Consider the following 112,376-nt stretch of genomic DNA (forward strand, 5'->3'; position numbering starts at 1 on the left):
CCACGACCCAGCGCGTCGGGCAGGGTCCGTGTCCGGGCCGGTCCCATCGAGGGGCCCGGATGCTGCCGCCACCGGCGGCGAGCATCCGGGGTCCCGGGCCGTCACACCAGCCGCAGGGTCCTCTCGGTGAGCTCGTCGATGGTCACCCTGTCGAAGTCGCGGATGGCGCTCCGGACGTGGACATGGGTGTCGCCGACCAGGTCCTCGGGAATCGCGGAGGAGCCGTGCAGAGCTCCGTAGACGCTGCCCACCGTCGCGGCGGTCGAGTCGGTGTCTGCTCCGCCGGCGATGGCGAGCCCCACCGCCTCCACGAAGGTCCGTCCCCACAGGAGGCCGATCGAGATCAGTGCGGCATTGTTGACCGTGTGCACCCAGGGATAGTGCGAATACTCGGCGTCGACGTGGTCGAGTGCTTCGGTGGCGCTCGCCCCGCCGGTGCGCAGGGACTGGATGTCGGCGAGGGTCGCGCCCAGGCGGGACCGTGCGGGCACCAGCGCCCGAGCGGTGGTGAACGCGTCCTCCATGTCCGTCGACGCGAGCGCCGCGGCGACGAGGCCCGCGGCCCACATCTCCCCGTAGACGCCGTTGGCCGTGTGGGTCAGCCGAGCGTCGACGAGCGCGAGACGGGCGGCGCCGGCGGGGTTCCCGGGGTGGACGTAGCCGAAGGCGTCTCCCCGGATCAGCGCGCCGATCCACTCGCGGTAGGGATTGCACCGGGTGGCGGTCTCGGGCGGCGTCAGCCCGTGGATGAGGTTGCGATACGCGGCGCGCTCCGCGGTGAAGGTCTGGGTGAAGGGCACGCGGTCGAGCCACTCCTGTCCCACGTCGTGGGTGGTGAGCTCTTCGCCGTACTGCTCCACCAGGTGCAGTCCCAGGATCGTCCAGTCGATGTCGTCGTCCCGCGGCACGTCGCGGAAGCGGCCCGCCGTGGCGACCGGCGCGGAGGGATGAAGGTGCGGGACTCCGTCGGGGAGCGGATCGAGCAGCGGGAGGTATCCCTGCTGAGGCCACTGCCCGGCGGCGCGCAGATAGGCCTCCACCTCCGGCCGGGTCAGTCCTTCGATGGGCTTGCCCATCGTGTTGCCCACCGCTCGACCGAGCCATGCCCCGCGGAGACGATCGGGCAGCTGCTCGGCGTCCACCGGCCGCCTCGGCACAGCTCGGGCCAGCGCCAGGAGCGTGGCGTCGTCCTCGGGCTCCTCGTAGGGCCAGTCCTCCTGGCGGGCGAGGCGGGAGAGCGCCGTCTCCACAGCGGTGAGCTGCTCCAGATCGCCGACGGCGGCGGCCTGCGCCGCCTGCTGCTCCAGGTCCCCGACGGGGTATCCGCTGATCCGCAGCTGCTCGGCTTCGTCGGGGACCAGGTCCCGGGGGTCGAGGACGTCGTGCATGAGGCTCCGTTCGAGATGGGGGATCGCGCCGCAGCGCAGGAGGTGATGCTCAGCCTTTGACGGCGCCGGACAGGAAGCCCTCGGCGACCTGCTTCTGCAGGAGCACGAAGACAGCGATGACCGGCAGGATCGTGATGAATGTTCCGGCCGCGAGCGGGCCGATGTCGATCGAGCGACCGCCGAGGAAGAGGTACAGGCCGGTGGTGAGGGGTCGGTACTCACCGCTGGGCAGGTACAGCAGTGGGACGAGGAAGTTGTTCCAGTTCTGCAGGAAGGTGAAGACCGCCAGGGCACCTGCTCCCGAGCTCACCAGCGGCACCATGATCCGCGCGAAGATCTGCCCCTCGGAGGCGCCGTCGACCCGCGCCGCCTGCTCGAGCTCCTTGGGGAGGTCGGTGAAGAAGGCGCGCATGAAGAAGGTGCCGAAGGAGAGCCCCGTGGTGGCCAGCACGAGGTTGACCCCGAGGAGCGTGTTGAGCAGGCCAATCGCCCGCAGCTGGAAGTACAGCGGGATCATGTAGGTGAAGAACGGCACCAGGAGGCCGAGCACGACGAGGTAGAACGCCACCGTCCGGCCGGGGAACGGGAGCCGTGCGAAGGCGTATCCCGCCATCGTCGACAGGACGACGACGAGGATCGTGCTGGGCACGCTCAGCAGGAAGCTGTTGAGCAGGTAGTCGCTGAAGTTCCCCTCCGTCCACGCCGCCGCGAAGTTCTCCATCGAGAAGGAGGAGAAGAGCCCGAACGGGTTGGACGAGACGTCCTGCGACGTCTTGAGCGCGGTGGAGACGGTGAGGAGCACGGGGAAGAGCGACAGGAGGGAGAGCACCACCAGCAGCAGGTGCTTCCCGGTCAGGGACGCCCGTCGGCGCGGCGACATCCGGTTCCTCGTGGCGTCGGACTGCGGCGCGGTGCGTGTCTGCGTGGTCATCCTTATGCTCCTGTTCCCTGCTGGGAGAGCCGCCGCTGAAGCACGTTCAGGGCGATCGTGAAGGGGATCGCGAGCACCGTGATCAACAGGGCGAGCGTGGTCCCGTAGCTGATGCGACTGAGCTCGAAGGCGGTGCTGTAGGCATACGTGCCGAGCACGTCCGTGGCGCCGGCCGGGCCGCCCCCGGTCATGACGAAGATGATGTCGAAGACGCCGAAGCCGCCGATCAGGGTGATCGTGGTGACCATGAGGAAGACGGGCATGATCTGCGGCAGGACGATGTACCAGAGCCGCTGGAGGGTGTTGGCGCCGTCGAGGCGGGCGGCCTCGATGAGCTCGACGTCGACGTTCCCGAGGGTGGACAGGAAGATGACGAAGACGAACCCGGACGTCGCCCAGATGGCAGTGCCGAGCACGGCGTACAGGGCCGTGTTCGGATTGCCGAGCCAGCCGGTCTGCCACGCCTCGAGGCCGACGACCTCCAGGATCCGATTCAGCCAGCCGTTGACGGGATCGTAGATCCAGCTCCAGACCACGCCGATCGCGACCTGCGGCAGCACGTACGGGAGGAAGAACGCGATCCGGTAGAACGGGCTGCCGCGCCGGACGGTCCACGTGAGCAGGGCGAGCGCCAGGCCGATGACCAGCGGCGCCACCGTGCCGATGAGGATCCAGATGGCGTTGTTCTTCAGCGCCGCCCACACCTTCGGGTCCCCGAACATCTCCGTGAAGTTCGCGAGCCCGACGAACGGGGGAGTGGGGTTCAGGCCGTCGAAGTCCACGAAGGCGTAGTACATCGCGTTGCCCAGGGGGAACAGGAAGAAGACGGAGACCATCACCATCACGGGGGCGACCAGCATCAGTCCCAGCCGTGACTGCGCCTGGCGGGTGACCTTGGGCGAGTCGGACCGTGGCGAACGTGAACGGGGCGCGCTGGGTGTCGACGGCCGGGTGGCGGTGGTCCCGGCAGAGTGCTGCTCGCTGATCGTGTCCCTCACTTCTGGGCCGCTTCGTCCAGTCGCTGCGCGATCTCCTCGGGGGTGCCCTGACCGGAGTAGATCGCCTGCATGCCGTCGAACAGTGCCTGGTTGAAGGCATCCCCCATGCTGACGTCGATGTTCATCCCGAAGTCTCCGGTCCCGGACCCGAACGCCTCGACCTCCTCGAGCACCTGGGCGAAGAGCGGCGAGACGTCGAGGTCCTCCGTGTCCGTGGGGAACGGGGGGATCACGTCGATGTTCTCGACCATCCACTGGCCGTGCTCGGGCGAGGCGAGGAAGTCGACGAGCGCGAGGGCCTCCTCGGGACGGGAGGTGTCCGCGGAGATCATCGGCCCGGAGCCGAGGCCGGCGGAGAAGATGCCGGGGCCGTCCGGGGCCGGGAACGGGAAGTAACCGGCCTCGAAGTCGGCGTTGGTCATGATGCTGTCGACCAGCCAGCTGCCCGTGGGGTTCATCGCCGCCTCGCCCGAGTAGAACAGGGCATTGCCCGAGTCGTAGGAGACGGAGGTGGGAAAGGGCGTGAGGTAGCCCTTCTTCTCCCAATCGCTCCAGAGCGCGAGGGCCTCGACCACCTCCGGCGACGTCCACGGGCGCGTGCCGTCGACAAGCTCCTGGACGCCGGTGGAGCCCACGGCGCTGGACAGCGCGATGCTCAGCTGATGACCGCCCTGCCAGCCTTCCTGGTCGCTCAGGGCGAAGGGCATGTGGCCGGCGGCGGCGACGGACTCCGCGATCTGCTCGAGATCCGCGAGGGACTGAGGCTCCTCCAACCCGAGCTCGGTGAAGAGATCGCGGTTGTAGAAGACCCCGATGGTCTCCATCTCGCCGGGGACGCCGTAGATCATGCCGTCGTCCGTGGTCACGCGCTCCGTGGCGAAGTCGAAGATCTCCCAGCCGTGCTCCGCATAGGCGTCGCTGAGGTCGTACACCAGCCCGGCATCGGCGAGAGCTCCGCCGAAGCTGGGGCCCGAGCCCCAGTTGAAGACGTCGGGCCCGTCCCCGGAGCGCAGCTGCGTCTGCAGGATCGTGCGCATGTTGTCGAAGGGCATGAACTGCAGGTCGACCGTGATCCCCGGGTTCTGCGCCTCGAACTCGTCGAGGCGAGTCCGCAGCAGCTCCTCCGCCGCGGCGTCCTCCGGCTGCTCGACGAGATAGCGGAGGGTGGCGCCCGACCCGTCCAGTCCGTCGCTGGCGCCCGACACTCCGCGGGTGCCCGTGCAGGCGGTCATTCCCAGGGACAGTGCGCCCGCCGCAACCAGTGTTCTGCGTCGAATGGTCGTCGTCATCGAGCTTCCCTCGCTTCCGGTGGTGCCGTGGGACAGATGCGCCATGACGGCTCTCGAGGCGACCCGCGGAAGGGGGTGCCCAACGTCCTCGTCCGGCTCACCCAATACTTTGCAGGGCGCAATGAAATGTGTCAAGAGGTCGCTGCGGGGTGGCTCGAGCGCCATACGGCGGTGCGGGATCGTCGTCCCGGCCCCCTGCGCGCCGGGCCGCCCGGAGGCACGCCGAGCCCGTCGGGTGGTTCAGTTCCGGCGTGGATGGTCCGTCAGCGGGTGCGGCGTCTCGCGACGTCCGTCCGGTGTGCGGAGCGCTGTCCGCGCAGTCGGCTCAGCGCTGAGGCGGGCGCGGGAACTCGGCCTGGATGGCGACCGCGGCGGCTCCGCGGGCCCATTCGAGGAAGGTCATGGGCCGGACGGCCAGCTCGCTGTGCGCACTCGCCTCGATGTCGTACTCGCGGAAACCCCGCTCGAGGTCCGCGGGAGCGATGTCAGCGAGGTGCACGCCCTCGCCGGAGAGGATGATCCGCTCCACGCCGGTCGTGGCGCTCACCGCGGCCGACGCGCGGCCGAGGGCGTGGGCCGCGTCGCGCACCGCACGCAGTGCCACCGGATCGGCATCCTCCGCGAGGGCGAGGGCCTCCTCGAAGGTGACCGGACGGCCCAGTCCTTCGGAGACGGTCGCGGCGATCGACGGCGACGTCAGGTACGACGCCATGCATCCCCGGTGGCCTGCCGAGCACTGAGGGCCGTCGGGACGGATCGGAAAGTGGGTGATGGGGTTGATCGGCGTGCGGACCATCCGGTGGTTGACCACGAGGCCGTAGCCGATGCCCGCGCCGACGGTCAGCAGCGCGAAGTTCGCCAGCCCGCGGCCGTGTCCGAACCAGTGCTGCGCCTTCGTGAGCCCGACGACGTCGTTCTCGAGATGGACGGTCGTGCTCAGGGCCTCGGCCAGCAGGGAGCGGAAGGGGACCTCGTGCCAGTCCAGGAAGGGCGAATCGCGGACGACCTCCCCGTCGTCGACCAGGCCGCCGACCGTCACGCCCACGGCGTCCACCGGCTCCGCCTCCGCCCCCACCTCAGCGACGGCGTGGCGCACCGCCTCCACGACCTCGGTGACGCCGTGGGAGCGGAGCGGGGCGCTGTGCGTGGTGAGCACGTGCGCGCGGAGGTCGGTGAGCACGGCGAAGACGGCGTCGCCGGTGACCTTCACGCCGATGAAGCGATAACGGCCGGGAACCACGTCGAGGGACCGGGCCGATCGCCCGGGTCCGGGGTGCCGCAGCAGGTCCGTCTCCACCAGCACCTCGGCCGCCATCAGCGGACGGACCAGCCGGGTCACGGTGGCGGCGGAGATGCCCAGGCGCTCGGCCAGGACGGCCCGCGGGCGAGCCCCGTGGACGAGGATGTCCACCGCCGCCTCGCGGGCGAGGGCGGACGTCGCGACGTCGGAGCCCCGGTCCTGCTGCATCGCCTGCCTCCTTCGCGTGGCCCGACCGTGCGCTTCCGCCCCTGAGCTGGTCGGACTCACTCTCCGGGGTAGCCTAGACCGATCTGCTCCCGCACGCGGTCCAGCGTCTCCATCACCGCGACCGACTCGTGCAGCGGCAGGAGCGGGCTCTCCGTCAACCCGTCGCGGACCAGACGCTCCATCTCGCGCGCCTGGTGCTGCATCCCTCGCCCGGAGACCTCGGGGCGCACCTCCTCGAGGACGGAGCCGTCCGGCCCGTGAACCGTGAAGGCGCTGCTCGCGTACCAGGTGGCGGCGATCTCGATCCGGCCCTCGCTGCCCAGGACGCTGGCGGAGTTGTGCCCTGCCTCGATCATCGACGAGTAGGTGGTGGACAGGGCGCCGCCGGCATGGCGCCCGACGGTGGCCACGGCGCCGTCGACTCCCGTGTCCGTGAACGTGGCGGTGGCCGACAGGTCCACCGGCGCGCCCAGGAGATCGTGGACGAACGAGATCGGGTAGACGCCCAGGTCGAGCAGGGCTCCCCCTCCCAGGTCCCGGTCGTAGAGGCGATGGGTGTCCGGGACCTGCAGGTGCTGGGCGTGGACGGCGTGGACGGAGCGGACGGCGCCGATCCTCCCGGAGGCGATGGTCTCGCGCAGCGCCTGCATGTGGGGCAGGAAACGGGTCCACAGTGCTTCCAGGACGACCCGGCCGCTGGCGGCCGCTCGCTCCGCCACGGCCCGCGCCTCGGGGGCGTTGAGGGTGAACGCCTTCTCGACCAGGACGTGCTTGCCGTGGTCCAGAGCCAGCAGCGTGTTCGCGGCGTGCAGGGTGTGCGGCGTGGCGACGTAGACGATGTCGACCTCGGGATCGGCGACGAGATCCTCGTAGCTGCCGTGCGCGCGGGGCAGGCCGAAGGACTCGGCGAAGGCGGCCGCGGCCTCGGCCGAGCGGGACCCCACGGCGACGACGCGGTGGCCGTGGGCGAGCAGGTCCTTCGTGAACAGCTGCGCGATCCCTCCGGTCGCCAGGATCCCCCAGCCCGGGCCGTCGGGGGACGCCGGCGCCTCCTCGGCGCTCATCGCTCCTCCCGGTAGTCCAGGACCACCTGGAGCGCCTCGCCGGGGGAGGAGTCCAGCATCTCGAACGCCGCAGGGGCCTGCGCGGCCGGGAAGGTGTGGGTGATGAGCGATGCGAGGTCCAGCCGACCCTCGTTCACCAGGTCGAGGACCGTGGTGGACTTCCTCAGCTCGTCCCATCGGTGCTGCAGCGACGGTGCGACCCCGGAGATCTGCGATCCGACGATCGAGACACGGTTGTGGTGGAATTCCTCCCCCAGACGCAGCGGCGTCGCGCCGCCCTGGAAGAAGCCGCTGGCCACCACCCGCGAGCTGTAGGCGACAGAGCGCACGGCCTCGTGCAGCGCCTGATGGCTCCCGGTCATCTCGATGACCACGTCCGCGCCGCGCCCGCCGGTCAGGTCCCGGATGCGGAGGGCGACGTCCTCGGCCTGAGGATCGAGCGCCGCGGCGGCGCCGAGCCGGAGGGCGACCTCGCGCCGGTGCTCGGAGAGGTCCACGACGACCACGCGGCCCCCGTTGAGGCGGGCCAGCTGGGCGACGATCTGCCCGGGGACACCGGCGCCGAACACCGCCACGGTCTCTCCGACGTGGATGTCGGCGTCGAGGACGGCATTGAGCCCGATCGCGCCGATCTTCCCGAAGATCCCGTTGACGGCGTCGAGGCCGTCGGGCATCAGGCGGTCGCACGCCCAGTCCGACGGCTGGATGGTGGACGAGCGGTGGCCCCAGGCGCCCCAGACCAGGCGACCCTCGAGGTCGGCCGAGACGTCCTCGCCGACCGCATCGATCCGACCGACCTCCTCGTACCCCCATGCGTCGAGGGGGTACGCCTGGCTCGTGGATCCCTCCACGAACAGGCGGTTCTCCGGATCCCATGCGCGATTGAGATAGGGATTGGTCCCGCGATAGGCCGTGAGCTCGGTGCCGGCCGAGATGCCGGAATGGAGCGTGCGGAGGCGGACCTCGCCCGGGCCGGGCTCGACGTCCTCGACGTCGACGACCTCGGCCGTGCGGGGCGAGCTGAAGCGGACCAGGTGTCCCATGCGGAGTACTCCCGTTGCTGTGAGGTGTGGGCGGTGGGGCGGTCGAGCTGTCCCAGCACGGGAGCGCGGCCGCGTCGCCGATCTAATCATTGCAGTATGAAATCTATTTGGGCAAGGGAGCAAGCGGTCGATGCGACGATCGGCGGTGCCCCGCCTTGTCGCGAAAGAACCGTCCGTGCCACGGTCGGCCGTTCGGACGCATTTCGTCGGCGAGTTGACAGAAAGAACAGCATGTCATTGCAGGGGTGGAGACACCCGCGCATGCTGACGGCATGACGATCGGGACGACGAGGCCCCTCCGCGGAGCCGAGCACGAGATCCTGCAGGCACTGCGCCTGCAGGGCCCGTCCACGCGTGCTGAGCTGGTCCGCTGCACGGGACTGTCGCGGGCCACCGTTTCGGCGGCGACCTCGCGGCTGCGGGACGACGGACGGGTCGAGAGCGCCGGGGCGGTGCCCTCCCGGCGCGGTATCGGCCGCACGCCGGAGCGCCTCGCCCTGAGCGTGACCGGCGCCGTCCTCCTCGGCGTCGAGTTCGGTCACCGGCGCGTGACCGTCACGGCGATGGACGAGGCGCACCATGTCGAAGGCACCGCCTCCGCGGGGTACGACCACGAGACCCCCTGGCCGCGTCGGGTCCGAGCAGCGCTGGAGCTCATCCAGGAGCTGGATCTGGAGGGACGCCGGATCCTGGCCGTCGGTCTCGGCGTCCCGGGCCGGATCACCGACCGTGAGGCCGTGGCCCGCTCCTTGGTGGAGACGTTCACCTCGCGCGTGGCCCGCCAGGTGAGAGCGGACAACAACGCACGGCTCGCCGGATTGGCGGAGGCGGTCTGGGGCGCCGGCCGCGAGCTCGAGAGCTTCGTCTATCTGCGCCTGATGGACGGCGTCGGCGGCGCACTGATCTCCCGGGGAGCCATCTACGAGGGCCTCCACGGCGCCGCGGGGGAGTTCGGGCACATGACGGTGGACCCCACCGGTCCCGCGTGCCGCTGCGGGAAGCGCGGCTGCCTCGAGGCGTACGTGTCCCGGGAGAAGATCCTCGAGGCCACCGTGCAGCGGGACCTCGGAGCGCTGCGCGTCGCGCTCGACGCCGGAGACGCCCGACGGCGCAGCATCGTCGCGGATTCCGGCCATCGCATCGGCGTGGTCCTTGCCAATGTCTGCACCGCTCTGGACGTGGAGGGCGTGGTGCTCGGCGGCGACCTGCTGGACCTCGCGCACCACCTCACCGACCCGCTCGCCGCCGCCTTCGCCGCGAATCTGATGCCGGAGCGCGCGGCGCGGATCGCCGTGCACAGCGGGCGCATACGGCAGGTCGACGGGGCGCTCGGCGGCATCGCACTGGTGCTGCGTGACCCCACCATCTCGCTGGCCGATTCCGACTCCGGCACCGTCCCCCGTGACCTGAAAGGACGACTCACCTCGTGACCAGCCCGAACATGTTCTTCTTCCTCACCGACCAGCACCGGGTCGACACCCTGCCCTGCTACGGCAACACCGTCGTGCAGACGCCGTGGTTGGACTCGCTGGCCGCCGACGGGACCGTCCTCGACCGGTTCTACACGCCCACCGCCATCTGCACCCCCGCGCGGGCGAGCCTGCTCACGGGGCAGTCCCCGTTCCGCCACCAGCTGCTGGCGAACTACGAGCGCAATGTCGGCTACATCGAGGACCTCGCCCCGGAGCACCGGAGCTTCAGCCGCGACCTGCGTGAGCGCGGCTACAACGTGGGCCTCGCCGGGAAGTGGCACGTGGGCCTGCATCGCACCGCCGAGGACTTCGGGTTCGACGCCCTGCACATGCACGGCTGGCACAACCCCGTGGACCTGCCCGCCTACCAGGAGTGGCTCGCCGAGCAGGGCCTTCCCGAGTACCGGCTGCGCGACGAGATCCGCGGAACCTTCCCCAACGGCAGCCCCGGCAACCTCCTCGCCGCGCGCCTCGAGCAGGGCGTGGAGGCGACCTTCGAACGGTTCCTCGGCGATCTGGCGATCGCCCGCCTGCGCGAGTACGCCGAGGCCCATCATCGTGACGGCACCCCGTTCTTCCTGGCCACGCACTTCTTCGGCCCCCACCTTCCCTACAACCTGCCGTCGGAGTACTTCGACATGTACGACCCGGCGGAGATCGACCTGCCCGCCTCGATCGCGGAGACCTTCCTCGGCAAGCCCCAGGTGCAGGCGAACTACTCCGCCCATTGGACCTTCGACACCCTCGACGAGGAGACCAGCCGGAAGCTGATCGCCGCCTACTGGGGGTACGTGACGATGATCGATCACGAGATCGGTCGGATCGTCGAGGTGGCCCGTGAGCTCGGCGTCTACGACGACGCAGCCGTGTTCTTCAGCGCCGATCACGGCGAGTTCACCGGTGCCCACCGCCTGCACGACAAGGGGCCGGCGATGTACGAGGACATCTATCGCGTGCCCGGTGTGGTGCGCCCGCCCGGCGGCGGCCCGGCGCAGCACCGGAGGGAGTTCGCCGATCTCATCGACCTCACCGCCACCATCGGGGAGATCGCGGGAATCGCTCCCGAGCGCACCCCCGACGGCACCAGCCTCCTGCCGATCCTGCGCGGAGGGACCCCTCCGTGGCGCCGCGACTACGTCGCCGAGTTCCACGGCCACCACTTCCCCTACCCGCAGCGGATGGTCGTCACCGACCGCTACAAGCTCATCGTGAATCCCGAATCCGTCAACGAGTTCTACGACCTCGTCGCCGACCCGCACGAGCTCACCAACCGCTACGGCTTCCCCGAGTGCCGCGCCGAGCGCGACGCGCACCTGACCCTGCTGTATCACCGCCTGCGCGAGCGCGGAGACAACTTCTATCACTGGATGACATCGATGTATCCGGTCGGTGGGAAGGACTACGACACCTCGCTCGGCTCCTTCGAGAGGAACAGATCATGACCCCGACCACGCATTCCCGACACGCACGAGGCATCGATCGCCGGCACCTGCTCGCCGGTGCCGGAGCGGCCGGCACGGCGCTGACCGCGGCCGCCTGCTCGAGCGGTCAGTCCATCGGCGGTTCCGAGGAGCCCCCGGCGGCGGCGCCCTTCTTCGGAACCTACGACGGCCCCGACGTCACGATCACCTTCTGGAACGGCTTCACCGGCGGCGACGGCCCGTACATGAAGCAGCTCGTCGCCGACTTCACCGAGGCGAATCCTGCGATCACCGTCGAGCAGTCGTCCCTGGAGTGGCCGGATCTCTACTCCAAGGTGGTCACCGCCACCGATGCCGGCAGCGGGCCCGACGTCGCCGCGCTGCACCTCGACCAGCTCGCGAGCTTCGCCGCTCGCGGAACGATCATCCCGCTGGATGACCTCACCGCATCGCTGGACCTCACCGAGTCCGACTTCACGCCGGCGGTCTGGCAGGGTGGCGTCTTCCAGGACCGGCGCTACGGCATCCCCCTGGACATGTTCACTCTCGCCCAGTACTGGAGCGCGCCGATGCTGGCCTCCGCGGGCCTCGAGAGCGGCCCGGTGACGGCCGGGGAGTTCGCGACCGCGACCGACTCCCTGCGGAGCTCAGGAGTGGATCACCCGTTCTGGATCTCCCCGGACAACTGGCAGATCTTCGTGAGTCTGCTGGGGCAGTTCGGTGGGACGCTCTATTCGGAGGACCGCGCCACGGTGACCTTCGGCGACGAGGCCGGCGTGAAGGCGCTGACCTGGATGTGCGACCTGGTCAGCGACGGTGTCAGCCCCTCCGATGCCACCGACCTCGCGACCGCCTTCAAGAACGGCTCCTCGGCGATGATCCACGAGCTGCTGTGGCTGATCAACGACATCGCGGACACCGCCGAGGACATGGAGTACGGGATCGGCCCCTTCCCGACGATCGGCGACGAGCCCGGAGTGTTCGCCAATTCTCATCACTTCGCCCTCACCAAGCAGGCCGACGCCGACGAGGACCGCGGCCAAGCCGCACGGATGTTCATCTCCTGGATGAGCGAGAACTCCGCGACCTGGGCGGGCTCGGGGAACATCCCCGCGCGGGCTTCCGCCCGAGAGGACGAGGCCTTCACGGACGGGCGCCAAGCAGCACTCGCCACCGACGATGTGCTCGACAGCTACCTCTTCCTCCAGCAGGTGCCCGGCTCCCGCGAGATCGCAGCGGACAGCTACCAGCGGGCCGTGAGCCGCGCGGTGCTCGGTGAGGAGGAGCCCGAGGCGGCTCTCGCCTCCGCGGTCACCACCGCCCAGGAGATGCTCGACCGCAACCGCGAACTCTACGACTTCTGATGCGAGCGCCCGTGCGGGCCCCCACGACCAGGCGGGAGACCGCCGAGAGGAGAGAATCGATGAGCAGCGCCGCTCCGAGTCTCAGTCCACCCCGCCGCGATTCCCCCGTGGCCGCCGGGGGTGCGCGCCGGCACCTCCGCTCGGGAAGCCCCGTGACGCCCTACCTGTTCCTCGGTCCCTTCCTGATCCTGTTCACGGTGTTCGTCCTCGCACCGATCCTCGTGCTCGCGTGGTCCAGCACCCGCCAATGGATCCTGGGCTTCGACAGCGGCGGGTTCGTGGGCTGGGCGAACTACGCGTCGCTGCTCAGCGGTGAGGGCGTGCTGTCCGAGGAGTTCTGGCGGGGCATGCGTGTGACGGCGATCTTCACCGTCCTGTCCGTGCCCCTGCTGGTGACGATCCCCTTCGCGCTCGCTCTGCTGCTGAACCTCCGCTTCCGGGGCCGCACGGTGTTCCGGGCCCTCTACTTCGCCCCCTACGTCCTGGGCGTGGCCGTGGTGGGCGTGCTCTGGCACTTCCTGCTCGACGCGCAGGTGGGCCCCGTGAATCACCTGCTGGGAGCTCTCGGTCTGCCGGACTCGATCGCGTGGACCACCTCGCTGCCGGCCGCCTGGGTGTCCCTGGTGGGAGTGACCGTGTGGTGGACCGTCGGCTTCAACGCCGTCATCTACCTGGCCGCCCTGCAGGAGGTGCCCGCGGAGCTGTACGAGGCGGCCCGCGTCGACGGCGCCGGAGCGTGGCGCCGGCTGTGGACGGTGACGATCCCGCACATGCACCGCGTGCTGCAGTTCGTCGTCGTCATCACGATCATCGCCTCGGCCAACATGTACGGGCAATCGGCGCTGATCACGAACGAGCAGCCGGGCGGCGCGACGCGCACCGCGATCGGCTACATCGCCCAGACCGGCATGCAGTCCTACGACATCGGGATGGCCAGCGCCATGAGCATGGCCCTGGCCCTCTGCCTGATCCTCGCGAGCCTGCTGGTCAACCAGCTCTTCCGCTTCGTGGGAAAGGTGTAGACCATGAGCGCCGTCCTTCCGACTCGTCGTCGCCCCCTGCAGCCCCGGCGCATCGCCCTGTGGGTCCTGATCATCGCGCTGACCGCCGTGTTCGCCATGCCGCTGCTGTACATGCTCTCCACCGCCTTCAAGACCCCGGCCGAATCGGTCTCCCCGGACTTCCGGATCTGGCCGCAGGAGCCGACTCTCGGTGCGTTCCGGCAGATCCTGGGCGACGACTCGGTTCCCGTCCTGCGCTGGGTGGGCAACAGCCTCCTGGTCGCGGTCGCGCATTCCGCCCTGACCGTCACGCTGGCCGTCCTGGCCGCCTATGCCCTGGCGCGCATGGAGTTCCGCGGGAGACGGCTGATGATGGGCGCCATCCTCGCGACCATGTTCGTGCCAGCCGTGGTGATGCTCATCCCGCACTTCCTCATCGTGAACTCGCTGGGCTGGCTGAACTCCTACGCGGCACTCATCATCCCGGGGGCCGCCGGTGCGTTCGGCGTGTTCTTCCTGCGGCAGTTCTTCGCCGGGATACCGCGGGAGCTCGAGGAGGCCGCGATCGTGGACGGCTGCACCCAGTGGTCCACCTTCGCGCGGATCATGCTGCCTCTGGCCCGTCCGGCCATCGCCACCCTGGTGGTGCTCTCGTTCCTTTCCAGCTGGAACGACTATCTCTGGCCCGTGTACGTGCTGTTCAGCGGCGATATGCAGACGCTGCCCTCCGGTCTGCGGCTGCTGCAGGCGGAGAACACCACCCGCTACGACGTGATGATGGCCGGAGCGGTCATCGCCAGCGTCCCCGTCCTGGCCCTGTACGTCGCCGCCCAGCGCTGGATCATCGAGGGCGTCTCGACCAGCGGCATCAAGGGCTGACCCTCAATCCTCCCGAAAGGACATCATGACTCTCCACGCTCGCATCGACATCACCGACGACTCCACCGCCGCGGCCTCGGACCGGGCCATCGACCCGATGGTCTACGGTCACTTCCTCGAATCGGCGTTCTTCCACAACATCGAGGGCGGAGTCTTCGACGAAGGCTCGCCGCTGTCGGTGGCCGGCGACGGCCCTCTGGCCGGATGCCGCCAGGACGTCATCGACGCCTGCCGGGAGCTGGGCATGCCGGTGGTGCGCTGGCCCGGCGGGAACTTCACCTCCGCGTACTGGTGGCAGGACGGCACGGGACCTCGCGATGATCGCCCTCGCCGGCTCGAGCTGGCGTGGGGGAGCGAGGAGTCCAACCGCTTCGGCACCCCGGAGTTCCTGGCCTGGTGCGAGGCGACCGGCGCCACGCCCTATCTCGCCCACTCGTGCCGCAGCGTCGATGACGCCGTGCGCTGGGCCGAGTACTGCAACAGCCCCGGGGACACGGAGCTGACCCGGCGGCGTGCGGCCGACGGCATCGACCCGGCCCGCCCGGTCCCGATCTGGGGCCTCGGCAACGAGGTCTGGGGCCCCTGGCAGATGGGGCATCGCAGCGTCGAGCGCTACGCCGAGGACGCTCGCGAGCATGCCCGCTTCCTGCGGGCGGTGGACCCGTCGATCGAGTTCGTCGCCGTGGGGCTCGACGACGACCGCTGGACCGAGGTGGTCGTGCGGGAGCTCGGCGAGGTGGCCCGGTGGTTCTCCGTCCACGCCTACGGGGCGGGATTCCATCTCGTGGATCCCTCCCGCGAGGAGTTCGATGCCATCGTCTCCCAGGCGGTCCACTTCGAGCACGTGCTGCAGGACTTCTCGCGGACGCTCGCCGCCGCCGCGGACCGTCACGGCATCACGAGTCCGGTGGAGATCGCGCTGGACGAGTGGAACATGCGCCACTACGAGCCGCGCACCTGGGGCGCTCCGCTCCCCGGGGCCGACGGCGGCACCGCCCCGCGGGACACCACCGGACCCGCCGATCCGCCCGGCACCGCAGGAGAGAACGGCTGGCGGGTCAACCGCTACTCACCGCGCACCCTCGCCGACGCGCTGTTCTACTCCGGGGTGTTCCACGCCATCCACCGCACCGCCACCCGCGACGTGCCCGTGACCATGGCGAACACCGTCAACCTCGTCAACGCCAACGGGCTGCTGGCTGTGCGCGAGGACGGCCTGGTGCGCTCGGCCACCTTCCACGTCTGGGACCTCTACCTCAACCACTTCGGCACCCGCCCGCTGCCCGTGCGCGCTCTCAGCCCCTCCATCACCCAGCCCGTGCGGCGGGAGCAGGGCTGGGGCGGTGAGGCGCAGTGCACGAGCTCGCCCGTCGCCGTCCCGGTGCTGGATGTCAGCGCCTCCGCCTCGGCCGACGGATCGCGCCGCTACGCGGCGATCATCAATCGCTCCGCGGATCAGGACGTGCGCACCGTCCTCGTCGTGGAGGGGGAGACGGTCGAGGGAGCGGTCACCGTGCGGACCCTCGGGGCGGAGGCACAGGACCTGTTCGCTGCGAACACCGTCGACGCGCCCGAGGCGGTGAGCATCCGGGAGGGCTCGGCGACGCTGCGTGGTGGCGAGGTGACCGTCCCCGCCCATGCGGTGACGATCCTGGAGTGGGGGAGCGGGCGCTGAGAGACTTCCATCGTCCGATGCGGATCGGAAAGTTCTCCCAGGACGCTTCCCGCGAGAGACTCGCCGTCATCGCGCGTCATCCCTTCGGCCCGAGCGATCGGCTCAGTCGTTCGCGCGCCGAGTTCTCAGCACGCGACGGAACCGCTCCCGGAGCGCCGGATCCACCACATACAGATACGTCCCCCGCATCCCACGGGTCAGCAGCACCCGGTAGATGTTGGTGATGTACTGCAGGAGATCCTCGTCGGTCGTGTCCCGCCCGCGCATCCGGTTGTTCTGCTTGCCCTTCTTGTCGAAGTAGCTGTCCCGGTCGGCGGCGAGGTGACCGGTCTCCGGGTCGACGTACAGGTCCGCTCCGATGATCACACCGGCGTAGTTGAGGTCGTAGCCCTGCACGGTGTGGATCGACCCGACCTCCTCGAGCGATGTCTTCGAGGCGATCCAGTCGACGTCGGTCCGGTTCCAGTCCAGGCTCACGCCGTCGAGAACGATGTCGTGCTCGCCGGACTTCTTCCTGCTGCGCCACGGCCAGGCGTAGCCGGCGACGAGGCGGGCCAGGCCGTGCTCGGCATCGCGTTCGCGGATGCGTTCATGCATGGCTCCGAGATCGTCGAACAGCTCGACCTCGTAGTCACGGAGGTCCGGAGGCGAGGAGGGCGGCTGATCGGAGATCATCGCCCGTGCGAAGTCGAGGTACTCCTTGCCGCCCTTGACGCGCATCTGCGTATCGAGCGGGTACCACCGGCGCGACGTCCTGGCCTCGGCGACGACCCGCTCGAACACCTCGGGTTCGATGTCGGCGGGCCGCACGCTCTGGGCGGTGTCCAGCAGGAGGATCGTGTGGCGGGCCTTCGAGCGGATCCAGTCGAGCTGGTTCAGCGAGTCGTCGTCGGTGCCGAACAGATCGTTCGTGATCCTGGCGAAGCGCGCCGTCAGCGTGCCATGGGACTGCGAGGCGCGCTGTGTCAGGCGATGCGCCTCGTCGACGATCAGCACGTCGAACTGTCCGTCGGTCTCTGCCGCCTCGTACGGGGTGAGCACGCTGGCGTCGCGCAGGGCGGGGACCTTCTTGAAGACCTTGCCGATCGAGATGCGCAGCGACTTCTGGGGGACCACCAGGCCGATGCGCAGGTCCTGGAAGCGCTCACGATTGCCCTCGACGAAGAGGTCGGAGAACATCGAATCCCCTTCGATCTCATCCGTCGGGTCGAAGTCGGCGAGGTCACGCAGGAGCTTCATGAGGTGGATGCCGACGATGGTCTTGCCGGTGCCGGGGTCTCCCTGGATCACCGCGAGGGTCCGGTCGGTGCGGGGCAGGTCCTCGACCAGGCCCTCCATGATGTCCAGCACGGCGGCACCCTGCTCGTGGTTCAGCGCCTTGTACGGCGAGAGCTTGAAGAGGTCCGTGTTCTCGATCTGCGGGATCGAGCGATGGAAGTACCCGCGGACGCGGAGCTCCTCGAAGACCTCCTTGAACGTCTCGGTGTACTCGCTGCGCTGGTAGTAGTCCTGGTTCGTGATGCCCTCGTTGAGGTTGAGCACCTCGTAGCGGCCGTCGCCGCTCAGCAGGCGGATGAGGAAGGACTCCAGGTCGAGGCAGGCGGAGCCGTTGAACCGGTCGTCGAAGACGACCCTGACCTCGCGCAGGTGCTGCTTCTTCGCGGACTTCAGGTGCTGGCGCATCCGTCGTTCGACGTTGCCGGTCTCGCCCACATAGATGTCGCGGCCGTCCTCGAGCAGATAGACCACCGGCCAGTTGTCGAACCGGGGGATGCGCTCACGAGCATCGGAGACGGCGTCGGCCGTGAACTCCAGCTCCTCGATCTCAAAGCCGGTCATACTTCGTGCTCCGACCTCTGGCTTTCTCCACCGGGTACTTCTGGCCCGTCCGCTCGAGCTTCGCCCGCACGATCTGCTCGGGGTCCAGGCCCAGCCGGTCAGCGAGGAGCAGTGCGTAGGTGAGGACGTCGGCGAGCTCGCCGGCGACCTCGTCGACGTCGGCCTGGCTGTTCCACTGGTAGCACTCGAGCAGCTCGCCGGCCTCGATGCTGATCGACTTCGCGAGGTTCTCCGGCGTGTGGAACTGCTGCCAGTCGCGCTCGGCCATGAACGCTCGCAGGGTCTCGATGAGCGGTTCGTCGGTCACGATGCCAACCTAGCACCGGGCTGCCGACCATCTCCCCAGGTCGTTCTGGGTAGGTGGGCCGGAGCGACCGAGCAGGTCTCACCCCGCCGCCCCATCCTTCCCCAACGCATACCGCGCCGAGTCCACATCCGTGATCACCACATCCGCCAGCCCGGACCGCAGCACGGCCAGCACCGCATCATGCTTCCCCGCCCCGCCGCCCAGCGCGATCCGCTGTGGCACCGCCTCCAGCTCGGCCGGCGAGATCCCGATCAGCCGCTCGCCCAGCGCCTCGACCACGCCGCCGTCGGCGTCCAGCAGGGTCGCGCCGATCTCGGCGACGGTCTCCTCGACGAGGTGGAGGTCCCCGTAGTCGGCCACCTGCCGGGCCAACAGGGAGGCGTCCGGCCAGCCGCCGATCGTGAGGTAAGCCTGCGAGATCCGGCGGAACCGCTGCACGGTCCGCCGGAGGGAGGGGTGGGCGAGGAGCGTGCGGGCGGACTGCTCGTCGGCGAGGATCGGGGCGTAGAGCGGATAGGTCTCCCCGCCCGCGGCGCGGCCCAGCCGCAGCACCGCCTCCACGCCGTCCTCGAGCCGTGAGGTGCCCACACCGGTCAGCTGGACGACGTCGGCCATCGGCAGCGACTCCACCCGGCGCGAGGCTTCCACGAGGGTGCGGCCGGGGGTGACGCCGATGATGTCGCCGTCGGCCACGGTGTCCTCGAGGAAGGTGGCCGTGACGGCCGCGATCGCCTGCCGCACGTCCTCCTCCGTCGTTCCCGGCACCGCGACCACCAGTGCGGAGCGCAGCGAGAACTGCGCGGCGAGCTGCGTGGACAGCGAGATGTCCAAGGGGTTGGTGAGTGCGGCCCGCACCTCCACCAGCCCCAGCTCGCGGGCCCGCTTGATCATCCGTGAGACGGCGAAGCGTGAGAGGGACACCTCCTCGGCGATCTCGAGGATGGGGCGCCCCTCGCCCAGGTGCTGGACGGCGACGTAGGCGTGCAGCACCTGGCTCTGCAGATCCATCGGCGTGCTCATATGTGCACTAGTTCCATGGGGTGCGCTCATGTGGTTAGCCTCTCATGCAGACCGTGAGCACGTCACCGAGCGGCGTCGTCCCGCCCGCCGCGCGTTGTCCAAAGGAGGACACACATGCCCACCGGAAGAATTGCTCTGTCGCGGCGGCACGCCGTGGCCGCGGGGGTCGCGGCCATGACGGCGCTGGCCGCCGGCTGCAGCAGCAGCTCCGAGATCCCCCCGCCCCAGACCGTCGACGCCTTCGACTGGTCGAACTTCTCCGGCGAGAGCCTGAGCCTGCTCATGAGCGAGCACCCCGTCTCCATCGCCGTTGCCGAGCACCTCGAGGAGTTCGAGGAGCTCACCGGCATCACCGTCAGCCTCGAGACCCTCAGCGAGACCGACTACATGGTCAAGCTCCTCACCGAGCTGCAGTCCGGGGCCGGCAGCTACGACGCCTTCATGTCCTCGCAGCCCATGAACTTCCAGTACGCCGGCGCCGGGTGGATCGAGGACCTGCTGCCCTGGGTGGAGGACCCCACCAAGACCTCCCCGGACTGGGATTTCGAGGACTTCTATCCCGCACTCATCGAATCGCTGCGCTGGGACCAGACCGAGTACGCGGGCGCCGGGCAGGGAGGGCTGTGGGCGATCCCCGCCAACGAGGAGGGTTATGCGCTCTTCTACCGCCAGGACATCCTCGAGGAGGCCGGCATCGCGGTGCCGGAGACCATCGAGGAGCTCATCGAGGCGGCCGGGCAGCTGCACGGCACCGTCGTCGACGGCACCGAGATCAACGGCTTCGTCTCCCGCGGCGACAAGACCTACCCCACGCTGAACCCCTTCAGCACCTTCTTCCTCGCCCACGGTGCCACTGACATCGTCGACGGAAGGGCGGCGGTGAACTCCCCGGAGTCCGTCGCCGCCGTCGAGCAGTGGGTCCAGCTCATGCAGTACGCCCCGATCTCGGCCAGCACCTACACCTGGTACGAGGCGCAGCAGGACTTCATCGCCGGCAACGCTGCCTTCTACATCGACGCCGACCACATGGCGCCGGACTTCGAGAAGAGCCCCATCGCCGGGAAGGTGGGCTACGCGCTGCCGCCGCGCGGGCCGGCCGGCCGCGGATCGAGCATGTGGGTGTGGTCGCTGGGCATGAACGGCGCCTCCCGGCACAAGGACGCCGCCTGGCAGTTCATCCAGTGGGCCACTTCCAAGGAGTTCCTCACCGCAGCCATCGCCGGCGGCAACATGAACCCCACCCGGATCTCCGTCGCCGAGGGTCCCGAGATGGCCGAGGCCACCGCCGAGTGGGGCGACTACAACGAGGTCTGGCAGGAGATCCTCGCCGAGTACGCGAGCTGGGCCTACACCCCCGCCTCCCGCTTCCCGGAGATCGGCGACGCCTGGACCATCCGGATCCAGTCGGCGGTGCTGGGGCAGCAGAGCCCTCAGGAGGCCATGGACGAGGCCGCCGAGAAGATCGACGCGATCATCGAGGAATGAGGAACCCATGAAGCACAACAAGGCACTTCCCTACCTCCTCGCCCTGCCGGGGATCGCCGTCCTCATCGCGATCCTCTACCCCTTCCTCACCGGCGTGTGGTGGTCCTTCACCTCCTACCGCCTCACCGAGGGGGACCCGGTCTTCGCCGGCCTGGACAACTACATCGACCTCTTCACCACCGGTGACGGCCTGCACGCCATCGGCGTCACCCTCACCTACGCGGTCACCGCCGTCGTCATCGAGGTGCTGATCGGGACCGGCCTCGCCTACCTGCTCAACCACGGCCCCTACGGATCCTTCTTCCGGATCCTCATCGTGCTGCCGCTGCTGCTGCCGCCGGTCATCGCCGCCCTCATGTGGAAGGTGATGCTGACGGAGAACGGCGTGGCGAACTGGCTGCTGGAGAGCACCATCGGCCGCGGCTTCCTGTGGTTCAACGGACCGGACACGGCGCTGGCGACCGTGATCCTGGTGGACGTCTGGCTGTACACGCCCTTCGTCGTGCTCCTCATGCAGGCCGCGCTGCGCAGCATCCCGCTCGAGCTGCGAGAGGCCTCCGGCGTCGACGGCGCCGGACCCTTCCGCAGCTTCTTCTCGATCACCCTGCCGATGGTGATGCCGGTGCTGGTGGTGGTCATCGCCTTCCGCGGCATCGACTCGCTGAAGATGTTCGACGTCATCTACACCACCACCAAGGGCGGTCCCGTCGACGCGACCACCAACCTGCATGTCCTCGCCTATCTCGAGGGCATCCGGAACATGAACTTCGGCGCCGCCATGGCGATCCTCGTCGTGCTGTGGCTGCTGTGCTATCTGATCTCGTACTTCCTGCTGAAGGCTCGACGCAAGGAGATGTCGGCATGACCCACGCCGCCCCGCGCCCCACCGCCCTCGTCCCGCGCACCAGCACCCGCCGCCGTCGGCGCCGACGGATCGGCCACGCGCTCGCGATCACCGCCCTCTCCGCGTGGACCGTGTTCGCCCTCGCGCCGATCGTGTGGATCCTGATGATGTCCCTGAAGACCCCCGCGCAGGTGGTCGCCAACCCGCCGCTGTTCTTCTTCACGCCCACGCTGGAGAACTACGCGACGGTGCTCAGCGGGCCCCAGTTCCTCCAGCCCTTCCTCAACTCGATCATCGTCACCGCCGGGTCGCTCGCGCTGACCCTGGTCATCGGACTGCCCACGGCCTACGCCTTGGCACGCTTTAGGTTCCGCGGGCGGGAGGACATCGGCTTCGGCATCCTCTCCCTGCGCTTCGCCCCGGAGCTGCTGATCATCCTGCCGCTCTACCTCGTCTTCCAGCGCACCGGCCTGGCGGACAACTACGTGGGCCTGATTCTCGCGTACCAGATCGTCACCCTGCCGATGCTGGTGTGGATGCTCCGCTCCTTCATCGAGGACCTCCCCGGATCGCTCGAAGAGGCCGTCGCGATGGACGGCGGCACCCGCTGGACCGCCTTCCGGCACGTGCTCTTCCGCCTCATCGCCCCCGGCCTCGCCGCGAGCCTGATGCTCTCGTTCATCTGGGCCTGGAACAACTACATGATCCCGCTGGTCCTGGCCGGGAAGAACACCCAGACCGTCACCACCGGCCTGCAGCAGTACATCGGCTACCAGTCCATCGAATGGGGGCCGATGGCGGCGGCCACGATCGTCTCGATCATCCCCGGCATCCTCTTCGCGATCTTCTCCCTGCGCTGGATCGTGGGCGGGCTGACCGCCGGGACGGTGAAGGGATGAACGCCGCGCCCCTCGAGATCCCCGGACACCACCGCGAAGGAGAACCCGCCGTGACCACCGCCCCCACCCACATGACCGCGAGCGTCCTCACCGAGCCCGGCGTCATCGCGCTGCAGGACGTGCCCGTCCCGGCGCTGGGCCGTCACCAGGTGCTCGTGAAGGTCGAGGCCGTCGGCGTGTGCGGCTCCGACACGCATTTCTACGAGACCGGCGCCATCGGTGACATCGAGGTGCACGGGCCCGTCATCCTCGGGCACGAGTCCTCCGGCGTCGTCGTCGCCGGCGGGGCCGACGTCGACCCCGCACGGATCGGCACCCGCGTCGCCGTCGAACCGCAGACGGTCTGCCGCCGCTGCGAGTACTGCAAGCAGGGCACCTATCACCTGTGCCGCAGCGTGGACTTCTACGGCGCCTGGCCCGTGGACGGCTCCTTCGCCGAGTACGAGCTCATCGACGACGACTTCGCCCACGAGATCCCGGAGTCCATGACCTTCGAGCAGGCCGCGATGGCGGAGCCGGTCTCGGTGGCCCTCCATGCCGTGCGCAAGGCCGGGATCACCGAGGGGTCGCGGGTTCTGATCACCGGGGCGGGGCCGATCGGGGTGCTGAACGCCCAGGTGGCCCGGGCCTACGGCGCCACGGAGATCGTCATCAGCGACCCGGTGGAGAACCGTCGGCGCTTCGCCGCCGAGCACGGCGCCACCCGTGCGATCGATCCCGCCGCCACCGACTTCGCGCCGTTCGAGGAGCACTTCGACTGCTACATCGACGCCTCCGGCAACGCCCGCGCGATCGACGCCGCAATCCCCACCCTCCGCCCCGGCGGGATCGCCGTGCTGGTGGGGATGGGCGGCAAGCGCCTCGAGCTGCCCATCGCGCTCATGCAGCACCGCGAGATCACCCTGACGGGCACCTTCCGTTACGTGAACACCTGGCCCGCGGCGATCGCGCTGATCAGCTCCGGGAAGGTGGAGGTGGATGCGCTGATCACCGGTCGCTACGGGCTTGAGGGCGTGGAGGAGGCGCTGCTGGCGGCGAAGACTGATCCGCTGGCGATCAAGACGGTGGTGATTCCGGGGTATCAGGGCTGAGCGCGGGTGGAGCCGGGTCGCAGCGACGGCTCGGCGTCGCGCTGACCGTTGCACCTCCTGGGCCGACGGCGGACCCGTACCCTGGGCACGGACCATCGAAGGAGCAGGGACGTGACCTCGACAGCGCAGATGCCCAGCGAGACCCGTGAGGCCGGCAGCACCCGTCGTCCCAACATCCTCCTCCTCCACATCGACGACCTCGGGTGGTCGGACCTGGGCTGTTACGGCTCGACCTTCTACGAGACGCCGCGCCTGGATGCCCTGGCCCGCGCGTCGTGCTCGTTCACCGAGGCCTACGCCGCCTCGCCCGTGTGCTCACCGTCGCGAGCGGCGCTGATGACGGGCAAGGTCCCGGCGCGCGTCGGGATCACCCAGTGGATCGGGGGCAGCGGTGTCGCCGCGCTGTCGGACGTCCCCTATCACCATGACCTTCCCCGGAACGAGTACACGCTGCCCCGGGCGCTGCGCGATGGCGGCTACACCACCTGGCACGTGGGCAAATGGCATCTCGGCGCCGGGACGAGCGGACCGCTCGCGCACGGCTTCGACGTGAACATCGGGGGAGGGCACCGCGGCTCGCCGAACACGTACTTCGCACCCTGGGGGATCGAGGACCTGCCGGAGTCCGACCCTGGCACCTATCTCACCGATGCGCTGACCGATCATGTCCTCGCGCTGATCCGCGAGCACGACGGGGAGCGTCCGTTCTTCCTGCATCTCGCGCAGTACGCGGTGCACGCTCCGATCCAGGCGCCGGAGGAGCTGGTCGCGAAATACCGTCGCAAGGCGCAGGCACTGGGACTCGACCGGGTGGATCCCTTCGAGGTGGGGGAGCGCAAGCCGATGTGGGGACAGGAGCACCAGCGCGTCATCCGCCGCACCGTCCAGTCCGATCCCGCCTATGCCGCCATGGTCGAGAACCTCGACACCAACGTCGGACGGGTGCTCGACGAGCTCCGGGAGCAGGGACTGGCCGAGGACACGATCGTGGTCTTCACCTCGGACAACGGCGGACTGTCCACGGCGGAGGGGTCACCGACATCCTGCGCGCCGCTGGCCGAGGGGAAGGGGTGGACCGAGGAGGGCGGCGTCCGGGTGCCGCTGATCCTCCGGGCCCCGGGGGTCACCACCCCCGGCACGACGGCTCGAGTGGTCGCGAACGGCCCTGACCTGTACCCGACGCTGCTGGACCTCGTGGGCCTGCCCCTGGTCCCCGTGCAGCATGTCGACGGCGTCTCCCTGCGGCCGTGGCTGGCGCAGACAGATCCGCTCGACGACCGGGGCCCGGTGTTCTGGCACTACCCCCACTACTCGAATCAGGGCGGCCGGCCCTCGGCCGCCGTCCGTCAGGGGCGGTACAAGCTGATCCGCTTCTTCGAGGACGAGAGCGCCGAGCTCTACGACCTGGAGACGGATATCGGGGAGCGGCGCGATCTGGCCTCTGAGCTCCCGACGGTGCGCGATGAGCTGCTGAGCGCCCTGGCCGCGCATCTCGACGAGGTGGGCGCCCTGATCCCGCGCACGAACCCCTGGCCGCGGCCGTTCGACTGAGGCAGGAACGCTGGCTGCCTGCCGCCTGGACCGCGCGCCCGACGGGGAGATGGTCGCCCACGGTGCCGGGTCCGTGGGGTATCCGGCGTACGCGCCGAGATCGTCACTTCACCCCGCCCACTCCAGGAATTCCTCCGCCACGATCACCGGCTTCTCCCACCGCGCGGCGTCCTTCGCCTTGCGCGACTGGGAGCCGGCCTCGGCCACCACCAGCACGTCGGTCCGGGTCTTGGTGAGCGTCGGGACGGGCTCCAGGCCGCACCGCGCGGCGAGGCGGTGGAGGTCCTCCTTCTCCAGCGCCCCGAAGCGCGGGGAGTCCACCGTCCCGGTGAAGCAGATCCGCGCCCCGGGCACGAGCACCGCGGCGAGGTCCACGGGGGCGTCGGCCGCGACGTCCTCGGGCAGCACGCGCACGCCGTAGTGCTCCTCCGCGGCGCGCAGCCGCTCGAGCACCGCGGCCTCCGGTCGCGGCACCCGGGACCAGGCGGTGCGCAGGTGCTCGGCGAGCACGGCGGCGGGGTCGTCCTCCGCGGAGAGGTTGCCGCCGACGACGAAACCCGTCGGCTCCGTGGTCCCGCTCGTGCCCGTGGTGCGGGCCAGGAGGTAGCCGGTCCCGGGCACCCGCTGGGGAAAGGCCGTCCCGGCGCCGGGCAGGGCGGTGCCCTCGGCGTGCAGCCGCGCCCGCGCCTCACGCAGTGCCCGGGCCCGCGCGAGCGCCGTCGGCGCCTGCAGCCGCTCCAGCTCCCCGTGGGTCAGCAGGTCCCGCGGCAGCTCGAGCCCCAGCGGGACCTCCTGCACGATCCCGTTGCGTTTGAGCTCGAAGTCGATCAGCGCCAGGTCCTGATCCACGCCCCGGCCCACCGGCACCCGCCCGGCCAGCAGCGAGCCGAGCGCCGGCCAGGCCTCCGCCAGCACCGGCGCGAGCTGCACGTCCCGCGCGGTGAGCCCGTAGTCCGTGGCTGCGCTGAACAGGTCCGAGGTGGGGTTGACGACCGTGGTCGCGGCGTCCCCCTCGTCGGTCACCACGGCGATCTCGATCGGGCGCGGACGCCACCGATCGCCGCTCGTGCCCACGGAGAGCACCGCGAGGTACGCCTCGCCGAGCGCGGTGGGCGTGGTGGCCCCGGCCTGCAGGTAGCGCCGCACCCGTCGGTCCGTCTTGAGGTCCCGGGGGAGCACCTCGCGCCTCAGCACCAGCCCCTCGAGGCTCGTGCAGCGCGAGAGCGCTACGTACAGCTGCCCGTTGGCGAAGGTGCCGCCGGTGAGGTCCACGACCACCCGGTCCAGGGTCTGCCCCTGGGACTTGTGGATGGTGATCGCCCAGGCCAGCTTCATCGGCAGCTGGGTGAAGGTCCCGATCACCTCGTGGACCAGCGCCCCGCCCTGCACGCTGGGCCGGGTGATGTCCCAGGTGTGGGGGCGCACCGACACGCTCTCTCCGCCGCGCAGCTGGACGGTGACCACGGGCCCGTCGGCGTCGGCCCCGATCCCCGTCACCCGGCCCAGGGTGCCGTTGACCCAGCGCTGTGAGGGATCGTTGGTCAGCAGCATGACCTGGGCGCCCACGGCGAGCTGGAGCCGCTCCTCGGTGGGGTGCTCGAAGCCGTCGGTCTGCCCGGTGATCTGTGCGGGGAAGGTCTGCGGGGCCTCGGGGAGGCGCTCGAGCATCGTGCGGTTGCGGGCGCCGACGATCCGGTTCGTGGTCGCCAGGGTCAGCCAGAACTCCTCGAGCGGGGGCTCGAAGTCCGCGGCGGTGCGCGCGTTCAGCTCCGCCCGCGCCTCCTCGAGCAGGGCGCCCTCCCGCACCGCGTTCAGCAGGTCCACCAGGCGGTCATCGCCCTGCTGGCGGAAGACGGTGCCGAGCTCCACCACGGGGAAGGTGGCCGCGTCGAAGGAACGGGCGGAGAAGAAGAACGGTGTGCCGAAACGCTCCTCGATCCACGCCGACTCCGCGTCGGTGACCACGGGCGGCAGCTGGTACAGGTCGCCCACCAGCACCAGCTGCACCCCGCCGAAGGGGGCTCCGGGTTCCGGACCGAATCGCTCGAGCGCGGCCGTCAGCGCATCGAAGAGGTCCGCCCGCACCATCGACGCCTCGTCGATGATCAGGGTGTCGAGCTCCTTGAGCGCGGTGGCGAAACGACCGGGGTAGTAACCGCCGCCGCGCACCATCTCCTCGCTGACCCCGATCGGGAAGGAGAACAGGCGGTGGATCGTGTACCCGTCGACGTTGAGCGCGGCGATGCCGGTGGGAGCGACGGTGAGGGTGCGCCGCTCGGTGGTCTCCAGGTAATGGCGGATGAGCGTGGACTTGCCGGTGCCGGCCTTGCCGGTGAGGAACAGGTGGTGCCCGGCGTGCAGATGGTCCAGCGCCGCCCGGAACTCCTCGGTGATCACCAGCCCCGCCGGGACCGGCGGATGCGGCATCGGGGCCGCGGGGGAGACCTCCTCGCCGGCAGCACGTGGCGCGGGCTCGGCGTCGCCGGATCGAGGGGTTCGGTCGGAGAACGCCCCATCACCCGAGGGCGTTCTCCGACCGAGATCAGGTTCCGAGATCGCGGCGGGCGTCGGCCGCGCCCGCGTCGCGGTGAGCGGGGCGTCGTACCCGGTCTGCGCGTCCAGCGCGAGGTACCGCTGAAGCAGTCCGGCGGTGGCGCGGGCATCACCGAGCGCCGAATGCGCATGCTCGAGCGGGATCCCGAGGGCCGCGCAGCAGTCCCCGAGCCGGCGCCGTGGCAGGTGCGGGAGATAGAGGGTGCTGCCCTGCAGGGTGCAGTAGGTGGTGCACTGCGGCATCGGCAGCTCGACGCGTGCGAACTCCGCGCGCAGGAAGGCCAGGTCGAACTCCGCGTTGTGCGCGACCACCACCATCCCCTGCAGCACGGAGCCGATGGTCACGGCCAGCTCCGCGAAGGTGGGCGCCCCGGCGACATCGGCATCGCGCAGGCCGTGCACATGCGTCGCGCCCACGCTCCGGCCCGGATCCAGACGCGTGACCCACTGGTCGATCGCCCGGCCCTGAGCATCGGCGCGGACGATCGCGAGCTCGATGATCCGCTCCGCGGCGGGGGACAGGCCCGTGGTCTCCACGTCGAGGACCGCGAAGACGGGGGTGCTCTCGCCGGCCGCCGCCGACGGGTCGGGTGCCCCCTCCGTCTCCGGCATCTCGCGCCCCTGGGCGCGATCGAACAGTCCCACAGGGCCTCCCGGGCAGCGGTCGATGATCGCTCGATGATCGCAGACGGGCCTGACGGCCGAGCTGTGTCGTGGACCGCCGGACCAGGTGCACGGTCCGGCCTCGATCTGAGTTCGCGCCCGCCCGTCCGGACCGCTGGATAGGGTGCCAACAGCAGGGACGCCACGACGGGGGAGGGGCTCGGCATGGTCGAGACGCAGGCGGTCACCGACTACTTCGCACAGGTGCTGCGCAGGGGCCGGCTCGAGGCCGTGAGCTTCACCGAGGGGGAGGCCACCGCCGCGGTGCCGCGCGCCATGATCGCGGCGGGGCGACTGCCCGAGGCGGAGACGCAGGCCCTGTTCGCGGCCCATGAGCGCGCTGCGGAGAAGCCGCCCAAGCAGCCCGTGGCCACCCTCGAGGTGGTCATCGGCCTGGCCACGCTCCCCACCGAGCGCGGCGAGTCCCGTGACGGCCTGCTGCTGCTGACCGCGACGCTGGACCGCGATGGCACCCTCACCCCCTCGCTCGAGACCGGCACCACACCCTGGATCCCCGCCGAGCGCCTGGAGGCCCCGACCCTCACGGACCGCGAAGTGATGGTCGGGCCGCTCGAGCGGTTCTGGCGCGTCACCCGCACCGAGCTCGCCGCGCGGATCTCCCGCTGCTCCACCGCCGCGGACGCGCTCGCACTCGCCCAGACCCTCTTCGACGGCGTCGCGGGGCTGACTCTGGACGAGTTCGCGGCTCACCATGAGGAAGCGGGCCGGCACGTCGAGATCGTCACCTGCTATGTCCGGGAGTACGAGCGGATCAGCGCGGTCGGCGCACTGATGCCCCTGTATGCGCATCTGGAACGCACCGGCCACGCCCCCGCTCTGCTGGAACGCCTGGTCAGCGGCTGGGACGGGCCGCGCCGCCACGAGGAGGAGCTGCATGCGGGCGACGGGCTGCTGCTCTCCGCCCTGCAGGCCGGCGGCTCGATGGGGGACAAGCACGCGCTCTCTCCCTCCCAGCGCCGCGCGGTCCACGCGCTCCTCGCCGCGCAGGACGGCGAGGTCACCGCCGTCTCGGGCCCGCCGGGGACGGGCAAGACGACGATGCTGCAGGCCGTGGTCGCGAACCTCCTCGTCCGCCACGCCCTGGAGGAGCGTGACGCCCCGGTGATCGTCGGTGCCTCGACGAACAATCAGGCGGTCAAGAACATCATCGATTCCTTCGCCTCGGTCGCGAAGGCTGCCCCGGGGATCCTGGATCAGCGCTGGCTGCCGCAGGTGCACCACGGGGAGCCGACGGATGAACCGCTCGCCGCACTGGCCGTGTTCTGCCCCTCCGGACCGCAGCGGAAAGCGGCCGAGAAGCGCTATCTGGTGGAGCAGAAGGATCGCGGCGGCCTGTACGCGACGTGCAGCTCGGAGGCCTATCTGCAGGCGGCGACGACACGATTCCTGCACGGGACGCAGGGGCTCTTCGGCCATATCGCGGAGCCGGCGACGGTGCGGAGCATGATCCACGACGCGCTGGTCGAGGTGGACGGCTACCGCACCACCCTGCTCGCGGCGATGGCGGCCGACGGCCCCTCCGCGTCCTATCTCGAGCTGTGCGCTCAGGTCGAGGACGATGACCTCCTCGCCGGCCTGCCCGGCCTCGACCAGCTGCGGCAGTGCCAGGACCTCGACGCTCTCGATCAGCGGCTGGACACCACGCTGCGCTACGCGGCGTTCTGGTTGGCGGTGCACTACTACGAGGCGACCTGGCTGATGACCGACGATTTCCTCGGCGCGAAGGAGCGGTTCAAGACACAGAAGCAGTACAACGACCGCTACTGGGCTCAGGCCGCGGCACTCACCCCGTGCTTCGTCATGACCCTGTACCAGGTGCCTCGCTACTTCACCCTCTACACGGCCCCCGGCGAGCCGCCCTCCTACGAGGAGAACCGCATCGACCTGCTCATCGTCGACGAGGGAGGACAGGTGGACACGCCCATCGCCCTGCCCGCCGTCGCGCTCGCCCGTCGCGCCGTGGTGGTGGGCGACGAGAAGCAGCTCCCGCCGGTGTGGCCCCTCGACGAGGAGACGGATCGGGAGCTCGCCGAGGCCTCCGGCATCCCCGGCGGGACCTGGCGCGATGACCTTCGGGAGCGAGGTCTGACCTCCTCGGCGCCGTCGAGCCTCATGCGTGCCGCGAGCCACGCCGGCCGGTACAGCTATGGCGAGGCGCAGGCCGGGCTGCTGCTGCGCGAGCACCGTCGCTGCCACCCGGACATCATCGGCATCTGCAACGAGATGCTCTACGACGGTCTGCTCATTCCCACTCGGCCCGCGGACGACTCCCGTCTTGACGGCAAGGTGCCCGCGGTGGGCTGGCTCGACGTGCCGGACTCGCAGGACACCCACCAGGGCTCCAGCCGTGTCAACCGGCCCGAGGCGCGTGCGATCGCCGACTGGATCATCAGGCACTACGAGGAGCTCTACGCGCTGTACTGCGCGGACGGAGTGGAGGACCCGGTCTCCCCGCGGGAGCTGATCGGTGTGGTCACCCCGTTCCGCGCACAAGCGCAGGTCATCACCGCGCAGATCCGTGACGCGGTGCAGGAGGCTCGCACCGGGGAGCTGCCCGAGGAGCTCGCCGAGCACCTCCGCCGCGGGATCACGGTGGGCACCGCCCACGCTCTCCAGGGGGCAGAGCGACCGATCATCCTCTTCTCCGCCGTTTACGGCGGCAGCAGCGGCATGTCCCCCTTCATCGACGCGAACCCCGAGCTCATGAACGTCGCCCTCTCGCGCGCCAAGGACCACTTCCTCGTTGTCGCCGCGCCGAACCGGTGGAACACCGGGAAGATCTTCGAGCTGCTGGCCTCGCGGGCGGTGCGACCCCAGAGGCCGATGAGCACGGACGCGGACCCGGGGACCTCGGCCGCGGACCTGGTGCCACCCGCCGACGGCGCAGCGTCCTCAGCGACCGTCGACCCCGTCGAGCAGGTGGCGCCACCGGTGGCGACGGAGCCGGCGGATGCCGCGGGGCCGGCCGCAGATCCGGCTCCCGCGCGTCCGCCGCAGCCGGCCCCGCAGGGCGGCGCTTCCCTGTCCACCGTGATCAGGCGGTGGAAGGAGGATGGGCTGCTGCGCGAGGAGGATGCAGGGCTGACGGCGGTCGCCCTCAACCTCCGTGCTGCCGAGGCGGGAATCCTCGCCGGCGAGCCCGGGGACTGGAGGCCCACGGCACTCGCCGGGCTGGTCGGCGTGCTCGGCGTTCCCCAGACCTCGTCCGAGGGCACGCCGTACCTCGCGATCACGTACACCCCTATGGCCCAGGCGCTGCTGCTCCAGCTCTACCTCGACGGGACGCTCTGAGCGCCCCACTACTCTGACTCCATGCCCGGCCTCCTCTGTCTCGACCTCGGCACCTCCTCCGCGAAGGCCGCGCTGATCGACACCGGCGGCCACCTGCTCGCCACCGCGAGCTCCGCCTACCCCACCCGCAGCACCTCCGACGGCGGCGCCGAGCAGGACCCCGCCGACTGGGTGCGCGCCGCCCGGGCAGCGATCGCCCCGGTGCTCCCCGCCTCGGACGGCCTCGCAGGGCTGTGCCTGACCGGTCAGATGCAGGACCTCGTCCTCGAGGGCCCTGCCGGCGCCGCGCACCCCGCCGTCCTCTACAGCGACCGCCGCGCCGGTGCGGAGGCCGAGGAGATCCGTGCCCGCCTCGCCCGTGACGGGGAGGACTGGGAGGAGCTGACCGCCAACCATCAGGACGCCGGCTGCTGCGCGGCGATGTTCCTCCGCCTGGCGCGCACCGACCCCGCGGCGATCGCTCGCGCCATCTCGATCACCTTCGGGCCGGCCGGCCACCTCGCCGTCGTTCTCGGCGCGGGCAGCTGGTGCGATCCGACCACCGCGGCCGCCACCGGCCTGCTCGAGGCCGGCACACGGGACTGGTCCGGTGCCGTCGCCCGCGCCGCGGGCATCGACCTGGCCCTGCTGCCGCGCCTGACCACGGACGCCGGCCAGGTCGTGGGCCGCACGGGAGCTGGCGCCGGCGCCCTCCTCGGTCTCCCCGCCGGCGTGCCGATCGTGCTCGCCCCCGGGGACGCAGGGGCGGCGACCCTCGGCGTCACGGGGCTCGCGGCGGGCCGCGACCACGCCTCGCTCGGCACCAGCGGCTGGATTGCCGGGGTGCGCACGGCCGACGGCTCTCCCGCGGCCGACGGCGCCTCGCACCGTCTCGCGCTCGCCGGCGGCACCACCCTGCACATCTCCGCCCTGCTCGCCGCCGGATCCGCGGCCGCCTGGGCGCGGCGCACCTACCTCGGCGGAACGGACGCGGCGGGCGCCGACCGCCTCCTCGAGCAGCGGGAGCAGGAGCACGGCCGCGGTCCGACGGGGCTGCTCGCCCTGCCCTCGCTGGGCGGGGAGAGGTTCCCCGTCCGGGACGAGGCGCTGCGCGGCGCGGTGCTCGGCCTCGATGCCTCCACCGGGCCGGTGGACCTCTACGCGGGCATGCTCGAGGGCATCGCCCTGGCCCTGTCCCACGCGCTCGAGGACCGACCGGCCGGCGATCCGCTGCCCGTGGTCGGCGGCGGCGCGGCCTCGGCCCCCTGGCGCCGGATCCTCGCCGACGTCACCGGCCGTCCGGTCCTCGCCGTCGACGGCACCGATGCGACCCTGCTCGGCGCCGCGCTTGCCGGCGCCGAGGCGCTCGGCCTCGACCATCGCCTCGCCCCGCTCGCCGACCAGGGCGGGGAGCCGGTCGAGCCCGATCCGTCGGCCGCCGCGGCCTACCGCGCCCTGCGCCCCGCGCACCGCGAGCTCTACGAGGCCGCCGCCCGGATCGGGCGGCGCAGCGAGGACGGCTCGTCTCCGCGAACCGCCGGCGTGATCTAGCGACCAGCGGTGGGAGCGCCCTGCTCCAGCATCGCTCGGCTGGTGCGGTACTCCTCCGCCTCGGCATCGGTGCGGAACTCGAGCACGGAGACTCGCTGTCTCCTGAGCGCCTCGAGGACCTCGGCCGGCGTGACGCGGAAGAACTCCTTGCGGGAGTTCACCTGGTTCAGCCTCCGCTCCGCGAACTCGCGGTGGAGCTCGTTCTCGACGCTGACCGCATCGTCGGAGAAGAACAGCGCATGCACGTCGAAGGTGAAGGGGACGGAGGCGTCTCCGAGCTCCTTCACCCGATCCATCGGCTCGAGCCTGCGGGTCATGCCGATCTTCACGACGCCCTCGCCGAAGGCTCCGATGTTGGAGATGACGTAGACGTATCCGGCCCGGATGTTCGCGGCGCGATAGTCGGCCTGCGCGATCTCCTCGTCGATCGTGGCGAGCTGCTGCTGCAGCTCGTCGGCCCGAGCATCGTCGCCGGCCGCCCGGAGCCGGCGGATCGAGTTGAGGTAGTGGGTGCGCTCCTTCTCGAGCCGCTCCTTCTCAGCACGCAGCTCCTGTTCCGCCCGTCGCTGCTCCCGCAGTTCCTCGCGGCGCTCACGATCGAGCACCTTCTCCGCCGCGACGGCTTCGTGATGGCGGGCCGCCAGCTCGATCTCCCGCAGGCGGAGCCGGTGATAGCTCGCGTCGACCGCGAGGGAGATCATGGTGCCCTGCTTCTCGATCTGCTCCTTCGCCCGTATGAGTCGCTTCAGCGCCGGGGTCAGGTTCCCCGTCTTCACCGTCTTGACCGCGTTCTCCGCCTCGGCGTTGTATGCCCGCAGCATGATCCGACGCATCTGGTTCACAAAGGTCTTCCCCTTGGCGGCGGAATTGTTGAACGTGAACGCGGAGACCGCGTGGATCGCTCGGTCGTACTTGTTGCTGTCCTTGATCTGTGAGCGCACGGTCGCGAGCTCTGCGGCGAGCGAAGCCGATGACTCGGCGACGTGTTCGTAGTCGAACAGCCCGCGCGCCTCGAGCTCCACGCGATCGCGGGAGACGATGATGTCCTGTTCCACGGTGGCCAGCTCGGACCGGGCGCGGGCGATCTGCTGCTGCACCGCGGACAGCTCTCCGGTCACGGCACGGATCTGCTCGGACACCCGAGCTCGCTCAGCGACCTCCTGAGACCGGAGTGCTTCGAGGCGCACTGCGATCTCCGCGGCTTCGAGGCCTCCGTAGTCGCGGGCCACCCTCTCGAGGGCCGACACCCGGGAGCGCAGCTGCTTGGTCTCGGCCTGGAGGTCGGTGGCGATCTTCTTCGCGGAGAACACGGTGATCTTGGCGTCGGCGGCGTCCGCACTCCCGGTGGTGGTCGCCTGCGCGGCGGCCGTCCGCTCGTTATCCGGGGCCACGGGGAGCAGGGGATCGTCGCTGCGAACTCCCTGGTCGATCACGGCGTCGCGCCAGCGGCCTCCGTCCCACCACCTCTGCTCATGCCGTCCGGAGGGGTCCGGGTACCACCCTGGTGGCACCGAGCTCTGTTCACTCATCATCCGTCGTCCCTCCTGGTGTGCGGAATGAGGCTGTGGTGCTGCTCGGATCCGGTTCGGAGGCCGGGCCCGCTCCCCATCATGCGCCGTCCTACTGACAGTCGACGGGGCTACTGTCTTCACCGTCAGAAGTCACATGCCCTCAGGTCCCGGGCGATGCCGCCGAATCGAGACCCGAGACCGCGCGGATCCCCACCTCCGCCCGGCATTCGAGGAGGAACTCTCGCCAGCCCTGAGCACCTCGATCGGCTCCCGCCCCGGCGAGGTTCTCGCCGGCCCGGTAGGCGCGGCCGATCGCACCGGGCACGCGGATCGGGATGCCCCGGCGACGGCGCCGGCCGTGGACCTCGGCGTACGCGTCGGCGAGGGCACGCACGTCCAGCACCGCGGGACCTGCAAGATCCGGGACCCGTCCGGCGGGCTCGTCGAGGGCGAGCTCCACCAGACGCGCGGCGACCTCCTGCACGTGGATCGGTTCGAAGCGCAGGCCACCCGCAAGGGGCAACAGGGGGAGACGACTGAGCCCGCGCGCCAGGGGCAGCACGAACTCGTGGAGCTGGGCGGCGCGCAGGATCGTGAAGGGTACGCCGGAGGCGACGAGCGAGCGCTCGGCGGCGGCCTTCGCACGGAAGTACCCGATCGGCATGGCATCCGCTCCGATCACCGAGATCAGCAGCAGATGCCCTACCCCAGCCTCTCGAGCGGCGGCAGCGAGGTTCTGTGCCGCCACGTCATCGCCCTTCGCGCCACCGGCCAGATGCAGCACCGTCTCCACCCCGTCCAGCGCCGCGGCCAGGCCGGTCCCGGCCACCGTGTCCCCCTGGACGTGCCGGATACCCGGGGAGTCGGTGCGCGGGTGACGCGACAGCACGCGCACCTCGGCGCCGGCGCGCCGTAGCATCGGCACCACCTGACTGCCGATGGTCCCGGTGCCGCCGGTCACGAGCAGGGGCGGGGCAGTGGTCATGGTGATCACCCTTCGCTGGTTCCACGAGGGCCTCTCCCTCGTCACCCCCTCGACGAGCGACACCCCGGAGACGTGACATGACGCAGCAGATGGACCTCGCGGAGCGCTTCGACCAGGAGCGGCCTCGGCTTCTGGCGGTCGCGCAGAAGCTGCTGGGCACCCGCGCCGACGCCGAGGACGCCGTCCAGGAGACCTGGCTGCGCCTCGCCCGCGCCGACGCCGCAGCGATCGAGAACCTTCCCGCCTGGCTCACCACCGTCGTCTCCCGGGTGAGCCTCGACGTGCTGCGCGCTCCGCGGCGCACGCGCGAGCGCTCCTGGGAGGCCGAGCCGTGGCGGAACGAGCCCGAGGCGACAGCGGGCGACCCCGCCGAGCTCGTGGCCGAGAGCGACCGGATCGGCGGCGCCCTGCTCCTGCTGCTGGAGCTGCTCAGCCCCGCGGAGCGGATCGCCTTCGTGCTCCACGACGCCTTCGAGCGGCCCTTCGACGAGATCGCCGCCGTGCTCGACCGGTCCCCGCAGGCGGCTCGTCAGCTCGCCTCCCGGGCACGACGTCAGCTGCGGGATGCCGACGGCCCGGCGCGCGCGGACCGTGACCGGGGGCGGCGCCTGGTGCAGGCGTGGCTGGAGGCCGCGCAGAACGGCGATGTCACCGCGCTGCTGTCCCTGCTCGACGACGGGGCCGCGCTGCGGGCGACCTCCGCGGCCGGGACCCGGACCATCCACGGGGCGCACGCGATCGCCGAGCAGGCCGTGCTCTCGGGCCGTCTGGCCGCCCACTCCACGCCGATACTCCTCGGCGGGCGGCCGGGGGTCGCGGCGGTGCTGCGGGGTCGCGTGGTCTCGATCATGGCCTTCGACGTCGCTGGTGAGCAGATCATCGGCCTCGACGTGCTCGCGGATCCAGAGCGGCTCGCGGCCCTCGAGGTGCAGGCGGTGCTCGATGCGGCGCCGCGCGGGCCGGCGGTCGCAGGCTGGTCGCACCCCCGCTGAGGCCGGCGGGGACTCGGGTGCGATTCCGAACCGGATTCGACAGAGATCTGGTTCGGAATCGCACCCAAGACCGCCGCGCAGCGGCCGCCGGTCAGCTCGCGACGACCGCGTCCAGCTGCTCCAGCCACCGGGCGACCTGCGCCTGGTCGGCCCAGCTGATCTCGAGCGAATTGCGCGCCAGCAGCGCCAGCTCCTCGCGGCCGAGCTGCTGCGCCGCGGCGAGGGCTGCGTAGTTGTCGCCCACGTACCCACCGAAGTACGCCGGATCGTCGGAGGCGAGGGAGACCTTGGCGCCCTGCCGCAGCAGGGCGGTGATCTCCTCGCCCTTCATCTGGTCGCTGACGAAGGAGTTCGACAGCGGGCAGCAGGTGAAGCCGATGCCCCGCTGCATCGCCTCGGCGACCAGCGCCGGGTCCTCGAGGATGTTGGTGCCGTGGTCGATGCGCTCCACCCCGATGGTGTGCAAGACGGTGGCGATGTTCGCGATCGACTGCTCCTGGTCGACGTCGCAGTGCATGGTCAGCCGGTAGCCGGCCTCCTGCGCGGCGGCGAAGACCTCGGCGAACTTCTCCGGCGGGTTGCCGCGCTCGTCGGAGTCCAGGCCCACGCCCACGATCTTCTCGCGATAGGGGAGCGAGGCCTCGAGCGTCTCCCGGGCGGACTCCGCGCTGTGATCGCGCAGGAAGCACATGATCAGCGCCGCGTCCACGCCCAGCGACGGGGCCTCCTGGATCGCGGACCACAGCCCGTCGATGACCGTGGCGAAGGGGACGCCGCGGCTGGTGTGCGCCTGCGGGTCGAAGAAGATCTCGGCGCGGACCACGCCGTCGGCCGCCGCGCGGCGCAGGTAGCCGAGGGCCAGGTCATGGAAGTCCTGCTCGGTGACCAGCACCTCCATCGCCGGGTAGTAGACGGCCAGGAAGCTCGTGAGGTCGGTGAACGCGTAGGTGGCGCGCACCTCCTCGACGGTCGACTGGCCGATGTCCACCCCGTTGCGGCGGGCCAGCTCGAGCTTCAGCTCCGGTTCGAGGGTGCCCTCGATGTGCACGTGCAGCTCTGCCTTGGGCAGGGCGTCGATGAACTCGCGGTCGATGCTGGACATGGGGAGGGCTCCTCGGGGACGGGACGGACGGGGCTCTTCGAACGGTACGCCGTGCCGTCGCGTCATTCCGACGCCCACATGGTTGACTGCCCGATGACCTCGAACCCCCGGGAGGGAACTGCATGACCACCGACCCGAGCATCGATGACGTGCTCGCCGCCATGACCACCACCCAGAAGGTGGGCCAGCTCAACCAGCGACTGCTGGGTTGGCACGCCCTGCGCCGCACCTCGGGCGGCTTCGCCCTCACCGAGGAGGCGCTCGCAGAGATCGAGCGCTGGCAGGGGATGGGCGCGCTGTACGCCCCGATGCGGGCCGACGCCTGGTCCGGCCGCTCCTGGACCAACGGCGGGATCCGCCCCGAGGAGCGGGCCGAGGCCATGGCCGTCCTCCAGGAGGCGGTCGCCGCCGCGAGCCCGCAGGGGATCGGCGTGCTGGTCGCGGAGGAGGCGCCCCACGGCCACCAGGCTCTCGGCGGCACCACGCTGCCGGTGAACCTCGCCGCGGGCGCCAGCTGGGACCCGTCGGCGCTCGAGGAGGCCTCCCGCGCCGTGGCCGCGGAGCTCGCCGCGAGCGGCGTCCACCTCGCGCTGGTCTCCGCGCTGGACGTGCTGCGCGACGGTCGCTGGGGCCGCAGCGAGGAGACCTTCGGGGAGGACCCGCTGCTGGCCGCGGAGCTCACCCGCGCGATCGTCCGGGGCATGCAGGGCGAGGACCGCCGGGCGCTGGGCGGCGACGGCGTGGGCGTGGTCCTCAAGCACCTCGCCGCGCAGGGCGAGGCCGTGGGCGGGCGCAACGGGCAGTCCGCGCTGCTGGGGCCGAACGATCTCGAGGAGATCCACCTGCCGCCGGTGATCGCGGGCCTCGATGCCGGGGTGGTGGGCTTCATGGCCGCCTACAACGACATCGACGGCATCCCCTGCTGCGCCCACCACGGGCTGCTCACCGGCCTGCTGCGCGAGCAGCACGGCTTCGACGGCATCGTCATGGCGGACATGTACGCCGTGGACCGCCTCGCCGGGATGACCGGCGATCTGCCCTCGGCCGGCCGCGCCGGGCTGCTGGCGGGCGTGGACCTCTCCCTGTGCGACGAGGGGTTCACGACCCTCGACCAGCTCGCGGAGTCCGACGAGCGCGTGGCCGCCCAGGTGGACCGCGCCGCGCGGCGCGTGCTCGCGCTCAAGGCGCGCATGGGCCTGCTGGGCCCGCAGCGCTCCACGGATCCCGGCCGCGAGACCGTCCGCCTGGAGACTGCGCGGGAGGCGGCCCGGCACGCCTCGCGCACCCTGGCCGCCAGCTCCCTCGTGCTGCTGGCCGACGGGGCCGACGGCGCCCCGCGCAGCCTGCCGCTGGACCCCGCGGCGCTGCGCCGACTGGCCGTCGTCGGCCCCTACGCCGAGGACGTGCCCTGTCTGCTGGGCGACTACGTGGCCCCGCAGCCGGCCGGCTCCGCCCTCTCGATCGCCGACGCGCTGCGCGAGGCGCTCCCGCAGGCCCGCGTCGACGCCGCTCCCTGGGCCAGCCCCACGGACCTCGCCGCCACCTGCCTCACCGACGGTGCGGCGCCCAGCACCGAGGATCCCGCCACACCCGGCGTCGTCGACCTCGCCGCGAGCGACACGGTGGTGATCGTCCTCGGCGGCACCAGCCACCGCTCCTACGACGACGAGTTCGCGGAGAACGGGGCGATCGCGGGTCGCGCCGGCTCGGCCACCGGCGGGGAGGGCGTGGACCGCGCGGACATCTCCCTGCCCGGGGCGCAGGACGCCCTGGTGCGCGCCGTCCGCGCCGCGACGCCCGCCGCGGTGCCGGTGATCGCGGTGGTCGTGGCCGGCCGGCCCCACGTGCTCACCGAGGTGCTCGCCCACTCCCAGGCGCTGGTGTGGGCGGGCTACCCCGGTCCCTTCGGCGGCGAGGCGATCGCCGATCTCCTGCTGGGCGCGGCCGAGCCCACCGGCCGCCTGCCCATGACGCTGCCCCGCCACCCCGCGGTGCTCCCGCTGCGCTACAACGACCGCCACCGCTCCGCCTCCGTCTACCAGGACGTGCCGGAGCCGGTGCTCTTCGACGTCGGCCACGGCCTGCGGTACCGCGACCTGGAGGTGACCGGGGTGGAGACCGCGGTGGACGGGCAGGAGGTGCGCCTGGTGGCCACGGCCGTCACGCGTGGCGACGCCCCCACCGCCGGCACGCTCACCGTCTTCGGCCATCGCCGTGGCGGGCTGCGCGTGCCCCGCCGCCGCGAGCTGCTGGCCTTCGCGCGGGTGCAGCTCGAGCCGGGCGTCGAGCAGCGCGTCGAGCTCCGCCTCCCGCTCGAGCGCGCCTTCGCCGATCCCGCGAATCCCGCCGCCCGCACGGACCTCGACATCGAGGGCGTCCGCTGCGAGATCGCCCCGCCCGGAGCGTGATCACCGAGGTCGGATGCGCCGCTCAGCTCCTGCAGACCGGCGCATCTGACCTCGGCGCTGCCTTCAGCCCTTCACGGCACCGGTGATGACGGCCTTGGTGAAGTGCTTCTGGATGAACGGGTACATGATGACGATCGGGATGATCGTGCACACCACGGCCGCCATCTTCAGCGAGGCCGCCGGGGCGTTCTCCATCCCGGAGGAGATCGCCGCGGCCGCGGCGGCGTCCTGGCCGGTGGGCCCCGAGGAGGCCAGCAGCCACTGCTGGATGAGCACCTGGATCGGCTTCACGTCCATGCCCGGGGTGTAGAGCACGCCCAGGAAGTACGTGTTCCAGTAGCCCACCGCGTAGAACAGCCCGATGACGGCCAGGATCGCCTTCGACATCGGCAGCACGATCCGGAAGAGGATCTTGAACTCCCCGGCGCCGTCGATCTTCGCGGCGTCGATGAGGTCCGGCGGGATGCTGGTCATGAAGAACGTCCGCAGCACGATGAGGTTCCAGGCGCTGAAGCACACAGGCAGGATCAGCGCCCACATGTTGTTCAGCAGGCCCAGGTTCTGCACCACCAGGTAGGAGGGGTACATGCCGGGAGCGAACAGCAGCGTGACCAGGATGGCCATGAGCAGCTTGGAGTGCCACAGCGTCCCGGGCCGGGAGAGTCCATAGGCGGCGCCGACGGTGAGCACCAGGCTCACCGCCGTGCCGACCGCGGTCAGCATGATCGTGAACAGCAGCGACTGGGTGACCGCACCGCCGGAGAGGATCTCCCGGTACGCCTGGAGGCTGAGGTCCGTGGGCAGCAGCACCAGGTCGCCGCCCGCACGGGTCAGCGCCTCCTCGCTCGCGAGGCTGGTGGCGACCACCGCCCAGATCGGCACCAGGACCGCTCCGGCGTAGAGGGCGAGGAACACCCCCCGCAGGAGCTTCATCGGGAGCGAGAGCTCCTCGTCCCAGATCGGACGGACCCGCTCGGGCTCGCGCGGGGTGAACAGCTTGGGCATCTGGATGCTCATGACTTCTGGAACACCCCCTGCTCGCCGAGCCGGTGCGCGACGTTGTTGGCGGAGAGGATCAGCAGCAGGCCGATCACACCCTTGAACAGGCCCGCCGCTGTGCCGAGGGATTCCCCGTCGGACGCCAGGATCGTGCGGTAGTAGACGAAGGTGTCCAGCACCTCCGCGGTCTGCCAGCCGACGGCCTCGCGCTGCAGCTGGTACTGCTCGAAGCCGACGGTGAGGATCCCGCCCAGCTGCAGGATCAGCAGCAGGACGATCACCGGGCGGATCCCCGGCAGCGTGATGTGCCACAGCCGCTGCCACCGGCTCGCGCCGTCGGCCGCCGCCGCCTCGTAGAGGCTGGGGCTGATCGCCCCCAGCGCGGCGAGGAAGATGATCATGCCCCAGCCGGCGTCCTTCCACGTCCACTGCATCCAGGCCAGGAAGGTGAAGGTCTCGGGGTTGTTCATGATGGTCAGACGCTCGGCACCCATGCCCACCAGCCAGCGGCTGAGCAGGCCGTCCTGCCCCAGGATCTGCAGGAAGATCGTCACCACGAGGACCCAGGAGAAGAAGTACGGCAGGTACACGATCGACTGGAAGCCGTTGCGCAGCACCTTGTTGAGCATCCCGTGCACCAGCAGCGCGAGGAAGATCGAGAACGGGAAGACGAACAGCAGCTGCGCGAGCGCGAACTTCAGCGTGTTGATCAGCGCGCCCACGAAGTACGGGTCCTGGAACAGCATCTGGAAGTACGTGAACCCGATGATCGGGTTCTCCCACAGCGGCCGGTAGGGGCTGTAGTCCATGAACGCGATGACGCTGAACAGCGAGGGCAGGTAGAAGAAGAACGCGAGCTGCAGCAGCGCCGGGAACACAAGCAGCAGCAGGGGCCAGTCACGCCGCAGGCGCGCCCGCAGCGGGATGCGCCGGCGGAGGACGGGGCGCGGAGTCTCGGTTCCGGCGTCCTCGGCCTCGGACGACGCGAGGACCTCGGGCACCGGGGTCGCGGAGGAGCGGGAGGTGCGGAGCATCATCGGACCCGGCTCCCGCCGCTCGGACCGCCGCCGGCGGTCATGATCGGAGGGCGGGGCATGTCACTGACCCTCCATGTTCCGGTGGACCTCTTCGTAGACGGCGCGCGTCGCGTCGCCGCCGTCGGCCTTCCAGGTCGCGACCGCGTCCTCGAGGGTGGAGAGGTCCGCGCGGCCCATGATGATGTCGTTGACCTTCTCGTCGAAGATCGTGCCGGCCTCGTCGGCGCCGGCCGGGGCGGTCACGCGCGCGGTCTCGAACTCGTCCTTGACCAGCACGGGGAGCACGGAGGCGTTGAAGTCGAAGCGCCGCTGGACCATGTCCGCCGGCCCCTCGAGCACGTTCTGGACCACGCCGCTCATGGCGGTGAAGGCGAAGGAGTCCTGCTTGGCGGTGATGCCCGCCTCGGTGAAGGCGGGCCGGCCGTCGTCCCCGCGCTCGAAGTGCTCGCCCTCGATGCCGTAGACGATCATCTCCTGCTCGATCGTGCCGGCCGGGGACGAGCACCAGTTCGCGACGTCGAGGATCTCCTCGATCTGCTCCCTCTCGAGCTGGTTGCTGAGGAACAGCCACCCGGCCACGCCGCTCGCGGCGTGGTACATCGGCTCTCGATCCTTGGAGGTCAGCGCCCCGAGGACGTCGAGATCGAAGTCGGGGTTCTCGCCGCTGGCGGCCACCTGTGCGGGCACGTCGGTCCAGCGGGCCCAGCCGTCCTGGTCGAAGAGGACCTCGCCCGCCCTCTGGGCGGCCTTGCCGTCGAAGTTCGGGGTGCCGACGTCGGGGTGGACCAGGCCCTCCTCGCGGATCTGGCGCTGGAACTCCACCCATTCCTTGAACTCGGGACGCTCGTTGTTGTGCACGATCTCGCCGTCCTGCGAGCTCCAGCCGGAGCCCGGTGTCAGACCGAACCAGGCGGTGGACATGTAGTCCGTGCCGCCGATGGCCCACTTGCCCGCCGGATCGTCGGTCCACGCGCGCGCCACCTCGAGCAGCTCCTCGACGGTGGTGGGGACCTCGAGCCCGGCCTCCGCAAGCAGGTCGGCGCGGTAGAAGAAGCCGTTGCCGGGGCCTCCGTTGGTGGTCCACGGGATGCCGTAGATGCCGGAGGTCTCCTCGGGGTTCGCCGGATCCTCGGCCCAGACGGAAGCGGCCCAGACGTCGTCGCCGCGGCCGGCCAGCAGCGGCCAGCGCTCGGAGATGTCCCCGGCGAGGACCTCGGAGAGGTTGGCGAAGCGGTTGACGACGGTCTCGTCGAAGTTCGCATCGGCGGAGGTCATCCAGGAGAACAGCAGGATGCCGTCACCGAACTCCTGGGCCTTGATCCACTGCACCGAGGCCTCGGTGTAGGCGTTGGGGTCGTTCTGCACGAACTCGATGCGCGTCCCGCCCATGGCCTCGGCCATCGCTGTGTAGTACGGATCGTCCTTGGCCATCGACGGCCCCCAGTTGGGGACGTAGATCGAGTAGCTGCCGGAGCCCTCGCGGGGTTCGGGGATCGCCTGGGGCACGGGATCGGGATAGGTGAGATAGGCGCTGGGATGGTCCGGCGGCTCGCCCACCAGATCGGGCTCCGCCGGCAGCGGCCATTCCACGTACTCGGGGAGGATGTCCAGCGACGCGTTCTGCGTCTGCACGCTGGCCTCCCCGCCGCTGATCTCTCCGCAGCCGGCCAGCAGCGGGAGCCCTGCGGCGCACACGGAGCCGAGCAGTCCCGTCCTGAGCAGCGTGCGCCGACGCAGCGCCGGGGTCGTCAGATTCTTCGCCATGGTCCTGTCCTCATCGTTGAGTGGGAGCGATGCACGGGTCGCGGCCGAGGTCCGGCCCCCGCGCGGCACACGCTACGAAGAGGTCCTATGATTGTCAACGAACGTAACAAAGTCGTGAGGAGGCGGGGATCGTCGAATCTGTTCGAGCGAGAGTGTTCGACGTCTTCGATGCTGTGCTGTCGACGTCGAGGGAGCGATGCGACGCCGCGAGGCACGGCGCACGATGCCTCGATTTCGACTCGACGCGTTCGATGATTTCGACATGCCGATGACGTCCCCGGAAGGAGCATCGATGAGCGGCCAGACGGCTCGGAGCGGCGGGACCTCCGGCCCGACGTGGCCCGAGCTCGGCCCCGTCCACCGCGCCACCCTGCGTGCCGTGCTCGTGGGCGGCCCGTCGTCCCGGGCGGAGATCGCGCGGGACCTGGGCCTGTCCCGCGCCAGCCTCACCCGTGTCACCCGCGAGCTGGTCGACTGGGGACTCCTCGTCGAGGGGCACATGGAGCGGCGGGGCACGACCGGGCGGCCCGGCGAGATGCTCCACGCCCGCCAGGACGCCTGGAGATTCCTGGGCGTCAAGCTCACCGGCGACCGCCTCTACGCCGTGGTCACCGACCTGGGTGCCCGGGTCCTGGTGGAGGTCGATGAGCCGCTGCGGTCGCGGGAGGTCGAGGACGTGATCGCCCAGATCTCCGTGGTCCGGACTCGCCTCGAGGACGGCCGCTCGCCCGTGGTGGGGGTCGGCGTCGCGCTGGGCGGGGACGTGCGGACGGTCCCCGGGGGCGGCGCGATGATCGACTCCCCGTTCCACGGCTGGCGGGACGTGCCGCTCGCGCGGCGGCTCGAGGAGGAGCTCGACCTCCCCGTGCAGATCGAGAACGACGTCCGCTGCCTCACCGCGGCGGAGCACCTCTTCGGCGTGGGGGTCGGCCTCGATTCGCTCGTCCTGCTGACGATCGGTGTGGGCCTCGGCGTCGGGGCCATCGTGGCGGGGCAGCTGGTCACGGGCGCGCAGGGCGCGGCGGGGCGGCTGGACCACCTGCCGCTGAGCGGGGACGGTCCCGTCTGCGACTACTGCGGCCGCGTCTGCCCCTCCGCCTCTCTCACCAGCGGTGCCATGGTCCAGTCGCTCGACCGGCCCGGGACCGATTACGACGGGCTGCTCACCCTGGCGCGGGCGGGGGACGCCGACGCCCTGCGCGTCGTCCGCGGCGCCGCCCGCGCGCTGGGCGCGCTGGTGGCCACGCTGGCGGCCACCCTGGATCCGCAGAAGGTGGTGATCACCGGCGACGGGATCGCCGTCACCGCGCTCGCCCGGGAGGAGCTCGACGCGTCCATCGCGGCCCACGCCCACCCGGCCGCCGCCCCGGTTCCTCTGGAGATCGCGCCGTTCGCCTTCGACGAATGGGCGCGGGCGGCGGCCGTCCTGGCGATCCGGGCGCGGATCGAGGACTGACCGGGGCGGCGCTCAGTAGACGTAATCCTGGCCGGCCACCCAGTCCGGGAACTCCCAGTCCGTCCGGTCCACCGAGGCACCATCGGCCGTCGCTTTCTCGATCGCTTCGTCCAGAGCGGTCGAGTGCGCATCGCTGAGATCGATCAGGGCCTGCTTCACGTCGGTGATCTCTCCGCCGAGGTACCCCTGGACGATGTTGCCGAGCTCGGGGGTGACGGTGGATCGCTTCGCCTCCACGGCGGAGACCTCGACATTGCGGACGATCGGCTGCGGTGCGCGGAACACGCGCCGACCGAAATCCTCCACGAGCCACGAGTACGGCTCGATGACATCGGCCTGCGCGACCACATCCAGGAGGATCGGCGGCTGGTCCATCGCCGTGGCGAGCTCGGTCTGATAGTCCTCCTGAGTGAAGGTCTCGACGAGCTGGGAGGCCTGCTCCGCGAACTGGGTGCTGCCGCTGACCACCCAGTCGCTCGATCGGGCCCCTCGGGCAGCGACGATCTCCTGGCCCTCGGGAGTGGGCATCCCTGCCACGGCCATCGTCGGCAGCATGTCGGGATTGAGCGACCGCACGGCGCCCGGGGAGTACGGGCCGTCCATGTGGAACCCGATGCTGCCAGCTGCCCAGCGCCCGCGGGCGTCGGGAATCTGGAACCCAGCACTCCCGGGGAGCAGGAACCCCTTGTCGGAGATCTCCTTGTACAGCTCGATCGCCGTCACGTAGGCGTCGTGATGGTACTCGTAGGCGCCGGTGTCGTAGCGCTGGCCCTCGTAGCCGGGGAAGCCTGCCGCCTGGGCGAGATCATTGATCTGCTCGGTCATGCGGCCGGGCACGCCGAGGGCCATCGTCATCGGGTCGAACTCTCCATGGGAGTGGATCGCGGCCAGAGCGGCGAGGAGCTCGTCGTAGCTGGACGGCGGCTCGAAGCCCACGGCCTCGGCGATCTCGGTGTTGTACCAGGCGCATGCCACGTACTGCTTCTCGCTGAAGGCGGGGAGACCGTAGATCTTCCCGTCCAGCTGAGTCAGACCCTCGACGAACGAACCCTCGGGGAGCCGATTCCTCGCCTCCTCGGAGAGGGTGATCTCGTGGGCCCAGCCCGCATCCACCAGGGCGGGGAGCGGCAGCCCCACCAGAGCGGTGTACACGTCCGGGAGCTGACCTGCCTGATTGGCGAGCTGGAGAGCCTCGGTAGCGGCCGACGGCTCGTTGTAGGTGTGCTCGATGGTGGTGTCGATCGTGGCGCTGACGTCCTCGGCCCACTGGCCATGGAGCTCCTGGAGGCCGCCGAAGTGGTCCCACCAGCGCACTGCGCCGGAGCCGCCTCCCGCCGTAGGGGGCGCGCTGGGTCCACCACAGGCGGTGGCCAGGGCGGTGAGGCCGGCGGCGCCGAATCCGGCGAGAGCGTGGCGACGGGTGAGATGGTGCATGGGGCTCCTCCTCGAGCTCTGATGCAGGGGTGGGCGATCGAGCGGTTCAGGACTTCACGGACCCCGCGATGCCCTCGACGAAGTAGCGCTGCATGAAGGCGAACAGCGCGACGATGGGGATCAGGGAGATCACTCCGGCGGCGGCCATCCCCGACCAGTCCGTGGAGTTCTCGCCGACGAAGGCCTGCATGCCGACGCTCACGGTCCGCAGATCGGGATTGCTGAACGAGAACACCAGCGGCAGGAAGAAGGCGTTCCAGGTGAAGAGGAACGTCAGCACCGAGACCGTCGCGGTGACGGGCATCGACAGCGGGAGCATGATGCGGGAGAAGGTGCGCAGGAACCCCGCGCCGTCCACGACGGCGGCTTCCTCGAGCTCCGCGGGCAGTCCTCGGAAATACCCGGCGTAGATGAGGATGGCCGCGACGTTCGCCCCGCCGGAGAGAGCCAGGATCATGCCCGAGAGCTGGTCGAGCAGGCCCAGCTGCATCGACAGCTTCACGACCGGGATGATCGTGTACCCGGTCGGCACGAACAGAGTCGCCACCAGGATGCCGAGGATCAGTCGCGAACCGGGGAAGCGGTACCTGCCCAGCACGTAGCCGGCCAGGGCGCAACGCACGGTCACGATCACGACCGTGGCGATCGTGACGACTGCGGTGTTGAGCAGGTAGCGCCGGAAGTTCCCGTCCGTCCAGGCCCGCGCATAGTTCTCCCAGCGCAGCTCCTCGGGGAGCAGGGAGAGTCCGCCGGCGAAGATCTCGGCAGGGGACTTCAGCGAGGCGGAGACCATCCAGATGAAGGGATAGATCCACAGCAGGGCGATCACGCCGAGCACGGCCACCAGGAGCCACCAGGGCAGGCGCCGACGCCAGCGGTGACCGCGCGACGGCCTTTCGGGTGGCGTCGGGTCGTGCGGCGTCCGGGCAGAGGTAGGACGATCCAGGGTGGTCATGAGCGGGCTCCTGAGCGTCGGGCGAGCATCGTGACCCACAGCTGCACTCCGACCACCGCGAGGACGAGGAGACCGAACAGCACGGCGGCTGCGGAGGCGAAGCCGAGCTGGGGGATCGTCGCCGCGAAGGCGAAGCGGTAGATGTAGATCTCGATGATCTCGGTGCTGTAGAAGGGGCCACCGGCGGTCATGGTCTGCATGAGGTCGAAGGCATGGAAGCAGTCCTCGACGGTGAGCACGGTGATGATCAGCAGGAATGGGATCAGCAGCGGCAGCGTGATGTGACGGAAGGTCTGGACGGCGCCGGCTCCATCGATCCGCGCCGCCTCGTAGAGATCCTTCGGGACCGTCTGCAGGGCGGCGAGCCAGTAGATGAGGGTGATCCCGAAGAACTTCCAGACGTAGATCACCGCCGCCGTCGGGAGCGCGGTCGCGGAGCTGCCCAGCAGGTCGACGGGACCGAGGCCGAACAGCTCGGTCACATAAGAGAGCGGACCGCTCGCCGGATCGAGCACGAATCGCATCACCACGCCCACGATCGCCGTGGTCGTGACGACCGGCAGGAAGTACATCGTCCGGAAGAACGCGGAGAACGGCAGCTTCGGCGAGTTCAACATCATCGCGAGGAAGAACGCCCCGAAGACCCGCAGCGGTGCGACGATCAGCATGAACACCAGCGTGATGCGCACTGCGGACCAGAACATCGGATCGGCCAGCACGGCCCGATAGTTCTCCAGGCCCACGAAGCGCTGGTCCGCGGTGAATCCGTTCCACTCGACGAGCGAGTACCAGTAGCTGGCGACCATGGGGTACAGCGTGTACATCCCGTAGAGGACGAAGGTGGGCAGCAGGAACGCGTAGATCCACAGATTGCGCCGACGCAGGCGAGCGCGCTGTGCCGGGCGGCGCACGGGGCGCGGCGCCAGGGAACGACCGCGGTCCGGGGGAGCCGGCGCGGGGGTGAGAACCGAGGAATCGGACATCAGGAGACTCCTTCCGGAGCGTGGTCGCCGTGTGCGAGCCCACGGCGACCACGGTCAGCGGATCTGGCTGATCGAGAAGGTGGCGGGGTCGTTGCCGATGCGGTGACCGCGGTCGAGGGCATCGATCGTCGCCATCTGCTCCGCGGACAGGCGGAAGCCGTCGACGTCGAGGTTCTCCACGAGACGATCGCGGGACGTGGTCTTGGGGATGACCACGAACCCGTGCTGGATGTGCCAGCGCAGGACCACCTGTGCCGGAGTGGCGCAGTGGGCCTCCGCGATCCGCGTGATCTCCGGGAGGTCGAGGTCCGCTCCCTGTCCCAGCGGCGAGTAGCTCTCCACAGTGATGCCGAGCTCCCGATGGTGCGCCACGAGATCGCTCTGGGAATGGGTGGGGTGCAGTTCGATCTGGTTCACCGCGGGGAGGGTCGACGCCACCTCGGTGAGCTCGCGCAGGTGCTCGGGGAGGAAGTTGGAGACGCCGATCGCCCGCACGGAGCCCTCGGAGTGCAGCCGTTCGAAGGCCCTCCAGGTCTCCTGCCACAGTCCCGCTCCAGGATTCGGCCAGTGGATGAGGAACAGATCCAGGTGGTCCACTCCCAGCCGTTCGAGGGTCTCGGCGTGGGCTCGCAGGGCGGCGTCGTAGCCCTGCTCCCCGTTGCGGAGCTTGGAGGTCACGAACACCTCCTCGCGGGGCAGACCGGACGCTCGCAGAGCAGCGCCCACACCGGATTCGTTGTTGTACGCGGCGGCCGTGTCCACGTGCCGGTAGCCCACGTCCAGGGCCTGCTCGACGATCGGCTGGACCTGATCGGGCGGGATCTGGAAGACACCGAGGCCGAGCTGGGGGAGGTCGACGCCCGCAGCGATCGCGGTGCGAGCGGTCAGCGGGGCGGCGGGAGAGGCAGGCGCGGTGCTCATCGGAGGGGCTCCAGGGTGAGCAGCGAGACGGCCGGCAGCGGCAGGTGGATGCTCAGCGAGAGCGTGCCGTCGGCGTCGGGGAGCACCTCGACCGCCTCGGACAGCTCCTCGAGTCCTTCGCGCGCATGGATCTGGGCGAGCTCCTCGGTGGTCGGCACCTGCGGAGCGCCGATCGACTGCCACACGGTGTGGCTGTTGGAGTGGCTCGCGTCGATGCGATGGTGCGAGAGCCGGTACTCACCGGGCTCGAGTCCGGTCACCGTGAGCGACACCGGGGTGGGCGACTCGGCAGTGCGGTACTGATCATCGGTGTGCCTCCAGACCGCCGCGGCGAGGCGACCGTCGTCATGGCGGGTGGCGAGCACGTCCACCTCTTCCGGCATGGAGCGCCCGTCGGCCTCGTCGAGCAGCTCCACGCCATGGGCGGCGTCGCTGGTGGCCTCCAGCCGCTGCTCGCCCAGTCGAGCGAGCAGGCGGTAGGCGTTCAGCAGAGGTTTCTCGACGCGGTCCGCCGTGAGGAAGGCGCGAGTCCCCTCGAAGAAGCGCTCACCCTCGAAGTAGAAGCTCCACGACGTCGCCTGCTGCACGTTCGCGCCCTCGTCGTCGCTGAGGTCCAGCAGCTTCTTCATGAGCTTCACCTGGAAGACGGGGAAGTACTCCGTGTTCTGGAAGCGGAAGTTCGCGTTGTCGTAGACGGAGAAATGGGCGGGGACCCCTGCATCGCATTCGTCGATGATCGCGGGAAGCGTCCGATACGCGGGGAACTCTGCCATGACGCGCAGCATGGAGCGGACTTCGTAGAGCATCTTGTGCGTCGACGGGCTCTGCTGTTCCGGGGCGTCGCCGCCGGTGGGGCCGTACACGCGCCACGGGGTGAAGGAGGATCCCTTGGTGTGGAAGGAGACGAAGTCCAGGGGCAGATCATGCGCATCGGTGTAGGCCAGGAATCCGCGCAGGAACTCGGTGCCTCCGCCGGTCACGGCCGGCCCGCCCACCTTCGCCGAGGGAAGGACGCTGCGCACTCCCTCGACCGTCGCCGCGTACAGGTCGTGGAACTGCTCGGGGGTTCCGCGCCAGTAGAAGATGTCCGGCTCGTTCCACAGCTCCCACAGCCAGGTCTCGACCTCGGCCGCGCCGTAGCGCTCGAGGCAGTGCGCGGCCACTGCGGCGACGAGGTCCCGCCAGCGGCCGTAGTCGCGCGGAGGGTAGGCCCACTGACCGGCCTCATAGGCCGAGTACACGGTGGGGCTGGAGGTCACGGTGAGGTCCGCGGCCTCGGGCGGGAGGAGATCGCGCGGGGTGAAGCCGATCTCGACCAGCACGTGGTGCCCGGCCTCGACGATCGCGTCGTAGGCCTGGTCGAGGATGGTGAAGTCGTAATAGGGAGTGCCGTCAGCGTCCTCGTGGTAGACGTTTCCGTTGCCCCAGTGGGGGATGCCGAACCCGGATCCGGAGCAGAGCGCGTAGTGGGGGCGGATGTGGTAGCCCGTCTCGGCGAGTTCACCGAAGGTGTTCAGGAGATGGCGCCCGGTGGGGGTGTACGTCCAATTGATCTCGTCATATCCCACGCTCTCCCAGAGGCGCGTGAGCGCACCGGCACTCCGACCGGCGTCGATTCTCACCGCGGCGGTCGCGACGTGCGGCGCGGTGGGATCGCTCGGCGCATTGGGCGGAAACGCCCGAGCACTGGTGAGGTTCACGTGGGTGGGCTGAGCGGTGGTCGACACGCGCGGTCACTGCCTTTCGGGGCGTCACGGGATGCTGCGGCCGGAGGGCTCGGAGTGCGCTCCGGAGGGTGCGAGGTGTGGGAGATGCGCTGCTCACCAGCGAGGGGGTCCTCGATCTGCTGAGCGATGGAGCACGCCGAGACGGCTGCTTTGCCGTCGGCGCTGGTGCCGTGGGTCGGGGGCCGGGTGGGCTCGTCGATCCTGGAGCACAGCCTAGGAACGTCGAGTGTAGATTGTCAACAATCTACGAGAAGGAGTTGGCGTAGGGCGGCGAGCGTCGAGGTGGGCCCGTGGAACGGTCGTGCTACACCGGGAAACGGGAGGTGGGTCGCGCGGGATCCGCGATCGCGCTCCTGCTCAGAGTCCGTTCTTCCCCTCGGGCCCGGGGCCGGAGAGCGGACCGGTCTCCGTGGGGTCCTTCTCGGCTGCTCGCATCTTGCGGATCTGCCGGAGCGTCCACCCGATGTGCTTTTCGATCGAGAGCACCGCGGCCTGCGGATCTCCTGTCGCGAGCACGTCGCGCATCTCCTGGTGCTCCTCCGGCAGTCTCGAGCGGAACTCGAGCCGATCGGTGCGCGCGTTGAGGAAGATCGAGACCTGGCTCCGCAGCATGTTCCACGTTCTCTGCAGCCGGGAGTGGTCGGCGGCGGCGTAGACCAGATCATGGAACTCGAGGTCCAGGCGCACGTGCTCGTTGTCGGTCCGCTCGCCCGCCACCGGGTCCAGCGGAATGGAGCGCATCTGGGCGATCACCGCATCCAGCTGCGCGAGCACGCCGTCATTCATACGCTCGGCACAGCGCTCCATGGCCAGCCGCTCGAGGGCGAGCCTCATCGAGTAGATCTCCTCGATGTCCTCGGAGCTCAGTGTGATCACCCGCGCGCCACGGTGGCGCTGCGACTCGACGAGCCCTTCGCGGACCAGCAGGAGGATCGCCTCCCGCACGGGCCCTCTGCTGACGGACATCGATTCCGCGAGCTCGACCTCCTTGAGCCGCTCACCGGGAGCCAGCTCTCCGGAGGTGATCATCTCGCGCAGGCGATCGGCGATCATCGTGGACAGAGCAGGCGGGGCCGTCATCCCGGCCAGGAGTTTCGATGTCGCCATGGGCGCATCCTCCTGCCGATGGGGTGGGGAACTGCGGAGGAGTCTAGTTGGCGCGGGCACGAGAGTGCCGCCCCGAGCGGAGTGGGGCATGTCCCGGACCGGCTGTGCGCCCGCCTCCCCGGCCCGCGGCGGGCGAGGTCAGACCGACTGCCAGATGTCGTCCCCGCGCCGGAGCGCGTCGAAGCCGCCGTCGGCGAAGAGCACCTGACCGGTCATGCGGGCGTTCGCGGCGGAGACCAGGAAGACGTGGACGGCCGCGATGTGCTCGGCGTCGGCGATGCCGTTGTAGGGGGTGGGCATGGCGTCGGCGGCCTGCTGCCGGCCGGCCTCGGAGGCGAGAAGATCCTCGGTCATCCCCGTGCGCACCTGACCGGGTCCCACGGCATTGATGCCGATGCCCGCGCCGGCGTACTCGGGCGTCGGCGCAACACGGCGGACCCACCGCGAGATCGCGCGCTTGGAGCTCGAGTAGTTGGCGTAGCCGGTCGCCGGACCCTGCGCCGCGAGGGCGGCGCCGCGCGCGATCGCAGCCTCCGCCTCTCCGGCGAGGAGCAGATCCACCAGCTCCGGGTCGCTGGCCTGCAGCGTCGCGGCGGAGCTGGTGATGCTCACCCGCGGGCTCCCGGCCGCGGCGAGCAGGGGACGCAGCGCCTCGACGAGGCGGACGGTGCCGAGGTAGTTGATCTTCACCGACAGCTCGCCGGGCACGGAGACACCGGCGTTGGCGACGAGGCCGTCGAGGACGCCTCCGGTGCGCTCCGCGATCTCCGCGGCCACGCGGTCCACTGACTCCGGATCACCGAGGTCACCGGTCACATCCCCCTCACGCAGGTCGACGCGGAGCACGGTGTCACCGGCCGCCTCGAGCTGCTCGGCAGTGGCTCGTCCGATGCCCGATGCTGCTCCGGTGACGACGACGGTGCGGGACATGCTGGGTCTCCTTCGGTGGGACGAATCGGTGCACAGCGAACCTACTCCGTCCGCCGGCGGGCGGGCCGGCTCATGCGGTGCGCTCCTCGGCCTCGCGGAGGAGAACGTCCAGCCGCTCGAGCAGCGGGAGCAGCTCCCCGGGTGCCATGATCGTGTGATCCGGCCGCTCGCGCTCGGTGGCGGGCTCGCGCGGGTAGCGGGGTGTCCAGGCCAGGTGGACGCCCGTGATCCCCAGCGCCCGGGCGCCGGCGATGTCGCGGGCGAGGTTGTTGCCCACCATCACGCAGCGGGCGGCGTCCTCGGTCCCCAAGTCCAGCGAGCCCAGCGCGGCCTTGAACATGCGCGGACTGGGCTTCTCGTGGCGGACGTTGTCCGAGCAGGTCAGCGTCTCGAAGAGGTCGAGGATCCCGTGCTGCGCCAGGAGATTGCGGAAGGAGGCGGTGCGACCGTCGGCGACCAGCGCCAGGCGGAACCCGGCCTCGTCGAGGTCGTGGAGCATCGCGAGCGCGCCGGGGATCATCTCCGCCTCCAGCACCGTGCCGTCCTCGGCGAAGACCTGGGTGCTCTCGTCGATGAGGGTGTCCCCGCAGTCGAGCAGGACGAGGAGGTGTCGAGGGGTCACGGGGGTCCTGTTCGATGGAGTGGGGCCGATGGGTCGCGTGGCGAGGGTAGCGCCTGCGCAACCCTCGGGGTGGGACGCCTCGGAGCGACGCGACCCGGACGTCACGGAGTACCCTGCCGTGGCATTGGTGCGAGGGCCTGCCAGGCTGCTGCCGACACGACCGCATCGGTGCCGTCCGTCCCACCGCACCAGGAGTCACCGTTGACCACGCCCCCTTCCCCTCCTCAGCCCGAGGCCCCGTCACCGGAGCGCTTCGTCTCCGGCGACCCCTATGCCCTGGATCCCACGGCGGTGAAGGACCCGCCCGTCGGCTGGAGAGCCTCGGTGAAGTACTTCGGCCCGGGCCTGATCGTCTCCGCCTCCGTCGTCGGGGCCGGCGAACTCGTCACCGCCACCTCCCTCGGGGCCCGGGCGGGCTTCGTCCTGCTGTGGCTCGTCGTCGTCTCGACCTTGGTCAAGGTGGCCGTGCAGGTGGAGATGGCCCGGTACGCGATCATCACCGGCGAGGGGGCGATGGAAGGGTACAACCGTGTCCCGCCCCGGGTGGGGCGGATCAGCTGGGTCTTCCTCCTGTGGGCGCTCATGGCGCTGAGCGGCTGGTCCAGACCGGCGGTCTGATCGGCGGCATGGCCGCCGCGCTGTCGATCCTGTTCCCGCTGGGCTCCGGGCCGCTCTCGCCGACGGCCGTGACGATCTGGGCCGTCATCGTCACTGCGATCGCCATCGCGACGCTCATCTCGAACCGGTACGGGCTGATCGAGAACGTTGCGACCGTTCTGACGATGTCGTTCGTCGTGGTCACCGTGCTGGTCGTGATCGCCTTGCCGTTCACCGACTTCGCCTACTCCGGGGCGGACCTCGCCTCCGGACTCAACTTCCAGCTGCCGCTGGGAGCACTCGGCATCGCGCTGACGATGTTCGGCCTGACCGGGGTGGCCTCCGAGGAGATCACGGCCTACACCTACTGGTGCCTGGAGAAGGGCTACGCCCGCTGGTCCGGCCCGAACGACGGGACCGAGGCGTACCGTCGGCGCGCCCGCGGCTGGATCGCCGTGATGCAGAAGGACGCGATCGTCTCCTGGGTCATCTACACCGTCTCGACCGCGGCATTCTTCGTCCTCGGCGCCGCGGTGCTGCACCCGCAGGGACTGTTCCCCGAGGGCAACGAGATGATCCTGACCCTGTCCGAGACCTTCTCCGGAGTGTTCGGCGAGACGGGCAGGATCGTGTTCCTTCTCGGCGCCATCGCGGCGCTCGGCTCGACGATCTGGGCGGCGATCCCCTCGTGGTCGAGGTCATGGGCCAACGCGCTCTCGATCGTCGGTGTCTACGACTGGTCCGACGGTCGCCGGCGCACCTTCTGGATGCGCGTCTTCATCGTCTTCCTGCCCCTCATGTGGCTGCTGACCTTCCTGTGGATCAACGAGCCCCTGCTGATGATCATGGTGGGAGGCATCGCCGGCGGGATCTTCCTCGCTGCGGTGGCGGTCTCCGCGCTCTACCTGCGCGGACGGATCGAGCCCGCGCTGCGGGGAGGCCGCTTCCTGCATGTCGCGCTGGTGGTCAGCGCACTCGCGATCATCGCGCTGGGCATTTACTCGGCGGTGACGACGGTGATCGGCTGAGGGCGTCGGCCCCGCCACGCACCCGGTGGAGCCCTATTGCCGTGGCGGGTACGGTCGCAGACGGTGCCGGGTCCGTGCCCGGCGCCGGCATGTCCCCGGCCGTGCCGCGGCAGCGGGCATGCCTGCTGAATGAGACCGATCGAGGAAAGGACACCATGACCACGGCGACCATGACTGACGATCTCTACCGCACGCGACTGGCGGAGGCGACGGAGCCCTTCGCCCGCGAGCACCCGACGGTGTGGGGGAGCGCCGAGGACGGCCCCTTCGACGCCGAGGCCCTGCACGACCACGCCGAGCGCGGCTTCACCATCCTGCGCGACGTCCTCGCACCCGAGGAGCTGGCCACCTATCAGGCCGAGCTGCAGCGGCTCACCGGCGATGCCTCGCTGCGCGGCGACGAACGAGTGATCACCGAGCGCGGATCGGGCGAGATCCGCTCGATCTTCGCGGTCCATCGGATCAGCGAACTGATCGATCAGCTCTCCCGCGACCCGCGCCTGCTGGACCGGGCGCGCCAGCTGCTGGGATCGGACGTGTACCTGCACCAGACCCGCATCAACTCCATGCCCGGCTTCCGCGGCAGCGGGTTCTACTGGCACTCCGATTTCGAGACCTGGCACGCGGAGGACGGCATGCCGGCGCCGCGCTCGGTGAGCTGCTCGATCGCGCTGACGCCCAACTTCCCGTACAACGGCGGGCTCATGGTGATGCCCGGCTCGCATCGCACCTTCGTGCCGAGCGTGGGCGAGACGCCCGAGGACAACCACCGGTCCTCGCTGAAGGAGCAGAAGGTCGGGGTGCCCTCCGAGGAGGTCATCGCCGAGATGGCCCATCGCCATGGCATCGACCAGTTCACCGGCCCGGCGGGCTCCGCCCTCTGGTTCGACGCGAACATCATGCACGGCTCGGGCAACAACATCACGCCCTTCCCGCGCTCGAACATCTTCCTGGTGTTCAACAGCGTCGAGAACGCCCTGCAGGATCCGTTCGCGGCGTCCTCGCCGCGTCCGGACCATATCGCCCACCGTGAGGTGCAGCCGCTGAGCTGACCTCGCCGCGCTGAGAGCGGGGACGGACGACCGGATCGTCCGTCCCCGCTCTCATGCCCGCCGGTGTCGAGGTGGCGGAGGGCAGGGGCGGTCGCGGTCAGCCCACCATTCCGTCGACCTCGGCGATCGTCGCTGTGGCCGCCTCGGCGGGCGTCGTGGTCCCGAAGAGGACGTCGGTGAGCAGACGGGTGAAGGTGCTCTGCGCATCTGCCGTGCCCATCGGCTGCACGGCCGGGGGTCCCGCGAGCTCCGGGGTCACCGCGTCGAGGAAGTCCACGACGTCCTGGTCCGTGGCGGTCAGGGCATCGCCCATCGCCTCGATCGCTGCGGGGCTCGAGGGGACTCCGCGGTTCAGCAGCTGGATCGCCTGCGCCTCAGGGGCGTTCACCAGGAAGTCCACGAGCTGCGCGGCCCGCTCGGGGTGCTGTGACTGCGCCGCGATGGACCAGTACATGGTCGCCTTCTTGAACAGGCCGTTCTCGCTCGCGCTCCCGGTGAGCGAGGGCGGGCGCAGCATCACCACATCCTGCGACCCCACGGCGTCGCGCACGGACTGCAGCTGATTGGTCCAGGTCCAGCTCATCGCAGAGCGCGCGGTGGAGAAGGCCTGCTGCTCGAGAGTCACCGACACGTCCTCGACGGTGGCGTCGGCCGGGAGGGTCGCCCCGGACTCCTGCAGGTCCAGGTAGAACTGGAACCACTCGGCCAGCGCCTCGGGCGTGCAGCCCATCCCCTCGGGGCCCCACAGATCCTCGCCCTTCTGGCGCAGGAAGATGGTGAGGTCCGCGTAGCTCGCGCCACCGGTGACGCCGGTGGCGACGCCGGAGTCGCTGATGCGCCGGGCGATGTCGTGGAAGTCCTCCCAGGTCCAGGTCGTGTCGTCGGGCAGCTCCACGCCGGCCTGCTCGAACAGCTCCGGATTCGCGACCACCACCCAGGCGTTGGACCCGGTGGACAGTCCCGTCAGCACGCCGTCCACCCGGCCGGCGTCGAGATCCGCGGCGTCCAGGCCCGAGAGGTCCAGCCCCTCGAGCGTCTCGAGGTCCGCGAGCACCCCGCGTCCGGAGTACTCCGCGATGTACTTGCCGTCCATGTTGATGACATCCGGCGGGGTGCCGCCGGCGACCTGAGTGGCGAGCTTGTCCCAGTAGCCGTCCCACTCCGAGGGCTGCAGAGAGACCTCGACCTCGGGCTGCTTGTCGGTGAAGGCCTCGACCATCTCCGCCGTGAACTCCTGGTAGAAGGCCGGCCCCCAGAACATGAAGCTCACGGCCGTGGAGGTCTCGTCGTCCCGGGCCGACGGGCCGCAGGCGGCGAGCATCATCGAGGAGGCGAGGGAGCCGGCGAGCAGTGTCCGGCGGGTGGTGTCGCGGCGTCCGGGTCGCCGGGCACCGAAGCCGGTCGTGCCCAGGGTCGCCGCGACACAGCCTGGACGGTGGAATGCCGAGGGGTGCAGAACATGCGCGGTGCGGGGGAGGGAGGAGGTGTGCATGGGATAGTCCTTCGAGCGTCGTCGACCTCAGGAGATGCCAGGGGCACCGTGAGCATAGGTGCGGCGGATAGCGCTGTCCATCGTCGACCGCCTCGGCATAGGCTCCCTCGATGACCCCCGCCCTCGCTCCCGGGACGCTCCGCACGATCCATCGCGTGTGGGCGCGGCGTCTGGGCGCACCGGCGCACTCCTTCGAGGCCGACGGCGTGGTGCCGGTGGTGTGGGACGGGGCGGACGCGGTGAGCGTCGTCCGCCTCGGCGGCGCGATCGTCCTGGGCGGACCGGAGAGCGCGCTCGGCGCCCTGCGCGACCTCCCCGGGCCGAGGCTCCTGGACCCGGCCGCTGTGATGTTGGCCCTCGAGGGCCGTGGGCCGCGGCTGTTCGGCGCGGCGCACCTGGCATTCGTGGACCAAGGAAAGGTCACCGCCCCGGCGTCCGTCCGCAGCGCCTCGCGCGGCGACCTCGAGGAGGTGCTCGCCACGCTCAGCGAGGACGAGCGCGCGGAGTCCGGTCTGCGGGAGATGGAGCGCTGGTGGGTCGCATCGGGGCCGACGGGGGCGCCCGCGGCGGCCGCCGGGTGCGAGACCTGGGACGGCGCGATCGCGCACCTCGGCGTGGCCGTGGCACCGCAGCGTCGCGGCACCGGCCTCGGAGCGGCCGCGGCCTCCGCCGCGATCGCCCGGTCGCTGGCCTCGGGGCTCGTCCCTCAGTGGCGCAGCGGCGTCGGGAACGCGGCCTCCCGGCGGCTCGGGACGACCCTCGGCGCCGTTCCGCTCGGCGAGCAGGTCACCGTGGATCTCGACCTGCGGTGACGTGCACCATTGCCTGTGAAACTCCTGGTCAGAGTGATGAAGGTCTAATTGTCGCCGACTGTGAGCACGGTCCTGGCGCGTCGTCGGGCCGGCCACGATGATGAGGGTCATGGTCTCCTCTGTGCAGCACTCCTCCCGCTCGTCCGCCGGGTCGCAGGGTCCCACCGGTGGTGGAGGCGACGGCCCGGAGGAGTCCGCGCAGGACGGCCAGGGAGGCGAGGACCTCCAGCTCAAGAAGCTCTCGCCCACCGCTCTCGCGGTCAGCGGTGCGGCCGCGGCCACCGCCTCGGTGATCGGCGGTCAGCTGGGTGCGGCCGGCACCGTGATCGGAGCGTTCATCACCTCGATCGTCTCCGCGACCGCGCTCGCGCTGTACACGGACTCCGTGAACCGCAGCAAGAAGACCCTGAAGACGGTGGCGGCGAAGGCGCAGCGCCTCCCGGCACGCAGCTCCTCTCCGTCGGCCTCCTCGCCCCGATCGACCTCGCGCACAGCCCGTGCGGCCGCGGCGCCGCAGGAGGACGAGGGCCTGGCGGCCCTCGCGTTCCACGACGGGGCGGAGGACGACCTCGCGGCGCGGGCGCGTCGCCGCCGGATCCTCAAGATCCTGCTCATGGCCGCCGTGATCGGCCTCCTCGGCACCCTGGCGGTGTTCGGCATCCAGCGCGTGACCGGCACCGAGCTCTCGCCCGGCACCGGGCAGATCCAGCGCTCGGTGACCGGCACCGAGAACGTCTCCCCGCGCGAGGACTCCGGTGCGACGGAGGACGGCACCACCCAGGACGACACCTCGGAACCCGCGGACACCGACCAGCAGCAGGGCACCGATCCGAGCTCCGAGGAGCAGGACTCCTCGACCACCGATCAGCGCGAAGGCGGCGGACAGGACGGCACCACCACCGAGGACCAGGGCGCGGACGAGCCCACCGAGGCGCCGGAGCCGGCTCGTCAGGACCAGGCTCCCGCCGGGGACGGCACCGGCGACTCCGGCTCGAGCGGGGTGGGCTCCACCGGCGGCGGCGCCGAGGACGGCGGCGACACCACCGGCGAGTGAGGGGCGTGGCCACGGCCCCGCGAGCTCACGCGGAGACCCACCCGGCGTGACGCCGCCGCCAGGCCGCGAGCTCCTCCTCGAGGGCGGCCGTGACCTCCGGAACCGCGGCGGAGACGTCGCTCTCCTCGCCGGGATCCTCCTCCAGGTCGAACACCGCGCGGGCCACGGAGGCCGGCGGATCCATGCCCTCGCGCGCAGCGACCACCAGCTTGTGGCGTCCGCGCCGCACCGCCCACTGGCCCTCGTAGGTCCACATCAGGGACCGTTCGGGCGGGTCCTCCGCGCCGCGCAGCGCCTCCAGCAGCGAGACGCCGTCAACCTCCGGCAGGTCCGGCGGCGAGCCATCGGCCGCGTGCAGCAGCGTGGGCAGCAGATCCATCATCATCCCGGGCTCCTCGAAGGTGGAGCCTTCGGGCAGCTGCGCGGGCCAGGAGAGGATGCTCGGGACCCGGATGCCGCCCTCGAGCACGGAGCCCTTCGCCCCGCGCAGGCCGCCCGCGGAGCCGCCCGTGTAGGAGATCTCCTCACCGTCCAGCCAGTTGCGGCTCTCCCGCGAGGGCCCGTTGTCCGAGGAGAACACCACCACGGTGTCCTCGCGGACCCCGGTGCGGTCCAGGGCCTGCAGGATCTCGCCCACGGCGTCGTCCATCGCGGCGACCATGGCGGCCATCTCGCGGCGGCCCGGGGGCAGGTGGGCGACGCGCTCCATGTGCTCCGCCGGGGCGTGCATCGGATAGTGCGGGGCGTTGAAGGGCACATAGCAGAGGAACGGTCCGCCGGGGGCGTGGTCGTCGATGAACTGCGCGGCCCGCCGGCCGATCACCGTGGTGAGGTACTCGCCGTTGAGCCAGACCTCCTCGTCCCCCTCCCAGAGGTCGTGCACGGGATTGTGCCCGCCCCAGTAGAAGATGTGCGAGTAGTAGTCAACGCAGCCTGCTCGGATCCCGAACACCTCGTCGAAGCCGAAGCGGCCGGGCGCGTAGTCGGGGTCCACACCCAGGTGCCACTTCCCGAACAGCCCGGTCGCGTAGCCGCGCTCACCCAGCCGGGAGGCGAGGGTGGGCTGCTGCGGGAGCCCCGGGGTGGTGCGCCGGCCGCCGAGGATCGATTCCACCCCGGCATGACCCGGATACTTCCCCGTCAGCAGCGACGCCCGCGAGGGCGAGCAGACGGGCGAGTTCACGTACCACCGGGAGAGCTTCACGCCGCGGGCGCACAGGCCGTCCAGGTGCGGGGTCGGGATGTCCTCGGCGCCGAAGCAGCCCAGGTCCCCCCATCCCAGGTCATCGGCGTAGAGCACCACGATGTTCGGGGTGGTCGGGTGCTGGGGGTCGGTCATGGTCACTCCTTGACGGCGCCGGCGGTCATGCCGGCGACGAGTCGGCGCTGCAGCAGCGAGAACAGGATGATGGTGGGCAGGGCGGCGAGGACGGAGGCCGCCATCACCACGCCCCAGTCGGTGCCGTACTCGCCGAACAGGCCGGCGATGCCCACCTGCACCGTCTTGACCGACTCGCTCGTGAGGAACACCTGGGCGAAGAGGAACTCGTCCCACATCGCGATGAAGGCCGTGACGGAGACGGTGACCACCCCGGGCCACACCAGCGGGGCGATCACCCGGGCGATGACGGTCAGCGTTGTCGCACCGTCGATCCGTGCCGCTTCGTCCAGCGTGGTCGGGACGGAGTTCAGGAATCCCGTCATGAGCAGCACCGACAGCGGTGTGGTCATCGCGACGTAGACGATGATCAGTCCGGCGAAGGAGTTGAGGAGCCGCAGTTCCGCGAACACCAGGTAGACCGGCGTGATGAGGACGACGAAAGGCAGCAGCTGCGTGGCCACGAGCACCAGCATGACCGCGGGCCGGGCGCGGAAGGAGAAGCGGGACAGGGCGAATCCCGCGAGCATCGCCACGCACACGGTGAGCACGGTCCCCACGGCGCACACCAGCAGGCTGTTCATCAGATACCGGCCGAAGTTCGTGGCCTCGAAGAGCCGCGTGTAGGAGTCGAGGCTCAGATCGGCCAGGAGCGTGTCCCAGGTGACGCCCTGCGAGATCTCCTGGACGGGGCGGAGGGAGCTGTAGAGCATCCACAGCACGGGGAACATGATGACGATGAGGATGATGCCGAAAGGGACCAGGAAGAGCAGGTCCCGCACGCGCCGGGCATCGGGGGACCGGCGCACCCGTCGTGCGGTGGGAGCGCTCGGTGCGGTCTGCGGTGCCCCGGTCATCGCGACTCCTCTCGGGCGGACGTCATGCGCAGGTAGATCACGGCGAAGACGGCCATGATCGCCGTCATCACCAGGCCGATGGCGGCGCCCGCCCCCAGCTCGTTGTCGAAGAAGGCCGCGTTGTACAGCTCCGTGGCCAGCACCGCGGTGTAGTTCCCGGGTCCGCCGCCGGTGGTGAGCCAGACGTAGACGAAGTTGTTGAAGGTCTGGATCACCGTCACCAGCACGACGATCGTGAGCACCGGGCGCAGGCCGGGGAGGGTGACGCTGCGGAAGAGTCCCCAGCGCCCGGCCCCGTCCACGGCGGCGGCCTCGTACTGCTCCGAGGGGATCGACTGCAGGCCTGCGACCATCACCATGACGACGAAGGGCAGCTCCCTCCAGACGATGATCGCGACGATCGACCACCACACGGTGCTGGTCAGGGCGAGGAAGGGGACTCCGCCGTCGGTCAGGCCGAGCGCGCTGAGCACCTGGTTGAGGATGCCGGAGTCGCCGTCGAGGATCCATCGCCAGGCGGCGATGGCGACCACCTGGGGCACCATCCACGGCAGGAGGATCACGGTGCGGGAGAACCCGCGGAGCTTCCACCGGCGGAGGACCGGAGATTCCAGGGCGAGGGCCAGGCCGATCCCGGCCAGGATCCTCAGCACGACGGTCATGCCCGTCAGCCAGAACACCGTGTTGAACGCGGCGCGGCCGAACTCGGGATCCCCCCACAGGGCGGTGAAGTTCTCGAGTCCCACCCATTCGCCGTCGCCGGGCGCCTGGTACGGCGAGAGGCTCTGGAGGGCGAGGATCACGTTGTAGATCGACGGGGCGAGGAACAGGAGCGCGATGACCGCCAGGGCGGGAGCGCTGAGGAGGTACGGCTGGAGCCTGCGCATCCGCTGTGCGGAGACGGCGCGGGACGGTGCGGTGGTCATGAGATCACTCCTCCAATTCGTCCTCGAGCGTGGCGATGATCCGTCCAGCCGCCTGCTCCGGGCTGGACTGTCCCGAGTACACCGCGGAGAACTGTTGGTTCACGAGCTCCTGCAGCGAGGCGATCGTCATCGGCGCGTCGGCGTACCGTGCGAAGGAGGCGGCATGGGGCAGCTGCTCGACGAAGCCCTGCTCGCTCGGGTCCACCTCGATCTGCTCGATCGTCGAGGAGGAGGCCGGGTACTGCGGATAGGTCTCGAACGTTTCCGGCCCCAGGAGGTGCTTCACGAATTCCCAGGCGGCCTCAGGCTCCGCGCAGTTCGCGTTGATCCCGAGCGCACGTCCTCCCAGGTGCGTGGTCCCGTCCTCGAGCCCCGCGGGCATGGGGGCGGTGAGGAGCTCGGCGTCGACCGCCGACTGTGCTGCCCGGAAGGCGGCCGGAGGCATGAAGGTCATCCCGCATGATCCGTCTCCCAGGGCACCGACGATGCTGGGATCCCCGTAGTCGGTGACCGCCTGCATCGAGGTCGGTGTGATGCCGTCGGTGAAGAAGGCGTCGAAGTACTCGATCGTCTCGACGAGCTGACCGGTCTCGACGCCCGGGCGCCAGATGCCGCCCTCGGACTCGATCAGCTGCGACCCGTGCGCCCAGAGGTGGTAGTTGATCGGGAACCACTGCGCGCTGGAGAACTGCGCTCCGGCAGGGAACAGGAAGCCGTGGACCCTGCCGCCGGCGTCGCGCGTGAGTTTCGCGGCGATCTCGGCCAGGTCCTCCCAATCTCTGGGCGTCTCCGTGACACCGATCCGTTCGAGCACGTCGGGACGGTAGACGAGGGCCATCGTGTCGGCGGTCCAGGGGACCGCCCACATCGATCCTTCGTAGGTGGTCATGTCGGTGGCGAGGAGCTCGTCGGCGCCCTCCGCCGGGGACGCCTCCATCACGGCGTCCAGCGGGGTGAGGATCCGCGGTTCGGCCATGAAGGAGACGTCGGTGAAGGCGAGCTGTGCGATGTCGGGTCCGGATCCCGCATTCGCCTCTCGGGCGAACTGCTGGGGGTTGTTCGGCGAGAGCGTCTCCATCGAGACCCGGTAGTCGGGGTGCTCCTCGTTCCACAGCTCGACGGCGTCGAGGAGACCGGCGGCCTGGTCCGCGGGATCGAACTGGCGGAACACCCGATCGCCCTCGGTGTCGCCACCGCTGCACGCCGCCAAGGGAGCGGCCAGCAGTCCGGCGGCCAGCACGGTTCGACGTCTCATCGGCACCCTCTTCCTCGAGAATCACTGCGCGCCAGTAGACATGATCAATTTGACATAGTCAATGACGTTCCGGAGGTCTCTGCCGCCGTAGCATCGGGCAGATGAGACGAGCACCAGCAGACGCTCCGGTCGCAGGCCGACGCGGCACGAACCTTCCGCGGGTGGCCGGCTACAACCAGGTCCTCGTCCTCGATCTGATTCGGCGCAACCCCGGTCTGAGCAGGAGCGATCTCGTGCAGCGCACGGGCTTGACGATGCAGACGATGTCGAACATCTGCCATCGGCTGCTGGACGCCGAGCTGATCCGCGAGGCGGGCAGACGACAGTCCGGCCGGGGTGCACCGCGGATCGTCTACGAGGTGGAGCCGGCCGGTCGGTACGCGGTGGGGGTCCACATCGATCCCGCGCGTCTGACCCTCGCTGTCCTCGATCTCGCCGGCGTCCTCCGGGCCGAGTGCACGATGGAGATCCCGAACCCGCCCGAGCCGGAGACGATCCTGGCCGCCATCGACGACGGCGTGAGCATGCTGCTGAGCGAGCACGGGCTGAGCATAGACCGCGTGGTGGGGATCGGGGTGGCCTCACCTGGGCCGATCGACGGCGCGCACGGCTCTGTGGTCGGGCCGCCGCTCCTGCCGGGCTGGGACCTGGTGCCGCTGCGGGAGGCCCTGGAGTCCCGGTGGGGGACCCCGATCCTGGTGGACAAGGACAACACGGCGGCGGCCGTCGGGGAGACGTGGAGCGCTCCGCGCTGCGAGGAGAACTTCGCGTTCCTCTACCTGGGCAGCGGGGTCGCCGCAGGCATCGTGCGGAACGGCGAGGTGATCCGCGGCGGCGGCGCGAACATCGGGAACATCGCGCACCTCAGCGCTGACCCCGACGGCCCGCGCTGCTCGTGCGGGGGACGGGGCTGTGTCGACGTCTCGGCCGCCCCGGCGGTCATCGTCTCCTCCGGCATCGCGGCCGGCGCGCTCGATCCCGTGGACGTCACCGATGCGCACCGTGTCGAGGCGGCGCTGCGGGACCTCGCGCGCATGGCGGACTCTGATCCGCAGTCCTCCGCCGCGCAGGTCCTCGACCACGCGGCCGCCGGGTATGCACGCGTCGCCGTGCAGCTCGCGAACCTCCTGGATCTCGAGGCCATCGTCCTCGGCGGGCCGCAGTGGCCCGCTCTCGAACCCACGATGCTCCGCGTCCTCCCCGCGCTGCTCAATGAGGCATACATCGGTCGCGCCATCCACGGCATCGAGGTCCGCGGCACCGCCGTCGGAGGGCCCGTCGCGGCGATCGGTGCCGCGGCGCTCGTCATGGGCGAGACCGTCTTCGATGCCCAGAGCCAGCTGTACCTGCGGTGAGCGGTATACCCCTCACTCCCGCCAGAAGAAGCAGTGCTCGACCCCGCTCGGCGCGGTGATCCGCTCGAGCGTGAAGCGGTCGGTGAGCTCCTCGGGCCCCTCCCACAGGCGCAGGCCCGTCCCGTACTCGACCGGCGCGATCGCCACGTGCATCTCGTCGATGAGATCGGCCGCGAGGAACTCCCGCACGGTGGTGACGCCGCCGCCGATGCGCACGTCCTGGCCACCGGCCGCCGCCTTCGCCTGCTCGAGCGCCTCGGCCGGGGAGGCGTCGACGAAGTGGAAGGTGGTCTCTCCCACCACGAGCGGGGGCCGCTCATGGTGGGTGAGCACGAAGACGGGGGTGTGGAAGGGCGGCTCCGGACCCCACCAGCCGATCCAGCCGTCGTCGGTCCACGGGCCGCGCTGCGGGCCGAACTTGTGACGGCCCATGATCTCGGCGCCGATGCCCTGGGCGAAGTCGCGGGTCAGGTAGTCCTCGATGCCCCGGCTGCCGCCCGGCTCCTGCCGGCCGGGGAAGTGGGCGGTCGTGAACGCCCATCGCATCAGCACGCCGGGGTCGACGTGGCCGAAGGGGCGCTCGAGCGTCTGCTCCTCGCCGGCGCCGATGCCGTCGCGGGAGACGGTGAAGCTCTGGATGCGCACGCGCTGGGTCGTCGGCCCATCCTTCGTCACCCCAGCGCGGCTGTCACCCCCTCGGGATCAGCGATCCGGGGTGGTCGAGTCCTTGTCCTCGTCGCCCAGCAGGCTGCCGGCCGCGCCCTTGACGGTGTCGCGGGCGTCCTGGAGCTTCTCCTTGGCGCCGGCCTTGGCCTGATCGGCCTTGCCCTCCGTCTCGGTCTCCTTGTCACCGGTGAGCTTGCCCAGGCCCTCCTTGGCCTGACCGCCCATCTTGTCCTTCGTGTTCTCGAACTTCTCCTCGGTGCTCATCACAGGCCTCCTCGATGCCGGGCGACCACGGGACGTGGCGCTGTCCTCCGAGTCTAGGAACCCCGCCCCCTGCTCTCCAGAGGTGGACCGCACGGTCGGGGACCGGACTCATGCCTCCCGGGCCGCGAGCGGGATCCGCCCGCCGGCCAGGACCATCTCCACCTGCCGCGGGGAGAGCCGATGGTGCAGGGCCACCTCGCGCCCACCGATCCGGGCGGTGAGCCCCCGCCCCGCGCGCAGCGCCGCATGGATCCCGTCGAGCTCCACCGTGTCCCCGGCCGTGACGTGCTCGAGGTCGGCGGGATCGTCGACCTCGAGGGCGAGCACCCCGAAGTTGGCGAGGTTCTGCCAGTGGATCCGCGCGAAGGACACCGCGATCACCGCCGTGAGGCCCAGTGAGCGCGGGGCCAGCACCGCGTGCTCCCGCGAGGAGCCCTGCCCGTAGTTCCGCCCGGCGATCACCACGTGCCCGGCCGTGGCCGCAGCGGCCCGCGCCGGGTACTCCGGATCGATCCGCTCGAAGGCGAACTCGGCGATCCTCGGGATGTTGCTGCGGTAGGGCAGCACCCGGGAGCCGGCCGGCAGGATCTCGTCGGTCGAGACGTCATCGCCCATCATCAGCACCGCGGGCACCTCGAGGTGGTCCTCGATCGGCGTGAGCTCGGGCAGCGAGGAGATGTTGGGGCCCTTGACGAGCTCGACCTCGCGCGCCTGCGCCGGCGGCAGCGGCGCGGTGAGCATCGCATCGATGACCGTGAAGGTCTCCGGCATCGTGGGTCGAGGGAACACCAGCTGATGGCTGTCCTCGAGGGTGCGCGGATCGGTGATCCGTCCGGTCAGCGCCGCGGCCGCCGCGGTCTCCGGCGAGCACAGCCACACCGCGTCCTCCTCCGTGCCGGAGCGTCCGGGGAAGTTCCGCGGCATGGTGCGCAGCGAGTTGCGGCCGCGGGCCGGGGCCTGCCCCATGCCGATGCAGCCCATGCAGCCGGACTGGTGGACCCGCGCCCCGGCGGCCACCAGCGCGGACAGCCAGCCGCCGGCGATGAGGTCCCCGAGCACCTCCCGGGAAGTGGGGTTGATGTCGAGGGACACCTGCTCGGCGACCTGCCGGCCGTCGAGGATCTCGGCGACGACGGCGGCGTCCCGCAGCCCGGGGTTCGCGGAGGAGCCGACCACCACCTGGAAGACCTCCTCGTCCTCGACCTCCGCCACGGGCACCACGTTCCCGGGGGAGGAGGGGCGGGCGATCAGCGGTTCGAGCGCGGACAGCTCGATCCGCTCGGTGTGGTCGTAGCGGGCGCCCTCGTCGGCCTCCCAGCGTTCGAACTCCGCACCGCGGCCGACGGCTTCGAGGTACTCGCGCACCGCGTCGTCGGCCGGGAACACGCTGGCCGTGGCCCCCAGCTCCGCACCCATGTTCGCGATGACGTGCCGGTCCATGGCGCTGAGCTGGTCGAGGCCCGGGCCGTGGTACTCGATGATGCGCCCGGCGCCGCCGCTGACCCCGTGCCGACGCAGCATCTCGAGCACCACGTCCTTGGCGGAGACCCAGTCGGGGAGGGTCCCGGTCAGCTCCACGCCCCAGATCTCCGGGAGGTCCACGTACAGCGGCTGCCCGGCCATGGCCATCGCCACCTCGAGGCCGCCCACCCCGATCGCGAGCATGCCCAGCGCCCCGGCCGCGCAGGTGTGGGAGTCCGAGCCGATCAGCGTGGCGCCGGGCCGGCCGAAGTGCGCCTGGTGCACGGGGTGGGAGACCCCGTTGCCGGCCGGGGAGAACCACAACCCGTAGCGCTGCGCGGCCGAGCGCAGGAACAGGTGGTCCTCGGGGTTCTTCGCGTCGGTCTGCAGCAGGTTGTGGTCCACGTACTGCACCGACAGCTCGGTCCGGACGCGATCCAGTCCCATCGCCTCCAGCTCCAGCATGACCAGCGTGCCGGTGGCGTCCTGGGTGAGGGTCTGGTCCACTCGCAGGCCCACCTCGGAGCCGGGCGAGAGGTCCCCCTCGACGAGATGCGCGGCGATGAGCTTCTGGGCGACGGTGTACGGCATGGGCCTGCCCTCCTGGGATCGCGGCCCGCCTCCGGTCCGAGCGCGGACCTGCCTCCACCATAGGGCGGATGAGCGGCGCTGCCCAGGGTGCCGCCGGATCGGGTACGCTCCCGGCATGACGCACCGCTGGTTTACCTATGCGCGCCCGGCCCTGGAGGGGCCGGCGATGCCGTAGCGTCACCACCCCTTCAGAGCCGCCAGGGCAGAGCAGAAGCTCTGCCCTTCGCCATTCCCGGCGGGCTCTGCATCGGGTCCGCCTCACCCCGAGGAAGGACCCATGACAGTTCTCGACACCTCCCCCGCGCCCGCCCCCGATCATCCCGTCGCGGGCTGCACCCCGCTGCCCGCCCCGGCCGATCTCCTCGCCGAGCAGCCGCTGCCGGCCCACCACGCCGCGCAGATCGCCCGACATCGCGACGAGATCCGCGCGGTGCTGCGCGGCGCGGACGACCGCCTGCTGGTGATCGTCGGCCCCTGCTCGATCCACGACCCCGACGCCGCGCTGGACTACGCCCGCCTGCTCGGGGCGGCGCGCGCCGAGCTGGGGGAGGATCTGCTGATCGTGATGCGCACCTACCTCGAGAAGCCGCGCACCACCGTGGGCTGGAAGGGTCTGATCAACGACCCGCACCTGGACGGCAGCCACGACATCGCCACCGGCCTGCGCACCGCGCGCACCGTCCTGCGGGAGGTCACGGCGCTGGGCCTGCCCTGCGCGACCGAGTTCCTCGAGCCGATCAGCCCGCAGTACATCGCGGACCTCGTCAGCTGGGGCGCGATCGGCGCCCGCACCGCGGAGAGCCAGATCCACCGGCAGCTCGCCTCCGGTCTGCCGCTGCCGATCGGCGTCAAGAACGGCACCGACGGCGGCGTCCGCGTGGCGCTGGACGCGATGGCCTCCGCGGCCGCGCCGCAGTCCTTCCTCGGGATCGGGGCCGACGGCCGCGCGAGCCTGGTGACCACCGCGGGCAACCCGGACCTCTCCCTCATCCTGCGCGGCGGGGCGGAGGGCGCGAACTGGGGCCCCGCACCTGTCCGGGAGGCGGCCCGGCAGCTCGCCGACCGGGGGCGGGCGCCGCGGCTGATCATCGATGCGAGTCATGGCAACAGCGGCAAGGACCACCGCCGCCAGGCCGAGGTCGCCACCATGCTCGCCGATCAGGTCGCCGTGGACGGCGCCGCCATCGCCGGGGTGATGCTCGAGTCCCACCTGGTGGCGGGGGCGCAGCGGCTCGACGTCGCCGCCGGACCCGCCGGGCTGGTGCGGGGGCAGTCGGTGACCGACGCGTGCATGGGCTGGGAGGTCACCGAGGGCGTGCTGCGCGGCCTGGCCGACGGGGTGCGGCGCCGGCGCCGGTGAGCGGCGGGGCGGGGGGCGGACCTCAGAGGCGCGCCAGGGTGCGTTCGATCGTCTCCCGCACCCGGCCGGCCATGCCCGGGCCGTCCACCGGGGCGCGGCCGGCCACCTGGAGCGGGATGAACTCCGGCCAGTCCTCGCCGAAGCACAGCAGACGCTGGATGTCGCAGGCCGGGTCCACCGCCGTCCCGGCGCTCTCCTCGTAGTCCTCGAGGAACCACATGGCGGCCTCGGCGGAGTGGAGCACAGCGAGGTTCAGCCGGCAGTGCCCCACGTCGACGCCCCGGTCCGCGAGGCCGACGTTCGGCCAGTCCACCACCGCCGAGATCCGCCCGCCCTGCCACAGGACGTTGAAGTGCTGGTAGTCGCCGTGGCCGAGGACCCGGCGGTCCGGGTCGGTGGGGCGGGCGGCGAGGTCGTGGGCGGCCCGGGCGAGACCGGGGTCGCCGCCGCGGTCCAGCCACGGCGTCTCGTCCGGTCCCCACAGAGGGAGGGGGTCGAGCGACGGCGACGGCACCGCGTGGATCCGCGCCAGCATCGCCGCGAGGTGCTGCACCCAGCGGCGGAGATCGGCCGGCGCCAGGTCCGGTGCGCCGTCGAGAAAGGTGGTGACGGTGCAGGGCCGTCCGGAGGCCGTGCCGTCGGGGTCCGCGGCGATGAGCCGGGGGATCGGCAGCCCCGTGCCGGCCAGGGCCTCGAGCCCGGCCGCTTCGCGCCGCACCGCCGCGGGATCATGCTCGGCGTCCCCGGGCCAGCGCCGCACGACCACGTCGCCGCGGCCGTCGGCCCGCCGCAGGTGCAGCATCCTCGCGCTCAGGCCTCCGACCAACTCCCGCACCAGGGACACCTCGCCCACCTCCGGCCGGAGCCAGTCACGCAGCATGGGGTCGAGAGGCGGGCCGGGACGGCGATCACGGAGCATTCGCCGAGCCTGCCAGAGAGGAGGGGAGCGCTCCACCGGATTCTCTGCGGGAATACCTCCGCGAGCGGCGGCGTTGACAGCTGCCCCCGCCCCGCCCCGAGGAGCCCCCATCACCGCTGCCCCCGCCGTCCTGCCCACCCTCGCCGCACAGGCCCGGCGTCTCGTCGACCTCGACGTGCACACCCTCGCCGGTCTCCCGGAGTCCGCGCTGCATCGCGCCGCGGAGCAGTGGGGGAGCGAGCGGACCGACGCCCTGCTCGCCCTGGACCGGTCCCTCGCTCCGCCCTCCGCTCTCGCCCCGCTGATGCGGCGCGGGGACCGGCCGGGCTTCGTGGTCGAGGACATGACCGACGTCGACCGCTTCGCGCCGACGGGCGTGGAGCTGGGCGGGGAGGCGCTCTACCTGGTCCGGGGCCTCGACCGCGGCGACGGCCTGCGCAACTGGTCCCCGGCCGAGGCGGTGGCGGAATTCACCGCCCGCGACCGCACCCCGCTGCTGCTCACCGAGGGCCTGCTCTGGGTGCTCCAGCAGCCCGAGGCGCTCGAGCCGGGCCGCTGCTTCATGACGGTGGCATCGCGCCGGCAGAAGCCGGACGGCCGCTACGACGCCCGCACGCCGGCGCTGTGGATCTCCGGCGGCACCGGCCGTGACGGGCGGAAGCGCAAGGGGGCCCCGAAGCTGGGCTGGTGCTGGTGGAACAACCGCCACACCTGGCTGGGCATCGCCTCCGCCGCGGACCGCGTCGCGCTCTGAGCCGACCCCTACGCGGCGCCCAGCTCGAGGCGGGCCCAGGCCCGGCGGGCCGCGAGCGCTCCCACCACCGCGACCGCGACCGGCAGGGCGAGCGGCGCCGGGCCGATGCCGGAGCCCGGCGTCGCCCACAGCACGGGGACCGCCCAGGGGATCACCGCCCCCAGCCCGAAGCCGGCGCCGACGTTGCTCACCACCACCAGGCCGAGGGTCGCGCCGATCCCCGCCAGATAGCCGCGGCCCGCGGTGGCCGCCCACGCCACCGGCAGCGCGCTCGCGGCCAGAGCGATCCCCACCGCTGCGACCGTCGCCGCCGCGGCCGGTGCCCCGGCGAGCGGCAGGCCGAGCGCCACGCCGCCCGCGGCCACCAGCAGCGCATCGGCCCCGGAGAGCAGCGCCGCCCACCCCAGCACCGCGCCGATCTTCGCACCGAGCACCTGCTCCGGCCGGGCCGGGATCGCCAGCAGGCCCACGATCGTGCCGTCGGTGAACTCCCGGCCGACCGTCCAGGCCAGGACGATGCCGGTGGCCAGGAGCGCGGTGATCCCCACGCTCAGCGCCGCGAGTCCCACATAGCCGGCCCAGCCCGGGGCGGCGATGAGCGAGGCGGCCTGCTGCCCCATCGGCGTGCCCGGTGCCCCGCCCGCGGCAGCGGCACCGCCCACCGTGGTCAGCGCGACCAGCACCAGGCAGGCGAGCGTCGCCGTCCGCGTGACACCGGAGCGGGCCAGCTTCGCGACCTCGAGGCGATGCGCCACGCCGGCTCTCATGACGGTCCTCCCGGCGCGGCCCGCTCCGCCGCGAGCACCACCTCGAAGAACGCCCGCTCGAGGTCGGTCCCCTCCATCGGCAGGGAGCCCACGACCCGGCCGCCGTGCAGGACGTCGGCACGGGAGGCGCAGCGAGCGACCTCGTCGAGATGATGACTGGTGACCAGCACGGCGACCCCGTCGGCGGTGAGCTCGGCCAGCAGACCCCGCAGCGCGAGCACCGCGAAGGGGTCCAGGGCGTTCGTCGGCTCGTCGAGCAGCACCAGGCGCGGCCGATGGGCGAGCGCCGCGATCAGCCCCACCTTCTGGCGGCCGCCCAGGGACAGCCGGCGCGCGGGGACCTCGAGCCGGTCCTCGAGGCCCAGCACCGCGGCGAGATGCTCGCCGCGGGCCGCGGCCTCGCGGGCCGGGGCGCCGTGCAGGGCGGCGGCGGAGCGGATGTTCTCGCGGGCGGTGAGCTCGGGATAGCAGAAAGGGGTCTCGACCAGGTGGCCCACCTGTGCCCAGAACCGGCGATCGGCGGAACGCGCCTCGTGGCCGAGCACCCGCACGGAGCCCGCCTCGAGCCGCAGCATCCCGAGCACGGCGCGCAGCGCGGTGGTCTTGCCGGCGCCGTTCATGCCGATCAGCGCCCGGCACTCGCCCGGGGCCACGGAGAGAGTCAGGTCGCGCAGCACGGGTGTGCCCCGCAGGCTGCGCCGGGCCCCGCGGATCGCGAGCGCGGCGGTCATGGCCCGGGCTCCAGCAGGGGTCGCAGCCCAGCGGCGAGGAAGCCGGCGGCGCCCTCCTGCCCCGGGCCCGCGGCCCAGTCCAGCAGCAGCGCCGTGGCCGCTCCCATCAGGGCGCCGGCCGCCGCACGCTCGCCCGGCCCGGGCGCCGCGGTGGCCAGGGCCCGGGCGATCGCGTCCTCGGTGGCCTGCTCGCCCGCCCGGGCGGCGGAGCGCAGCGCAGGGGTGCGCGCCACGAGCTCGATGCGGGTGCGGAACTCCTCGGATCCCAGATGCTCCCGGGCCTGCGGCGACTCCATCGCGGCCAGCAGCCCGCGCACCGCCCGGTGCAGGGGCGGGGTCTCCGGGGGCTGTGCGGCGACCGCGGCGGCGATCCGCGGGTCGAAGACGTCGCCGACCACCACCGACTCCTTGGTGGGGAAGTGACGGAAGAAGGTCATGTGGGAGACCCCGGCCTCGCGGGCGATCGCGGCCACGGTGACCGCCTCGTAGCTCGAGGCGGCGAACATCCGCAGCGCCGTGCGCTGCAGGAGCTCGTGGGTGGGGAGGGGGCGGTGCGCCATATCCCGATGTTACTCACTAACATCTCGCGGCGGTACCCCCGGGCGGCCGGCGGAGGGGTTCGCTGGCCAGGCCGTATAGGATGCCGTCCTATCGCGCGCGACGAGGACGCGAGGGGACGGCGGCCGCCGCCCGCGGGCCCTGGTCGCGGCCGTGGACCGTTCCCCACCCACGACCTGGAAGGCTTCCTCGTGAACTCCCTCCTCCTCGCCGTCGTCGGCGTCGCCCTGATGATCGCGGGGTACCTCCTGTACTCCCGGTTCCTCGCCCGGCGCGTCTACCGCCTCGACGCCTCCTTCCGCACCCCCGCCCACGAGCTCGAGGACGGGGTCGACTTCGTCCCCACCAACAAGTTCGTCCTGTGGGGCCACCACTTCACCTCGGTCGCCGGCGCCGCCCCGATCGTCGGCCCCGCCGTCGCCGTGATCTGGGGCTGGCTGCCCGCCTTCCTGTGGGTCACCCTCGGCACCGTCTTCTTCGCCGGCATGCACGACCTGGGCGCCCTGTGGGCCTCGGTGCGGCATCGCGGCCAGTCCATCGGCACCCTGTCCGAGCGCTACATCGGCAAGCGCGGCAGCCGCCTGTTCCTGGTGGTCATCTTCCTGCTGCTGCTCATGGTCAATGCCGCCTTCGCGGTGGTGATCTCCGGGCTGCTGGTCTCGACCCCCACCGCCGTGGTGCCCGTCGTCGGGGCACTGGTGGTGGCCGTGCTCATCGGCCAGGCGATCTACCGCCTGCGCTGGAACCTGCCGGTGGTCTCGGTGGTGGGCGTGGTGGCCCTGTACGGGCTGATCCTGCTGGGCGACCGCTTCCCCGTGGTGCTGCCGGAGACCGTGCTGGGACTGTCCGCCGAGGCCTTCTGGATCCTGCTGCTGTTCGTCTACGCCGGCGTCGCCTCGATGCTCCCGGTGTGGGTGCTGCTGCAGCCGAGGGACTACATCAACGGCCTGCAGCTGTTCATCGGCCTGGGTCTGCTCTACGGCGCGGTGCTGCTGTTCCGCCCCGAGGTGGTCGCCCCCGCGATCAACGCGAACGTCCCCGAGGGCACCCCCGGCCTCATGCCGCTGCTGTTCGTGACCATCGCCTGCGGCGCCATCTCCGGCTTCCACGGCATCGTCTCCTCCGGCACCTCCTCGAAGCAGCTGGACAAGGAGACCGACGCCCGATTCGTCGGCTACTTCGGCGCGGTGGGCGAGGGTCTGCTGGCACTCGGCGCGATCATCGCCACCACCGCCGGCTTCCGGACCCTGGCCGACTGGGAGGCCGTGTACACCGCCTTCAACGAGGGCGGCGTGGCGGCCTTCGTCACCGGCGGCGGAGCGATCCTGAACGCCGGCCTGGGCATCCCCACCTCCCTGTCCGCGACCATCCTCGCCACCATGGCGGTTCTGTTCGCCGCCACCACCATGGACACCGGGGTGCGCCTGCAGCGCTTCGTGGTCCAGGAGATCGGTCAGATCGTGGGGCTGAAGGTGGGCACGATGGTCGCCACCGTGATCGTGCTGGCGGTGTGCCTGGGGCTCGCCTTCGGCGCCGGGGCCGACGGCTCCGGCGGCATGATCATCTGGCCGCTGTTCGGCACCACCAACCAGATCCTCGCGGGGCTGACCCTGTCGATCCTCGCCGTGATGCTCATGCGCAGGCGCCGCCCCGTGCTGCCGATCATGATCCCGCTGCTGTTCGTGCTCTTCGTCAGCGTGTACGCCCTGCTCATCCAGCTGGGAGGCTTCTACCGGGAGGGCAACTGGCTGCTGCTGATCATGGACGTGGTCATCCTCGTCGCCGCGGTCTGGGTGATCGTCGAGAGCGCGATCGCGCTGCAGCGGGCCCGCACCGCGGAGCCCGAGCACGACGAGCCGGTCCCCTCCGAGCGATGAGCCTGCGGCGCCGCTGGCGAGCACTGGCCGACGGTCTGCACGAGTTCTACGTCGCCCCGTACCGCCGCACCTTCGCCCGCGCCCGCCGGGACGAGGACGATCTGTTCCGGATGCTGGTGATGAGCGAGATGCTGGGGGTCCCCAACCCCGCCTCGGCCTACACCGCGGAGCTGCTGCCGGTGCTCTACGACTCCTTCCACGAGTGGCACCGGCGGATGGGGATGGAGCGCTCGCCGCTGGAGGAGTTCCGATGCTGCTGAGCCTCGCCGCGCGGCGCCGCGTGCTGTTCCTGGGCGGCAAGGGCGGCGTCGGCAAGACCACCGTCGCCTCCGCCGTGGCGCTGCGCGCCGCCCGGGAGGGCCGGCGCGCCCTGGTGGTCTCCACCGACCCCGCCCACAACCTCGGCCACCTGTGGGATCAGCGGGTCGGGGACCGGATCACGCCGCTGGGCGACGGCGCCGAGGGCCGGCTCTCCGGCATCGAGATCGACCCCGACGCCACCACCGACCGGCACCTGCAGGACGTGACCGAGACCCTCAAGCGCCTCATGCCGGAGCATCTCACCGGCGAGGTGGAGCGGCACATGGAGCTCTCGCGCCGCTCCCCGGGCACCCATGAGGCCGCGGTGCTCGAACGGATGACGGAGCTGGTCGAGACGGGGCTTCGTGACCACGATCTGGTGGTCTTCGACACCGCGCCCTCCGGGCACACCGCCCGCCTGATGGCGCTGCCGGAGGTGATGACCGCCTGGACCGACGGGCTGCTGCACCGCCGGGAGCGGAGCGAGAGGCTCGGCGCGGCGATGCGGGGCCTGGACGCGGGGTCCACCGCTCCGCGCGACCCGCTCGAGGAGCGCGACCAGGAGATCCGCTCGATCCTGCTGCGGCGCCGCGACCGCCTGGCCGCATTGCGCGAGGTGCTGGTGGACGCGGAGCGGACCAGCTTCGCGATCGTGCTGGCCGCCGAGCGGCTGCCGGTGCTGGAGACCATCGCGCTGCACGAGGAGCTCGAGCGCACCGGCGTGGACGTGGGCGCCCTGGTGGTCAACCGACGCTCGCCCGCCGATCGCGGCGAGTTCCTGGCCCGCCGCCGCGCCGTCGAGGACGAGCACCTGGCCACCCTGCGCCGGGCGCTGCCCGCGGTGCCGTGCCAGGAGGTGCCGCTGGGGGAGGAGGACGTGGTGGGCCCCGCGGCGCTCGAGCGCTTCGCGGAGCTGCTGTGACCGCTCAGTGCACCGAGAAGCCGCCGTCCACCGCGATCGACTGACCGGTGACGTAGGCGGAGGCCGGGCTCGCGAGGAACACCGCGGCGCCCGCGAAGTCCTCGGACAGCCCGTTGCGACCCACCAGGGTCCGCGCCGCGAGTGCCTCGACCCGCTCGGGATCCGCGGCGAGCCGACGGTTCAGCGCCGTGGGCACGAAGCCGGGGATCAGCGCGTTGGCGGTGACACCCCGGCCCGACCACGCCTCGGCCTGCGAGCGGGCCAGGCCCTCGACCGCCGCCTTCGAGACGCCGTAGGCGCCGCTCGCGGCGAAGGGACGGTGCGCCTGCTGGGACGAGAGGTGGATGAGCCGGCCGTACCCGCGCGCGGCCATCGCGGGCGCGAGATGCTGCCCCAGCAGGAAGGGGGCGTCCAGGTTCACGGTCATGGTCCGGTCCCAGACCTGCTCGTCGAGCTCCTCCATCGGCGGGCGCAGATTGATCCCCGCGCTGGAGACGAGGATGTCCACCTCCGCGATCTGTTGAGCGGCCGCGGCCAGGGCGTGGGCGCCCGCGCGGGTGGAGAGATCGGCGCGGATCGGATCGGCCCGACCCCCGTCGGCCCGGATCCGGGCGACCGCCTCCTCGAGCGTGGCCTCCGTGCGGGCCGCGATCAGCACCCGCGCCCCCGCCCCCGCGAGCGCGCCGGCGATCCCGCGGCCGATGCCGGAGCTGCCCCCGGTCACCAGCGCGGTGCGCCCCTCGAGGCCGAACAGGGAGGTGAGGTAGGCATCCATCGGGTGAGAGTAGCCGCTCGTCTCACCCCCAGGTCAGCGGGTCCAGGTGCAGGTGGAAGCGGATCCGTGCCGGATCGACCGGCGCCCCGTAGTGCTCCGGGAGGGAGGCGGCGAGGGCGGGTGCGTGCGCGGGCCAGGTGTCCTGGGCGTTGGTCAGCAGGAGTGCGAGGTCGCTGTGCCGATCCGCCCGACCCAGCCGCCCGAGGTCGATGAAGCCCGTCACCGCGAGTGTCCCGGGGTCCACCAGGATGTTGGGCAGGCACAGATCGCCGTGACAGACGGCGAGGTCCCGGGCCTCCTGCGCGCGGCGGAGCGGCAGCTGGGCGGTGAGGTCCGCCAGCAGCTCCCGCGGATCGGCGTCCACGTGCTCGGGCCGCAGGAACTCCCGGTGCACGGCGGAGCGCTCCACCACGTCGGCCGCCTGGGCGATCCGCTGGTCGACCCGGCGGTCGGCGGGGCACCGGTCCGTCGGCAGCTCGTGCAGGGCGCGCGCGGCCCGGACGATGCCGGGCCAGGCCGCGAGCGCCCGGGCGGGGTCGAGGGCGTCGGCCGGGATCCCGGGGACGGCGCTCGTGATCAGGCAGGCGCCCTCGTCGCTCTGCGTCCAGCGCAGGACGCGGGGGACGGCGACGCCCTGCTGCGCCGCCCAGGCCAGGCGGTCCCGTTCGTCGAGCAGGTCGCCGATCCCCGCGGCGGGCACGAGCTTCGCGTAGCGGGTGCCGTCGGCCCGCACCAGCACCCGGGCCGAGGACTCACCGGCCTCGACCTCCTGCCACGCCTCCTCGTCGCCGAGCAGCGGCGATCCTCAGTGGTGCGCGGCGACGCGCTCGGGCTCGGCGCCGTCCACGGCCGGGGTGGACCGCAGCGTCAGAGCGAGCACGACCGCGACCGTGGTCATCACACCTCCGAAGGCGAAGGACCAGCTGACGCCGTCCGCCTGGGCGACGGCCGCGCCGGTCCCGGACTGCTCGGCGTAGAAGGCGCCCAGCGTGAGCAGGGCGATGAACACCGCGGTGCCCAGGGCGCCCGCGAGCTGCTGCAGCGTGTTGAGGATGGCGGAGCCGTGGCCGTAGAGCTCGCGCGGGAGCGACCCCAGCGAGAGCGCCATCAGCGGGGTCATGACCATGGCCATGCCCAGGCCCAGCGGGATGTTCAGGGCGATGATCAGGCCCTGGGTGGCGGTCTCGTCGAGCAGGATCACCTCGAGCCAGCAGGACAGGGCCATCAGCGCGGCACCGGGCACCACGAGCGGACGCGGGCCCACCCGGTCGTACAGGGCGCCGACCACGGGGCCCAGCAGGCCGGAGGCCGCCGCGCCGGGCAGCAGGGTCAGGCCCACCGTGAGGGTGGAGGACCCCAGTGCGCCGGTCATGTACAGCGGGATCACCACGGCGGTGCCGAGCATGGTCGCGAAGGCCAGGAGCATCACGAGCAGGGAGAAGGTGTAGGTGCGCACGCCGAGGGGGCGCAGGTCCAGCAGCGGCTCCGCGCCGCGGGAGCGCATGCGCAGCTGGCGCAGGGTGAACAGCACGAGGGAGGCCACGCCCACGATCGCGACGATCAGCGGGACCAGGCGCTCGCCGCCGCCGACCACCTCGCTGATCGAGGCCAGCACGTACACCACGCCGCCGAAGCCGATCGCCGAGAGGATGACGGAGACGACGTCCAGCCGCACCTTCTGGGGGTCGGTGTAGTTGCGCATGAACACCAGGCCGATGATCAGCGCGACCACGATGATCGGCAGCATCATCACGAACAGCATGTGCCAGGCCCAGTGCTCGAGGATGAATCCCGAGATCGACGGGCCGAGCGCCGGCGCGGCGGAGATCACCACGCCCACCAGGCCCATCACGAAGCCGCGCCGCGCGATCGGCACGAGCGCGAGGACGCTGGTCATCAGCAGCGGCAGCACCATCGCGGTGCCCGAGGCCTGGACCACGCGGGCCCCGAGCAGCACGGGGAAGGTCGGGGCGACGGCGGCGACGGTGGTGCCGCCGAGGAACAGCAGCATCGCGAGGGTGAACAGCGAGCGCGTGGGGAGGCGCTTCATGAGGAACCCGGTGGTCGGGATGACCACGGCCATGGTGAGCAGGAAGCCGGTGGACAGCCACTGCGCGGTGACCGCCGTGATGGACAGGTCCTCCATGAGGCTGGGCAGCGCGACCGACAGCAGGGTCTCGTTGAGGATCATCACGAAGGCGGAGACGACGAGCACCGCGATGATCGGCACGACCTTCACGTCGGCCGGGACCTGGCCGTCGACGACGGTGGTCTGGGGGTCATCGGCACCGTCGCGGGTGGCGAGCTCGGACTCGGCGGAGGAGGAGCCGCCGGCGACGATCCCGGGGGCATCGACCGCGGGGAACTCGCCGGTGGGCTGGCGGGAAGAAGGCATGACGGGGGCAACGCTTTCGTGGTCGTGGTGATTCCGAGTGCCGGGCGAACTCCTGTGATGTGCGCCGCAGAGGAGATCGCCGCCGGGGTGCCGGGGGCCGGGGCTCGGAGTCACCCATCCTTGCAGAGCACGGCGCCGGCTGTCTGTATGATTTTCGACGCTCGGATGAATTGTCGGGGACGTCGTCACCCGCCGGGCCGGACCAGCCCGGACTCGTAGGCGATGACCACCAGCCGGGAGCGGTCGCGGGCATGGAGCGTGGCCAGCAGCCGGCTCACGTAGGTGCGCGCCGTGGCGGGGGAGAGGAACAGCTCGGCGCCGATCTCGTCGTTGGTCAGTCCGCGGCCGACGAGCGCCAGCACCTCTCGTTCCCGCGGCGTCAGCCCCTCGAGCAGCTCGGGCCGGACCCGCGTGCCCAGGTGCTCCCCGAGCCGCTCCAGCACGGTGCCGGTCACCGACGGCGACAGCAGCGACTCCCCGGCGGCCACCACGCGGATCGCCGCGCGCAGATCCTCGGGGCCGACGTCCTTGAGCAGGTATCCGGCGGCGCCGGCGCCGATCGCGCCGAGGATGTCCTGGTCGTCGTCGAAGGTGGTCAGAACGATGACGCGCACGTCGCGCAGGGCAGGGTCGGCGACGATGCGGGCGGTGGCGGCGATGCCGTCGAGCTGCGGCATGCGGATGTCCATGAGCACCACGTCCGGGCGCAGCTCCTGCACGCGCCGAACGCCGGAGGCGCCGTCGGCCGCCTCGCCGACCACCTCGACGTCGCCGTCGCGCTCGGCGAGGGCGCGCAGTCCCGTGCGGACCAGCTCCTGGTCGTCCACCAGCACGATGCGCAGGGTCGGTCGGTCCGTGCTCGTCATCCTCGTCCTCCTCGTCCCAGCTGTGCCGGGAGCCTCGCCTCGACGGTGAACCCGCCGCCCGGGCGGCCGGACGTGCGGAGGGTGCCGCCCAGCAGGCGCACCCGCTCGGCCATCCCCACCAGACCCAGTCCGCCGGTGCTGATCTCCGCGGGGCCGCGGCCGTCATCGGCCACCGTGAGGTGCAGGTGATCCTCGCGGACCTCGGTGGTGACCTCGAGCCGTGTGGCCTGGGCATGGCGCAGCACGTTGGTCACCGCCTCCTGGACCACACGGTATGCGGCGGTGTCCACGGCGGGGGAGAGGGCCGCGGGGTCGGCGGCGAGATGTTCGTGGACCTCGAGCCCCGCGGCGCGGGCGGGGGCGAGGACGTCCGGGACCTCGAGCAGGGAGCGGACGTGCCGCCCGTCCTCGGAGTCCTGGTCGTCGGCGTCCTCCGTGCGCAGCAGGCGCACCATCGAGCGCAGCTCCTGGAGCGAGTCGGCGGCCTGGCCGCGCACCTGCTCGAGCGCCGCCGTGGCGGCCTCCTCGTCGTGCCCGGCGGCGTCGGCGGCGACCCCTGCGTGCAGGGAGATGACGGAGAGGGCGTGGCCGACGGTGTCGTGCAGCTCCCGGGAGATCCGCTCCCGCTCCTCGCGCAGCCGCAGCTCGGTCTCGCGGCGCGACTGCTCCTGCAGCAGCCGCGTGATCTGCTCCTGCTGGGCGGTGCGGACCTGATGGGAGCGCACCGCCTCGCCGAGCGCGATCGCCGCGGCGATCAGGCCGAGGTTCATCACCGCGTCGGTGCCCAGCAGCTGACCCATCGGCTGCGGGTCGTCGCGCACCCGGAAGTACATCGCCACCGCGAACACCACGCCGCCGGCGCCGATCGCCCAGCGCAGCCGGCCCTGCTCCGCGGCGGAGTACAGCGCCGCCACCACCGGCAGCGCCACCCCGATCGTGGGGAGCTGGAGGGTGTAGTAGGCGAAGGTGCCGAGCACGCTGAGCACGAGCACGGTCACGGGACGGTGCCGCCGCAGCAGCAGGATCGCCCCGAACCCGGCGGCGAACGCGAGGGCGAGGGGCTGCGGGGGCAGCTGCTCGGCCGCGCGCGCGATGGTGATCACCGCGCCGAGCACCGCCGCCACCGCGAGGGCGAGGGCGGCATCGCGCACCCAGGGCGCGCGGCGGGGCGGGGCGGCGGTCACCGCTCCAGAGTAGGAGGCGGGCCCGACGTCCCGCGTGCGACCACGGTCCGAGCCGATGTCGCCCGGTGACGTATCGACGGGGTCGCCTCGCGGCGACCCCGCCCGCGCCGACGGGGGGATGTGCTGGTCACGGGAGGACTTCTAGCGTTCTCGGCATGATGACTCCTGATGCCCGCGGCGTGCCGCCGCTGAACCTCCCGCTGATCCTCGGCCTCGCCCTGATCGCCCTGGCCCGCCCCCTCACCAACATCGTCGCGGACCAGCTCGGGGCGGAGCTCCCGGCGGCGGTGCCGCTGGGATGGACCGCCCTCATCACGCTGGTATGGGTCGTGGTGGTGGGGACGGGTCGCAGCCCGCACCCGGTCCTGACCCTGGTGCTGGCGGGGCTCGCCTATGCCGTGCTCGCCATGGTGCTCTCCGCGGTCCTCTCCCCGCTGCTGCTGGGCTACCTCGACGGGCCGCTCGCCCGTCCTCTGGCCATCGTGCCGATGCTCGTGGTCAACGCCCTGTGGGGGCTGATCGCCGGGGCGCTCGCGCTCGCCGTGCGGCGACTGCGCGGCCCGCGGAGCTCCTGAGCCGAGGTGCGCTCGATGCGACACGTGGGGATGACGCTGCTGGGTCTGCTGGGCGGGCTGCTCGCCGGGATCGTGCTCCAGGACCTGCTGGCCGGGGTGTTCGTGCACGGCGGCGAGGTGACGACGCCGGGCCTGGTGGTGCTTCCGGTGCTGCTGCCGCTGTGCGGGATCGTCGGCGCGGTGATCGCGCTGGTGGCGAGCCTGCGCGGGGACGGTCGATTCAGACGCTGACCGGAGCGCGGAGCATCGAGTGGACCACCGGACCGCCCGGGATCTGCGTCGTCGCGGTCACCGTGAACCCGTGGCGCCCGTAGAGGGCGAGGTTGCGCTCCCGGGAGGTCTCCAGGGACACCGTGGCGCGCGAGGAGTCGAGGCGGCGCAGTCCCTCGGTGAGCAGCGCGGAGCCCACGCCACCGCCTCGGCTGTTGGGACGGACGCCGAGCGTCGCGAGCTCCCACGACCCCTCGGGATGCCGGGGGAGCGCGGCCGCGAGGAGGGCATCGAGACGATCGCCCAGGAGGTCCGCGATGCGCTCCTGGTCGGCACCGCTCGGCTCCGGCGCATCGGGCGGGAGCAGCGCCGCGACGCCCCGCAGCGCGTCGTCGACGAGCACGAGCCCGCATCCGAGGGCGTGGCGGAGGTAGATCCCCTGCAGCTCCTCGAGTCGGCCGATGTGGTTCGCCGCGGGGACGGACCAGCGGGTCCACGGATAGTCCTCGAAGGCGGCGGCGAGCGTGCGCGCCGCGGTCGGCAGGTCGTCGGCGGTCGCATCGCGAACGGGGATCGTCACGGCTCGACGGTAGCGGACGAGCGCCTCCGTCCGGCGTGAGGGAGCGGGTGGGGCCGTCCATGCCGCCGTGGCGACGCCTGACGCGCTGGTGGCACAGGACCGGATTCTCCGGGCGCGCCACAGTGGGGATTCTGTCTCGTCGGAGAGCCGTGTCCGCCATGATCGGTGGGAAAATGCCGTCCGACGGGGGTGGGTGGCTGCGGTTCTCGAGCATCTACCTCCTGTTCGCGCAGGTCGTGGAGGCGTGGCACGGGGTGCGGCCGGCTTCGCCGGCTGCTCCGTGATGGTTCCTCCACACTCCCTGGTTATCCACAGAATGGTCGTCTGTCTGTTCGATTGTCGGGGGTGTTCGTAGGGTGGTGGGTATGGATGAGTTCCGTTCTGCGCACAGCCGCCGCACCGGTGATGGGGAAGCGCCCCGTCCCGGTGGTGGGGCGCCGCAGGACGCCCTCACCGCGGTCGCGGAGCGCCTGGCCGGGGTGGAGGCCAGCGACTCGGCACGACTGCTGCTGGCAGAGGTGACGGCAGCAGTGGTCACGGCGTTCACGACCACCAGCTCCGTGCGTGACCCGTTGCCGGATACCGCGCCGGACAGTCCCGCGGAGGGCCTGGCGGTGGTGGCGGGGATCGACCACCTCAGCGCCGCGCTGAGTGCCTTGGATGCCCGCTGGCAGGTCGCGACCCAGCAGCGGATCCACCACACCGACCGCGAGGCCGGCGTGCCGGCCCGGTCGCAGGGGAAGGGCGCGGCGCAGGAAATCGCCCTGGCCCGCCGTATCTCCCCGGCCGCGTCATCGTTCTCCCTGGCCGCGGCGCGGCGGATGGTCCGCTCGATGCCGGAGCTGCTCGACGCCCTCCAGACCGGGGCCGTCACGACCCTGCAGGCCCAGACCGTGGCCCGGTCACTCGATGCGGCGTCGCCGGAGACGTGCGGGGAGGTGGATCGGATGATCGGCGAGCACCCGGAGGCGCTGCATGGCAAGAGCCGTGGACGGTTGCGCTCGGACGTCCAGCAGCTGATCCAGCATCTCGAGCCCGACACCTCCCGCGCCCGCGCCGAGCGCGCCGCCCGCGCCCGCCACGTGACCATGACGCCTCTGGCCGATGGGATGGCGCGGGTATCGGCGGTGCTGCGCGCGATCGAGGCCACCGCCATGATGAAGACCCTCCACACCCGCGCCGAAGCGGCTCGGGCCGCGGGAGCGAAAGACTCCGTGCCCGCCCTGGAGGCCGACGCCCTCGTCGACGCGGTCCTCCACCCCACCGAGCACGGGGCGGGGCCGAGTCTGGATGTCGGCATCGTCATCACCGACACCGCCCTCCTCGACCGCGACGACGGCCAGAGCGCGAAACTCGAGGGCTACGGAGCGCTGCCCGCCCACATCGTCACCGACACCCTCCTGGGCCGCCCACCCGGCCACCTCCCTCGCCCCGAAGACACACACCCGGATCGCGAGGTCGCGGCGGTGTTCCGCCGCCTGTACACCTGCCCGTCCAGTGGGCAGCTGGTCGCGATGGAATCCCACGCCCGCGCCTTCACCACCGGACTGGCACGGATGATCCGCTGGCGGGACGAGACCTGCCGGACGCCCTGGTGCAACGCCAGAATCCGACACACCGACCACGCCACCCCCGTCCACGCCGGCGGCGCCACCAGCTACGCCAACGGCCAGGGACTGTGTGCCCGCTGCAACTACCTCAAAGAACACGGCCTCTGGACCCTCGCACCCCTCACTGGAGACCCGGCGTCGGAGGCGACCACCAACAGTGACGAGACGCCGCCTAGCACCACTCCGCCGGCGGCCTGGCGTTGGACCAGCCCCCACGGCGCCCGAGGCACCTCCACCACCCCGCCCCTGTTCACGAACCGAGCTCGTCACCGCCGCACCACCCGCCACCACCACGACACCCCCGGCAACGACCCACCCTGACCACCCCGAGCCCCGCCCGGCTCAACTCCGGTGCTGCTGCCACCACAGGGCCGCCTGCACGCGGGAGTCCACCCCCAGCTTCGCCAGTGCGTGCGAGAGGTGGGACTTCACGGTCGTGACCTCGACGAACAGCGTGCTCGCGATCTGCTGGTTCGACAATCCCTGGGCGACCAGCGCGAGCACGTCCTCCTCCCGCCCGGTGAAGCTCGGTGCCACGCCGGCAGGAGGGCCTGCCGCCACCGACCGCTCCTCACCGCCAGCCCGGCTCCGCAGCGCCCCCACGACGGTCCGCGTCGCCGCGGCGGAGAGCACTGCATCACCCCGATGAACGTCCCGGACCGCGGCGAGGATCCGCTGCGGGTCCTCGGTCTTGACCAGATACCCGTCGGCCCCCGCGGCCAGCGCCCCGAGCACGTACTCGTCGAGGTCGAACCCGGAGATCACCAGCACGTTCGCACCGGTCTCGCGCAGTCGTGGAGTGATCTCGATACCGGTCGCGCCCGGCATGCGGACATCGGTGAGGACCACGTCCGGGCGATGGGCGCGGGCGGCGATGAGCGCGGCGTCCCCGTCGGCCGCCTCAGCGACCACCGTGATGTCCGGCGCGGAATCCAGCAGTGCGACCAGTCCCGAGCGGACCGCCGGATGATCGTCCGCGACCACCACCCGGATCGGAGAGGTGGCGGCCTGAGGCGAAGCAGAGCTGGTCATGAGTGGGACTCCTCGGGGACGGTGGGGGAGAGGCCGGGATCGGCGAGGTGACGGGCGGGCAGCCGGGCGTGCACCCGCCAGGTGCCGGCTGCAGAACCGCCCTCCGGCGCGGAGGCCGCGGAGCCGCCCACCGCGTTCGCCCGGTGCGCGATCGCCCCGCGGCCCACCCCGGTGCCGGGGGAGTCCTCCGAGGCGCGCCGATTGCACAGGTCCACGGTCACGCTGCGCTCCTGGACCCGCACCTCGAGCGAGATGGGCGCGGCACCGTGCCGCACCGCGTTGGTGACGGACTCGGCACCGATCCGCAGCAGCGCGGCCTGCACCGAGGGGTCTACCTGCGCCGGATCGGTGACCGCCGGATCGATGTGGATCGACGCGGCAGGATCCCGGCCGCGCAGCCGGGCGGTCAGCGAGGGCCAGTCCAGCGTGACCTCCGGCTGCGCACCGGCGCCCTCGTCGGCCAGGACCCCGATCATCGAGCGGAGGTCGCGCAGTGCCGCATGGGCGGACTCGCGAGCCGTGACCAGCGAGCGGTCCCGCGCGGCCGGGTCCTCGAGGGAGGAGGCGAGATTGGTGTGCAGCGAGACGGCGCTGAGATGCCCGGCGATGACGTCGTGCAGGTCATGGGCGATGCTGCGCCGCTCGGTCTCCACCGCGTGCGCCGCCCGGGTCTCGGCGAGCTCGTGCTCGAGCCCCACCAGCTGCTCGGCCGCGCGGCGCGCCTCGCGGTGATGACGCACCTCCCAGCCCCACAGCAGCGGGGTCATCGCCACCAGGGCCACGAGCATCCCGAGCAGCAGCACCATCGGGCCGGGAACACCCGCCACGAGCGCCCCCGCGAGCAGGAGGGCGCAGACGGCGATCGCGATGCCCGTGGTGGTCTGCGCCAGGCGCCGGCTGCCGTGCATGACCGGGCAGAACAGCGCTTCGAACAGCAGGAAGTAGGCGCCGATCTGCCCACCGCCGATGATCTCCGCGAGGCCCAGGGGGCCGGCCGCGGCGAGCACGACCACCGGGCGGCGTCGGCGCCAGAGAACGCTCGCGCATCCGAGCAGCAGCAGCACCACCGAGACGCCGCGGCCCCACAGCGGGCCGTCGGCGGCGACGCCGTTGTTGCTCACCCCGGACAGCGCCAGCACCATCGAGACCACGGCGTAGCCGCCTGCGGTCAGCACGTCCATGCGGCCGATGCGAGGGCGCTGTGCCGGGTCGGGGACCACGCTGCTGGACATGCCACGAGGTTACGCGGAGGTGGTGGGCCTCACCCGGGCCATCGGCCGATCTCCTCCCGGTGGAGGAGGACCGCGCGGGCGCCTGCCCGGAGGATGGTGGCATGGACTCGTTGATGGACGCCGCCGGCCCGCTGGGCCTCCTCGTGCTCGCCCTGGTGGACTCCACCTCGATGGGCACGCTCGTGATCCCGGTGATCCTGCTGGTGGTGGGGGAGGGCGGCGCGCTGCGCGTCGCCGGGCGTACCCTGCTGTACCTGCTGGTCATCGGTGTGTTCTACCTGCTGCTCGGGGTGGCGCTGCTGGCCGGCCTGCTGCCGCTGCTGGAGTCCTTCGGGCACCTGCTCGCCGCACCGCAGGTGATGCTCGTGCTCGCCGTGGTCGGTCTGCTGCTGGTGATCTACTCCTTCCGCATCGACCCCAAGGCCGTCGCGAAGCGCGGCGGGGACCCGGAGGCCTCCGCCCGGAAGTGGACGACCCGGGCACGGCGCGCCTCCGGCCGGCCGGGGGTGCTCGTCGGCCTCGCCCTCGCCGCCGGGGTGATCGAGGCGGTCTCGATGCTCCCGTACCTGGCCGCGATGGGCATCCTCGCGGAGATGGGGGTGGGGCTGGCTCGCGGCACGCTGATCCTCGTGGGTTACTGCGCGGTCATGGTCGCGCCCGCGGTTGTGCTCAGCGGTGTCCGCGCGGCCCTCGGCGAACGGGCCGATTCCCTCCTGGACCGGGCCCACACCTGGGCCGTCAAGCACGCGAGCAGCGCCTTCTCCTGGGTCGTCGCCATCATCGGCGTGATCATCCTGCTCAACACCGCGGGTCCCGCCCTGGAGTGGCTCACGGACGGTCGGGTGTCCTGACGTGACGGCGTTCTCCCGTGCGGTGATGCCCAGCCGGTAGGCTCTCGGAGCCAGAGCCCAGAGCCCAGAGCCGGAGCCCGGAGAGCCACCCACGGCACGCCGGAGGTCCCGCGCCGCCGACCAGGAGGACCTGCCGCCGTGTCCCGCGACTCCGTCGATCCCCTCCCGCGCTCCGCGGTCACCCTCGCCGATGTGGCCCGTGCCGCCGGCGTCTCCCTGGCCACCGCCTCCTTCGTGCTCTCCGGCCGCGCCGGTTCCCGCTCCTCCGGCTCCGAGGCCACCAAGGCGAAGGTGCGCGAAGCCGCGGCGGACCTCGGCTACGTCCCCAACCGCCACGCCCAGGCGATGCGCACCGGCCGCGGCGGGGGCATCGTGCTGGCGCTCGGATCGCTCTCCGACCCCTGGGGGGTGCAGCTGACCGCGCAGGTCCGCGACGACGCCCTCGCCCATGATCTCTCCACGCTGGTCCTGGCCGACGAGCGCTGGTTCGAGTACCTGCTCGGTGCCTCCGCCGATGCCGCCCTGCTGACCAGCATCGACTTCGTCGAGGACGGCCCGCAGAAGCTGCGGCGCCTCGCGGCCTCGACCCAGAGCGGCCTGGTCGCCTTCAGCGCGACGGTCGAGCCCGAGGGCTTCGACGTGGTCGCCTCCACCCCGTATCTCGCGATCCGCCGCGCCTATCGTCGGCTGCGCGAGCGGCACGAGCGGGTCCACCTGCTGGCCCCGGCGCTGCGGGGCGGCCCCGGCGGGGGCGGCTCGCTCTCCCATCCCCGCACCGCGGCCTTCCTCGCCGCCGTGCTCGAGCACGGGGACGGGACGGGGGAGCACCTGGTGCGCCTGACCGCCGAGGGCAGCCGCGAGACCTACCTCTCCGGGGTGGACTGGCTGTCCTCGCCGGACCGCCCCGAGGCCGTCATCTGCTTCACCGGCTACCAGGCGCTCGCGCTGCAGCTGGCCGCCCGCCAGGTGGGCCTCTCCGTCCCTGACGATCTCGAGTTCCTCGCCATCGGCGACGTCCCCAGCGATGCCGAGTACTTCGGTCCGATCAGCTACTACGGCGTCGACGACGTCTTCGCGCGGCTCTCCGCGGTGATCATCGACCGCGCCGTGGACCGCGAGGACCGCCCCGGTGCCCTGCACGCCTTCGACTGGGAGTTCTTCCCCGGCACCACCACCCGCGAGGAGTCCTGACCCGATGGCCCGCACCGACTGGACCCTGCCGGGCCTGCAGCTGAGCGACATCACGCTGCCGGTCCCGCTGGACCACGACGATCCCGCCTCCCCGGAGCTGACCCTGTTCGCCCGGGTGATCAGCGCGCCCGGCGGCGAGGACCTCCCGTTCCTGCTGTTCCTCCAGGGTGGGCCCGGCTCCGAGGCCCCGCGCCCCCTGGACGCCACCTCCCCGGCCTGGCTCCCGCGGGCCCTGCGCGAGCACCGCGTGGTGCTGCTCGACCAGCGCGGCACCGGGCGCTCGGGCCCCGTCGGCCTCGACACCCCGCTCCCCGACGGCGCCGCGGGCGGCGCGCGCACGCTCCGCGAGGCCGCGCCCGCCCAGCAGGCGCACCACCTCACCCGCTTCCGGGCCGACGCGATCGTCCGCGATGCCGAGCTGCTGCGCGAGCACCTCGAGGCGGAGCAGTGGTCCGTCCTCGGCCAGTCCTTCGGCGGCTTCGCCGCCCTGCGCTATCTCTCCGCGCATCCCGGCTCCGTGGCGTCGGCCCTGTTCACCGGGGGTCTGCCGACGGTGGGCCGCTCGCTGGACGAGGTCTACACCACCACCTGGCACGGCATGATCGCCCGCAGCGAGAGGTACTGGGCGCGCTTCCCCGAGGACCGCGACCGCTTCCGCCGCCTCGCGGACCGGGCGGCGAGCGGCCGCCTGCGCCTGCCCGGCGGCGCGGCGGTGGGCGTGGAGCGGCTGCGCCGGCTGGGCCACCTGCTGGGGGCCTCGCAGGGACAGGAGAGGCTCCACCACCTGCTGGCCTGGGATCCGGACTCCCCGGCCCTCGCCCATGACCTCGCGGCGGCGCTGCCCTTCGGCGGGCGGAACCCGCTCTATGCCGTGCTCCACGAGTCCTGCTGGGCCGACGGCACGGCCACTCGCTGGGCCGCGGACCGCACGATGCCCGCGGCGGTGCGCGAGGATCCCACGCTGCTGGGCGGTGAGCACGTCCACCGGGAGCTGTTCCGCGAGGACCCCGAGCTCGCCCCCTGGGCTGAGGCCGCTGACCTGCTGGCCGAGCACGAGTGGCCCCGGCTGTACGACGACGATGCTCTGCGCCGGTGCGCGGTGCCCGGCGCGGCGGCGGTCTACTTCGACGACGCCTACGTCCCGCGCGAGCAGTCCCTGGCCACGGCCGAGCTGCTGTCCGGCGTGCGCCCCTGGGTGACCAGCGAGTACGAGCACAACGGTCTTCGGGCGAGCGGCGAGAGGGTCCTCGACCACCTGCTGGACCTCGCCGCGGGCCGCCGCGCCGCCTGAGGCTCAGCCGTCCACGGCCAGGCGGAACCCCTTGTTCCCGCTCGCGTCCTCGGCGGCGGTCGCACTGCGGGCGGCGACCCGGTAGCGGTTGCAGTACGAGTCGTGGCACAGGTAGGAGCCACCGCGCATGACCCGCACGTCCCCGGTCAGCGACTCGGCCCGGCCGGTGGTCCAGGCATCGCTGCACCACTCCCAGACGTTCCCGGCGACCTCGTGGAGCCCGTAGCCGTTGGGCGGGAAGGACCGCACCGGCGCGGTGCCCAGGTGGCCGTCCTCGAGGGTGTTGCGCACGGGGAAGCCGCCCTGCCAGATGTTGCAGCGGTGCTCCCCGCCGGGCGTGAGCTCATCGCCCCAGGCGAAGCGGGCCTGGTCCAGGCCGCCCCGCGCGGCTTTCTCCCACTCCGCCTCGCGCGGCAGGCGCATGCCGCACCAGGCGGCGAAGGCCTCGGCGTCGCGCAGGGAGACGTGGACGACGGGATGGTCCGCGCGCTCGGAGGCGGTGGAGCCGGGACCCTCGGGCCGGTCCCAGCGTGCCCCCTCGACCGCCCGCCACCACGGCGTGCCCGGCGGCTTGCGGCTCGCCCGGCGCAGCGCAGGGTCCAGCAGCGCTCCGAAGACGAAGGACCAGCCGAAGTCCTCGGCCTCGGTGACATAGCCGGTCTCCTGGACGAAGGCCGCGAACTCGGCGTTGGTCACGCAGGCGGCGTCGATGCGGAAGGCCGGCACCTCGACGGTGCGCACGGGCCCCTCGCCGTCGCCGGGGTTGCGGTCGGGGTCCTCCGATCCCATCCGGAAGGCCCCGGCGGCGATCGGCACGGCGCGCTCGGCGCGGGTGCGGACCTCCGCGGCGGTGTCGGCCCAGGAGAGGTCCCGGTCCGCGGGGGCGGCGGCCGGCGCCTCCGCCCCGCCCGCGTCCCGGCCGGGGGCGCAGCAGCTCGTGGTGCCCGTGCTCATCGTGTCTCCTCCGCGGTGCGTGCGCTGTCTCGCCCCTCACCGTAGTCGGAGACGATTGCTAGCGTGACACCCGTGCACCAGACAGAACCATTCCGCCTCGGCATCGAGAACCTGCTGGTCCCCGAGGTGCTGGAGACCCTGCGCGGAGCGCGCGTCGGCCTCCTCACCCATCCCGCCGGCACCGATGCGCAGCTGCGCTCCACCGTCGACCTGCTGGTGGCCGCCCAGCGCCGGGGCGGCTTCACGATGACCGCGCTGCTGGGCCCCGAGCACGGGGTGCGCGGCGCCGCACCGGCCGGCGCGGCCGTCGGCGACGCCGTCGATGCCCGGACCGGTCTGCCCGTGCGCTCGCTGTACGGCGCGACGCAGAAGCCCACGCCGGCGATGCTGGCCGATCTCGACGTGCTCGTGATCGACCTCCAGGACATCGGCACCCGCTTCTTCACCTACATCTGGACGCTGTACCTGGTGCTGGAGGCGGCCGCCGAGGTCGATCTGCGCGTGGTGGTGCTGGACCGGCCGAATCCGCTGGGCCGGGGCGCCGAGGGTTTCCTGCTCGAGCGCGAGCTCGCCTCCTTCGTGGGCCTGCGTCCGATCCCGCAGACCCACGGCCTGACCATCGGCGAGCTCGCCGCCCTGTTCCGCGAGGAGCTCCTGGGCGGCGCCGTGGATCTCGAGGTGATCGCGATGAGCGGCTACGACCCCGAGGACCCCTGGCCCGCGGACCTGCCCTGGGTGCCGCCCAGTCCGAACATCCCCACGCGCGGGACGGCCGTGCTGTACGCCGGCACCGGCCTGCTCGAGGCGGTGACCGTCTCCGAGGGACGCGGCACCGCCCTCCCGTTCCGGTGGTTCGGCGCCCCCTTCCTCACCGAGGCGCATCTCGACGAGATCTGCGAGCGGCTGCGGGCCGCCCAGCTCCCGGGCGTGCTGGTCCGGCCGATGTGGGCGACCCCCACCGCCGGCGACCACCGGGACGCGCTGTGCGGGGGAGTGCAGCTGCACCTCACCGACGTCCCCGCCGTGGAGGGCGTCCGCACCGGCCTCCACGTGCTCGCCGCGCTGCGCGATGCGTCGCCCGAGGTGCGGTGGCGGGAGTCGGACGGCCGATGGATCGATGCGCTCTCCGGCACCCGCTGCACCCGACAGATGCTCGAGGACGGCGCCGGGGCGGAGGAGATCGTCGCGGCCTGGCGGCCCGAGGCGGAGCGCTTCGCGGCGACCGCGCGGCAGCACCACCGGTACTGAGCGGTGCTCAGCGGTCGACCCGGTACCCCAGCGACAGGTCGGCGGCGTTCTGCCCGCGGATGCCCCAATTGGCCCGCGGCGTCTCGGTGAGGGTGATCTCGACGCTGTGCGGCGCGATCCCGACCTCGTTCTCGAGGCGGGCGAACAGCTCCTGGATGAGGCGGCGGCGGGTCGCCTCCGTGCGCCCCTCGAACAGCGAGATCTCGACGATCGTGTAGTCCTCGCCGCGGTCCGGGGGATGGAGGAAGTCCTCGTCCTCGAGGGGGATGAAGCGGTGGAACCGCTTCTCGGGCGGGTAGTCGAGCGCTTCCATCACCGCACCGTGGATCGCGGCCGACAGCGCCGCGCGACGCGGCGCGAGGGACGAGCGGTGACCGTAGACGAGGACCTGTGCCATGGGGTCACTGTAGGCGGGCGGCCCCGTGCTCAGCGGCGCGGGCCCACGGGCTCCCGCGGTGCGGCGGCGTCCTCGTGCGCAGCGCGGAGCCGTCGGACCTGCACCCAGCCGGCCGTGAACACCCCTCCGACCACCACCAGCACGATCGCCATCACCGTCATCACCACCAGCAGGGCCACCTCGACGGAGGCCGCGGAGATCAGGGCGCTCGAGGTGATGATGCCCAGCGCGTTGGCGGTGCGCAGCTGCGCGAACACCTCGGCGCGGTTCTCGGGCGCCACCAGGGCGTCCAGGATCAGCGAGTAGTAGGTGGCCAGCGGCGCCAGCACGGCGCCGACCAGCATCGCGCCGACGATGGTGGCCGCCACCGAGTGGCCCAGCACCACCGAGGCCACGCCGAGCCCGGTCACCGCGAGCCAGGCGAGCACCGTGCGCCGGCGCGGCATCCGCCCGTGCACGCTGACCCAGATCCCGCCGAGCACCGAGGTCACGCAGATCGCCACGGGGAACACCACGCCCCAGGCCGGGGGCAGGCCGAAGGAGGAGGCGAGCGCGACCGCGCCGATCTCGATCGCGGAGATCGAGGCCGCGCTCGCCCCGCCGCAGACCAGCCACAGCAGGATCGAGGGGCTCAGCCGGAGCCGGCCGCGCTGCGGCGCGGGAGCGTCGGCCCCTGCGGCGACCCGTGCCCGCGGCAGCAGCAGCATCGGCCCCGCGCCGAGGACCACCATCGCCCAGGCCGCGGCCTGGGGGGAGAGGCTGCCCAGCGTGGCGGCCAGGACCGGGGCGGAGACGAAGACGACTTCGTTGATCGTCGCCGCCACGCCCAGCGCCCTGGGCAGGCGGGCGGCGGGCACGAGCTGGTTCAGGCTCGCGCGGAGCATCCCGTAGGCCGCCCCGTTGACCACACCCGCGAGGGCTGCCCCGGCCACGACCAGCGGGAACGGGGCGCCGATCCCGGCCAGCAGGGCGATCGCGACCAGCGCGAGGGTGCGCAGGCCGATCAGCGCGCGCAGGTACGGGAGGGCGGAGAAGCGCTGGCCGAGGCGTGTGATCGGGACGGCGCCGATCACCTGCGCTGCGGTCATCGCGAGCATCATCGTCGCGCCGCTGGAGGCGTCGCCGGTCAGCGGCAGCGCGATGAGCGAGAAGGCGATGGGCGCCGCGGCCTGCGGCACGGTGAAGGTTCCGTAGGAGCCGAACCAGCGCAGCAGGGCGCCGGAGGGACGACGGGACGGGGCGGGGCTCGTGGCGACCACGGGGACCTCCTTCGCGGACGTGCGGGGGAGTGGGACGGGTGGGAGCCCGAGGGGCCCCTGCGCAACATAGTGCGCATCCACGGGGGTGCGCAACATAGTGCTCATCACGCCCGGTACGCTTCTGCCCACGAGATCGGACAGCACAGGAGGCGAGACCTCGATGAGCGGTGGGATGCGACCGGCGGTGGTCGCGCAGCTCGGGGAGCGCATCCGCGCCGCCCGGCAGGAGCTGGACCTCAGCGTCGGCGCGCTCGCCGAGCTCAGCGACGTCTCGCGCCGCATGCTCACCCAGATCGAGCTCGGCCAGGCGAACCCCTCGGTCGCCCTCCTGGACCGGGTGGCGGCCGGGCTCGGCACCACCTTCGCCGCGCTCATGGGGATGGGGGCCGACGCCCCGCCCGACGGCGTCGAGGTGTGGTCCACCGAGAACGGCAGCTGGGCCGTGCTGCTGGACGCCATGGGGTCCGCGGGCGTCTCGGTCGAATCCTGGCGGTGGAAGCTCGTGGGCGGGGACGTCTACCGGGCGGAGGCCGGGGGCCTGACCCAGGGGATCATGCTCCACGTCGTCGAGGGAGCGCTCGAGATCGGCTCCGCGGCGGGGGAGCGGATCATCGAGGCCGGCGGCTCCGGGCGCTCCGGGGCCGGGGAGGGCTACACCTACCGTGCCCGCGACGAGCAGGGGGCGGTCTTCTTCGCCGTCGCCCTGCTGCCGCGCGACGGGCGTCCTCAGGAGGTCGAGCGGGCGAACCTCTCCGCCTGACGGGTGGGCCCCGTGACCAGGATCGTGTCCCCGGCCTGGAGCACGGTGTCCTCGGTGGCGGCCTGCCAGGACCCGCTGCGGTGCTTCACCGCGCTCACGGTCACCTCGTGCTTGCGCCGGATGCCGCTGTCCCCGAGTCGCACCCCCGCATAGGCGGGGTTCACCTCGGTCTTGACCATCGCGAAGTCGGTGTCGATCTCGATGAAGTCCTGCATGCTGCCCAGCACCATGTGCGCCACGCGCCGCCCCATGTCCTTCTCGGGGTAGACCACGTGGTGGATGCCCAGCTGCTCGAGGATCAGGCCGTGGGGCTCGCTGACGGCCTTCGCCCAGATCTGGGGGATCCGGAAGCGCAGGAGCAGCGAGGTGACCAGGATGCTGGCCTGGATGTCGCTGCCGATCGCGATCACCACGCGATCGAGCTCCGGGACGGACAGCTGCCGCAGCACCTGCTCGCTGGTCGCGTCCGCGGTCACGACATGGGTCAGCTGGCCGTTGAGGGACTGGACGACGTCCTCGCGCGCGTCGATGCCCAGCACCTCGGCGCCGTCGTTCATGAGCTCGAGCGCGAGGGACTGGCCGAAGCGCCCCAGTCCGATGACGGCGACGGTCTCCGGGGAGGAGCGCGCGGGGTCGATGCCGAAGAACCTGTGCTTAGCCAATGATCGGCCTTTCCTTGGGGAGGTCGTACAGCAGGGTGCGCCGGCGCAGCGCGAGCGCGGCGGCGGCGGTGATGGGGCCCAGGCGCCCGATGAACATCAGGACGATGATCACCAGCTGGGCGCTGGTGGGCAGGTCCGCGGTGATGCCGGTGGACAGCCCCACCGTGCCGAAGGCGGAGACCACCTCGAACAGGACCTGGTCGAGGGAGAAGTCTGTGCGCAGCATGATCGTGATGGTGGAGACGGCGATGAGGCCGACGGCCAGGGCGATCACGGTGATGGCCTGGCGGTGCACGGCGCGCGAGAGGCGCTTGCCGAGGACGGTGACCGCTCCCGCGCCCCGCAGCTCGCCGAGCATGAGGAAGAAGACCACCGCGAAGGTTGTGACCTTGATGCCGCCGGCGGTGCCCGCGGGGCCGCCGCCGATGAACATCAGCAGGTCCATGCCCAGCCAGGTGGCCGGGTCCATCGCACTGGTGTCGATCGAGTTGAAGCCGGCGGTGCGGGTCTGGGCGGACATCGCGAAGCCGTTGAGGAGGCGCTGGTGCCAGGGCATGTCCCCGAGCGTCGCGGGATTGCTCCACTCCAGCGCGGTGATGTACAGCGTCCCGGCGGCGAGCAGCAGCGGGGTGGCCGCGACGACGATCCGGGTGTTCATCGACCACAGCCGGGGCGTTCCCAGATGCCGGCCCAGCTGCACCAGGACGGGGAAGCCCATCCCGCCCAGGATGGTGGCGATGCTGCACGTCAGCAGGATCACGGGGTCGTCCGAGAACGACATCAGGCTGTCGCTGAACAGGGCGAAGCCCGCGTTGTTGAAGGCCGAGACCGCGTGGAAGCCGCCGAGGCGCAGCGCGCTGGGCCACGCCTCGCCGTAGGCGAGCGCGAAGCGGAGGGTGAGGATCAGTGCGGCGACGGCCTCGATCGCGAGGGACCAGCGGACCACGCCGAGCACGAGGGCCCGCACGTCCGCGATGCCGAAGCTCTTGACCTCGGCCGCGGCCGTGAGCTTCGAGCGCAGGGAGAGCCGGCGGATCACGGTGATCCCGACCACCGAGGCGAAGGTCATCACGCCGAAGCCGCCGATCTGGATCAGCGCCAGGATCACGAGGTGCCCGAACCCGGTCCAGAAGACCGGGGTGTCCACCACGATCAGGCCGGTCACGCAGAGTGAGGAGACCGCTGTGAAGAGGGCCTCCATGACGGTGGCGCCGCCGGGGCCGCGCGCCGCCGCGGGGTGCAGGAGCAGGGCCGTCCCGAGGAGGGCGACGAGAGCGAACCCCAGGAAGACGGTGCGCGCGGGGCGCGGGCGGCGATCGGGTGATGGCACGCGCGGAACAGTACGCCTGTACGGCGGGAACTGCGACATGGCGCCGACCCCCTTGCGGTGACACCACACGTGGTGTCATAGTGGGGTCATGGAGATGACACGCTATGTCGACGAGCTGCAGCGCCAGCTCTCCCTCGCCGCCGCGGCCGGAGGCCAGGACGCCGTCGAGCTCGCCGGCCGCCTCACCGCCCCGCTCGATGCCGCCGCCCGTCTCGTCCTGCTCGAGGCTCTGTCCGACGCCGCCGGGGAGATCTCCGCCGAGATCGCCCCGGCCGCCGTGGACCTGCGCCTGCGCGGTGGCGAGGCCGAATTCGTCGTCGCCGGTCCGCCGACGCCGACCCCGGCTCCCGCCCCGCCCGCACCGCCGGTGGTGGGGGAGCAGGGCCCCGCCACGCGGACCACCCTCCGCCTCCCCGATCACCTCAAGTCGCAGGCCGAGACCGCCGCCGCCCGGGAGGGCGTCTCGGTCAACACCTGGCTGGTCCGCGCCGTCGCGTCCGCGCTCGGCGAGCAGGCCGCCCCGCCCGCCGCCCGGTCCGACGCCGGGCGTCGGGTCACCGGATGGGTGCGCTGAGCACCCCGCCATCCTCGTCTGACACCACCACGACACCACCTCAGGAGCTCCTTCATGCCCGCTTTCGCCGCCCCCGCCCCCCTCGCCATCGCCGTCGACGTCCCCCATGCCTCCCTCCACGTCATCGCCTCCGAGCGCGAGGACGCCGTGGTGACCGTGCTGCCTGCGGATCCCTCCCGCTCCGGCAGCGTGCGCGCCGCCGAGGAGATCCAGGTCGAACAGCGCGGCGACGCGCTGACCCTCAGCTACCCCGGGTCCTGGAAGCAGTACCTGCTGCCCTTCGCGGCGGGCACCGCCTCGATCACCCTCGAGGTCCCCGCCGGCTCCTCCGTGCGCGGCAGGTCCGGAACTCTCCTGGCCGAGGGTGCGCTCGCCACGGTCGACATGGCGCTGACCAGTGGTGACGTTCGCCTCGAGCGGGTCGAGCAGCTCGACCTCAAGGTCTCCGCCGGATCCGCCGTGGTGGACCGCGTCGGCGGTCGCCTCACGCTCTCCGTCGGCGCCGGCTCGGTGCGGATCCGGGAGATCGAGGGCGAGGGGTCGATCCGGGCCGCCAACGGCACCACCACCGTCGACTCCCTCACCGGATCCCTCGAGATCACCGGCGCCCACGGGGACATCGCCGTGGGCCGCATGCACGGCGACCTGGTGGCGAAGTCCGCCCATGCCGGGATCCGCGTGGACCGGCTCGACGCCGGCCGCGCCACGCTCACCACCTCCTTCGGCGCCCTCGAAGCGGGGATCCCGGAGGGCACCGCCGCCTACCTCGACCTCTCGACCGAGAACGGCACCGTCCGCAATCTGCTCACCCCCGCCGAGGGACCCGTCGACGACGAGCCGACCGCCCAGATCCAGGCGAGCACCCGCTACGGCGACATCATCGTCCGCCGTCCTTGACCGAGGAGACCACCATGACCACCACCCCCGCCCTGCAGATCCGGGGCATCCGGAAGTCCTTCGGGGACCTCGAGGTCCTGCGCGGCGTCGATCTCGACGTCGCGCCCGGCACCGTCGTCGCCCTGCTCGGCTCCAACGGAGCGGGCAAGACCACCCTGGTGCGCATCCTGGCCACCTTGATCCGCGCCGATGCCGGCAGCGCCCTCGTGGACGGCCGCGACGTCGCCCAGGAGCCGGCCCGGGTGCGGGAGTCCCTCAGCCTCACCGGGCAGTTCGCCGCGGTCGACGGCGTCCTGACCGGCCGGGAGAACCTCGTGCTCGTGGCGCGGCTGCGCCACCTGAGCCGTCCCGGGGACATCGCCGACGACCTGCTGGCCCGGTTCTCGCTGACCGAGGCGGGCCGACGGCCGGCCGCGACCTACTCCGGCGGCATGCGGCGCCGGCTGGACATCGCCATGAGCCTCATCGGCGACCCGCCGCTGATCGTCCTCGACGAGCCGACCACGGGACTGGATCCGCAGGCCCGGCTCGAGGTGTGGGCGACCATCACCGCCCTCGCCGCCGGCGGCACCACCGTGCTGCTGACCACGCAGCTGCTCGAGGAGGCGGAGAAGCTCGCCGATCGCATCGCGATCCTCCACGAGGGTCGGATCATCCAGCACGGCACCCTCGCCGACCTCCAGGCCCTGCTCCCGCCCGCCGAGATCGAGTACGTCGAGAAGCAGCCCTCCCTCGAGGACGTGTTCCTCTCCCTCGTCACCGCCACCGAACAGGACGCCCGATGACCACCGCGCACTTCCTCGCCGACACCCGGGTCCTCACGGGCCGCTCCCTGCGCCACATCCTGCGCAGCCCCGACACCATCATCACCACCGCCGTCACCCCGATCGCCCTGATGCTGCTGTTCGTGTACGTGATCGGCGGGGCGATCGAGACCGGGGCCGAGGGCGACTACATCGACTACCTGCTGCCCGGCATCCTGCTGATCACCATCGCCTCCGGTGTCGCGTACACGGCGTACCGGCTCTTCCTGGACCTGCAGGGCGGCATCGTCGAACGGCTGCAGTCGATGCCGATCTCGCGATCCAGCATCCTGTGGGCCCATGTGCTCACCTCCCTCACCGCCAACCTCGCCTCCGTCGCCGTGGTGATCGGCGTCGCGCTGCTGATGGGCTTCCGCACCGGGGCCTCGGTCCTGGCGTGGCTTGTGGTGATCGGTCTGCTCGCACTGTTCACCCTGTCGCTCACCTGGATCGCCGTGCTCGCCGGGCTCTCCGCGAAGACGGTCGACGGTGCGAGCGCCTTCAGCTACCCGCTGATCTTCCTGCCCTTCATCTCCTCGGCCTTCGTGCCCACCGACTCGATGCCCGCCCCGGTGGCCTGGTTCGCGGAGAACCAGCCGGTGACCTCCATCGTGGACACGCTGCGGGCCCTGTTCTCCGGGCAGAGCGTGGGCGGCGATCTGTGGATCGCCCTGGCCTGGATGCTCGGGATCCTGGTGCTGGCCTGCGCGGCGGCGGCGGCCGTGTACCGCCGACGGATCCGCTGAGTCTCCCGTCTCCTCACAGCGCGCTCCGAGCCGAGGCTCGGGGCGCGCGGAGGTGTGCCCGTCAGGCTCGGCCGACCGCAGGACCTCACGAAGGAAGGGAAGACCCCATGAGCACGCTCCGTCGCCTGGTCGACACCGCGCAGCAGGCCCTTGCGAAGAACACCTCGGGTTCCACGAGCTCCGGAGGGAGCACGGATTGGACCTCGCTCGCCCGCGGCCTGAAGAACTCGTTCACGGGCGAGAGCTCCGCGACTCCGGCCCCCGCCGCCTCCGCCGAGGACGCCCGCGCCCTGGCCCGCTACGACTACCTGGTCCGCACCGCGGAGCCCGAGCAGCTCGAGCGCGTCCACCGCGAGGCCTTCGAGAAGCTCACCCCCGAGCAGCGCGCCCAGCTCGCGGAGCGGATGCGCTCGGACCTCCCGGAGGGTGAGCGGCCGCGCACCGACGCCCCGCAGGATCTCGCCCGCTCCGCGACCCGCCTGGGCGCGCTCGACCCGCGACGACTCATGCAGCTGCTGGGGCGGTCGGGGCGCGGGGTGGGCCTCGCCGCGGGCGGGCTGCTCGCCGCGGTCGCCGGGGGAGCGGTCGTCACTGCTGTCGGCTCGTCGCTGCTCGCGGACGCCGTGGGCGAGGGAATCGACGTCGACGCGCTGACCGGTGCGGGGCTCGAAGACTTCGCCGGCATCGAGGGCATCGAGGGACTTCCGGGTTTCGGTGACGCGATCGGCGACCTCGGTCTGGGAGACTTCCTCGGACGCTGAGCACCCCACCTCTCACCAGGAGCCTCGATGACGAGCGCACTCCCGTCCCTCGCCGGCCACCGGATCACGGCGGTCGAGCCGCTCGAGATCCGCAGCCGCTACCCCCGGCCCATCGGCCGCAATGCGCGCCTCGGCGCCCACGGCGAGGGACCGGCCGCCCGCGCGTACATGGTCCGCACCGACTCCGGATTCACCGGCTGGGGCATGGACGAGGGGCCGCCGGGGACCCCGGAGCTGCTCGTCGGCCGCCCGCTGGAAGAGGTCTTCAACCCCGGCACCGGGATCCTCGACCCGCTCGCCCGGCCGGTGGACGTCGCGCTGCACGATCTCGCCGCGCGGATCCTCGAGGTTCCCGTCCACGCCATGATCGGCGGCCTCGGCAGCACCGAGGTCCCCTGCTACTCGGGCGCCATCTACTTCGACGACCTCGACCCCGAGGACGCCCCGCGCGGGATCGAGGGCGTGCTCGCCGGCTGCGCGGCCGATCACGCGGCCGGCTACCGGGCCTTCAAGCTCAAGATCGGGCGCGGGAACCGCTGGATGGAGACCGAGGAGGGCTTCGCCCGAGACCTCGCGGTGGTCCGGGCCGTGCGCGCCGCCTACCCTGCGGCGCGGCTGCTGGTGGACATGAACGACGGCTACGACCCGGCGCGCACCCTGCGCTTCCTCGACGAGACCGCGGACCTCGACCTGTACTGGATCGAGGAGCCCTTCGCCGAGCACGCCGAGGGGCTGCGCCGGGTGCGCGAGCACCGGGAGGCGATCCGCTCGCAGGTCCTGGTGGCGGACGGGGAGTTCGACCCCGACGTGGAGGAGGTCCTCGCCCTGACCCGGGAGGGTCTGCTGGACGTGCTGCTCATGGACGTGCTCTCGTTCGGGATCACCGCCTGGCGCCGGTGCCTGCCCGAGGTGGTCGCCGCGGGCGCCCTCGCCTCGCCCCACGCCTGGGGACATCCGCTGAAGTCCCTCTACGCCGCCCAGCTCGCCGCGGGCCTCGGCGGCGTCGAGGTCGTCGAGGGCGTGCCCGGCACCACCGACGGCGTCGACACCTCCGCCTACCGTCTGCAGGAGGGCCGGATCCTCGTCCCGGACCTGCCGGGATTCGGGATCGCGCCGCCCGCCGTGTGAGAGGAGCGGCCCGGTCTACTTGAACCCGGCGGACTTGATCGACTCCACGATCTGCCGCTGGAAGAAGAAGAAGACCAGGAGCGTGGGCATCGCCGCGATCGTCGCCGCGGCGAGGACGTAGTTCCAGTCCGAGGCGTACTGCTGCTGGAAGGTCGCGATCCCCAGCTGCACCACGCGCAGGTCCGGATCGGAGGTGATCGTCAGCGGCCACACGAAGGAGTTCCAGTTGGCGAGGAAGAAGAACACCGTCAGCGCCGAGAGGATCGGGCGGCTCAGCGGCAGGATGATGCTGCGGTAGATCCGCCAGTAGCTCGCGCCGTCCACCAGCGCGGCCTCCTCGAGCTCCGCCGGCAGCGCCACGTAGAACTGGCGCAGCAGGAAGATGCCGAAGGCATTGAAGATCGCGGGGACGATCAGACCCGCGTAGGAGTCCACCAGCCCCAGCGTGCGCACCACCACGAAGGTGGGGATGAGGATGACCGGCAGGCTCACCAGCATCGTCGAGAAGATCAGCAGGAAGATGGTCTCGCGTCCGGGGAACCGCAGTCGGGCCAGCGCATAGGCGGCCATCGAGTGGAACCACAGGGCGAGCACCGTCACGGCGGCGGAGACGATGAGGCTGTTGAGCATGTAGCGCAGGAACGGCACCTGGGTGAGCACGTAGGTGAAGTTCTCCAGCGTCGGCTCCGCGGGCAGGAGCGCCGCGCCGTTGACCTCGTCAGCCGGTTTGAAGGCACCGCTGATCATCCAGAGCAGAGGAAAGACAGTCGCGAGGGCGAGGGCCGCGCCCACCACCGTCAGCGCGATCTTCTGAGGGGTCCAGCGCATGCGCCGTCGAGGGATCACGGTGCTCATTCGAAACGACCTCCCTTGGTCACGGCGAACATCACGAGGGACCAGGCCAGCATCGCCACCACCAGCACCGAGCCGATCGCGGCCGCGTAGCCGAGCTCCCCGAACAGGAACGCCTGCTCGTAGATGTAGAAGATGAGCAGTGAGGTGGCACCGGCCGGACCACCGCCGGTGAGCACGAAGATCAGGTCGAGGCCGCCGGTCATCACGGCGACGGTAGCGGTGACGAGTACGAAGAAGCTGGTCGGACGCAGCATCGGCAGCGTGATCCGGTGGAATCGCTGCCAGGCGCTCGCCCCGTCGATGCGGGCCGCCTCGTAGAGCTCTCCGGGGATGTCCTGGAGACCGGCGAGGAAGATGATCATGTAGTAGCCCATCTGGAACCACACCGTCACCAGCACCACGGTGCCGAGGGCCAGCGTCGGCTCGCCCAGCGGGGAGACGTTCTCGAACCCGAGCAGCGCGAGCAGGCGGCTGAGGATCCCGACCCGGTCGGCCAGCATGAACTGCCAGACCATCGCGACCACCACGAGGCTCACCACGTAGGGGACGAACAGCGCGGAGCGGATCAGGCCGATGAACGGCAGCTTCTGCTGCACCAGCAGGGCGAGCGCCAGACCGATCACGAAGATCAGCGGCACCACCGCCGCCAGGTAGATCAGGGTGATGCGCACGCTGGACCAGAACTGGGGATCGCCGGCCATGCGCACGTAGTTGCCCAGGCCGATGAAGTCGAACGAGCCGAAGCCGTCCACGCGGAAGAAGCCCAGCACGATCGCGAGCACCATCGGGACGGCGACGAAGACCAGCAGGCCCAGGGTGTCCGGCAGGAGGAACCAGAAGGCGGCCCGCCGCTCGCGGCGCCGGCGGTCCATCGTGGCCCCCGGGTGGTCGCGGCGTGTGCCCGCCGTGCGGGAGATCTGCACAGTGCTCACAGCAGCGGCGCTCCTTCGTAGGTCTCGAGGTAGCTCTCGAGGGCTCCGTGGGCGATCTCCGCCTGCTCCGCGGCATCCTCGCCGCCGAGCATGGACGCCTGGATCGCATTCGAGACGGTCTTGTAGACGACGGGAGGGAAGCGGGGCTCGGCCCGCCCGGTGGGCAGGATCTCGTCGCGGAACTGCTGCAGGACCGGGTTCTCGAAGGCGCCGCTGTTTCCGATCGCCTCGGTGACCGAGGCCCGGGCGGGGATGTTGCCCTTGGCGAGCCCGTTCCACGCGACGCCGGCGTCGATCGATTCCTTGGTCATCGAGCCCATCACCTCCACCGTGAAGCGGGCGGCGGCCTCGGGGTCGCGCCCCCGGGCGTTGACGCACCAGGCCCACCCGCCCAGGCAGGTGACGGACTCCTGGCCGGGGGGAGCAGGTAAGGAGAAGACCCCGTACTCGTGGTCGGGCGCGTTCTGTGCGAGGGAGGCGACATCCCAGATCCCGCTCTGCCACATCGCGGCATAGCCACCGGTCAGGGCGCTGACGATGTCCCCGTTGGCGGGGCGGGTGCGGGGCGCGGCTCCGGATCGGACCGCATCCTGGAACATCTGCAGAGCCTGGATCGAGGGAGGGCTGTCGAAGACGGGCCGCTGGGACCGTGCGTCGATGACATCGCCGCCGGTCTGCCACAGCCAGGGGTAGAAGGTGAAGTTCTGGTAGTACCCGGGCGTCGTCTCGAGCACGAGGCCTGCGCGCTCGCCGCCGGTCATCCGCTCTCCGAGTTCGAGCATCTGCTCCCAGGTGGTGGGCAGGTCGCCCTCGGACAGGCCCTCCTCCTCGAAGGCGGCGACGTCGTAGAAGATCGCCAGCGGCTCCTGCTCCATGGGCAGTCCGTAGATGCGGCCGTCGACCGTCCGGGTGGCGAGGGCCTCGGGGAAGTAGTCGTCGATGGCCTCCTGCTCCATGTACGGCGTGAGGTCCTCGAGCACGCCGCCGTTGTAGTAGCGCAGGAAGTCGCCGGGGGAGATGAGGAAGATGTCCGGGCCCGCCTCGGAGGCGAAGGCGGTGACCAGCCGGGTGTTCGTGGGATCCGTGTAGCCGGGGATGAACACGGGGGAGATCGGACGCTCCCCGGCCTCCTCCCACCGGGAGATCGCCGACAGGAACCACTCGCTCTGCGCGAGGAGCTCCGGCTCCTGCTGGGCGACGGGGGCGTAGAACTGCCAGAACTGCAGGGGGGCGGAATCGCCGGATCCTGCGCTCCCGCAGGAGGCGAGGGCGGAGGCGGCACCGAGGCCGCCGAGGCCCGCCGCTCCGGCGCGGAGCAGGTCGCGGCGACCGGGGCGGGCGGAGCCCTGCGAAGGGTGGGGTGTCATGGTCACTTCCCGCAGCGTTGGGGGACGGTGTCAGTAATCGTTTGCTCGCTACCGTACGGAGACGCCGGTCCTTCGTCAATGGTCCGGCGCTCGTCCGTCGCGGAGGGACGCCTCCCAGGCGGATCCATGCGGCGAGAACCCGCACGTCAGAGTCGGTAGTGTGGGGCTTCTTGACGGTGCAGGATCGACTCCGTATCGTGACGGTAATCGTTTCCTGATCATCGTCGATCCATCCTGGGAGTCCTCATGTCCCGTCCTGTCGTCCCGGCCCGTGCCCATGCCGGCCTCGCCGCTCTCCGCCCGGTGCAGACCCGCTCGATCAGCCCCGAGAATCCCGACGGCGCCGTCGGGAGCGGAGGCCGTGCCACCGAGGGCACGGGGGCCGAGGCCGCCCGGGACCTGGGGCGCGGCTGGAAGGTCTCGCCGAGCATCGACGTGCCGGCCGGGGAGACCGTCACTCTCGCGGACATCGACTCCGCAGGCGTGATCACGCACCTCTGGATCACCACCCACACCGATCACTGGCGCCAGCTGGTGCTGCGCGCCTGCTGGGACGGCAGTGAGGAGCCCGCGGTCGAGGTTCCGTACGGAGACTTCTTCGCCAGCGGCTGGGGGGTGTTCGCCCAGATCGATTCCCAGATGATCTCCGCGAACCCGCACGGCGGCTTCAACTCCTACTGGCCGATGCCCTTCCGCGAGGGTGCGCGCCTCACCCTCGAGAACACTTCGGACCGGGACGCCCGCGTCTACTACCAGGTGACCTACGAGCTCGGCGGCGACCACCTCGAGGACGCCTACTTCCACGCGCAGTGGCGCCGCTCGAACCCGCTGCCGGAGGCGACCGAGCACGTCCTCCTCGAGGGCGTCCAGGGGCAGGGCCAGTACGTGGGCACCTATCTCGCCTGGGGCGTGAACTCCAACGGGTGGTGGGGCGAGGGGGAGATCAAGTTCTACCTCGATGAGGACCGCGAGTTCCCCACCATCGCGGGCACCGGCACCGAGGACTACTTCGGCGGCGCCTGGAACTTCGACGTCCCGGGCCGCGGCTACACCGCCTTCTCCACGCCCTACCTGGGGATGCCGCAGATCCTCCGCCCCGACGGCCTCTACCTCGCCCAGCAGCGCTTCGGCATGTACCGCTGGCACGTCGCCGACCCGATCCACTTCACCACCGGCCTGCCCCGCGTCGACATCCAGGCGCTGGGCTGGAAGAGCGCCGGCCGCTACCTCCCGCTGCAGGACGACATCGCCTCGACCGCGCTCTTCTACCTCGACGCGCCCGCGACCACCCGACCCCCGGCCCCGACCTTCGACACGATGGAGATCCACCTCGGCTCCGGCGCCGCGCCCCACAGCCCGGCCGGCCCCGCGCGCCGCGAGGGGAGCGACGCATGAGCACCGCCTACCGGCTCCCCGCCGTCCGCGAGGAGCTCCCCGCCCCGGAGCGGACCGCCGTCCTCATCCCCAGCGGCGACCTCCGCGAGAGCGCGAACGTCCCCGCCTGGCCCTACCAGCAGGAGCTCGAGCGCCTGGTCGCCGAGGCCGTGGAGGCCACGGGGTGGAGGGTGCAGCGCGCCTTCGCCCCGGATCCCGAGCGCGGCCACGGCTTCATCCGCTCCCAGCGGATGGGTCTCGAGGTCTTCCGCGACATCCCTCCCGAGGCACCGCTCATCGTCGCGACCGCGACCTGGCAGTACAGCCAGCACGTCCTCGCCGGCCTGAGCACCCACCGGGGCCCGATCCTCACCGTCGCGAACTTCGCCCCCGAGTGGCCGGGCCTGGTGGGAATGCTGAACCTCAACGGCTCGCTGACCAAGATGGGCCGCGCGTACTCCACGCTGTGGACCGTCGACGGCACTGACCGCCTCTTCCGCGAGGGCATCGCCACCTGGATCGCCACCGGTGCGCTCACCCACGACGACTCCCACGTGCGGCCGCTGCCGACCCTGCCCGGCACCGAAGAGGTCGCGCTGGGCCGGGCGCTCGCGGACCAGCTGCAGAGGGACAAGGCCCTCATCGGCATCTTCGACGAGGGCTGCATGGGCATGTACAACGCCATCATCGACGACGCGATGCTCCATCCGCTCGGGATCCACAAGGAGCGGCTCTCGCAGTCCGCGCTCTGGGCGGAGATGCAGGAGGTCTCCGACGAGGAGGCCGAGGCCGTCGGCGACTGGCTCCGCGCGGCGGGGATGACCTTCCGGCTCGGGACCGACGAGGCCACCGAGCTCACCGAGGACCAGCTGCGCGGCCAGTACCGCATGTACGTCGCCGCGCTGCGGATCAGCGACGACTACGGGCTGGACGCCGTGGGCATCCAGTACCAGCAGGGCCTCAAGGACGTCACCCCGGCCTCCGATCTCGTCGAGGGGCTGCTCAACAATGTCCAACGCCCTCCCGTGACCAGCCGTGACGGCGCCCGTGTGCTCTGGGAGGGCCGGGCGCTGCCGACCTTCAACGAGGTCGACGAGGGGGTCGCCGTCGACGCCCTGGTCACCCATCGGATCTGGAGCGCGATGAGGATGGACCCCGCCACCACCCTGCACGACGTGCGCTGGGGCGCGGAGGTCGACGGGCGGTACGTCTGGGTCTTCGAGATCTCCGGGGCGGTCCCGCCCAGCCATTTCGAGAACGGCTATGCCGACGCCGAGGGCTGGCGCCAGGGTCCGGCCTTCTTCCCGGCCGGCGGCTCCACCATCAACGGCGTCTCCCGCCCCGGCGAGATCGTCTGGTCCCGCGTGTACGTGCAGGACGGCGGCCTCCACGTCGATCTGGGGCGCGGCAGCGTCGTCGAGCTGCCGGACGAGGAGGTGCGCCGGCGCAAGGAGTCGACGAACCCGGAGTGGCCGATCGCGAACGTCGTCCTGCACGGCGTGACCCGGGACCAGTTCATGGCCCGGCACAAGGCGAACCATGCCCAGCTCGTCTACGCTGACGATGCGGAGGCCGCCGACCGCGCGCTGACGGCCAAGGCGGCCCTCTTCCACCGACTCGGCGTCGCCGTGCACCTGTGCGGCGACGCGGTGATCGTCGGCTCCTGACCGGGCCCGATCGACCGCGCGAGGACGAAGGAGGAGCGATGGCGGCGTCCCGCCCCACGATCATGGATGTCGCGCGCGCCGCGGGCGTCTCCTCGGCGACCGTCTCGCGGGTCATGAACGGGGCGACGACCGTCGACAAGGGTCTCGTCGAACGCGTCCAGGAGGCTGTCGAGGCCACCGGCTACGTGCCGAGCGCCCTGGGGCGGTCCCTCCGCCGCGGGGGCGTCGCACAGATCGCGGTCGTCGCCCCCGATGCCGAGAACCCGTACTTCGTGCAGGTCGTCAGCGAGGTCGAGAGGATCGCGCGCGGGGAGAACCACACCGTGTCGGTCGCGCACACCGAGGACGACCTCGCGCTCGAGCGCGCCTGCTTCGCGCAGCTCGTGGGTCGGCACGTCTCCGGGGTGCTGCTGGTCCCCGTCGACAGCCGGCGCACCGATCCCTCGCCGCTGCTGGACGCCGGCATCCCGGTGGTGCTCGTGGACCGGGGGATCGAGGGGGCCGACATCGACCTGGTGGCCACCGACAACCTCGACGCCGGCCGTCAGGCCGCCCGTCACCTGGCCGAACGGGGCTTCCGCGCCCCGGCCGTGATCGCCGGTCCCGCGAGCCTGCGCACCACCGAGGATCGGGCCAGCGGATTCCTCGCGGCCTGGCGCGAGCTCGGCGTCGACCTCCCGGACACGGCGAGGCGACGCGGTGACCTCCATGTGGACTCCGGGCGGGCGCAGATGGAGGCGCTGCTGGCCGAGGGCGGCGTCGACTGCGTCTACGTCACCAACAACCGCATGTCCGCCGGCGCCTTCGAGGCGCTGCGCGACGCTGAGCACGCGCCCGCCCTGCTCGCGACCGATGACGACCTCTGGACCCGCCTGGTCACCCCGGCCGTCTCCGTGGTGCATCAGCCGGTGCGCGCCACGGGTCGGGCGGCCGCGCGCATGCTCGGCCAGCGTCTGGCGACGCCCGAGGAGGAGGCCTCGACGACGCTGCTGCGCTCGCGGATCATCGAGCGCGAGTCCACCCGGCCCCGCTGAGACGCCCGGTCACGAACAGGTCACGACGCCCACCTGGCGAGCGCCGGGATTCCGCTCCCGCCTACGGTGCCGCTGTCCCCGGGCAGGGACTCCTCACCCTGCCCCCGTCGGAGCGGAGCAGCAGTGAGCGTAGAGACCAGACCCACCCCCGACGGCGGCGTCTCCGTCGATGCCCAGGCCGCCACGCGGGAGAGCCTGGAGGACTACACCCTCCGCTTTGCGCCGCGGTCGTACCGGACGTGGACCCCGGCCGTGGTGGCGACCAGCGCCCTGGGCGGCATCGCCTATCTCGCCGACTTCTCGATCGGCGCCAACATCGCGCTGACCCACGGCACCGTCAACGGGCTCATCGGCATCCTCGTCGCCGCCGCGATCATCTTCCTCTCGGGCTTCCCGCTGGCCTACTACGCGGCCCGCTACAACCTGGACCTGGACCTCATCACGCGCGGCTCCGGCTTCGGCTACTTCGGCTCGGTGATCACCAACGTCATCTTCGCGTCGTTCACCTTCATCTTCTTCGCCCTCGAGGGCTCGATCATGGCCCAGGGCCTCTACCTGGGCCTCGGGATCCCGCTGTGGATCGGATACCTGGTCTCCACGCTGATGATCTTCCCGCTGGTCATCTACGGCATGAAGACCCTCGCGAAGCTGCAGGTCGCCACCACGCCGGTCTGGCTGGTCCTCATGGTCATCCCGGTGGCCTACCTCGTCATCTCCCACCCCGACTCGGTGGGCACCTTCATCGCGTTCACCGGTGAGAGCGGCGAGGGCGTCAGCTTCGCCTCCGCGATGCTCGCCGCCGGCGTGTGCCTCTCGCTGATCGCCCAGATCGCGGAGCAGATCGACTACCTGCGCTTCATGCCGCCGCGCACCGAGCGCAACCGCCGCTCCTGGTGGGCGGCGACGATCCTGGGCGGCCCCGGCTGGGTGATCTTCGGGGCGATCAAGCAGATCCTCGGCATGTTCCTGGCGATCTACCTCGTCTCCACCGTCCCCGGCGCCCGCGATTTCGCCAACGAGCCGGTGCAGCAGTTCCTGGTCACCTACGAGCAGATCATGCCGGCCTGGCTGGCGCTCGTCCTCGCGGTGATCCTGGTAGTCATCTCCCAGGTGAAGATCAACGTCACCAACGCCTACTCCGGCTCGCTGGCCTGGACCAACGCGTACACCCGCGTCACCCGCCGCTATCCCGGGCGCCTCGTCTTCCTCGCCGTGAACCTGGGCATCGCCCTGCTGCTCATGGAGGCGAACATGTTCGACGTCCTCAACGGCATCCTCAGCTTCTACGCCAACCTCGCCATGGCCTGGATCTGCGTGGTCGCCTCGGACATCGTGCTGAACAAGTACCTGCTGAAGCTCTCTCCGAAGCGCCCGGAGTTCCGCCGCGGCATGCTGTACGACTGGAACCCCGTCGGCATCGTCTCCCTGGTGCTCTCCGGCGGCGTCTCCATCGCCATCTACTTCGGTGCCTTCGGGGCGGCGGTCCAGCCCTTCTCTCCGCTGTTCGCCGTGGGCATCGCCGTGGTGGCCACCCCGCTGATGGCCGTCATCACCCAGGGCCGCTACTACCTGCGCCGCACCGACGACGGCATCGACCTGCCGATGCTCGACGAGCACGGCAACCCCTCCGGCGCGCTGCTCGCATGCTCCGTGACCGGGATGGAGTTCGAGCGTCCGGACATGATCGCCTCCGCCCGCCCGGGCCCGAACGGTGAGCGGATCTACCTCAGCTCGCTGGCCCTCACCACGGACCGCACGGGCGAGCACGTGCTGCCCAAGGAGTAGAGGATGCGCTTCACCCCCGCCGAGACCGAGAAGCTCCTGCTCGCCGTCGCGGGCATGGTGGCCCGCGACCGCCTCGAGCGCGGCGTCCTGCTCAACCATCCCGAAGCCGTGGCGCTGCTGAGCACCTGGATCCTCGAGCGCGCCCGCGAGGGCCGCGGCGTCGAGGAGCTGATGGTCGCCGGCCGTGAGGTGCTGCGCCGCGACCAGGTCATGCGAGGAGTCCCCGAGATGCTCGAGGACGTGCAGGTCGAGGCCACCTTCCCCGACGGCCGCAAGCTCGTCACCCTCCACCACCCGATCGCCTGAGGAGGCGCCATGGCCACCGCTGATCCCCCCGCGGCCCCCGGAGCGCTCCGCGTCCGCCCCGGCACCCACGAGCTGAACCGGCGCGCGAGGGCCGAGGACCGCGGGACCCTGGTGCTCGAGAACACCGGCGACCGCCCGATCCAGATCGGCTCCCACCTCCACCTCCCGGACGTGAACCCCGCCCTGGCCCTCGACCGCGAGGCCGCGCGCGGCTTCCGTCTCGACATCCCCGCCGGCACCTCGCTGCGCTTCGAGCCCGGGGCCTCGCGCGAGGTGGGGATCGTGCGCCTGGGCGGCACGGGCCGCGTCCCGGGCCTGCAGGTGCGCTGATGGTCCGGATCAGCGCCGAGCGCTACGCCGCGCTCTACGGCCCGACGGTCGGGGACCAGCTGCGCCTGGGCGACACCGACCTCTGGATCGAGGTCGAGCAGGACCTGACCTTCGGCGGGGAGGAGGCCGTCTTCGGCGGCGGCAAGTCGATCCGCGAGTCGATGGGCCAGGGCACCACCACCCGCGCCGAGGGCGCGCCGGACACGGTCATCACCAATGCGATCGTCCTGGACTGGTGGGGCGTGGTCCGGGCCGACGTCGGCCTGCGCGACGGCCGCATCGTCGGCCTCGGCAAGGCCGGCAACCCGGATGTCTCCGACGGCATCGACCCCGCGCTGCGCATCGGCCCCTCGACCGACGTCATCGCGGGAGAGGGGAGGATCCTCACCGCCGGCGCCTTCGACACCCACGTCCACCTG

Annotated in this window: 101 protein-coding genes (1 of these 101 running past the window's edge); 48 read left to right on the plus strand and 53 right to left on the minus strand. The window is 71.4% G+C overall.

The genetic code is table 11. From position 1 onward, the window contains the following. Positions 1-101: 101 nt before the first annotated feature. From CXH06_RS06695 to CXH06_RS06725, 7 genes are all read right to left on the minus strand, one after another. On the minus strand, positions 102-1,388 hold the full coding sequence (locus CXH06_RS06695; RefSeq protein WP_114854385.1) for an ADP-ribosylglycohydrolase family protein: 1,287 nt from the start codon (positions 1,386-1,388) through the stop codon (positions 102-104). 49 nt (positions 1,389-1,437) lie between these two features. Then, entirely contained in the window at positions 1,438-2,319 is an 882-nt protein-coding gene (locus tag CXH06_RS06700) for a carbohydrate ABC transporter permease (RefSeq protein ID WP_114854386.1), read from the minus strand. Positions 2,320-2,321: 2 nt separating this feature from the next. Then, on the minus strand, positions 2,322-3,179 hold the full coding sequence (locus CXH06_RS06705; RefSeq protein WP_114854387.1) for a carbohydrate ABC transporter permease: 858 nt from the start codon (positions 3,177-3,179) through the stop codon (positions 2,322-2,324). A 134-nt stretch (positions 3,180-3,313) separates the two neighbouring features. Next, the gene (locus tag CXH06_RS06710) at positions 3,314-4,549 is read right to left on the minus strand and encodes an ABC transporter substrate-binding protein (RefSeq protein WP_157975641.1); all 1,236 of its coding nucleotides are present in this window, start codon (positions 4,547-4,549) and stop codon (positions 3,314-3,316) included. A 382-nt stretch (positions 4,550-4,931) separates the two neighbouring features. Further along, entirely contained in the window at positions 4,932-6,074 is a 1,143-nt protein-coding gene (locus tag CXH06_RS06715) for an ROK family protein (protein ID WP_114854389.1), read from the minus strand. 56 nt (positions 6,075-6,130) lie between these two features. Beyond that, complete coding sequence (locus CXH06_RS06720) at positions 6,131-7,138, minus strand: Gfo/Idh/MocA family protein (RefSeq protein ID WP_114854390.1); 1,008 nt, start codon at positions 7,136-7,138, stop codon at positions 6,131-6,133. Beyond that, entirely contained in the window at positions 7,135-8,181 is a 1,047-nt protein-coding gene (locus CXH06_RS06725) for a zinc-binding alcohol dehydrogenase (RefSeq protein WP_114854391.1), read from the minus strand. The genes CXH06_RS06720 and CXH06_RS06725 overlap by 4 nt, the downstream gene beginning before the upstream one ends. 272 nt (positions 8,182-8,453) lie before the next feature. Here CXH06_RS06725 and CXH06_RS06730 point away from each other — a divergent pair, with 272 nt between their 5' ends. From CXH06_RS06730 to CXH06_RS06755, 6 genes are all read left to right on the plus strand, one after another. Further along, complete coding sequence (locus CXH06_RS06730) at positions 8,454-9,611, plus strand: ROK family transcriptional regulator (protein WP_114854392.1); 1,158 nt, start codon at positions 8,454-8,456, stop codon at positions 9,609-9,611. Further along, positions 9,608-11,095, plus strand: a complete 1,488-nt coding sequence (locus CXH06_RS06735; RefSeq protein WP_232820234.1) for a sulfatase-like hydrolase/transferase — start codon at positions 9,608-9,610, stop codon at positions 11,093-11,095. The genes CXH06_RS06730 and CXH06_RS06735 overlap by 4 nt, the downstream gene beginning before the upstream one ends. Continuing rightward, positions 11,092-12,438: an ABC transporter substrate-binding protein gene (locus CXH06_RS06740; protein WP_114854393.1), complete on the plus strand. Its 1,347-nt coding sequence runs from the start codon at positions 11,092-11,094 to the stop codon at positions 12,436-12,438. The genes CXH06_RS06735 and CXH06_RS06740 overlap by 4 nt, the downstream gene beginning before the upstream one ends. Positions 12,439-12,590: 152 nt before the next feature. After that, positions 12,591-13,460, plus strand: a complete 870-nt coding sequence (locus CXH06_RS06745) for a carbohydrate ABC transporter permease (RefSeq protein ID WP_232820235.1) — start codon at positions 12,591-12,593, stop codon at positions 13,458-13,460. A 3-nt stretch (positions 13,461-13,463) separates the two neighbouring features. Next, positions 13,464-14,318 carry a carbohydrate ABC transporter permease gene (locus CXH06_RS06750; protein ID WP_114854395.1) on the plus strand — a complete coding sequence of 285 codons (855 nt, stop codon included), beginning with the start codon at positions 13,464-13,466 and terminating at the stop codon, positions 14,316-14,318. Between the two features lie 25 nt (positions 14,319-14,343). Then, a complete protein-coding gene (locus tag CXH06_RS06755) occupies positions 14,344-15,993 on the plus strand; it encodes an alpha-L-arabinofuranosidase C-terminal domain-containing protein (protein WP_232820236.1) in 1,650 nt (549 codons plus the stop codon). Between the two features lie 102 nt (positions 15,994-16,095). Here CXH06_RS06755 and CXH06_RS06760 read toward each other — a convergent pair whose 3' ends face one another. The 3 genes from CXH06_RS06760 to CXH06_RS06770 all read right to left on the minus strand — a co-directional run bounded on the left by CXH06_RS06760 (position 16,096) and on the right by CXH06_RS06770 (position 19,147). Next, the gene (locus tag CXH06_RS06760) at positions 16,096-17,832 is read right to left on the minus strand and encodes a DUF2075 domain-containing protein (protein WP_114854396.1); all 1,737 of its coding nucleotides are present in this window, start codon (positions 17,830-17,832) and stop codon (positions 16,096-16,098) included. Beyond that, a complete protein-coding gene (locus CXH06_RS06765) occupies positions 17,819-18,100 on the minus strand; it encodes a nucleotide pyrophosphohydrolase (protein ID WP_369832976.1) in 282 nt (93 codons plus the stop codon). Before CXH06_RS06765 ends, CXH06_RS06760 begins: the two co-directional genes overlap by 14 nt. A 117-nt stretch (positions 18,101-18,217) precedes the next feature. Next, entirely contained in the window at positions 18,218-19,147 is a 930-nt protein-coding gene (locus CXH06_RS06770; protein ID WP_157975642.1) for a sugar-binding transcriptional regulator, read from the minus strand. Positions 19,148-19,273: 126 nt separating this feature from the next. Between CXH06_RS06770 and CXH06_RS06775 the strand changes: the two genes are divergently transcribed. From CXH06_RS06775 to CXH06_RS06795, 5 genes are all read left to right on the plus strand, one after another. Further along, positions 19,274-20,644, plus strand: coding sequence for a sugar ABC transporter substrate-binding protein (locus tag CXH06_RS06775; protein ID WP_114854399.1), 1,371 nt, complete (start codon positions 19,274-19,276; stop codon positions 20,642-20,644). A 7-nt stretch (positions 20,645-20,651) separates the two neighbouring features. Continuing rightward, positions 20,652-21,509: a carbohydrate ABC transporter permease gene (locus CXH06_RS06780; protein WP_114854400.1), complete on the plus strand. Its 858-nt coding sequence runs from the start codon at positions 20,652-20,654 to the stop codon at positions 21,507-21,509. Next, positions 21,506-22,387, plus strand: a complete 882-nt coding sequence (locus CXH06_RS06785; RefSeq protein ID WP_114854401.1) for a carbohydrate ABC transporter permease — start codon at positions 21,506-21,508, stop codon at positions 22,385-22,387. The genes CXH06_RS06780 and CXH06_RS06785 overlap by 4 nt, the downstream gene beginning before the upstream one ends. Then, positions 22,384-23,478 carry an NAD(P)-dependent alcohol dehydrogenase gene (locus tag CXH06_RS06790; protein ID WP_232820237.1) on the plus strand — a complete coding sequence of 365 codons (1,095 nt, stop codon included), beginning with the start codon at positions 22,384-22,386 and terminating at the stop codon, positions 23,476-23,478. The genes CXH06_RS06785 and CXH06_RS06790 overlap by 4 nt, the downstream gene beginning before the upstream one ends. Positions 23,479-23,589: 111 nt before the next feature. After that, positions 23,590-25,029: a sulfatase gene (locus CXH06_RS06795; protein ID WP_232820238.1), complete on the plus strand. Its 1,440-nt coding sequence runs from the start codon at positions 23,590-23,592 to the stop codon at positions 25,027-25,029. Positions 25,030-25,137: 108 nt separating this feature from the next. Here CXH06_RS06795 and CXH06_RS18705 read toward each other — a convergent pair whose 3' ends face one another. Then, positions 25,138-28,227 (minus strand): exonuclease domain-containing protein, encoded by a 3,090-nt coding sequence (locus tag CXH06_RS18705; RefSeq protein WP_255411412.1) that lies wholly within the window; start codon positions 28,225-28,227, stop codon positions 25,138-25,140. Positions 28,228-28,410: 183 nt separating this feature from the next. Between CXH06_RS18705 and CXH06_RS06805 the strand changes: the two genes are divergently transcribed. Both CXH06_RS06805 and CXH06_RS06810 read left to right on the plus strand, forming a co-directional pair. Then, a complete protein-coding gene (locus CXH06_RS06805) occupies positions 28,411-31,557 on the plus strand; it encodes a DEAD/DEAH box helicase (protein WP_114854403.1) in 3,147 nt (1,048 codons plus the stop codon). A gap of 21 nt (positions 31,558-31,578) precedes the next feature. Further along, entirely contained in the window at positions 31,579-33,087 is a 1,509-nt protein-coding gene (locus CXH06_RS06810) for an FGGY family carbohydrate kinase (RefSeq protein ID WP_114854404.1), read from the plus strand. On the opposite strand, the gene CXH06_RS06815 is transcribed toward CXH06_RS06810, so the two are convergent. Beyond that, positions 33,084-34,619 (minus strand): DUF4041 domain-containing protein, encoded by a 1,536-nt coding sequence (locus tag CXH06_RS06815; protein WP_369832973.1) that lies wholly within the window; start codon positions 34,617-34,619, stop codon positions 33,084-33,086. The genes CXH06_RS06810 and CXH06_RS06815 overlap by 4 nt on opposite strands. Positions 34,620-34,758: 139 nt before the next feature. Beyond that, positions 34,759-35,583: an SDR family oxidoreductase gene (locus CXH06_RS06820; protein WP_114854514.1), complete on the minus strand. Its 825-nt coding sequence runs from the start codon at positions 35,581-35,583 to the stop codon at positions 34,759-34,761. Between the two features lie 77 nt (positions 35,584-35,660). Here CXH06_RS06820 and CXH06_RS06825 point away from each other — a divergent pair, with 77 nt between their 5' ends. Continuing rightward, positions 35,661-36,575, plus strand: a complete 915-nt coding sequence (locus tag CXH06_RS06825) for a sigma-70 family RNA polymerase sigma factor (RefSeq protein WP_114854405.1) — start codon at positions 35,661-35,663, stop codon at positions 36,573-36,575. 91 nt (positions 36,576-36,666) lie between these two features. Here the strand turns inward: CXH06_RS06825 and add are convergent, their stop codons facing one another. Next, complete coding sequence (gene add / locus CXH06_RS06830; protein ID WP_114854406.1) at positions 36,667-37,677, minus strand: adenosine deaminase; 1,011 nt, start codon at positions 37,675-37,677, stop codon at positions 36,667-36,669. A gap of 122 nt (positions 37,678-37,799) precedes the next feature. On the opposite strand from add, the gene CXH06_RS06835 reads away from it, so the two are divergent. Next, positions 37,800-40,085 carry a glycoside hydrolase family 3 N-terminal domain-containing protein gene (locus CXH06_RS06835; protein ID WP_114854407.1) on the plus strand — a complete coding sequence of 762 codons (2,286 nt, stop codon included), beginning with the start codon at positions 37,800-37,802 and terminating at the stop codon, positions 40,083-40,085. A 63-nt stretch (positions 40,086-40,148) separates the two neighbouring features. On the opposite strand, the gene CXH06_RS06840 is transcribed toward CXH06_RS06835, so the two are convergent. From CXH06_RS06840 to CXH06_RS06850, 3 genes are read right to left on the minus strand one after another with little or no spacing between them, the layout of a single operon-like run. Further along, the gene (locus CXH06_RS06840) at positions 40,149-41,102 is read right to left on the minus strand and encodes a carbohydrate ABC transporter permease (protein ID WP_198684031.1); all 954 of its coding nucleotides are present in this window, start codon (positions 41,100-41,102) and stop codon (positions 40,149-40,151) included. After that, positions 41,099-42,121, minus strand: coding sequence for an ABC transporter permease subunit (locus tag CXH06_RS06845; protein WP_232820239.1), 1,023 nt, complete (start codon positions 42,119-42,121; stop codon positions 41,099-41,101). The genes CXH06_RS06840 and CXH06_RS06845 overlap by 4 nt, the downstream gene beginning before the upstream one ends. A gap of 60 nt (positions 42,122-42,181) precedes the next feature. After that, positions 42,182-43,885 (minus strand): extracellular solute-binding protein, encoded by a 1,704-nt coding sequence (locus CXH06_RS06850; RefSeq protein ID WP_114854409.1) that lies wholly within the window; start codon positions 43,883-43,885, stop codon positions 42,182-42,184. Between the two features lie 292 nt (positions 43,886-44,177). Here CXH06_RS06850 and CXH06_RS06855 point away from each other — a divergent pair, with 292 nt between their 5' ends. After that, complete coding sequence (locus CXH06_RS06855) at positions 44,178-45,341, plus strand: ROK family transcriptional regulator (protein ID WP_114854410.1); 1,164 nt, start codon at positions 44,178-44,180, stop codon at positions 45,339-45,341. 12 nt (positions 45,342-45,353) lie between these two features. Here the strand turns inward: CXH06_RS06855 and CXH06_RS06860 are convergent, their stop codons facing one another. The 8 genes from CXH06_RS06860 to CXH06_RS06895 form a co-directional block, all read right to left on the minus strand. Beyond that, the gene (locus tag CXH06_RS06860; protein WP_114854411.1) at positions 45,354-46,775 is read right to left on the minus strand and encodes an ABC transporter substrate-binding protein; all 1,422 of its coding nucleotides are present in this window, start codon (positions 46,773-46,775) and stop codon (positions 45,354-45,356) included. A gap of 46 nt (positions 46,776-46,821) precedes the next feature. Continuing rightward, positions 46,822-47,730: a carbohydrate ABC transporter permease gene (locus CXH06_RS06865; protein ID WP_114854412.1), complete on the minus strand. Its 909-nt coding sequence runs from the start codon at positions 47,728-47,730 to the stop codon at positions 46,822-46,824. Further along, positions 47,727-48,713, minus strand: a complete 987-nt coding sequence (locus CXH06_RS06870) for a carbohydrate ABC transporter permease (protein ID WP_114854413.1) — start codon at positions 48,711-48,713, stop codon at positions 47,727-47,729. The genes CXH06_RS06865 and CXH06_RS06870 overlap by 4 nt, the downstream gene beginning before the upstream one ends. 54 nt (positions 48,714-48,767) lie before the next feature. Beyond that, entirely contained in the window at positions 48,768-49,634 is an 867-nt protein-coding gene (locus CXH06_RS06875) for an aldo/keto reductase (RefSeq protein WP_114854414.1), read from the minus strand. Then, positions 49,631-51,361: a glycoside hydrolase gene (locus CXH06_RS06880; RefSeq protein WP_114854415.1), complete on the minus strand. Its 1,731-nt coding sequence runs from the start codon at positions 51,359-51,361 to the stop codon at positions 49,631-49,633. Before CXH06_RS06880 ends, CXH06_RS06875 begins: the two co-directional genes overlap by 4 nt. Before the next feature lie 357 nt (positions 51,362-51,718). Next, complete coding sequence (locus CXH06_RS06885) at positions 51,719-52,468, minus strand: GntR family transcriptional regulator (protein ID WP_198684032.1); 750 nt, start codon at positions 52,466-52,468, stop codon at positions 51,719-51,721. Between the two features lie 138 nt (positions 52,469-52,606). After that, a complete protein-coding gene (locus CXH06_RS06890) occupies positions 52,607-53,398 on the minus strand; it encodes an SDR family oxidoreductase (RefSeq protein WP_114854417.1) in 792 nt (263 codons plus the stop codon). Positions 53,399-53,468: 70 nt separating this feature from the next. After that, the gene (locus tag CXH06_RS06895) at positions 53,469-54,020 is read right to left on the minus strand and encodes an HAD family hydrolase (protein ID WP_114854418.1); all 552 of its coding nucleotides are present in this window, start codon (positions 54,018-54,020) and stop codon (positions 53,469-53,471) included. A gap of 201 nt (positions 54,021-54,221) precedes the next feature. Here CXH06_RS06895 and CXH06_RS18425 point away from each other — a divergent pair, with 201 nt between their 5' ends. The 3 genes from CXH06_RS18425 to thpD all read left to right on the plus strand — a co-directional run bounded on the left by CXH06_RS18425 (position 54,222) and on the right by thpD (position 56,697). Then, the gene (locus CXH06_RS18425; protein WP_198684033.1) at positions 54,222-54,638 is read left to right on the plus strand and encodes an Nramp family divalent metal transporter; all 417 of its coding nucleotides are present in this window, start codon (positions 54,222-54,224) and stop codon (positions 54,636-54,638) included. Positions 54,639-54,646: 8 nt separating this feature from the next. Next, a complete protein-coding gene (locus CXH06_RS06900) occupies positions 54,647-55,645 on the plus strand; it encodes a manganese transporter NRAMP (protein WP_198684034.1) in 999 nt (332 codons plus the stop codon). Positions 55,646-55,815: 170 nt separating this feature from the next. After that, positions 55,816-56,697: an ectoine hydroxylase gene (gene thpD, locus CXH06_RS06905; protein ID WP_232820240.1), complete on the plus strand. Its 882-nt coding sequence runs from the start codon at positions 55,816-55,818 to the stop codon at positions 56,695-56,697. A gap of 97 nt (positions 56,698-56,794) precedes the next feature. Here thpD and CXH06_RS06910 read toward each other — a convergent pair whose 3' ends face one another. Continuing rightward, positions 56,795-58,189 (minus strand): ABC transporter substrate-binding protein, encoded by a 1,395-nt coding sequence (locus CXH06_RS06910; protein ID WP_114854420.1) that lies wholly within the window; start codon positions 58,187-58,189, stop codon positions 56,795-56,797. Positions 58,190-58,299: 110 nt separating this feature from the next. On the opposite strand from CXH06_RS06910, the gene CXH06_RS06915 reads away from it, so the two are divergent. Both CXH06_RS06915 and CXH06_RS06920 read left to right on the plus strand, forming a co-directional pair. Beyond that, positions 58,300-59,001, plus strand: coding sequence for a GNAT family N-acetyltransferase (locus tag CXH06_RS06915; protein ID WP_114854421.1), 702 nt, complete (start codon positions 58,300-58,302; stop codon positions 58,999-59,001). 109 nt (positions 59,002-59,110) lie between these two features. After that, positions 59,111-60,055, plus strand: coding sequence for a hypothetical protein (locus CXH06_RS06920; RefSeq protein WP_114854422.1), 945 nt, complete (start codon positions 59,111-59,113; stop codon positions 60,053-60,055). 25 nt (positions 60,056-60,080) lie between these two features. Here the strand turns inward: CXH06_RS06920 and CXH06_RS06925 are convergent, their stop codons facing one another. The 4 genes from CXH06_RS06925 to CXH06_RS06940 are packed head-to-tail and all read right to left on the minus strand — an operon-like array spanning position 60,081 to position 64,471. Then, a complete protein-coding gene (locus CXH06_RS06925) occupies positions 60,081-61,394 on the minus strand; it encodes a sulfatase-like hydrolase/transferase (protein WP_114854423.1) in 1,314 nt (437 codons plus the stop codon). A gap of 2 nt (positions 61,395-61,396) precedes the next feature. Next, complete coding sequence (locus CXH06_RS06930; protein ID WP_114854424.1) at positions 61,397-62,290, minus strand: carbohydrate ABC transporter permease; 894 nt, start codon at positions 62,288-62,290, stop codon at positions 61,397-61,399. Further along, positions 62,287-63,216 carry a carbohydrate ABC transporter permease gene (locus CXH06_RS06935; RefSeq protein ID WP_114854425.1) on the minus strand — a complete coding sequence of 310 codons (930 nt, stop codon included), beginning with the start codon at positions 63,214-63,216 and terminating at the stop codon, positions 62,287-62,289. The genes CXH06_RS06930 and CXH06_RS06935 overlap by 4 nt, the downstream gene beginning before the upstream one ends. A gap of 4 nt (positions 63,217-63,220) precedes the next feature. Continuing rightward, the gene (locus CXH06_RS06940; protein ID WP_114854426.1) at positions 63,221-64,471 is read right to left on the minus strand and encodes an ABC transporter substrate-binding protein; all 1,251 of its coding nucleotides are present in this window, start codon (positions 64,469-64,471) and stop codon (positions 63,221-63,223) included. A gap of 101 nt (positions 64,472-64,572) precedes the next feature. Between CXH06_RS06940 and CXH06_RS06945 the strand changes: the two genes are divergently transcribed. After that, on the plus strand, positions 64,573-65,826 hold the full coding sequence (locus CXH06_RS06945) for an ROK family transcriptional regulator (RefSeq protein WP_114854427.1): 1,254 nt from the start codon (positions 64,573-64,575) through the stop codon (positions 65,824-65,826). 12 nt (positions 65,827-65,838) lie between these two features. Here the strand turns inward: CXH06_RS06945 and CXH06_RS06950 are convergent, their stop codons facing one another. The 3 genes from CXH06_RS06950 to CXH06_RS06960 form a co-directional block, all read right to left on the minus strand. After that, positions 65,839-66,471, minus strand: coding sequence for a dihydrofolate reductase family protein (locus CXH06_RS06950; protein WP_232820241.1), 633 nt, complete (start codon positions 66,469-66,471; stop codon positions 65,839-65,841). 57 nt (positions 66,472-66,528) lie between these two features. Further along, positions 66,529-66,756 carry a CsbD family protein gene (locus CXH06_RS06955; protein WP_114854429.1) on the minus strand — a complete coding sequence of 76 codons (228 nt, stop codon included), beginning with the start codon at positions 66,754-66,756 and terminating at the stop codon, positions 66,529-66,531. Between the two features lie 108 nt (positions 66,757-66,864). Continuing rightward, a complete protein-coding gene (locus CXH06_RS06960; protein ID WP_114854430.1) occupies positions 66,865-68,808 on the minus strand; it encodes an aconitate hydratase in 1,944 nt (647 codons plus the stop codon). 277 nt (positions 68,809-69,085) lie between these two features. On the opposite strand from CXH06_RS06960, the gene CXH06_RS06965 reads away from it, so the two are divergent. After that, a complete protein-coding gene (locus tag CXH06_RS06965) occupies positions 69,086-70,168 on the plus strand; it encodes a 3-deoxy-7-phosphoheptulonate synthase (RefSeq protein ID WP_114854431.1) in 1,083 nt (360 codons plus the stop codon). Positions 70,169-70,190: 22 nt separating this feature from the next. Here the strand turns inward: CXH06_RS06965 and CXH06_RS06970 are convergent, their stop codons facing one another. Continuing rightward, entirely contained in the window at positions 70,191-71,087 is an 897-nt protein-coding gene (locus CXH06_RS06970; RefSeq protein ID WP_157975643.1) for a phosphotransferase family protein, read from the minus strand. A gap of 73 nt (positions 71,088-71,160) precedes the next feature. Between CXH06_RS06970 and CXH06_RS06975 the strand changes: the two genes are divergently transcribed. Beyond that, positions 71,161-71,841, plus strand: a complete 681-nt coding sequence (locus tag CXH06_RS06975) for a DUF5701 family protein (protein ID WP_232820242.1) — start codon at positions 71,161-71,163, stop codon at positions 71,839-71,841. An 8-nt stretch (positions 71,842-71,849) separates the two neighbouring features. Here the strand turns inward: CXH06_RS06975 and CXH06_RS06980 are convergent, their stop codons facing one another. The 3 genes from CXH06_RS06980 to CXH06_RS06990 are packed head-to-tail and all read right to left on the minus strand — an operon-like array spanning position 71,850 to position 73,899. Further along, a complete protein-coding gene (locus CXH06_RS06980) occupies positions 71,850-72,608 on the minus strand; it encodes an ABC transporter permease (RefSeq protein ID WP_114854433.1) in 759 nt (252 codons plus the stop codon). Continuing rightward, positions 72,605-73,339 (minus strand): ABC transporter ATP-binding protein, encoded by a 735-nt coding sequence (locus CXH06_RS06985; RefSeq protein WP_114854434.1) that lies wholly within the window; start codon positions 73,337-73,339, stop codon positions 72,605-72,607. Before CXH06_RS06985 ends, CXH06_RS06980 begins: the two co-directional genes overlap by 4 nt. After that, positions 73,336-73,899: a TetR/AcrR family transcriptional regulator gene (locus tag CXH06_RS06990; protein WP_232820243.1), complete on the minus strand. Its 564-nt coding sequence runs from the start codon at positions 73,897-73,899 to the stop codon at positions 73,336-73,338. The genes CXH06_RS06985 and CXH06_RS06990 overlap by 4 nt, the downstream gene beginning before the upstream one ends. Positions 73,900-74,088: 189 nt before the next feature. On the opposite strand from CXH06_RS06990, the gene CXH06_RS06995 reads away from it, so the two are divergent. Genes CXH06_RS06995 through CXH06_RS07005 form a run of 3 tightly spaced genes read left to right on the plus strand, consistent with a single transcriptional unit; the run spans position 74,089 to position 76,996 of the window. Then, positions 74,089-75,774, plus strand: coding sequence for a carbon starvation protein A (locus CXH06_RS06995; RefSeq protein WP_114854435.1), 1,686 nt, complete (start codon positions 74,089-74,091; stop codon positions 75,772-75,774). Then, positions 75,771-76,034: a cory-CC-star protein gene (locus tag CXH06_RS07000; protein ID WP_114854436.1), complete on the plus strand. Its 264-nt coding sequence runs from the start codon at positions 75,771-75,773 to the stop codon at positions 76,032-76,034. Before CXH06_RS06995 ends, CXH06_RS07000 begins: the two co-directional genes overlap by 4 nt. Then, on the plus strand, positions 76,025-76,996 hold the full coding sequence (locus CXH06_RS07005) for an ArsA family ATPase (RefSeq protein WP_114854437.1): 972 nt from the start codon (positions 76,025-76,027) through the stop codon (positions 76,994-76,996). Before CXH06_RS07000 ends, CXH06_RS07005 begins: the two co-directional genes overlap by 10 nt. A gap of 4 nt (positions 76,997-77,000) precedes the next feature. Here CXH06_RS07005 and CXH06_RS07010 read toward each other — a convergent pair whose 3' ends face one another. The 5 genes from CXH06_RS07010 to CXH06_RS07030 all read right to left on the minus strand — a co-directional run bounded on the left by CXH06_RS07010 (position 77,001) and on the right by CXH06_RS07030 (position 82,216). After that, positions 77,001-77,771 (minus strand): SDR family NAD(P)-dependent oxidoreductase, encoded by a 771-nt coding sequence (locus tag CXH06_RS07010; protein ID WP_114854438.1) that lies wholly within the window; start codon positions 77,769-77,771, stop codon positions 77,001-77,003. A gap of 22 nt (positions 77,772-77,793) precedes the next feature. Next, a complete protein-coding gene (locus tag CXH06_RS07015) occupies positions 77,794-78,567 on the minus strand; it encodes an aminoglycoside 3'-phosphotransferase (protein WP_114854439.1) in 774 nt (257 codons plus the stop codon). Between the two features lie 9 nt (positions 78,568-78,576). Then, entirely contained in the window at positions 78,577-80,166 is a 1,590-nt protein-coding gene (locus CXH06_RS07020) for an MDR family MFS transporter (RefSeq protein ID WP_114854440.1), read from the minus strand. A gap of 185 nt (positions 80,167-80,351) precedes the next feature. Beyond that, positions 80,352-81,032, minus strand: a complete 681-nt coding sequence (locus CXH06_RS07025) for a response regulator transcription factor (protein ID WP_114854441.1) — start codon at positions 81,030-81,032, stop codon at positions 80,352-80,354. Then, positions 81,029-82,216, minus strand: coding sequence for a sensor histidine kinase (locus CXH06_RS07030; RefSeq protein WP_114854442.1), 1,188 nt, complete (start codon positions 82,214-82,216; stop codon positions 81,029-81,031). The genes CXH06_RS07025 and CXH06_RS07030 overlap by 4 nt, the downstream gene beginning before the upstream one ends. Before the next feature lie 155 nt (positions 82,217-82,371). On the opposite strand from CXH06_RS07030, the gene CXH06_RS07035 reads away from it, so the two are divergent. Continuing rightward, positions 82,372-82,791, plus strand: a complete 420-nt coding sequence (locus CXH06_RS07035) for a hypothetical protein (RefSeq protein WP_114854443.1) — start codon at positions 82,372-82,374, stop codon at positions 82,789-82,791. A gap of 15 nt (positions 82,792-82,806) precedes the next feature. Beyond that, the gene (locus tag CXH06_RS07040; RefSeq protein ID WP_114854444.1) at positions 82,807-83,022 is read left to right on the plus strand and encodes a hypothetical protein; all 216 of its coding nucleotides are present in this window, start codon (positions 82,807-82,809) and stop codon (positions 83,020-83,022) included. Here the strand turns inward: CXH06_RS07040 and CXH06_RS07045 are convergent. Then, positions 83,012-83,581 carry a GNAT family N-acetyltransferase gene (locus tag CXH06_RS07045; protein WP_198684036.1) on the minus strand — a complete coding sequence of 190 codons (570 nt, stop codon included), beginning with the start codon at positions 83,579-83,581 and terminating at the stop codon, positions 83,012-83,014. The genes CXH06_RS07040 and CXH06_RS07045 overlap by 11 nt on opposite strands. 365 nt (positions 83,582-83,946) lie before the next feature. Here CXH06_RS07045 and CXH06_RS07050 point away from each other — a divergent pair, with 365 nt between their 5' ends. Next, positions 83,947-85,512, plus strand: coding sequence for an HNH endonuclease (locus CXH06_RS07050; protein ID WP_114854445.1), 1,566 nt, complete (start codon positions 83,947-83,949; stop codon positions 85,510-85,512). 21 nt (positions 85,513-85,533) lie between these two features. Here CXH06_RS07050 and CXH06_RS07055 read toward each other — a convergent pair whose 3' ends face one another. Both CXH06_RS07055 and CXH06_RS07060 read right to left on the minus strand, forming a co-directional pair. After that, positions 85,534-86,223 carry a response regulator transcription factor gene (locus CXH06_RS07055; RefSeq protein ID WP_114854446.1) on the minus strand — a complete coding sequence of 230 codons (690 nt, stop codon included), beginning with the start codon at positions 86,221-86,223 and terminating at the stop codon, positions 85,534-85,536. Then, the gene (locus CXH06_RS07060; protein WP_114854447.1) at positions 86,220-87,455 is read right to left on the minus strand and encodes a sensor histidine kinase; all 1,236 of its coding nucleotides are present in this window, start codon (positions 87,453-87,455) and stop codon (positions 86,220-86,222) included. The genes CXH06_RS07055 and CXH06_RS07060 overlap by 4 nt, the downstream gene beginning before the upstream one ends. Positions 87,456-87,556: 101 nt before the next feature. On the opposite strand from CXH06_RS07060, the gene CXH06_RS07065 reads away from it, so the two are divergent. The 3 genes from CXH06_RS07065 (at position 87,557) to CXH06_RS07075 (ending at position 90,788) form a co-directional block, all read left to right on the plus strand. Continuing rightward, complete coding sequence (locus tag CXH06_RS07065; protein ID WP_114854448.1) at positions 87,557-88,306, plus strand: GAP family protein; 750 nt, start codon at positions 87,557-87,559, stop codon at positions 88,304-88,306. Between the two features lie 138 nt (positions 88,307-88,444). After that, positions 88,445-89,497: a LacI family DNA-binding transcriptional regulator gene (locus tag CXH06_RS07070; protein ID WP_114854449.1), complete on the plus strand. Its 1,053-nt coding sequence runs from the start codon at positions 88,445-88,447 to the stop codon at positions 89,495-89,497. 4 nt (positions 89,498-89,501) lie between these two features. Continuing rightward, positions 89,502-90,788, plus strand: coding sequence for an alpha/beta fold hydrolase (locus CXH06_RS07075; RefSeq protein WP_114854450.1), 1,287 nt, complete (start codon positions 89,502-89,504; stop codon positions 90,786-90,788). 3 nt (positions 90,789-90,791) lie between these two features. Here the strand turns inward: CXH06_RS07075 and CXH06_RS07080 are convergent, their stop codons facing one another. Next, entirely contained in the window at positions 90,792-91,742 is a 951-nt protein-coding gene (locus CXH06_RS07080; protein ID WP_114854451.1) for a formylglycine-generating enzyme family protein, read from the minus strand. A gap of 72 nt (positions 91,743-91,814) precedes the next feature. Between CXH06_RS07080 and CXH06_RS07085 the strand changes: the two genes are divergently transcribed. Then, positions 91,815-92,990: an exo-beta-N-acetylmuramidase NamZ domain-containing protein gene (locus CXH06_RS07085; RefSeq protein WP_232820244.1), complete on the plus strand. Its 1,176-nt coding sequence runs from the start codon at positions 91,815-91,817 to the stop codon at positions 92,988-92,990. Between the two features lie 7 nt (positions 92,991-92,997). Here CXH06_RS07085 and CXH06_RS07090 read toward each other — a convergent pair whose 3' ends face one another. Beyond that, positions 92,998-93,387, minus strand: coding sequence for a tautomerase family protein (locus CXH06_RS07090; RefSeq protein WP_114854453.1), 390 nt, complete (start codon positions 93,385-93,387; stop codon positions 92,998-93,000). A gap of 29 nt (positions 93,388-93,416) precedes the next feature. Next, on the minus strand, positions 93,417-94,646 hold the full coding sequence (locus CXH06_RS07095; RefSeq protein ID WP_114854454.1) for an MFS transporter: 1,230 nt from the start codon (positions 94,644-94,646) through the stop codon (positions 93,417-93,419). A gap of 160 nt (positions 94,647-94,806) precedes the next feature. Here CXH06_RS07095 and CXH06_RS07100 point away from each other — a divergent pair, with 160 nt between their 5' ends. Next, the gene (locus tag CXH06_RS07100) at positions 94,807-95,406 is read left to right on the plus strand and encodes a helix-turn-helix domain-containing protein (protein ID WP_114854455.1); all 600 of its coding nucleotides are present in this window, start codon (positions 94,807-94,809) and stop codon (positions 95,404-95,406) included. Here the strand turns inward: CXH06_RS07100 and CXH06_RS07105 are convergent. Both CXH06_RS07105 and CXH06_RS07110 read right to left on the minus strand, forming a co-directional pair. After that, the gene (locus tag CXH06_RS07105) at positions 95,373-96,068 is read right to left on the minus strand and encodes a TrkA family potassium uptake protein (protein WP_114854456.1); all 696 of its coding nucleotides are present in this window, start codon (positions 96,066-96,068) and stop codon (positions 95,373-95,375) included. The two genes, CXH06_RS07100 and CXH06_RS07105, sit on opposite strands and share 34 nt — an antisense overlap. Continuing rightward, positions 96,061-97,398, minus strand: a complete 1,338-nt coding sequence (locus CXH06_RS07110) for a TrkH family potassium uptake protein (protein WP_232820245.1) — start codon at positions 97,396-97,398, stop codon at positions 96,061-96,063. Before CXH06_RS07110 ends, CXH06_RS07105 begins: the two co-directional genes overlap by 8 nt. An 88-nt stretch (positions 97,399-97,486) precedes the next feature. Here CXH06_RS07110 and CXH06_RS07115 point away from each other — a divergent pair, with 88 nt between their 5' ends. From CXH06_RS07115 to CXH06_RS07140, 6 genes are all read left to right on the plus strand, one after another. Beyond that, positions 97,487-97,972, plus strand: a complete 486-nt coding sequence (locus tag CXH06_RS07115) for a toxin-antitoxin system HicB family antitoxin (protein ID WP_114854458.1) — start codon at positions 97,487-97,489, stop codon at positions 97,970-97,972. A 54-nt stretch (positions 97,973-98,026) separates the two neighbouring features. Continuing rightward, positions 98,027-98,869 (plus strand): DUF4097 family beta strand repeat-containing protein, encoded by an 843-nt coding sequence (locus CXH06_RS07120; protein ID WP_114854459.1) that lies wholly within the window; start codon positions 98,027-98,029, stop codon positions 98,867-98,869. Between the two features lie 14 nt (positions 98,870-98,883). Next, a complete protein-coding gene (locus CXH06_RS07125) occupies positions 98,884-99,654 on the plus strand; it encodes an ABC transporter ATP-binding protein (protein WP_114854460.1) in 771 nt (256 codons plus the stop codon). Continuing rightward, a complete protein-coding gene (locus tag CXH06_RS07130) occupies positions 99,651-100,418 on the plus strand; it encodes an ABC transporter permease (RefSeq protein ID WP_114854461.1) in 768 nt (255 codons plus the stop codon). The genes CXH06_RS07125 and CXH06_RS07130 overlap by 4 nt, the downstream gene beginning before the upstream one ends. 107 nt (positions 100,419-100,525) lie before the next feature. Further along, on the plus strand, positions 100,526-101,179 hold the full coding sequence (locus tag CXH06_RS07135) for a cation-transporting ATPase (protein ID WP_114854462.1): 654 nt from the start codon (positions 100,526-100,528) through the stop codon (positions 101,177-101,179). A 27-nt stretch (positions 101,180-101,206) separates the two neighbouring features. Continuing rightward, the gene (locus CXH06_RS07140) at positions 101,207-102,307 is read left to right on the plus strand and encodes an enolase C-terminal domain-like protein (protein ID WP_114854463.1); all 1,101 of its coding nucleotides are present in this window, start codon (positions 101,207-101,209) and stop codon (positions 102,305-102,307) included. A gap of 15 nt (positions 102,308-102,322) precedes the next feature. On the opposite strand, the gene CXH06_RS07145 is transcribed toward CXH06_RS07140, so the two are convergent. Genes CXH06_RS07145 through CXH06_RS07155 form a run of 3 tightly spaced genes read right to left on the minus strand, consistent with a single transcriptional unit; the run spans position 102,323 to position 105,461 of the window. Then, positions 102,323-103,162, minus strand: coding sequence for a carbohydrate ABC transporter permease (locus CXH06_RS07145; protein WP_114854464.1), 840 nt, complete (start codon positions 103,160-103,162; stop codon positions 102,323-102,325). After that, entirely contained in the window at positions 103,159-104,094 is a 936-nt protein-coding gene (locus CXH06_RS07150) for a carbohydrate ABC transporter permease (protein WP_232820246.1), read from the minus strand. The genes CXH06_RS07145 and CXH06_RS07150 overlap by 4 nt, the downstream gene beginning before the upstream one ends. Continuing rightward, positions 104,091-105,461 carry a sugar ABC transporter substrate-binding protein gene (locus tag CXH06_RS07155; protein WP_114854465.1) on the minus strand — a complete coding sequence of 457 codons (1,371 nt, stop codon included), beginning with the start codon at positions 105,459-105,461 and terminating at the stop codon, positions 104,091-104,093. Before CXH06_RS07155 ends, CXH06_RS07150 begins: the two co-directional genes overlap by 4 nt. A gap of 246 nt (positions 105,462-105,707) precedes the next feature. Here CXH06_RS07155 and CXH06_RS07160 point away from each other — a divergent pair, with 246 nt between their 5' ends. The 7 genes from CXH06_RS07160 to CXH06_RS07190 form a co-directional block, all read left to right on the plus strand. Continuing rightward, positions 105,708-106,856 carry a glycoside hydrolase family 172 protein gene (locus CXH06_RS07160; protein WP_114854466.1) on the plus strand — a complete coding sequence of 383 codons (1,149 nt, stop codon included), beginning with the start codon at positions 105,708-105,710 and terminating at the stop codon, positions 106,854-106,856. Next, positions 106,853-108,502: a fucose isomerase gene (locus CXH06_RS07165; protein WP_114854467.1), complete on the plus strand. Its 1,650-nt coding sequence runs from the start codon at positions 106,853-106,855 to the stop codon at positions 108,500-108,502. The genes CXH06_RS07160 and CXH06_RS07165 overlap by 4 nt, the downstream gene beginning before the upstream one ends. A 38-nt stretch (positions 108,503-108,540) precedes the next feature. Then, positions 108,541-109,536 carry a LacI family DNA-binding transcriptional regulator gene (locus tag CXH06_RS07170; protein WP_114854468.1) on the plus strand — a complete coding sequence of 332 codons (996 nt, stop codon included), beginning with the start codon at positions 108,541-108,543 and terminating at the stop codon, positions 109,534-109,536. Between the two features lie 123 nt (positions 109,537-109,659). After that, on the plus strand, positions 109,660-111,321 hold the full coding sequence (locus tag CXH06_RS07175) for a cytosine permease (RefSeq protein ID WP_114854469.1): 1,662 nt from the start codon (positions 109,660-109,662) through the stop codon (positions 111,319-111,321). A 3-nt stretch (positions 111,322-111,324) separates the two neighbouring features. After that, a complete protein-coding gene (locus tag CXH06_RS07180) occupies positions 111,325-111,627 on the plus strand; it encodes an urease subunit gamma (RefSeq protein ID WP_114854470.1) in 303 nt (100 codons plus the stop codon). 9 nt (positions 111,628-111,636) lie between these two features. Continuing rightward, positions 111,637-111,957 carry an urease subunit beta gene (locus CXH06_RS07185; protein ID WP_114854471.1) on the plus strand — a complete coding sequence of 107 codons (321 nt, stop codon included), beginning with the start codon at positions 111,637-111,639 and terminating at the stop codon, positions 111,955-111,957. Continuing rightward, positions 111,957-112,376: the 5' portion of an urease subunit alpha gene (locus CXH06_RS07190; protein ID WP_114854472.1), read on the plus strand. It continues 1,284 nt past the right edge of the window; 420 of the gene's 1,704 nt are visible here — the first part of the coding sequence; it begins with the start codon at positions 111,957-111,959; its stop codon lies beyond the right edge, outside the window. Before CXH06_RS07185 ends, CXH06_RS07190 begins: the two co-directional genes overlap by 1 nt.

This window comes from Brachybacterium sp. YJGR34 (assembly GCF_003347015.1).
In the GTDB taxonomy this organism is placed as follows: Bacteria; Actinomycetota; Actinomycetes; order Actinomycetales; family Dermabacteraceae; genus Brachybacterium.

What these genes read in the sequence shown, in the direction of transcription:
- CXH06_RS06695 (WP_114854385.1), bottom strand. Translation starts at nt 1,388, where the DNA reads ATGCACGACGTCCTCGACCCCCGGGACCTGGTCCCCGACGAAGCCGAG.
- CXH06_RS06700 (WP_114854386.1), bottom strand. Translation starts at nt 2,319, where the DNA reads ATGACCACGCAGACACGCACCGCGCCGCAGTCCGACGCCACGAGGAAC.
- CXH06_RS06705 (WP_114854387.1), bottom strand. Translation starts at nt 3,179, where the DNA reads ATGCTGGTCGCCCCCGTGATGGTGATGGTCTCCGTCTTCTTCCTGTTC.
- CXH06_RS06710 (WP_157975641.1), bottom strand. Translation starts at nt 4,549, where the DNA reads ATGACCGCCTGCACGGGCACCCGCGGAGTGTCGGGCGCCAGCGACGGA.
- CXH06_RS06715 (WP_114854389.1), bottom strand. Translation starts at nt 6,074, where the DNA reads ATGCAGCAGGACCGGGGCTCCGACGTCGCGACGTCCGCCCTCGCCCGC.
- CXH06_RS06720 (WP_114854390.1), bottom strand. Translation starts at nt 7,138, where the DNA reads ATGAGCGCCGAGGAGGCGCCGGCGTCCCCCGACGGCCCGGGCTGGGGG.
- CXH06_RS06725 (WP_114854391.1), bottom strand. Translation starts at nt 8,181, where the DNA reads ATGGGACACCTGGTCCGCTTCAGCTCGCCCCGCACGGCCGAGGTCGTC.
- CXH06_RS06730 (WP_114854392.1), top strand. Translation starts at nt 8,454, where the DNA reads ATGACGATCGGGACGACGAGGCCCCTCCGCGGAGCCGAGCACGAGATC.
- CXH06_RS06740 (WP_114854393.1), top strand. Translation starts at nt 11,092, where the DNA reads ATGACCCCGACCACGCATTCCCGACACGCACGAGGCATCGATCGCCGG.
- CXH06_RS06750 (WP_114854395.1), top strand. Translation starts at nt 13,464, where the DNA reads ATGAGCGCCGTCCTTCCGACTCGTCGTCGCCCCCTGCAGCCCCGGCGC.
- CXH06_RS06755 (WP_232820236.1), top strand. Translation starts at nt 14,344, where the DNA reads ATGACTCTCCACGCTCGCATCGACATCACCGACGACTCCACCGCCGCG.
- CXH06_RS06760 (WP_114854396.1), bottom strand. Translation starts at nt 17,832, where the DNA reads ATGACCGGCTTTGAGATCGAGGAGCTGGAGTTCACGGCCGACGCCGTC.
- CXH06_RS06765 (WP_369832976.1), bottom strand. Translation starts at nt 18,100, where the DNA reads ATGGCCGAGCGCGACTGGCAGCAGTTCCACACGCCGGAGAACCTCGCG.
- CXH06_RS06770 (WP_157975642.1), bottom strand. Translation starts at nt 19,147, where the DNA reads ATGGATCTGCAGAGCCAGGTGCTGCACGCCTACGTCGCCGTCCAGCAC.
- CXH06_RS06775 (WP_114854399.1), top strand. Translation starts at nt 19,274, where the DNA reads ATGCCCACCGGAAGAATTGCTCTGTCGCGGCGGCACGCCGTGGCCGCG.
- CXH06_RS06780 (WP_114854400.1), top strand. Translation starts at nt 20,652, where the DNA reads ATGAAGCACAACAAGGCACTTCCCTACCTCCTCGCCCTGCCGGGGATC.
- CXH06_RS06785 (WP_114854401.1), top strand. Translation starts at nt 21,506, where the DNA reads ATGACCCACGCCGCCCCGCGCCCCACCGCCCTCGTCCCGCGCACCAGC.
- CXH06_RS06790 (WP_232820237.1), top strand. Translation starts at nt 22,384, where the DNA reads ATGAACGCCGCGCCCCTCGAGATCCCCGGACACCACCGCGAAGGAGAA.
- CXH06_RS06805 (WP_114854403.1), top strand. Translation starts at nt 28,411, where the DNA reads ATGGTCGAGACGCAGGCGGTCACCGACTACTTCGCACAGGTGCTGCGC.
- CXH06_RS06810 (WP_114854404.1), top strand. Translation starts at nt 31,579, where the DNA reads ATGCCCGGCCTCCTCTGTCTCGACCTCGGCACCTCCTCCGCGAAGGCC.
- CXH06_RS06815 (WP_369832973.1), bottom strand. Translation starts at nt 34,619, where the DNA reads ATGATGAGTGAACAGAGCTCGGTGCCACCAGGGTGGTACCCGGACCCC.
- CXH06_RS06820 (WP_114854514.1), bottom strand. Translation starts at nt 35,583, where the DNA reads ATGACCACTGCCCCGCCCCTGCTCGTGACCGGCGGCACCGGGACCATC.
- CXH06_RS06825 (WP_114854405.1), top strand. Translation starts at nt 35,661, where the DNA reads ATGACGCAGCAGATGGACCTCGCGGAGCGCTTCGACCAGGAGCGGCCT.
- add (WP_114854406.1), bottom strand. Translation starts at nt 37,677, where the DNA reads ATGTCCAGCATCGACCGCGAGTTCATCGACGCCCTGCCCAAGGCAGAG.
- CXH06_RS06835 (WP_114854407.1), top strand. Translation starts at nt 37,800, where the DNA reads ATGACCACCGACCCGAGCATCGATGACGTGCTCGCCGCCATGACCACC.
- CXH06_RS06840 (WP_198684031.1), bottom strand. Translation starts at nt 41,102, where the DNA reads ATGAGCATCCAGATGCCCAAGCTGTTCACCCCGCGCGAGCCCGAGCGG.
- CXH06_RS06845 (WP_232820239.1), bottom strand. Translation starts at nt 42,121, where the DNA reads ATGATGCTCCGCACCTCCCGCTCCTCCGCGACCCCGGTGCCCGAGGTC.
- CXH06_RS06850 (WP_114854409.1), bottom strand. Translation starts at nt 43,885, where the DNA reads ATGGCGAAGAATCTGACGACCCCGGCGCTGCGTCGGCGCACGCTGCTC.
- CXH06_RS06855 (WP_114854410.1), top strand. Translation starts at nt 44,178, where the DNA reads ATGAGCGGCCAGACGGCTCGGAGCGGCGGGACCTCCGGCCCGACGTGG.
- CXH06_RS06860 (WP_114854411.1), bottom strand. Translation starts at nt 46,775, where the DNA reads ATGCACCATCTCACCCGTCGCCACGCTCTCGCCGGATTCGGCGCCGCC.
- CXH06_RS06865 (WP_114854412.1), bottom strand. Translation starts at nt 47,730, where the DNA reads ATGACCACCCTGGATCGTCCTACCTCTGCCCGGACGCCGCACGACCCG.
- CXH06_RS06870 (WP_114854413.1), bottom strand. Translation starts at nt 48,713, where the DNA reads ATGTCCGATTCCTCGGTTCTCACCCCCGCGCCGGCTCCCCCGGACCGC.
- CXH06_RS06875 (WP_114854414.1), bottom strand. Translation starts at nt 49,634, where the DNA reads ATGAGCACCGCGCCTGCCTCTCCCGCCGCCCCGCTGACCGCTCGCACC.
- CXH06_RS06885 (WP_198684032.1), bottom strand. Translation starts at nt 52,468, where the DNA reads ATGGCGACATCGAAACTCCTGGCCGGGATGACGGCCCCGCCTGCTCTG.
- CXH06_RS06890 (WP_114854417.1), bottom strand. Translation starts at nt 53,398, where the DNA reads ATGTCCCGCACCGTCGTCGTCACCGGAGCAGCATCGGGCATCGGACGA.
- CXH06_RS06900 (WP_198684034.1), top strand. Translation starts at nt 54,647, where the DNA reads ATGGCCGCCGCGCTGTCGATCCTGTTCCCGCTGGGCTCCGGGCCGCTC.
- thpD (WP_232820240.1), top strand. Translation starts at nt 55,816, where the DNA reads ATGACTGACGATCTCTACCGCACGCGACTGGCGGAGGCGACGGAGCCC.
- CXH06_RS06910 (WP_114854420.1), bottom strand. Translation starts at nt 58,189, where the DNA reads ATGCACACCTCCTCCCTCCCCCGCACCGCGCATGTTCTGCACCCCTCG.
- CXH06_RS06915 (WP_114854421.1), top strand. Translation starts at nt 58,300, where the DNA reads ATGACCCCCGCCCTCGCTCCCGGGACGCTCCGCACGATCCATCGCGTG.
- CXH06_RS06920 (WP_114854422.1), top strand. Translation starts at nt 59,111, where the DNA reads ATGGTCTCCTCTGTGCAGCACTCCTCCCGCTCGTCCGCCGGGTCGCAG.
- CXH06_RS06925 (WP_114854423.1), bottom strand. Translation starts at nt 61,394, where the DNA reads ATGACCGACCCCCAGCACCCGACCACCCCGAACATCGTGGTGCTCTAC.
- CXH06_RS06930 (WP_114854424.1), bottom strand. Translation starts at nt 62,290, where the DNA reads ATGACCGGGGCACCGCAGACCGCACCGAGCGCTCCCACCGCACGACGG.
- CXH06_RS06935 (WP_114854425.1), bottom strand. Translation starts at nt 63,216, where the DNA reads ATGACCACCGCACCGTCCCGCGCCGTCTCCGCACAGCGGATGCGCAGG.
- CXH06_RS06940 (WP_114854426.1), bottom strand. Translation starts at nt 64,471, where the DNA reads ATGAGACGTCGAACCGTGCTGGCCGCCGGACTGCTGGCCGCTCCCTTG.
- CXH06_RS06945 (WP_114854427.1), top strand. Translation starts at nt 64,573, where the DNA reads ATGAGACGAGCACCAGCAGACGCTCCGGTCGCAGGCCGACGCGGCACG.
- CXH06_RS06955 (WP_114854429.1), bottom strand. Translation starts at nt 66,756, where the DNA reads ATGAGCACCGAGGAGAAGTTCGAGAACACGAAGGACAAGATGGGCGGT.
- CXH06_RS06960 (WP_114854430.1), bottom strand. Translation starts at nt 68,808, where the DNA reads ATGCCGTACACCGTCGCCCAGAAGCTCATCGCCGCGCATCTCGTCGAG.
- CXH06_RS06965 (WP_114854431.1), top strand. Translation starts at nt 69,086, where the DNA reads ATGACAGTTCTCGACACCTCCCCCGCGCCCGCCCCCGATCATCCCGTC.
- CXH06_RS06970 (WP_157975643.1), bottom strand. Translation starts at nt 71,087, where the DNA reads ATGCTCCGTGATCGCCGTCCCGGCCCGCCTCTCGACCCCATGCTGCGT.
- CXH06_RS06980 (WP_114854433.1), bottom strand. Translation starts at nt 72,608, where the DNA reads ATGAGAGCCGGCGTGGCGCATCGCCTCGAGGTCGCGAAGCTGGCCCGC.
- CXH06_RS06985 (WP_114854434.1), bottom strand. Translation starts at nt 73,339, where the DNA reads ATGACCGCCGCGCTCGCGATCCGCGGGGCCCGGCGCAGCCTGCGGGGC.
- CXH06_RS06990 (WP_232820243.1), bottom strand. Translation starts at nt 73,899, where the DNA reads ATGGCGCACCGCCCCCTCCCCACCCACGAGCTCCTGCAGCGCACGGCG.
- CXH06_RS07000 (WP_114854436.1), top strand. Translation starts at nt 75,771, where the DNA reads ATGAGCCTGCGGCGCCGCTGGCGAGCACTGGCCGACGGTCTGCACGAG.
- CXH06_RS07005 (WP_114854437.1), top strand. Translation starts at nt 76,025, where the DNA reads ATGCTGCTGAGCCTCGCCGCGCGGCGCCGCGTGCTGTTCCTGGGCGGC.
- CXH06_RS07010 (WP_114854438.1), bottom strand. Translation starts at nt 77,771, where the DNA reads ATGGATGCCTACCTCACCTCCCTGTTCGGCCTCGAGGGGCGCACCGCG.
- CXH06_RS07020 (WP_114854440.1), bottom strand. Translation starts at nt 80,166, where the DNA reads ATGCCTTCTTCCCGCCAGCCCACCGGCGAGTTCCCCGCGGTCGATGCC.
- CXH06_RS07025 (WP_114854441.1), bottom strand. Translation starts at nt 81,032, where the DNA reads ATGACGAGCACGGACCGACCGACCCTGCGCATCGTGCTGGTGGACGAC.
- CXH06_RS07035 (WP_114854443.1), top strand. Translation starts at nt 82,372, where the DNA reads ATGATGACTCCTGATGCCCGCGGCGTGCCGCCGCTGAACCTCCCGCTG.
- CXH06_RS07040 (WP_114854444.1), top strand. Translation starts at nt 82,807, where the DNA reads ATGCGACACGTGGGGATGACGCTGCTGGGTCTGCTGGGCGGGCTGCTC.
- CXH06_RS07050 (WP_114854445.1), top strand. Translation starts at nt 83,947, where the DNA reads ATGGATGAGTTCCGTTCTGCGCACAGCCGCCGCACCGGTGATGGGGAA.
- CXH06_RS07055 (WP_114854446.1), bottom strand. Translation starts at nt 86,223, where the DNA reads ATGACCAGCTCTGCTTCGCCTCAGGCCGCCACCTCTCCGATCCGGGTG.
- CXH06_RS07060 (WP_114854447.1), bottom strand. Translation starts at nt 87,455, where the DNA reads ATGTCCAGCAGCGTGGTCCCCGACCCGGCACAGCGCCCTCGCATCGGC.
- CXH06_RS07065 (WP_114854448.1), top strand. Translation starts at nt 87,557, where the DNA reads ATGGACTCGTTGATGGACGCCGCCGGCCCGCTGGGCCTCCTCGTGCTC.
- CXH06_RS07075 (WP_114854450.1), top strand. Translation starts at nt 89,502, where the DNA reads ATGGCCCGCACCGACTGGACCCTGCCGGGCCTGCAGCTGAGCGACATC.
- CXH06_RS07080 (WP_114854451.1), bottom strand. Translation starts at nt 91,742, where the DNA reads ATGAGCACGGGCACCACGAGCTGCTGCGCCCCCGGCCGGGACGCGGGC.
- CXH06_RS07090 (WP_114854453.1), bottom strand. Translation starts at nt 93,387, where the DNA reads ATGGCACAGGTCCTCGTCTACGGTCACCGCTCGTCCCTCGCGCCGCGT.
- CXH06_RS07100 (WP_114854455.1), top strand. Translation starts at nt 94,807, where the DNA reads ATGAGCGGTGGGATGCGACCGGCGGTGGTCGCGCAGCTCGGGGAGCGC.
- CXH06_RS07115 (WP_114854458.1), top strand. Translation starts at nt 97,487, where the DNA reads ATGGAGATGACACGCTATGTCGACGAGCTGCAGCGCCAGCTCTCCCTC.
- CXH06_RS07120 (WP_114854459.1), top strand. Translation starts at nt 98,027, where the DNA reads ATGCCCGCTTTCGCCGCCCCCGCCCCCCTCGCCATCGCCGTCGACGTC.
- CXH06_RS07125 (WP_114854460.1), top strand. Translation starts at nt 98,884, where the DNA reads ATGACCACCACCCCCGCCCTGCAGATCCGGGGCATCCGGAAGTCCTTC.
- CXH06_RS07130 (WP_114854461.1), top strand. Translation starts at nt 99,651, where the DNA reads ATGACCACCGCGCACTTCCTCGCCGACACCCGGGTCCTCACGGGCCGC.
- CXH06_RS07135 (WP_114854462.1), top strand. Translation starts at nt 100,526, where the DNA reads ATGAGCACGCTCCGTCGCCTGGTCGACACCGCGCAGCAGGCCCTTGCG.
- CXH06_RS07140 (WP_114854463.1), top strand. Translation starts at nt 101,207, where the DNA reads ATGACGAGCGCACTCCCGTCCCTCGCCGGCCACCGGATCACGGCGGTC.
- CXH06_RS07145 (WP_114854464.1), bottom strand. Translation starts at nt 103,162, where the DNA reads ATGAGCACCGTGATCCCTCGACGGCGCATGCGCTGGACCCCTCAGAAG.
- CXH06_RS07155 (WP_114854465.1), bottom strand. Translation starts at nt 105,461, where the DNA reads ATGACACCCCACCCTTCGCAGGGCTCCGCCCGCCCCGGTCGCCGCGAC.
- CXH06_RS07160 (WP_114854466.1), top strand. Translation starts at nt 105,708, where the DNA reads ATGTCCCGTCCTGTCGTCCCGGCCCGTGCCCATGCCGGCCTCGCCGCT.
- CXH06_RS07165 (WP_114854467.1), top strand. Translation starts at nt 106,853, where the DNA reads ATGAGCACCGCCTACCGGCTCCCCGCCGTCCGCGAGGAGCTCCCCGCC.
- CXH06_RS07170 (WP_114854468.1), top strand. Translation starts at nt 108,541, where the DNA reads ATGGCGGCGTCCCGCCCCACGATCATGGATGTCGCGCGCGCCGCGGGC.
- CXH06_RS07180 (WP_114854470.1), top strand. Translation starts at nt 111,325, where the DNA reads ATGCGCTTCACCCCCGCCGAGACCGAGAAGCTCCTGCTCGCCGTCGCG.
- CXH06_RS07185 (WP_114854471.1), top strand. Translation starts at nt 111,637, where the DNA reads ATGGCCACCGCTGATCCCCCCGCGGCCCCCGGAGCGCTCCGCGTCCGC.